This window comes from Streptomyces sp. NPDC002602, assembly GCF_042889445.1.
Lineage (GTDB): Bacteria > Actinomycetota > Actinomycetes > Streptomycetales > Streptomycetaceae > Streptomyces.
This window is the reverse complement of sequence record NZ_JBIAQX010000006.1, coordinates 1-113,076: the sequence shown is the minus strand read 5'-3', so window position 1 is coordinate 113,076 and position 113,076 is coordinate 1. Positions and strand designations below refer to the sequence as shown.

Sequence of the window (113,076 nt, the reverse complement as noted above, 5' to 3'; positions counted from 1 at the left end):
CCGATCGTTCGGTTCATCCTCTTCAATGGTGAGACGGCGGCCCGTAGGGTGTCAACCTCTGTGGGCAACCCTGTGGAAGCCGGATGATCGGGGCGGGATGGATTCGAACGAGCGCGAGCCTTCGGAACAGCCCGTTCCGCAGGACGTCACGCCGGGTGCGCCCGTGGCCACCGAGGCCGGTCCACCGGTCGTCGAAGCGCCGCCCAGGGCGCCCGGGATCGCCGGTCTGTCCACCCCTTACCGGGTGGTCGTGGCCCTCGCGCTGGGGATCGTCGCCGTGGCGGCCTGCGGGCACCTCGCGGCCGTCTTCCTGCACGTGGCCCCGTCCAACACGCTCAGCAAGCGCCACGCGAGCACGATCGACGCCTGGATCTACCCCGAGTTCGAACAGAACTGGAAGCTCTTCGCACCCAACCCCCTCCAGCAGAACATCGCGGTCCAGGTGCGGACCCAGGTACGGGCCTCGGACGGCGGGCTGACCACCGGCGGCTGGCGCGACCTGTCCGCCGAGGACGGCGCGGCGATCCGCCACAGCCTGTTGCCGAGCCACACCGAGCAGAACGAGCTGCGGCGGGCCTGGGACTTCTTCACCGGCTCCCACGACGAGAACAACAAGCCGAACGGGGAGCGCGGCGCGCTGTCGGAGGAGTACCTGCGCCGCATCGCCATGGACCGGATGGCGCCCGGGGAGCGGGAGGACGACCGGATCGTACGCATCCAGTTGCGCTCGGCGACGACCGCCGTGGCCGCGCCGAAGTGGAGCGACGAGCAGAGCGACACCCGGACCTACTACCGGGAGCTGCCGTGGTGGACGGTCTGAGGCCGAGCGCGCGCAGCCGCGCCCGCGCGGCCGCCGGGCAGGCCCTGGCGCAGGTCACCGGCCGGGCGCTGGGGCCGTACCAGAGCGCCGTGGTGCGCATCGGGTTCTCCGCGACCTGGCTGTTCTTCCTGCTGCGGGAGTTCCCGCACCGGCACGAGCTGTACGGGCCCGACGGCCCCTGGAGCTGGGGGATGGCCGAGCGGCTGATCGCCTCGAACCGGGCCTTCACGGTGCTGATGTGGTCCGACGCGACCTGGTGGTTCGAGCTCGTCTACGGGCTCTCCGTGCTCGCGAGCGTGCTGCTGATGCTGGGCTGGCGGACCCGGGCGACGTCCGTGCTCTTCATGATCGGGGTGCTGTCCCTGCAGAACCGCAGCGTCTTCATGGGGGACGGCGGGGACAACGTCATCCACCTGATGGCGATGTACCTCGTGCTCACCCGGTGCGCGCGGGTCTGGTCCCTGGACGCCCGCCGGGCGCGCCGGGGCGGCTCGGCCTCGGCGGGTGCGGCCGGGCCCGTGCTGTGGAGCGTGCTCGGGCTGCTCTTCGCGTACGGGGCGGTGACCGGGCGGTTCGGCGCCGGCTGGCTCGCCGCCTTCGCGGCGCTGTGGGTGGTGCTCGGGCTGTGGTGGCTCGTCGACCGCTTCGAGCCGGAGGGGGAGGGCCGGGCCGTCCTCGACGTGCTGGCCAACCTGCTGCACAACGCCGCGATGATGGTGATCATGGCGGAGGTCTGTCTGATCTACGCCACGGCGGGCTGGTACAAGATCCAGGGCTCGCGCTGGCAGGACGGCACCGCGCTGTACTACCCGCTGGGCCTGGACTACTTCACCCCGTGGCCGGGGCTGTCCGGGGTGCTGGCGGGCAGCGGGACCATGGTGATGCTGCTGACCTACGGGACGGTCGCGGTCCAGGTCGCGTTCCCGTTCACGCTGTTCAACCGGCGCATCAAGAACGTGCTGCTCGCGGTGATGATGCTGGAGCACGCCGGAATCGCGGTGCTGCTCGGACTGCCGTTCTTCTCGCTGGCGATGATCGCGGCCGACGCGGTGTTCCTGCCGACGGTGTTCCTCGTCTGGCTCGGCGCCAGGGCCGGCGCCCTGCGCCGGCGCGACCGGGCCGTCCCGGAGCCGCCGCCTGGCTCCCTGGACGCCCCGACCCCGGCCCCGGCCGAGGTCGCGCGCTGACGGAGGCGCACGCCGGTCACGGGGGTCCGGCGGGGCCCGTAGGGTCGGCGGTATGAGTGAGCAGCACGGGGAGCCCGGACAGGTCGCGCGGGAGTGGCGGGAGGTCGCGAGCCGGGAGGACGTGGTCCTGCTCGACGGGTTCCACGCGTTGAAGCACGCGCTGCGCTTCGGCGCCCGGGTGGAAGCCGTCGTCGCCGACGATCCCGAGGCCGTCGGGGCGTTGGCCGCCGAACTGGCCCCGGACGTGGAGGCGCGGGTCCGCGGGCTGGTGCGCGGGGCGGAACTCAAGGGGTTGCTCGCCCGGGTGCACCCCACCGGGGTGGCCGCGCTCGCCGTGCGGCCGGACCGCGAGGCGGGCCGTGCGGCGCTGCGCCGGCCGGGCCGCGCCGCGCCGATCGTGGTCCTGGACAACCCGCGCAACCTCGGCAACGTGGGCGCCGTCGTCCGTCTCGCCGCCGGCTTCGGCGCCACCGGAGTGGTCACGCGCGGTGATCTCGACCCCTGGCACCCCAACGTGGTCCGGGCCGGGGCCGGCCTGCACTACGCGACCACCGTCGACCGGGTCGACCTGGAGACCCTGCCCCCCGGGCCGCTGTACGCGCTCGACCCGGAGGGTGAGGACATCCGTGCCCTCACCCTCCCGGACGACGCCCTGCTCGCCTTCGGCTCGGAACGCCACGGGATCTCGCCCGAGCTGCGGGCCCGGGCCGATCACCTGGTGTCCCTGCCGATGCGGCCACAGGTCTCCAGCTACAACCTGGCCACCAGCGTGGCCATGGCCCTCTTCCACTGGGGCGGGCCGCACCCGGACCAGGCCACGGTCTAGGCCTGGCGGCGGACCTCCACCACGCGGAAGCGGTTCGCGACGAAGGCGCCGTCGCACAGGGCCGCGTTGGCCGCCGGGTTGCCGCCGGAGCCGTGGAAGTCCGAGAAGGCCGCCGTCTGGTTGACGAAGACCCCGCCGGTCAGGTTCAGCGACAGCTGCGCCGACTCCTCCAGACAGACCTCCTCGACGGCCCGCTCGGTGTCCGCCGACGTGGTGTAGGCGCCCACCGTCATCGCGCCCTTCTCCCGCACCGTGCGGCGCAGCAGCTCCAGCGCGTCGGCCGTGGAGTCGACCGCGACCGCGAACGAGACCGGGCCGAAGCACTCCGAGAGGTAGGGGGCCTCCGGGTCGGCCTTGGCGGCGTCCAGCTTGACCATCACCGGCGTGCGGACCACCGCGTCCGGGAACTCCGGGTTCGCGACCTCGCGCGAGGCCAGCGCGACCTCGCCCAGACCGGCCGCCGCCTCCAGCCGGGCCTTGACGTCCGGGTTGACCAGCGCGCCCAGCAGGGCGTTGGCCCGGGCGTCATCGCCCAGCAGGCCGCCGACCGAGGCCGCGAGGTCGGCCACGACCTCGTCGTACGTCTTGTGTCCGGCGTCGGTGGCGATGCCCTCGCGCGGGATCAGCAGGTTCTGCGGGGTGGTGCACATCTGGCCGCTGTAGAGGGACAGCGAGAACGCCAGGTTGGACAGCATGCCCTTGTAGTCGTCCGTGGAGTCGAGGACGACGGTGTTCACGCCGGCCTTCTCCGTGTACACCTGCGCCTGGCGGGCGTTGGCCTCCAGCCAGTCGCCGAACTCCGTGGAGCCGGTGTAGTCGATCAGCTTGATCTCGGGGCGCACGGCGAGCGTCTTGGCGATGCCCTCGCCCGGCCGCTCCACCGCCAGCGCCACCAGGTTCGGGTCGAAGCCGGCCTCGGCGAGGACCTCGCGGGCCACTCGCACCGTCAGCGCGAGCGGGAGGATCGCCCGGGGGTGCGGCTTCACCAGGACGGCGTTGCCGGTGGCCAGGGAGGCGAACAGGCCCGGGTAGCCGTTCCAGGTGGGGAAGGTGTTGCAGCCGATCATCAGCGCGATGCCGCGCGGCACGGCGGTGAACGTCTTGCCGAGCTTGAGCGGGTCCTTCTTGCCCTGCGGCTTCTCCCAGTCGGCCTGCCCCGGGACGCGGACCTGCTCCGCGTACGCGTAGGCCACGGCCTCCAGACCGCGGTCCTGCGCGTGGGGGCCGCCCGCCTGGAACGCCATCATGAAGGCCTGGCCGCTGGTGTGCATCACCGCGTGGGCGAACTCGTGCGTGCGGGCCGAGATCCGGGCGAGGATCTCGACGCAGACCACGGCGCGGGTCTCGGGCCCGGCGTCCCGCCAGGCGCCCATGCCCGCGCGCATCGCGGGCAGTAGCACCTCCGGGTCGGCGTGCGGGTACTCGACGCCCAGCTCGGGGCCGTACGGGGACACCTCGCCGCCCGTCCAGCCGTCGGTGCCGGGCTGGTCGAGCTCGAAACGGGTGCCGCGCAGGGCCTCGAACGCCGCGAGCCCGTCGGCCGGGGCGGTCTCCCCGTAGGCCTTGGGGTGCTCGGGGTGCGGCGACCAGTAGGCGCGGGTGCGGATGGCCGACAGCGCCTGGTCCAGGGTGGGACGGTGCTTCTCGGTCAGCTGGGGGACGGTGGGCTCGGCGGCCATCAGGGACCAACTCCTCGTTGAGCCGGGCAAGATCGGTCTGGTGCGCGGACTGGGATCAGGCAGGGGCGGGTGAAGAAGAGCAGACTGGAGTTAGAGTAACCGAACGATCGGTCGGGACAAGAGGGCCCGGCGGACCTGTGGACAAGTCGGTGCGGGAGGATCGGGTCATGACAGCAATCGAGCGGTCCCGCACTGTGGCGGTCATCGGCGCCGGCACGATGGGGCAGGGCATCGCCCAGGTCGCCCTCCTCGCAGGTCACCCGGTGCTGATCCACGACGTCAACGAATCCCTCGCGCGGGACGGCCTCGGCCTCGTCCAGGACCGCGTCGAGCGCATGGTCGCCAAGGGGCGCCTGGACCGCGCCGAGGCCGATGATGCGATCGGCCGGATCGGCTGCGCACGCGACCTCGCGGACCTCGCCGACGCCGGACTCGTCATCGAGGCGGTCGTCGAGGACGCCACCGTCAAGCGCGCGCTCTTCGCCGCGCTCGAAGAGGTGGTTTCACCGGACGCGCTGCTGGCCACCAACACCTCCTCCCTCTCCGTGACGGAGATCGCCGCGGGACTCGCGCACCCCGGCCGCTTCCTCGGCCTGCACTTCTTCAACCCCGCCCCGCTGCTCCCGCTCGTCGAGGTGGTCAGCGGCTTCGCGACCGACCCGGCCGCCGCCGAGCGCGCGTACGACACCGTCCTGGGCTGGCGCAAGACGCCGGTCCGCTGCGCCGACACCCCCGGCTTCATCGTGAACCGGATCGCCCGCCCCTTCTACGCCGAGGCCTTCGCGGTGTACGAGGAGCAGGGCGCCGACCCGGCCACCATCGATGCCGTGCTCCGCGAGAGCGGCGGCTTCAAGATGGGCCCGTTCGCGCTGACCGACCTCATCGGACAGGACGTCAACGAGGCCGTCACCCGCTCCGTCTGGGAGTCGTTCTTCCGCAGCCCCAAGTTCACCCCCTCCCTCGCGCAGCGCCGGCTGGTCCAGTCGGGTCGCCTCGGCCGCAAGACGGGCCACGGCTGGTTCCCGTACGGCGAGGGCGCGCCCGAGCCGGTCCCGCACACCGCGGGCCCCGAGGAGGCACCCGCCAAGGTCACCGTCGTCGGGGACCTCGGCCCGGCGTCCGCGCTGACGGACCTGCTGGAGGAGGCCGGGATCGCGGTCGAGTCCACCGAGCACGGGGGCCCGTACATCCAGCTCCCCGGCGAGGGGCAACTGGTGCTCGCGGACGGCAAGACCTCCATCGAGTTCGCGGACGTCGTCTACTTCGACCTCGCGCTCGACTACCGCGACGCCACCCGGATCGCCCTGTCCGCCGGCGAGGACACCACCGAACAGACCCTGGCCGAGGCGATCGGCCTGTTCCAGAAGCTCGGCAAGAAGGTCTCCGTCATCGGCGACGTCCCCGGCATGATCGTCGCCCGGACCGTCGCCATGCTGATCGACCTCACCGCCGATGCCGTCGCGCGCGGGGTCGCCGCCGCCGAGGACATCGACACCGCGATGCGCCTCGGCGTCAACTACCCGATGGGCCCGGCCGAATGGCACGACCGGCTCGGCCGGGACTGGGCGTACGACCTCCTGCACCACCTCGACGAACGCTGTCCGGGCGGCCGCTACGCCCCCTCCCTCGCGCTCTACCGGCTCGGCTACGCGGCGGGCGACGAGGACGCGGCGGAAGCGGACGCGGACACGGGCGACACGGGTGACGCGGACACGGGCGACGCGGACATGGCCGGGGCGGTCGGATCGGGCACGGACGGGACGCGGGGGGACGCGGAGTGACGACGCCCCGACGGGACACCTACACACCGGAGACGCTGCTCTCCGTCGCGGTCCAGGTCTTCAACGAGCGCGGCTACGACGGCACCTCGATGGAACACCTCTCCAAGGCCGCGGGCATCTCCAAGTCCTCGATCTACCACCACGTCGCCGGCAAGGAGGAACTCCTGCGCCGAGCCGTCAGCCGCGCGCTGGACGGTCTCTTCGCGGTCCTGGAGGAGCCGGGAGCGGTACGCGGCCCGGCGGTCGAGCGCGTCGAACACGTCACCCGGCGCACGGTCGAGGTGTTGCTCGCCGAACTCCCCTACGTGACCCTGCTGCTGCGGGTGCGCGGCAACACCCGGACCGAACGCTGGGCACTGGACCGCCGCCGCGAGTTCGACCACGCGGTGGCCGATCTCCTCAAGGCCGCGGCGGCCGACGGCGACCTGCGCACGGACGTCGACATCAGGCTCGCGACCCGGCTGCTCTTCGGCATGGTCAACTCCCTGGTCGAGTGGTACCGCCCCCACCCGGGCGACGACCACGCCCAGCTCGCCGACGCGGTCGTCCACATGGCCCTGGACGGACTCCGCGCCCAGAAGTGACCCCGGCGGCCCCCCACCGCGGGGGCCGCACGGCTGCCGGACGCCACCCGGACGCCACCCGGACGGCCCAGCGGGCGCGCGGGAGTCCTGCTGCCGCCCGAGGGCCCCGGCCGTCAGCCGGAGGCCTCCGGGGCCGCCGTCCCGAGGTCCCGGCGCATGCTGGCCCGCATGACCTTGAGCAGCTCCCAGACGGCGTACTGGGCCTCGGCCGCGCCGGCCGCCGTCTCCCCCGGTTCGGGCTCCGCCCGTTCCAGGCGCTTGACCTGCCCGTAGACCGTGTTCAGGGCCCGGTTGACGGCCGCCGCACGGGCGAGCACCTCGTCGGACGCGATCATCTGCGCCTCGGAGTACTGGTCGCGGTGGGCCCGCTTCGCCTCGTCGAGCGCCGCCCGGTCGGCGTCCGTCACCTCGCGCTCGCGCAGGGTGTGCAGATGCCGGCTGAGGGCCGTCGTGAAATGGCGCGCGTCACGGTTGAGCGCCACGTAGGAGGCGCGCCGGAGCGCGAGGTTCTCGTGCTCCTCCGTGTGGCCCCGGACCAGCTCTATCTCCCTGCGCCTGGACCGTTCCGCGGTGCGCTGGGTGAGGAACGCGCCTCCCAGCGTGCCCGCCACCCCCGCCACCGCGATGATCACCGCGCCGATCTCCACGTCCGCCCCCGTCCCGGCCGTCGCCCGCCGTCCCCCCTCGCCCTCACGCCGGTTCCGGGTCGTCCGGGAGGGCGGGGCCGGGCGCACGGGCGTCGGTGTCGAGGAGGTCCGTCTCCTCGAACACCAGCAACGTGCGGGTGGACAGCACCTCCGGGATGGACTGGAGGCGGGTGAGCACCAGCTCCCGCAGGGTGCGGTTGTCCGGCGTGTGGACCAGCAGCAGGACGTCGAAATCGCCGCTGACCAGGGCGATGTGCGCCGCTCCCGGAAGTTCGCGGAGCTGCTCGCGCACCGTCCGCCAGGAGTTCTGGACGATCTTCAGGGTGATGTAGGCGGAGGCCCCCTGGCCCGCCCGCTCGTGGTCGACCCGCGCCGTGAAGCCCCGGACGACCCCGTCGTCGATCAGCCGGTTGATCCGGGCGTACGCGTTGGCCCGCGACACGTGGACCTGCTCGGCCACCGACCGTATCGACGCCCTGCCGTCCGCCTGGAGGAGCCGAATGATCGACCGGTCGATCGAATCGAGCGGCCGGGGCGGCGGGGCGGGCGTCGCGGGGTGCCCGGACGGGACCGGTGGGGCGCTCGTGACACCACCGGGTACGGCCGGCGCGGAACCGGCTCCGGCCATTTGTTCATCCGGCATTGCCCACTGCCTCCCTGCGTTGGACGTCCTGCACCCATCCCACGGCCCCGCCGCCACTTTGTCCACAGCCTGGAGCCGGCTGTAGCCAAATTGCGCGGACAACCGAACAATCGGTAGGTGAGGCGCCTCACACCCGGGGTGCTCCCTGCCCGCTTCCCACGAGGAGGTGTACGCCGCCATGACGGTCCAAGAGCTGCCCGGTGCCGGTGCGTCCCACCGTTTCACCCCGCCCGCCTGGAGTCCCCGCACGGATGCCGCCCCGCTGCTCCCGGACCCCGAGCCGTACCGGGTGCTGGGTACCCCGGCCGCCGACGGGCTCGACCCCGAGTTGATGCGCCGGTGCTACGCCGAGCTCGTGCGAGGCCGCCGCTACAACGCCCAGGCCACCGCGCTCACCAAGCAGGGCCGGCTCGCCGTGTACCCCTCGACCGTCGGCCAGGAAGCCTGCGAGATCGCCGCCGCGATGGTCCTGGAGGAGCGCGACTGGCTCTTCCCGAGCTACCGCGACACCCTCGCCGCCGTGGCGCGCGGGCTGGACCCCGTACAGGCCCTGACGCTGCTGCGCGGCGACTGGCACACCGGGTACGACCCGCGCGAGCACCGGATCGCCCCGCTCTCCACCCCGCTCGCCACCCAGCTCCCCCACGCGGTCGGCCTGGCGCACGCCGCCCGACTGCGCGGGGACGACGTGGTCGCGCTCGCCATGGTCGGCGACGGCGGCACCAGCGAGGGCGACTTCCACGAGGCGATGAACTTCGCCGCCGTCTGGCAGGCCCCGGTCGTCTTCCTCGTGCAGAACAACGGCTTCGCGATATCCGTCCCGCTCGCCAAGCAGACCGCCGCCCCGACCCTGGCCCACAAGGCCGTCGGGTACGGGATGCCGGGCCGGCTGGTCGACGGCAACGACATCGCCGCGATGCACGAGGTGCTGTCCGAGGCGGTCCGGCGGGCCCGCTCGGGCGGCGGCCCCACCATGATCGAGGCCGTCACCTACCGCATGGAGGCGCACACCAACGCCGACGACGCCACCCGCTACCGCTCGGACGCCGAGGTCGAGGCCTGGAAGGCACACGACCCGGTGGCCCTGCTGGAGCGCGAACTGACCGCGCGCGGGCTGCTGGACGCGGAGGGCATCCAGGCGGCGAAGGACGCGGCCGACGCGATGGCGGCGGCGCTGCGCGACGGGATGAACGCCGATCCGGTGCTCGACCCGATGGACCTCTTCGCGCACGTCTACGAGGAGCAGACCGACCGGCTGCGCGAACAGGCCGAGATGCTGCGCGCGGAACTCGAAGCGGGGAACGAGTGATGACGACCACCACCGCGGCCAAGCCCGTCGCCAAGCCGGCGACCATGGCCCAGGCCCTGGGCCGGGCGATGCGCGACGCGATGGCCGAGGACCCGACCGTCCACGTGATGGGCGAGGACGTCGGCACGCTCGGCGGGGTCTTCCGGATCACCGACGGGCTCGCGAAGGAGTTCGGCGACGACCGGTGCACGGACACCCCGCTCGCGGAGGCCGGCATCCTCGGCGCCGCCGTCGGCATGGCCATGTACGGGCTGCGGCCGGTCGTGGAGATGCAGTTCGACGCGTTCGCCTACCCGGCCTTCGAGCAACTGATCTCGCACGTCGCGAAGATGCGCAACCGCACCCGCGGCGCGATGCCGCTGCCGATCACCATCCGGGTGCCGTACGGCGGCGGGATCGGCGGAGTCGAGCACCACTGCGACTCCTCCGAGGCGTACTACGTCGCCACCCCGGGCCTGACCGTGGTCACCCCGGCGACCGTGGAGGACGCGTACGGGCTGCTGCGCGCGTCCATCGCGAGCGACGACCCGGTGATCTTCCTGGAGCCGAAGCGGCTGTACTGGTCGAAGGCCGACTGGTCGCCCGAGACCCCGGCGGCCGTGCCCGGCATCGGCAAGGCCCTGGTCCGCCGGGCGGGCACGAGCGCCACGCTGATCACCTACGGGCCCTCCCTGCCGGTGTGCCTGGAGGCCGCCGAGGCGGCCCGCGAGGAGGGCTGGGACCTGGAGGTCGTGGACCTGCGCTCGCTGGTCCCCTTCGACGAGGAGACGGTCGTCGCCTCCGTGCGACGCACCGGGCGCGCGGTCGTGGTCCACGAGGCCGGTGGCTTCGGCGGACCGGGTGCGGAGATCGCCGCCCGGGTGACGGAGCGTTGCTTCCACCACCTGGAGGCGCCGGTGCTGCGGGTGACCGGGTTCGACATCCCGTACCCGCCGCCGATGCTGGAGAAGCACCACCTGCCGGGCGTGGACCGGATCCTGGACACCGTGGCCCGCCTGCAGTGGGAGAACTGATGCCGCAGGTACTGGAGTTCAAGCTGCCGGACCTCGGCGAGGGACTGACCGAGGCGGAGATCGTCCGCTGGCTGGTGGCGGTCGGCGACGTCGTCGAGATCGACCAGCCGGTGGTCGAGGTGGAGACGGCCAAGGCGATGGTCGAGGTCCCGTGTCCCTACGGCGGTGTGGTCACCGCGCGGTTCGGTGAGGAGGGGACGGAGCTGCCGGTGGGAGCCCCGCTGATCACCGTCGCGGTGGGAGCGGGCACGGAGCCGACGGAGAGCGCCGCACCCGTGTCCTCCGGTTCCGGGAACGTGCTCGTCGGCTACGGCACCGACCACTCGCGTCCGGCGCGGCGTCGGCGGGTCCGCCCTGCGGCCTCCGGGTCGCGGCCGGTCGCCGCGACCGTTCCCGCTTTCGGTTCCGTCCAGGCCCCGGTCGCCGCGTCCGTCGCCGTGGGCGCTTCCGCCCCGGTCGCCGCGGCGGTCGGGCCGGTGCCGGTGATCTCGCCCCTGGTGCGCAAGCTGGCCCGGGACAACGGGCTCGATCTGCGGGCGCTCAACGGGTCCGGGCCCGAGGGCCTGATCCTGCGCGCGGACGTCGAGGCGGCCCTGCGGGCGCCGCGGTCGTCGGCCGAGCCGGTCGCCCCCGCGCCGGTCCCCGTCGCCGCCGTCGCGGGCGAGGTGCGGATCCCGCTCAAGGGCGTACGGGGAGCCGTCGCCGAGAAGCTCTCGCGCAGCCGGCGGGAGATCCCCGAGGCCACCTGCTGGGTCGACGCGGACGCCACCGAACTGATGGCCGCGCGGACCGCGATGAACGCGGCGGGCGGGCCCAAGATCTCGGTGCTGGCGCTGCTGGCCCGGATCTGCACGGCCGCCCTCGCCAAGTACCCGGAGCTCAACTCCACCGTGGACCTGGCGGCGAAGGAGATCGTCCGGCTGCCGTCGGTGCACCTCGGGTTCGCCGCGCAGACGGAACGCGGCCTGGTCGTCCCGGTGGTCCGGGACGCGCAGACCCGCAACCCCGAGACGCTGTCCGCGGAGTTCGGGCGGCTGACGGAGTTGGCGCGGGCCGGGAAGCTGGCCCCGTCCGACCTCACGGGCGGGACGTTCACCCTCAACAACTACGGGGTGTTCGGGGTGGACGGTTCCACGCCGATCATCAACCACCCCGAGGCGGCGATGCTGGGGGTGGGCCGGATCATCCCGAAGCCGTGGGTGTACCGGGGAGAGCTGGCCGTCCGTCAGGTCGTGCAGTTGTCCCTGACGTTCGACCACCGGGTGTGCGACGGGGGCACGGCCGGCGGCTTCCTGCGGTACGTGGCCGACTGCGTCGAGTCGCCCGCCGTCCTGCTGCGCTCGCTGTAGCACCCCGCCGTCCGGGGGCCGCCGTACGCGGCCCCCGGGACGGTGTCCCGGGGGCCCGGGACGGGTTCGGGGGACGGCTTGTGGCTCAGGCCGTGGTGAGCAGCAGTTTGCCGACGTGCGCGCTGGACTCCAGGACCCGGTGGGCCTCGGCGGCGTCTCGCATCGGGTACCTCGCGTGCACCACCGGTCGCACCAGGCCCGCCGTCATCAGCGGCCACACGTGTTCCCGTACCGCCGCGACGATCGCCGCCTTCTCCTCCAGCGGCCGGGCCCGCAGCGAGGTCGCGGTGATCGCCGCCCGCTTCGCCAGCAGCGCGCCCAGGTTCAGCTCGGCCTTCACCCCGCCCTGGAGCCCGATGATCGCGAGCCGGCCGTTGACGGCCAGGGCGTCCAGGTTCCGTGACAGGTACTTCGCGCCCATGATGTCCAGGATCACGTCCGCCCCGGCCCCGTCCGTCGCGGCCCGCACCTCCTCGACGAAATCCTGCTCGCGGTAGTCGATCAGGATGTCCGCGCCCAACTCCGCGCAGCGCGCCAGCTTCTCCTCGCCGCCCGCCGTCACCGCCACCCTCGCGCCGACCGCCTTGCCCAACTGGATCGCCATGGTGCCGATCCCGCTGGAGCCGCCGTGCACGAGCAGGGTCTCGCCGGGCCGCAGACCCGCCACCATGAACACGTTCGACCAGACCGTCGTGACCACCTCCGGCAGCGCCGCCGCCGTCACCGGGTCCAGGCCGTCGGGCACCGGCAGCAGTTGTCCCGCCGGGACGGCCACGCGCTCCGCGTACCCGCCGCCGGCCAGCAGGGCGCACACCTCGTCGCCCACCGACCAACCGGACACTCCCGGCCCGATCGCGGTGATCCGACCGGAGCACTCCAGCCCGGGGTACCGGGACGCGCCGGGCGGGGGATCGTAGAACCCTTGCCGCTGGAGGACGTCGGCGCGGTTCACGGCGCTCGCCGCGACCTCGACGAGCACCTCGCCCTCGCCTGCCACCGGATCGGGTACGTCGGCCCAGACCAGGGCCTCGGGGCCGCCGGGCTGTTCGATGGTGATCGCATGCATGGCCCGGAGGCTACGCGAACCGGTCCCCGCCGGCCGGCAACCCGGGTTACTCCGCGGGCCCCAGGGTGGCCTGCGGCGTGTGCGGCGGTACCGCGCGGACGATGGTGATGACGCGGTCCGTGGACTGGAGCGGGCTCGCGTGCGGATCGTCGTACGCCAGCAGCCGGTGGCCGCGCAGCACGCTCACCACGAGGTCCTCGGTCTCCCGGACCGACTTGCCGACCTCCGGCTTCCGGACGGGCCGTTCGATCAGGTCCAGGCCGCTGCCCTGCTGGATCAGATCCTCCATGACGGTGCCCGCGCTGGGGCTGAGCACCGACAGGCCCAGCAACCGGCCCGCCGCGCTCGCGCTCGTGATGACCGCGTCGGCGCCCGACTGGCGCAGCAGCGGGGCGTTCTCCTCTTCCCGCACCGCCGCGACGATCTTCGCGCCGCGGTTGAGTTGACGCGCGGTCAGTGTCACCAGGACGGCCGTGTCGTCCCGCTGCGTGGCGATGACGATCTGGCGGGCCTTCTGCACCTCGGCGCGGAGCAGCACGTCGGAGCGGGTGGCGTCGCCCACGACGCCCGTGAGCCCCTCCGCGTTGGCGATGTCGACCACCTTGGAGCTCGGGTCGACGACGACGACCTGCTCCCTGTGGAGGCCGGTGGCCAGCAGCGTCTGCAGGGCCGAACGCCCCTTGGTACCGAAGCCGATCACGACCGTGTGGTCACGCAAGTTCTTCCTCCAGCGGTTCAGCCGCCATTCTTCCCTGGTCCGCTCGGTGAGGACTTCCAGGGTGGTACCGACGAGGATGATCAGGAACAGCACGCGCAGCGGAGTGATCAGCAGGACGTTGAGCAGCCGTGCGCTGGCGCTGTACGGGACGATGTCGCCGTATCCGGTCGTGGACAGGGTGACGGTCGCGTAGTAGACGCAGTCGAGGAGGTCGATGTTGTCGTCCGCGTTGTCGTGGTAGCCGCCCCGGTCGAGCCACACGATCAGGACGGTCAGGCACATCACGAACAGAGCCATCAACAGGCGCCGGGTGACCTGCCGCAGAGGCTTCTCGACCTCCCGTTTGGGCAGCTTGATGCGCCGGGAGACGAGTTTCTCGTCCGCGCCCCGGGCCATGGCGTCCTGGCCGTGCAGTTTCACGTGAAACATCCCCCCGCCGCCCACGGCAGATCGAGTACTTCGAGTTCCTGCCCGGACCGCGCGCCGCCGGTCGGTACGACGGCCAGCGCGTCGGCTGCCGCCACCCCCCGGAGCATCGCGGGGCCGTGGTAGCGCAGCGGCACCGCGTGTTCGTCGGTCAGCAGCACCGGGACGAGCCGGGTGTCGTACGGGTGCCCTGGTACGTCCCCCTGAACCGCGACCGTGTACCGGGGGCGTTGTCGGCGCCCCGCGAGGGCCCGCAGCAGCGGTTCGGCCAGGGTCAGCAGCCCGGACACGGCGGCCAGCGGGTTCCCGGGCAGCCCCACCAGCCGGCGGCCGGCGGCCCGGTCCCCGAGCCGGGCCAGCAGCATCGGATGCCCGGGACGCACGGCGACCCCGTCGACGAGGAGTTCGGCCCCCGCGCGCCGCAGCACGGGACGCACGTGGTCGACGGGGCCGGAGGCGGTGCCGCCGGTGGTGACGATCAGGTCGGCGTCGGAGGTGGTGACGGCCTCGTACAGGGCCTCGGCCCCGGCGGGGTCGTCGCCGAGCCGCCGCGACCCGATGACCTCGGCGCCGAGTCGGGTGAGCCACGGGCCGAGCATGGGGCTCAGGGCGTCGCGGATCAGCCCGTCGTGCGGGAGGCCCTCGGTCAGCAACTCGTCGCCGAGCACCAGGATCTCCACGCGCGGCCGGGGCCGGGTCTCCAACTCGTCGTACCCCGCGGCCGCCGCCAGGCCGAGCACCGCCGGGGTGACCAGGGAGCCGGCGGGCAGCAGCAGGTCGCCGGAGCGGCACTCCTGGCCGCGCGGGCGGATGTCCTGGCCGGTGGCGACGGGCCGCTCGGCGAACAGTTGGGAGCCGGCCTCGCGGGAGTGCTCGGAGCGGATCACGGCGCTGGTGTCGGCGGGGATCCGGGCTCCGGTGGCGATCCGTACGGCCTCGCCGTCCGCGAGGGGTTCGGGCCGGTCCGCGCCGGCCAGCACCCCGCCGTCCCGGACGGTCCACGGGCCGGGGCCGGCGACCGCCCAGCCGTCCATGGCCGAGGTGTCGAAGGACGGCAGGTCGGTGAGGGCGTCGAGAGGCCCGGTCAGCACCTCGCCGAGGGCGTCGGGGAGCGGAACCCGGTGCGAGCGGGCCCGCACGCCGGAACCGGCCCGGACGGCCGCCTCACGGGCCCGGAGCCAGGGCGCGGCGCGGTGCCCGCCACCGTCCGGGGTGCGCGAGACGAGGGCCAGGGCCTCGTCGAGGGCCTGGTCGGCGGAGGAACCGGGGGACCCCTCGGGGCCGGGGGCGGCGGCTTCGGCCGGGACGCTCTCGGCGTCGGTACGGGTCATCCGGAGCCGGCTTCGGTGTTCTTCTCGGGGTCTTCCTCCGCCCAGCGCAGCGCCAGGTCGGCCGCCTTGCGGGAGGCTTCGGCGACGGCCCGGGCCGGGTCCGCCCCGGCGGCCTCGGCCCGGGCGGCCGCGTAGCCGATGAGGAAGGTGGTCAGCGGGGCGGCGGGCCGGGCGACGCCGTGGGCGGCGTCACGGGCGAGGTCGAGCAGGGTCTTGGTGTCGACGTCCACGTCGATGCCCAGCTCGTTCTTGACGGCGGTGATCCATTGGTCCAGCACGGTCCCATGCTCTCTGATCCGGGCCCGGGCGGCCGCGAGATCGTCCCAGGTGTCGCAGTCGAAGGAGGCGAGTGGCGCAGTGGCGGTGACGGTCGCCACGTCGAGTCCGGCGGTGAGTTCGCGCAGTGGGAGCCCCGCCAAGTCGCCGTGCGCGGCGGCCAACCGGGCGAGACCCGCACGGAGCGGCTCCGTACGGTACGAGGCCACGAGGGGTTGATCCCGGCCGTCCGCATCCCGCAGCATCGCCCCGTCGGGTCCGGGCGCGTCCAGCAGGGACCGTACGGTGGCGCGGTCCAGGAACGGCAGGTCGGCGGAGAGCACGAGCACGCGCGACGCGGTCGTCGCCCGCAGTCCGGCGTCCAGCGCGGCCACGGGGCCCCCGCCCGGCGGGTCCTCGCGGGTCCAGCGCACGGGGCGCGAGGTGACCCGGGGCCCGCCGACCACGACGGTGGCCTCCGCGTCGACGCAGGCGTCGAGGACCCGGTCGAGCAGGGCCCGGCCGCCGACGTGCAGGGCGGGTTTGTCGGCCCCGCCCAGCCGTCGCGCGGCGCCGCCTGCGAGGACGATGGCGTCGTAGGTCATGCCTCTGAGTATGCGGGGGCCGTGTTGCGCGCGGGTTCCCGCACTTACCGGCCGCTTGCCGCGCCGCCGTGAGGAACCGCCCCGCGCGGCCGCCGTGAGACGCCTGCCCCGAACATGCGTCACCCCGGGGGAGCCGAGGCTCCACCGGGGTGTGGGTGTCGGGAGACGATCAGGCGATCCGGGGTGTCCGGGATCGGGCCGCCGATCGGGCCACAGGGACGATCGGGCTACAGGTACGGGCCCGAGCGGACCGCGCCGTGCGGACCCTCGTCGTCGTCCTCGTGCGAGGCACCCGGAGGAAGGGCCCGCCGCATCTGCTCCAACTGTGCCCGCGCCGCCATCTGTTGCGCGAACAGGGCCGTCTGGATGCCGTGGAAGAGGCCTTCCAGCCAGCCCACCAACTGCGCCTGCGCGATCCGCAGTTCCGCCTCGGAGGGAATCGCCTCCTCGGTGAACGGCAGGGACAGGCGCTCGAGTTCCTCGACCAGCTCGGGAGCCAGGCCGTCTTCGAGTTCCTTCACCGACGCGGCGTGGATGTCCTTGAGCCGGACACGGCTCGCCTCGTCGAGAGGAGCGGCACGCACCTCTTCCAGGAGTTGCTTGATCATGCTGCCGATCCGCATGACCTTGGCGGGTTGTTCGACCATCTCCGTCACCGGGACCTCGCGCGACTCGTCATCGGCGCCGCCGACCGCCATCCCGTCCTGTCCCACGATCAGGACGTGCGGGGGGCTTTCCTGCGACCGTTCACTCCTCGGCATCTCCATGCCGTCATTCTCTCGCACACCTTCGTTCTCACACGGTGTGCCCCCGTACAGGCGTGATCCAACCTGTACGGGGGCACACGATGACCCCGTCGTCACTCGTACGTCACCGAGCGGTCACCCTGGTCACCCGTGTCACGGACGCCCCGGGGGTTCCGGTGTCAGCCCGCCGCCCGGCGGGCCAGGGCGCCGCTCGACTTGGTGACGATCGCGGCCAGCAGGGCCGCGCCCAGCGGGACCGCGACCAGCAGTCCGGCGAGCGTCTCCCACGGCACCGCGATCGGGATGTACTGGCCTTGGTCGAAGCCGGACTCCTCCAGCATCCGTTTCGCCGTCTCCCGCTCGGTGAGCCGCAGCCCGACCGCCGGCAACATGCCGGCGACGGAGCCCAGGACCACGCCCATCAGGGCCACGACCCCGCACTGGAAGCCGCTCAGCGTGCGCCGCACTCGCGGCGGGGCGCCGACGGCGGCCAACGTCTTCAGGTCGGCCTCGGCGTCGGCCTGGGCCAGGCCCGTGGCGATGCCCGCCGCGCCGATGGTGACGAGACCGGCGAAGATGGTGAGGGCGAGCATGGGAAGGGTGTCCCGGCCCTGGTACCCCTCCTCGATCAGGACCGTGGCCTCCAGGCCGATCTGGTCGATGCGGCCGTCCAGCTTCTGGCGCTGCGTGCTGCCGGGCGTCCCGTCGAGGGTGAAGTACGAGCCGGTCGGCGCGGTGGTGAGGCCGGCCGCCTTCACGGCGCTCGCGGGGAAGACCACGCCGAGTCCGTAGCCCGCGTCGGGATCGGTCGCCTGGTGCACCGGCATGACCTTCTTGACGCCCTGCGGCTCCTCGTCGGGATCACCGTGCTTGGGCTCCTCGGTCACGATGACGAGGGTGAGCCTGCCGTCCTTGATGAAGCGCTTGTCGAAGGCGACGGGCTTTCCGGCCTTGAGCGCGGCCGAGGCGCCGGGGTCGGTCACCCCGAGGACCCGCATCAGCTTCTCGTCGGCGACGACCGACTGGAAGGGCTGCTGGTAGCTGTTCTGCTTGCACCGCCAGTCATGGTACAGCTCACGCCGCTGAGCGGGGGTGAAGGACTCGAAGGAGTCACTCGACGTGTAGAGCGGGCAGCGGTTCTCCTTGGGCGTGAGGATCTCCGCCCGTCCGCAGCCCGGATCCACCGAGTAGGAGTCGCACGTCGGCTTGCCGACCACGATCCGGTCGACGTCCGCCCGGATCGCCAGCGGGAACTCCTTCGCGAGCGCGTCGCGGACGGCGGGCACGTCCCGGTACCGGTCGTTCTCGTTGCTCGCCAGCAGGCCGGCGCCTGCCGGCATGTTCGCGACGTACTCGTGGCGGGCCTGCACGTCGGTGCTGTACTCGTACGTGGCCACCGCCACGGTGCCGGCGACGGCGGCCAGGACCGCCGCGACGGCGGGAGCCGTACGCCCCCGGTTGCGCACGGCGTCGCGCAGGGCGAGCCGCGGCGACAGCGGCAGCCACCGCCCGAGGCGCCCGAACAGGCCGACGAGGGTCGGGGTGAGGGCGACCACGCCCAGCTCGGCGAGGGCGCTGCCGCCCCCGACGACCACGGTCCCGGTGTCGGAGACGGCTCCGTAGAGCGCGATGGCGGCGCCGGCCGCGACAGCCAGCAGTCCGATGAACGGCAGGACCCGGTTGGCCTTGCGCACTCCCCGGCGGCCGGTCAGCGAGGCCAGCACGGTCTGCCGGGAGGCGGTGATCGCCGGGACGATCGCGGCGAGCAGGCCGGTGGTCACGGCGAGCAGCGCGATGGCGAGCAGTTCCAGGGGACGGACCTCGAAGCCGCCCCAGCGCAGCCCCAGGTACTCCTCCAGGACCGGCCGGAGGCCGAGGGTGAGCGCGCTGCCAAGGACGAGGCCGACGACGGCGGACGCCGCGCCGATGACCAGGCCGCCGGAGAGGACGATGGCGCGGATGTGGCGACGGTCGCCGCCGTTGGCTCCGACCAGGCCGAGTTGGCGGCGCGAGCGCCGGGCGCCGACCGCGAAGGCGGGGCCGGCGAGCAGGCAGATCTCCAGCATCGCGAGGCCGACGACGGTGGCGAGGACGGTCATCTCGACGGTGCGCATGCCCGTCGAATCATCGAACCGGCCTTCCTCCTTCTGCTGTTCGTAGAACGGCACGTCGGAGTCGGCGGGCGGGTTCAGGTTGACGGCGCGGGAGACCACGACGACGCTCTTGGCGTTCGCCGCCTTCACCATGTTCCACGTGAAACCTTCGCCGCCGACCTTGACGAGGTAGGTGTAGTCGATCGGCACCCCGTCGTTCCCGGCGGCCTGGAGTTCCTTGTCGAGCGGGGCGAGCAGGGTCCCGGGCGGGGCCGTGACCTCCCGCTCCCCGAGAGCGGAGGGCAGCTCGTACGCCCCCACGATCCGCAGGGCGCGGGACGAGCCGCGCGGGGTGACCTGGGAGCCGACGAAGAACCCGGAGGCCTTCAGGAAGGCGTCGGTGGCGATGATCTCGCCGGCCGCGGCGGGGAGCCGACCCCGTTTGAGGGTGAGCATGCCCTCGACGAGCGGGTCGGCGGTGTCCAGCTCGCGCAGTCTGCTGTCCAGCAGGCCGTGCGTGGTGCGGACCTTGGCGTGCCCCTTGCTGTCCTTCAGGGACCGGGCGCCCGGCGGAAGGGCGGACGGGAGGGGATCCTTGGCGTTGTCACCCGCGGAGGGGTCCCAGGACGAGTAGCCGCCGACGGGGGCGGAGCCTTCGCCGTTCGGCTTCTGGTACACGGGCCCACCCATGCCCGAGCTCGTCAGCATGGCGTCGGCGGTGCCGATCCGACGGGTCATCGTCTCGTCCACGGTGAGCGCGGCGCTGCGGGTGGTGAGGTCGGCGGCGCTCACCCCGACGATCGGCAGGGCGATCATCGCGAGGACGAGGGCACTGCGTCCCTTCGCGCGCCAGGCGTCGCGGCGGGCGATCCGGATCGCGGCGATCCAGGAGTGGTACCAGGCGTGGAGCGGGGTGGTCACAGGCCGGCCGCCCGCCCGGAGAGCAGGGAGTCGGCGTGGCTGCGCAGGGTCTCGTCGACGACGCTGCCGTCGCGCAGGAAGACGACCCGGTCCGCCCACGCGGCGAACCGGGGCTCGTGGGTGACGAGGATTCCGGCCGCGCCCGCGTCGCAGCGCGAGCGCAGCAGGGCCAGCACGGACTCCCCGGTCTCCGAGTCGAGGGCGCCGGTGGGTTCGTCGGCGAGGACCAGGCGGCGGTCGCCGACGAGGGCGCGGGCGATGGCCACGCGCTGCTGCTGTCCGCCGGACATCTCGTCGGGGAAGCGGTCGGCGAGCTGCCCCAGGCCCATCTCCTCCAGCGCCGCCAGGGCGGAGGCCCGAGCCTTGCGGGCCGATATCCCGTCGAGTTCGCGGGGCAGCGCCACGTTCTCGGCGGCGGTGAGGGCCGGTATCAGGTTGTAGTCCTGGAAGACGTAGCCGATGCTGCGGCGGCGCAGCGCGGCGAGCTGCTTGCGGCTCGCGGTGGTGATGTCGGTTCCCTCCACGATCACCCGCCCGCTGCTGGGGGTGTCGAGTCCGCCGGCGAGGGTGAGCAGGGTGGACTTGCCGGACCCCGACGGGCCCATGACGGCGACGAGTTCGCCGGGGTACACGGCGAGGTCGATGCCGCGCAGGGCGTGCACCTCCGTGGCGCCGCTGCCGTGCGTGCGGACGAGTTTGTCCAACTGGAGTACGGCGTTCTGTGACTGCTGGTCAGGCATGGAAGGGTCCCCCTGGGACGGTTCGTTCAACTCCGCCGCGTGCGGGCGGTGGAGGGGAGGTCGGTGGTGCCGCCGGCGGTCGTCGCCTCGGCGGCGGGTGCGGTCGGGGCGGCCTGGGGCGGATCGGGTACGGCTCTCCGGTCGGCCGGCAGGGAGAGCCGGACGAGCCGGGCTTCGCAGTGGTCGAGCCAGCGGGCCTCGGCCTCGGTCTGGAAGATCAGTTGTTCCAGCACCAGCAGCCAGGCGATGTCGTCGCGTTCGTGGGAGGTGCCGCTCTCGATCGCGGTGAGTGCCTGCGCCTTGAGGCGGGTGTAGTCCTGCATCGCCTTGATCGTGGCGTGCCGCTGGGACTGGATGACGGAGCGGATGTCCACGCCGGGGGCGCCGACGGCCATGGCGAGCTTGATGGACAGTTCGTCACGGGGCGGGTTGGCTCGGTCCACGGGGCGCTCGTACCACTCGTGGAGCTCGGCGCGGCCGGTGTCGGTGATGGCATAGAGGGTGTGCCCGGCGGGGTCCTCGCCACCGGGCGCGACGAGACCGTCGCGCTCCAGACGGGCGAGGGTGGTGTACACCTGCCCGACGTTGAGGGGCCAGGTGGACCCGGTGCGGGATTCGAACTCGGTACGCAGCTGAGAGCCGTACCGAGGACCCCTTTCGAGCAGGGCGAGAAGCCCGTGGCGGATCGACATACTCAGTATGTATACCGGGTATGCCGCAGTGCGCAACCGCCTTGGGGTGTACTCCGCAGGGGGGACGTGCGGTGCGGCCTCCGTCCCGAGTGCCGCTCGGACGGCCGGTCAACGCCCTCGGCGCAGCCGCACTCCCATGAAGCCCAGACCCAGTCCCATCAGGGCGAACCCGGTGCCGAGCGGCAGCAGGTGGGCGGCCAGATCGGCGGCCCGCTCATTGGGCCCGGTGCCCATCGCCTCGACCGCGGAACTGCCGGTCGGCTCGGGGGTCGGCCTCGCGACCGACTCGCGACGGGAGGGCTCCGGCACCCCCGAGGCCTGCGGCCGTTCGTGCGCCCGAGGAGGTCGCGTCCGCTCCCGGAGCTCCGGCCGCTCCCGCAGTCCCGGCTGTTCCCGCAGCCCCGGCTCTTCCCGCAGTCCCGGCCGTTCGGGTCGCGCGGGTCGTTCCGCCGACCCCGGCCGCCGCGCCGAACCGGGCTGCTCCGCCGCCCCGTCCGGCAGCCCGGGGTGCTCCGGGTGCTGCGGGTGTTCCGGCAGCGCGGGCCGCTCCGGCAGCCCGGGGTGCTCCGGTCGCAGGGGGCGGGTGACCGGCACGGTCATGGGGCCGGCCGGTTCGGCCACGGGGCGCCCGGGTCGCTCCCGTCCGGATCCGGCGGCGCTGCCGGCCAGTTCCTCGTAGGCCTCCTCGGGCACGATCGAGGCCGGACCGGTGGCCGTGGTCGCGGCGGCGAGGGCGGGGGCGAACGCTCGGGCGAGCGAGCGGGCGGAGAGGGCTGCGGGGGCGGGGACCTGGGCGTGCGCCGGCGCCGCGACCAGCAGCGCGGCGGCCGCCAATGCGGCGCCGGCCGTCCAGCGCGGTGCGCGGGCGTGAGTCACGCGCTCAGGTTTGCACAAACGGACAAAAGCGGCATCTCGTACATGGTTTACGGGATGCCGCTTCCACGAAAGAGCAAGAAGGACGCGAACGACACACGAAGAGGGGAGAGGAGAAGAGGGGAGGCGCGGACAAGGGAGGGGCGGACCGGGCGATCGGCCACCGCCGCCCGGCGCGCTCGTGCTCCTCCGCCCTACTCCGGGTTTCCGGTGGAGACGCGGAGGGTGAAGGTGGTGTCCTTCGGGTCGATCTTGTCGCCGGCGGACGGCAACTGGTCGACCACGGTGCCCTCGCCGTAGACGGCCTCGTCGCGGGGCTCTTCCTTGATCTTCCAGCCCGCGGCCTGGATGCAGTCCTTCACCGAGCGGATGTTCTTGTACCGGAAGTCGGGTGCCATGACCTTCTTGGCGTCGTCGTAGGCCTTCGACGGGCTCTTGCACTTCTCCGCGTCGATCGTCCGCGAGAGGTCCGGCCCCCGGTAGCCCGGGCGCGTGGAACCGGACGCCGCGGTCGAGGAGGACGGCGTCGCGACGTCCTTGTCCTTGTCGTCGCCACCCAGGTTGAGCACGGCGATCAGCCCGCCGATGGCCACCAGCGCCACCACGATCGAGCCCACGATCACGCCCGTGTTCTTCTTCGACCCGCCGCCCGCGCCCACCGGGGCCGGGTTCGGCGTGATGGTGAACGGCGGCGGGGTCTGCGGGGCGTACTGGTGCTGGGCGTGCTGCTGCTGGGGCGGGTACGCGTATCCGCCCTGCGCCGGCGTCTGCGGCGCGTACGGGGACGGCGCCGGGGTGTGCGGCGGCTGGTACGGCTGCTGCACCGACTGCGGCGGCGCCTGGAACCCGGAGTCCACCGGCGGGAACACGGCCGAGCTCACGCCCGCCCCGCTGCCGCCCGAGGGCGCGCCGGGCACGATCACCGGGGCGACGGTCCGGCCGGCCGCCATCACGCGGTCGATCTCGTCGCGCATGGCCGACGCCGTCGGGAAGCGCTCGTTCGGGTTCTTCTTCAGGGCCCGCGCCACCAGCGCGTCCATGGCCGGCGTCACCGACCGGTTGATGGAGGACGGGGCGACCGGCTCCTCCTGCACGTGGGCGTACGCGATGGCCAGCGGCGAGTCGGCGTCGAAGGGGATTCGACCCGTCAGCAACTGGAACAGCATGATGCCGACGGAGTAGAGGTCGGACCGGGCGTCCACACCGCGGCCCAGCGCCTGCTCGGGCGACAGGTACTGCGGGGTGCCGACGACCATTCCGGTCTGCGTCATCGAGGTGACGCCCGACTGCATGGCGCGGGCGATGCCGAAGTCCATGACCTTGACCACGCCGCGCCTGGTCATCATCACGTTGCCGGGCTTGATGTCGCGGTGGACCAGACCCATCTCATGGCTGGTTTCGAGCGCCGCGAGCACATCGGAGGTGACCTTGAGCGCCTTGTCGGCCGGCATGGCGCCGTACTGCGCGATGTCCGCCTGGAGCGCGGAGCCGAGCGGCTGCCCCTCGACGTACTCCATGACGATGTACGGCATCAGCGCGCCGTCGAGCTCGCCCTCGCCCGTGTCGAATACCGAGACGATGTTCGTGTGCGACAGTTTCGCTACAGCCTGCGCCTCGCGGCGGAACCGCTCGCGGAAGGACGCCTCGCGACCCAATTCGCTGTGCAGCGTCTTGATGGCGACCTGTCGGTCGAGGGCCGAGTCGTACGCGAGGTAGACGGACGCCATGCCGCCTTCGCCGAGCAAGTCCCTTAGCTGGTAACGGCCACCGGCCAGGGAGCCGCCTGCGTACCGGCCCTGTGTGCCGTCCTGGCTCATGACTGTTGCTTCCCCTCGGGCGGTGTCCTGACGCGTCTGGCAGAGCGCATGTGGCAGCCAGTCTGCCGGAGGGCAAGCACACGTCAAGCCAGGTGCTCGTTCCGTGACCACAAGGCCACCGCGAGCCATTGTCCGAACGGTGAACGGTTCCGAGGCTGTAGCGTTCGTCGCAGCACCCCAAGAGGACACCGCATGAGTTGCGGCCCCGAGAGAGACGACGGCGAGGACTGATGGCACCCGAACCCGAGGGAAACGGCGCCGGGATGGCCGAGGATCCTGAGCATTGGGGCGCAGGCGGCCTGGTGGGCGAGGGCCGTTACCGGCTGACCCACCGCCTGGGCCGCGGTGGCATGGCGGAGGTCTTCGCCGCCGAGGACGTCCGGCTGGGCCGTACCGTCGCGGTGAAGCTGCTGCGCGCCGACCTCGCCGAGGACCCCGTCTCCAAGGCCCGCTTCACGCGTGAGGCACAGTCGGTCGCCGGGCTGAACCACCACGCGGTCGTCGCCGTGTACGACTCGGGCGAGGACCGGGTCGGACCGAACGTCGTTCCCTACATCGTGATGGAGCTGGTCGAGGGCCGCACCATCCGCGATCTGCTGATCAGCGCCGAGGCCCCGGGCCCCGACCAGGCGCTCATCATCGTCGCGGGCGTGCTGGAAGCCCTGGCCTACTCGCACCAGCACGGCATCGTGCACCGCGACATCAAGCCCGCCAACGTGATCATCACCGACACCGGCGCGGTCAAGGTGATGGACTTCGGCATCGCCCGCGCCCTGCACGGCGTGCAGTCGACGATGACCCAGACCGGCATGGTCATGGGCACCCCGCAGTACCTGTCGCCCGAACAGGCCCTCGGCAAGGCCGTGGACCACCGCAGCGACCTGTACGCCACCGGCTGTCTGCTGTACGAACTCCTCGCGCTGCGGCCCCCCTTCACGGGCGAGACGCCGCTGTCGGTGGTCTACCAGCACGTCCAGGACGCGCCGATCCCGCCGTCGCAGCTGCCGGAGGGCCACCACATCCCGCAGGAGCTCGACGGACTGGTCATGCGCTCGCTGGCCAAGGACCCGGACGACCGTTTCCAGTCGGCCGAGGAGATGCGCGGGCTCGTCCAGTACGCGCTCCAGATGCTCCACGACCAGGGGCCGAACACCGGCACCTGGAACACCGGTCCCGTCACCATGGCGCTGCCGCACGGGCAGCCCGGGGCCAACCACACCACGGCGATGCCCCAGGGCGGCACGGGCGGTCAGCAGTACCCCCAGCACGCCACGACCTCGCAGTTCCATCAGCCGATGGTGCCCCCGCTCAACCCCGACGACGGGTCGGCCTTCCCGGGCGGCGGCGGCTACGGCAACGGCAGGAACGGCAACGGCAACGGTCACGGCGGCCAGGGCGGTCACGGCGGTCAGGGCGGCCAGGGCGCCGGCGGAGGCCGCTGGAGAGTGGTGATCTTCGCGCTGCTCGCGGTGCTGGCCATCGCCGGTGGCGTCGCGTACGCGGTGAAGATGGCGGGCGGCAACGGCGGTTCGGGCAACGAGAAGAAGTCCCCGAAGACCTCGCAGAGTTCGCCGAAGACCCCGGCCAGCTCCGCGGAGACCCCGGCGGACTCCCCCTCGGCGCAGTCCCCGGACACTCCGCGCACGGACGACAGCGACGACGAGGAGACGTACCGGCCCTCGCCGAGCCGTACCAGGGTCTCGCCGAGCCACAGCGCGCCGTCCAGCTCGCCCTCGTCGAAGCCGTCGGCCTCGGATGAGCCTTCGGCGAGCAACGAGCCTTCGCCGTCCAAGCCGACGACCTCGTCGAAGCCGTCGGTCCCGGTGGATCCCTCCCCGCCCGGCGGAGGCGGCGCCGGCGATCCCGGAGGGACCGACGAGGGCACCCGGTAGCAACGGTCGTGAGGAAAGGGCCCGACGGAATCACTTCCGTCGGGCCCTTTCCCGTGTGCCTGCCGGCCGGCCGAGGCGCGTGCCGTCCGGTCAGAGCGCGTGCTGGTACTCCCGGTCGCGTGCGTGGCTTCCGGCCAGGGTGTGCGCGGTGACGAGTTGGGGTTCGATGCGCATGTGGACGGTGTCGAAAACGGCCCCGTCGACGAAATGCGGACCCGGACCGAAGAGTTCCAGTTCCGCGTTGGTCGGTTCGACGAGTTCCGCGGTGCCGGTGAACTGAACCGACCAGAGGTGCCGGTCCCCGGAATTGACGTTGTCGGCCCCGTACGAGACCACGCTGCCGTTGCACGCCTGGTGGTGGCCGAACCCGGCGTGCATTCTCAGCAGGACCCCGCCGTCCACCACGATGTGGCGGGCGAGGGCGAGGAAGGGCAGCGCGCGCACGCTGGTGGCCACCCGGCCGTACGGCACCCGGCTCAGCAGTTCGATGGCGTGGAGTTCCTCAGGGGACATGTGCTCCACTGTCCGCCCCCGACACCTGGTCGGAAAAGGGGATCCCGCCCCGTTGATCAGGGCCGTTGGTCCCGAATCGAGGGGGCTGTCACGTCTTTTCGGCCGGCCTAGGCGCGCTTTTCGGCCTGGAGGCGGGCCACGTAGGCGGCGGCCTGGGAGCGGCGTTCCATGCCGAGCTTCGACAGCAGGCTGGAGACGTAGTTCTTGATCGTCTTCTCCGCCAGGTGCAGCCGCTCGCCGATGACGCGATTGGTCAGACCCTCGCCGATCAGGTCGAGGATCTTGCGCTCCTGCTCGGTGAGGTTGGAGAGCCGGTCGTCGCGCTTGCCGTTCTTTCCGTCGCGCAGCCGCTCCAGTACCCGGGCGGTCGCCACCGGGTCCAGCAGGGACTTGCCGGCCGCGACGTCCCGGACGGCGCTGAGCAGCTCATTCCCGCGGATCGCCTTGAGGACGTAGCCCGAGGCGCCCGCCATGATCGCGTCGAACAGCGCCTCGTCGTCGGCGAACGAGGTCAGCATCAGACACTTGATGTCCTCGTTCTGGGAGCGGACCTCGCGGCAGACCTCCACGCCGCTGCCGTCCGGGAGGCGGACGTCGAGGACGGCCACGTCGGGACGGGTGGCCGGGATGCGGACGAGTGCGTCGGCGGCCGTACCGGCTTCTCCGACGATCTCGATGTCGTCTTCGACCGACAAGAGTTCATGGACGCCCCGACGTACCACCTCGTGGTCGTCCAGGAGAAATACCTTGATTTTTCCGTCTTCGCGCACAAACTCATCTTCACACACTCGTTCACATGGTCGCCGTTTTCGTCCGGCGTAGCCGTTCGCCCCTTCTCGCCCTTCCCGGCGCTCGTCTTTACGTGCGATTGCCGGTGTGGAGGCTTCACGACCGGGTCCGCCTGTTCGGGGGCCGCGGCGTTCCTCCATCAGTGATCACCCTTGACCCCTTCCCTGCCGGAGTTACCCGGGATAACGTGCCGTTGTTCCGGCCCCCTGCAAGGCTGTGACCAGTGGTTGTTCCCGAAGTCGCCGATTTACTTGGATATCCAAGCAAAATCGCAGGTCAAACGGGGTTTCGCAGTTATGCGGGGCACTGGGTAACGTGCATTGCGCAGGGCACTCGCCGGGGCACCTGTCACGCCTGAATCCCGTACGTTCCGCGCACCCACCCCGTGCTCGGGTACAGATACAGGTGAGCCGCACTGGACCCCGGAGAACCCGGGTGCCGGACCGACGGAGGAGCACACGTGACCGTGGAGAGCACTGCCGCGCGCAAGCCGCGACGCAGCAGTGGCACCAAGCGGGCGGCAGGCGCAGCCGGCGCCCGCAAGACCGCCGCTGCCACCGCACAGCCGCACGACGCCGAGCCTCAGCTCGTACAACTGCTGACGCCCGAGGGAGAACGGGTCGAGGTCGCGGACAACCCCGACATCGCCGAGTTCGCTCCTTTCGTCGCCGACATCACCACCGACGACCTGCGCGATCTGTACCGCGACATGGTCCTCACCCGCCGTTTCGACGGCGAGGCGACCGCCCTGCAGCGTCAGGGCGAGCTGGGCCTGTGGGCCTCGCTGCTCGGCCAGGAGGCCGCGCAGATCGGTTCCGGGCGCGCGCTGCGCGACGACGACTACGTCTTCCCGACCTACCGCGAGCACGGTGTGGCCTGGTGTCGTGGGGTCGACCCGACCAACCTGCTCGGCATGTTCCGCGGTGTGAACCACGGTGGCTGGGACCCGAAGATCAACAACTTCCACCTGTACACGATCGTCATCGGCTCGCAGACCCTGCACGCGACCGGTTACGCCATGGGTGTGGCCAAGGACGGCGCCGACTCGGCCGTCATCGCCTACTTCGGCGACGGCGCGTCCAGCCAGGGCGACGTGGCCGAGGCGTTCACCTTCTCGGCCGTCTACAACTCGCCCGTGGTGTTCTTCTGCCAGAACAACCAGTGGGCGATCTCCGAGCCGACCGAGCGCCAGATGCGCGTACCGCTCTACCAGCGCGCCCAGGGCTTCGGCTTCCCGGGCGTCCGGGTGGACGGCAACGACGTCCTGGCCTGCCTCGCGGTCACCCGGTGGGCCCTGGAGCGGGCCCGTCGCGGAGAGGGCCCGACCCTGGTCGAGGCGTTCACCTACCGCATGGGCGCGCACACCACCTCCGACGACCCGACGAAGTACCGGCGCGACGAGGAGACCGCGGCCTGGGAGGCGAAGGACCCGATCCTGCGCCTGAAGGCCCACCTCCTCGCGACGGGCGGCGCCGACGAGGCGTTCTTCGAGCAGTTGGAAGTCGAGAGCGAGACCCTGGGCAAGCGGGTGCGCGAGGTCGTGCGCGCCATGCCCGACCCGGACACGATGGCGATCTTCGAGAACGTCTACGCGGACGGGCACGCGCTCGTCGACGAGGAGCGCGCCCAGTTCGCCGCGTACCTCGCGTCCTTCGAAGGTGGGGAGTGACCGCCATGGCCGTTCAGAAGCTGACCATCGCGAAGGCGCTCAACGATTCGCTGCGCAAGGCCCTGGAGACGGACCCCAAGGTCCTGATCATGGGTGAGGACGTCGGCAAGCTCGGCGGCGTCTTCCGCATCACCGACGGTCTCCAGAAGGACTTCGGCGAGGAGCGGGTCATCGACACCCCGCTCGCCGAGTCGGGCATCGTCGGCACCGCGATCGGCCTGGCCCTGCGCGGCTACCGGCCGGTCGTCGAGATCCAGTTCGACGGGTTCGTCTTCCCGGCGTACGACCAGATCGTCACGCAGCTCGCGAAGATGCACGCGCGGTCCCTCGGCACGATCAAGATGCCGGTCGTCATCCGCATCCCGTACGCGGGCGGCATCGGCGCGGTCGAGCACCACAGCGAGTCCCCGGAGACGCTGTTCGCGCACGTCCCCGGCCTGAAGGTGGTCTCGCCCTCGAACGCGAGCGACGCCTACTGGATGCTCCAGCAGGCCATCCTCAGCGACGACCCGGTGATCTTCTTCGAGCCGAAGCGGCGCTACTGGGACAAGGGCGAGGTCGACGTCGAGGCCATCCCGGACGCCCTGCACGGGTCCCGGGTGGCGCGCGAGGGCACGGACATCACCCTGGCGGCCTACGGCCCCATGGTGAAGGTCTGCCTGGAGGCGGCGGCCGCAGCGGCCGAGGAGGGCAAGTCGGTCGAGGTCGTGGACCTGCGCTCGATGTCCCCGATCGACTTCGACGGACTGCAGGCCTCGGTGGAGCGGACCCGCCGGCTCGTGGTCGTCCACGAGGCGCCGGTGTTCCTCGGCGTGGGCTCGGAGATCGCCGCCCGCATCACGGAGCGGTGCTTCTACCACCTGGAGGCGCCGGTGCTGCGCGTGGGCGGATTCCACGCCCCGTACCCGCCGGCCCGCCTGGAGGACGAGTACCTGCCGGGCCTGGACAGGGTGCTCGACGCCGTCGACCGCTCGCTGGCGTACTGAGGAGAGCCCTGTGACGATCCGTGAATTCAAGCTGCCCGACGTGGGCGAGGGCCTCACCGAGGCCGAGATCCTCAAGTGGTACGTCCAGCCGGGCGACACCGTCACCGACGGTCAGGTCGTCTGCGAGGTCGAGACGGCGAAGGCGGCCGTCGAGCTGCCGATCCCGTTCGACGGCGTGGTCCACGCCCTGCTCTTCGAGGAAGGCGTCACGGTCGACGTCGGCGCGGTGATCATCTCGGTGCGGACCGGTCCGGCGGAGGAGGCCCCCGAGGCCGCCGCCCCGGCGGCCGTCGCGGCCCCGGCCGCGGCCGAGGAGCCCGTCGCCGAGGCCCGTCAGCCGGTCCTGGTCGGCTACGGCGTGTCCACGGCCTCCACCAAGCGCCGCCCCCGCAAGGGTGCGGCCGAGGCGGGCGCCGCCCCGGCGGCCTCCGTGGCCGCGCGCAACGGTTCGGCCGTCGCACCGTCGGTCGCACCGGCCGTCGCCCCGGCCCCCGTGGTTCCCGCGCAGAACGGCTCGGCGCACGCCGCGCCGGCCGGTTCCGAGCGCCCGCTGGCGAAGCCGCCGGTGCGCAAGCTCGCCAAGGACCTCGGCATCGACCTGGCCCTGGTGATCCCCACCGGCGACGGCGGGGTCGTGACCCGGGAGGACGTCCACGCGGCGGCCGCCGCGGCGATCGCCCCGCAGACCGCGCAGGTCCAGGCGCCGGCCGCGGCCCAGGCCCCCGCCGCGCCGGCCGCCGAGGCGGTCGTCCGGACCCCGGTCGACACGGCCGCGCGCGAGACCCGGATCCCGGTCAAGGGCGTCCGCAAGGTCACCGCCCAGGCCATGGTCGGTTCCGCCTTCACCGCGCCGCACGTCACCGAGTTCATCACCTTCGACGTGACCCGGACGATGAAGCTGGTCCAGGAGCTCAAGGACGACCCGGACCTCGCCGGTCTGCGGATCAATCCGCTGCTCCTGATCGCCAGGGCCGTTCTCGTCGCGATCCGCCGCAACCCGGACGTCAACGCGTCCTGGGACGAGGCGGCCCAGGAGATCGTGCTCAAGCACTATGTCAACCTGGGCATCGCGGCGGCCACCCCGCGCGGTCTGATCGTCCCGAACATCAAGGACGCCCACACCAAGTCGCTGCGCGAGCTGTCCGAGGCCCTGTCGGCCCTGGTCGGCACGGCCCGGGACGGCAAGACCTCCCCGGCGGACATGCAGAACGGCACGCTCACCCTCACCAACGTCGGCGTCTTCGGCGTCGACACCGGTACGCCCATCCTGAACCCCGGCGAGTCCGCGATCCTCGCCATCGGCGCGATCAAGCTCCAGCCGTGGGTCCACAAGGGCAAGGTGAAGCCGCGCCACGTCACCACCCTGGCGCTGTCGTTCGACCACCGTCTGATCGACGGCGAACTCGGCTCCCGCTTCCTGGCCGACATCGCGGCGGTCCTGGAACACCCCCGCCGACTCCTCACCTGGTCGTAGCGGTCGCGGCACCGTCGTACGCGCCGATGGCCGGGTCTCCCTCGCGGGAGCCCGGCCATCGGCCGTCGCGGGCCCGCCCCGCCACCGGGTAGCCTCCCGCCGGGGAAAGGGGGCCGGGTGCCCATCGCCGAACTGCAGGTGTACTCCGTCGAGCGGGCCGACGTCACCGGCGGGGTGTGTGTCGTCCGCTGTATCGGCGGGGTCGCGCGCACCGGGCAGGTCTACGCCGTCGGGGACCTGCGGATCGGGCTGCGGCGGATAGAGCGGTACGGGCGCAGCGTCGGCTTCTTCGACGCCGGGCACGTGGCGCGGGTCCACCTCACCGGGGCGGTGGTCGCGCTGCTCGGCCGCGGGCAGGTGTTGACGTACGTACCGCCGGACGGCCATTCGCTGGACGAGCTGGAGGCCTGGCTGGCCACCGATCCACCCCTGCTCGACGAACCCCACCCCGAGACCCTGCGCGCGATCGCCGTCGCCCGCATGCACGACCGGGCGCTGCCCGACGCGGCACGGATGCGGTGGGGGCGGGTGGCGCTCGCCGCGATCCTGCGCGCGGGGCGGCCCGACGACCTGACGCGCGGGGCCGAGACGGCGGCCGTACGGGGCTACCTGATCCGGGAGTTCGGGCCCGGCCGCGGCGGTGACCCGGCGGCCCTGTGCCGGGACGTGCTCGCGCTGATCGACCTGACCCCGGCGCGGGCGGCGGCCGAGGCGCGGGACTGGCGGGACCTGCCGCGCGAGCGCATCCTGCACCTGCGGCGGATCAAGAACCTGGTGCCCTGGGCGGCCCTGGTCCGCGGCCACCTGGCGGCCGACGACCCCCTCGCGGAGGTCGTCGACGCCTGGACGGCGGTGCGGGGCCTGCTGCCCTAGTGCCTCTGGTCCGGTGGTCCTAGCCGGCGGCCTTGGCGGCGTTGCCGAGCACCTTCGTCGGGGTGATGCGCAGGACCACCCGCACCTGTTCGGCGGGGGCCTCCACGTACTCCTTGCCGGCGCCCGGGCCCATGTACTCCTCGGCGATCCGGGCCGCGACGGCCCGACCGGTGTCCTCGGTCACCGAGGCGGTGCCGCGGATCTCGGCGTACAGGAAGGGGTTCGCGAGGTCGAAGACGGTCAGGCCGACCCGCTCGTCGCGGACGAGGTTGCGTTCCTTGCGCCGGCCCCGCTCGGTGGAGACCAACAGCTCGTCGCCTTCGCGGGACACCCAGACGACCGAACTCTGCGGTCCGCCATCGGGGTTGATGGTCGTGAGGACGGCGGGATGCGGCGCGTCCAGCAGCCCCCGCACGGTGTCGTTCAGCTCAACAGTCATGCGGGCGAGCCTAGTCGGGGCCCCCTCGCGCGCGGCTCGGTTCGCGTACGACGATCCGACTAACCGAGGTCCCCGCTCACCCCCACGGCAGATTCACCCAGGGGCTGCCCGGGTCGTCCGTCAACTCCCGGTGCACGGTGACCATTTCCTCGTACCAGTGGCCGAACTCCTCCTCGTCGAACTGCATGCACCGACCCAGGACGAACCCGGCGGACAGCTCCTCCCACGAGCGGTACGCCAGCCGGCAGGCCTTCCCCGCCCGGACGACGGCCCGCTCGGTCTCCTCCAGGGTCCCGAAGCGGGCACCGAGTCCCCAGCGAGCCATCTGGGAGGCCCGCCCGAAGTCCCACGCCTCGACGGAACGGACGTACGCGCCCCCGCTGAGCACCCCGTCGGCCCGCAAGCGCTGCTCGTAGCGGGCGATCCGCCCGATGACCCGCTGGAGGCCCGCGATCTCCCCCTCCACCTCGGCGGTGGGCCGGGGGCGGGCGACGGTCACCCCGTCGGGGGTCAGCTGCGGCTCGGCGGCCCGCTCCGCGTTGGCCCGCAGGGTGGAGGCGGTGGCGTGGCGCCAGTGCTCGATGTCCACCGGCCCGGCGAACTCCTTTGCCAGGGCCACCCGCACGCGCAGCGCGAACTCCCACACCGGGCTCACCACGTCGGCGGTCAACAGCCGCTCGGTCATGACCAGCCACTCCTCGCGGGTGGTGACGCCCCAGGACTCCCGGAGCTTCTCCCGCTCCAGCGAGTAGCCCTGACCGTGGTAGGCGAGCGCGTTCCAGAACGTCCCGGAGCGCACCGACAGGTGCGCCCCGCATGCCAGCCCGAACGCGACGGGCCCGCGCAGGGGCCCGCCGAGGTGCAGGGCGTGGACCTTGTCGCGTTCGAGTCCGGTGTAGTCGCGCGGGCGCCGCTCCACGTGGAACTTCCAACGCGCGGCGTGCGCGGGCGAGATCGGCAGGAACACCTCGAAGGGGGTGCCCGGGTTGACGGCCAGGTAGGGGACGGCGCCCGACGGGTAGCAGTCGGCGAACCAGTCGAGGCTCGCGATGTCGAAGACCAGGTCGGGGGTGGGCGCGGGCAGCATGCCCTCGGTGAAGGCGATGTAGGCGTGCGCCTGGACCTGCGGGAACCAGGTCCGCTCGGGCCGGACCTGGGTGGGATGGGCGTCGAGGAACGCGCGGGACTGCGGGACGAGGAGGCGGGCCCGCGCCAGCACGTCGAGGAGGCCCGGCCAGTTCCCGGCGGCCCTCGCCTCGTGCAACTCTCGTTCGATGACGCTCGGCGCGGTCCAGGTCCCCATGCGGAAACCCTAGCGGGGTCCCCGGGCGGGCCGGCCGGCCCGGATCCCGGCCGCCCGGCGGGTCGCCGCGCGCACCCCCGTCCGTCTCCCGGGGCGTACGACCCCCGTGCCACCACGCGACCTCGCGGACCCCCTTGACGCCCCCCTCCGGCGGGGAGACGCTCCCGGGTCTCGCTCGCATCCGTACGGGCGACCGCACACTGGGGGGCCGGTATGCCGCAGGAGTCTGTCCGGACGGCGGGGGAGCTGCGGGCGCGGCTCGCGGAACGGGGGGCGCGCTGGTCGGTGACCGAGCACCTGGCCGACGCGGAGCGCGTGCCGCGCGCCGCGCTGGGGCTGGAGCCGGGGGCGAACCTGACGTCCGCCGAGGAGGCGGGGACCGTCGATCTGCGGGTGCTGATCGGGCGGGTCAGCGGCAATCCGCACCTCACCCGGCGCAGGGCCGCGCACGGTCTGCTGCCCGGGTCCGGGAGGTCGCCGGCGGGGGCCCGGCCGGCCGCCGTGGACTGGCGGAGCCGGTGGGGCTGGCCCTGGCTCACGAAGGTGAAGGACCAGAACCCCTGCGGGTCGTGCTGGGCGTTCGGGGCGGCCGGGCTGGTGGAGTCGATGGCCAGGATCGAGCACGACGTGTGGGCGGAACGGTCCGAGGGGGACGTGCACGACGGGCTGAAGTTCACCTGCGGGCAGGGCTCCAACCCGGAGACCGCGCTGGACTGGATCACCACCCACGGCGGGCTCGCCGACCCGGACTGCTGGCCCTACTCCACGCCCCCGCCCGGCCTGCCCGCCGAGCGGCGCGAGGCCTGGCGGGCCGAGTACACGCCCAGTTGGGACCGTTCGGGCCGCACGGTGCGCGTCACCGAGTACGTGCGCCTGGGCGACACGGAGCAGCAGAAGGTGTGGCTGGACACGGTCGGCCCGCTGACGGCCTGCTTCGACGTGTACGACGACTTCTTCGGGCTGGGCGCGGGCGTGTACCACCGCACCAGCGACCGACTCGCGGGCGGGCACTGCGTGTTGATCGTCGGCTACGACGACGCGGCAGGCTGCTGGCTGTTCAAGAACTCCTGGGGGACCGGCTACCACGTCGGCGGTTACGGCCGCATCGCCTACGGCGAGGTCGACATCGACCGCTGGGCCAAGTGCGGGCTGCGCGACACCAACATCGACCCGTGGAGCAAGCGCCGCCTGCACACGGGCAACGTGTACGAGAGCGGCAACGGCCGCGCCCACCGCAACTTCGAGCTGCTCGCCGGCACCGGCTCGGGCGCCCTGCGGCACTGGTGGCGCGAGGGCGACGCGCCCTTCGCCTGGTCCCGGGCCGGCACCTTCGCCGCGGACGCCTCGGGCCAGCCCGCCTTCACCGGCACCACCTACAACCGGAACATGGAGTCCCTGCACGTCACCACGGGCGGCCGGCTGCGCCACTGGTACTACGAGCAGTCCGGCGGCGCCTGGCGCGACGGCGGCGCCTTCGGCCCGGGCGACGCGGCGGTCGGCTCGACCCCCGCGTTCATCCAGAGCGACTACGGCAAGCCGGGCAACTTCGAGGTGGTCGTCCGGACCGCCGACGGCCGGCTGAACCACTGGTGGCGCATCAACGGCGCGCCCTGGACCTGGAACGACGGCGGTCGCTTCGCCTCCGGCATCGCCCACTACGGTCCGGCGCTGGTCCAGACCCGCGGCCGGCACCTCGACCTGGTCGCGGCCCGCGACGACGGCCGTATGCAGCTGTGGTGGCGCGACGACCCCAACGGCTTCGTCTGGCGCGCCGGCGAGGTCTTCGGCAGCGGGATCGTCTCCGCGCCGTGCCTGATCGAGGGCCAGTACGGGGCCGTCGACGAGGACACCGCCGGGAACTACGAGTTGTGCGTCGTCGCCGAGGGCGGCCGGGTCGAGCACTGGTGGCGCGGGAACGCCGCGGGGGCCGCCTGGACGCGCGGCGCGGTCTTCGGGCACGACGCGCTGGCCGTCACCGGGATGCTCCAGGGCAGTTTCGGGTTCAACCTGGAGGTCATCGTCCTGCGCACCGACCGCCTCCTCCAGCACTACTGGCGCGACGGCGCGGGCTGGCACGAGGGGCCGGTGATCGGCCCTGCCTGAGAGGGGCCGCGCGGATGGAGGTACGGAGCATCGTGCTCGCGCCGGGCGAGACGTACGAGCTGCGGCTGACCGGGCGCGGGGCGCGCGGGTACGTGTGGACCTGGCAGGTCGGCGGCGACGCGGACGCCGTCTCGGTGACGGAGCCGGACGGGCCCGGCCGGGCGCAGGCCCCACCGCTGCCGGGGGCGGCGGTGGAGCGGGTGTACCTGGTGCGGGGGATCGGCGCGGGCGGCCGGGCCCGGGTGCGGTTCGCACAGGTCCGGCCGCCGTACCCGCAGGAGGCCCCGTACGACGAGTTCCTGTTGGAGGTGGAGGTCAGTGACCGCCCGCCCCGCTCGGCCGGGACCGGCGGGGCTTGAGGGCCCACTGTTGTACGGCTTCGAGCGGGCCCCGCTCGAAGCGGCGCAGCCACAGCGAGGAGCCGGCCACCAGGGTGAGGGCGACGCCCGCCCACAGACCCATCACCCACCAGGGGCCGGTGCCCGCGAGGCGCCCGGCGAGGCCCAGGCCGAGGCCGTAGCAGAGCAGGACGCACAGCAGGTTCTGGGCGACGTAGCAGGACAGGGCGGTGCGGCCGACCGAGGCGAGGGCGCCGGACAGGGCGGCGGGGACCCGCAGGCGGTCCAGGGCGATGCCGATCAGCCCCATGTAGCCGACGGCGAGGGGCGGGGCGATCGCGTAGCGGCCCAGGACGAAGTACGCGTCGCCGCCGAGCGCGGCGGCGATCCCCGCCGGCATGCCGAGGCCCAGCCCCCAGGCGGCCATCCGACCCCGGATCCGCCGCCCGTCGGCGGTCGGGGCGAACGCGCCCGCGCGGTGCAGGCGGATGCCCAGCAGGAAGAGGAATACGAGCAGACCGAAGCTGAAGACGGGCTCGATGCGCAGTATCGCCGCGTGCTGGAGGCGGAAGGCGATCTGTTCGGCCCAGGTGCCGTCGGCGTACAGCGCCACCGTGTCCGGGTCGGGGATCTTCGGGGTGCCCTCGGGCCCGGCCGCGGAGGCGACCGTCACCAGGGCCACCAGTGCCAGGTGCGTCCCGCCGGCCACCCACATCGCGCGCCGCCGGACCTTCTCGGAGCGGGCGAGGAGCCAGGCGACGAGGAGCGCGGTGACGGCGTAGCCCATCAGCACGTCCCAGGCGAAGATCAGCAGGAAGTGCAGGGTCCCTTCGAGGAAGAGGAAGGCGGCCCGCCGCCAGTACCGTCCCGGCCAGGGGGCGCCCCGGCGCGCCGCGGAGTCGTACTGGATGGCCAGGCCCACGCCGAACAGGATCGTCAGCAGGGCCAGGAACTTGCCGTCGGCGAGGAAGCGGAAGAGCGTCTCGGCGAGGTGGGCGGGGGTGGGGTCCGCGAGGACGTCGGGGCTCCCCAGGCCGCCTTGGACGACACCCCATTCGGAGCCCGGCGAGGCGAAGATCCACACGTTGGTCATGAGCGTGCCGAGGATCGCGGCTCCGCGCAGGACGTCGAGGAGGGGGAGCCGGGTCGTCGTCACCGGTGGTGCGATCAGGGTCTCGGACATGACTCCAGCGTCTCGGAGGACGGGACGGCGTACGTCCTGCGGGTGAACGAAGCCGGGGTACACCCTTCGATGCAGAGACGGGACGGTCCTCTCCTCCCCGCCCGCACGCGGTCCCCCTTCGACGTTCGGATGTGCTGTCCGGATGCTGGACGCGGAAGGTCGTTGCATCGTTCATGTATCTATCCTGTGCGCATGCCATCAGCCGCCACCGCCGTGACCGCCGCCGACCGTGTCTACCGACACGTCAAACAGGGCGTCCTGGACCGCCGATTCGAAGGCGGCCTCCTGCTCACCGAGGGCGAGGTCGCCGAGGCCGTCGGCGTGTCCCGCACACCGGTGCGCGAGGCGCTGCTGCGGCTGGAGACCGAGGGGCTGCTGAAGCTGTACCCGAAGAAGGGCGCGCTGGTGCTGCCGGTCTCCGTACAGGAGATCGCGGACGTCATCGAAACCCGGCTGCTGGTCGAGGAGTTCACCGCCCGCAAGGCCGTGCCCGCCCCGCCCGCCCTGCTGGACCGGCTCGCCGCGCTCATCGTGGAGCAGCGCCGGCACGCCGCCGCGGGCGACCTGGTCGCGCTGATGGCCGCGGACCGCGGCTTCCACGCCGAGATCGTGCGCCATGCCGGCAACCAGATCCTGTGCCGGCTCTACGACCAGCTCCGCGACCGCCAATTGCGCATGGGCGTGGCCCTGTTGCACTCCCACCCCGAACGGGTGGAGCGCACGCTCGTCGAACACACGGAGATCCTGGACGCGTTGCGCTCCGGCAACGCGGACACGGCCGCCGCTGCCGTACGGGCGCACGTGGGCCGCGTCGAGGCGCTGGTGCGGGGGGACGCGCGATGAGCGCCCCCGTGCCCGCCCCACGGACTGCCGCCCCGCCCTTCGATCCCCCCGGCGGGCGGAAGGCCGTGGCCGTCTGGTCGATCGGCGTCGCCGTCTACTTCGTCGCGGTCATCTTCCGTACCAGCCTGGGCGTCGCCGGCCTCGAAGCCGCGGACCGCTTCCACGTCAACGCGTCGGCGCTCTCGACGTTCTCGCTGCTCCAACTGCTGGTGTACGCGGGCATGCAGATACCCGTCGGCCTGATGGTGGACCGGCTCGGCACCAAGAAGGTGCTGACCCTCGGCGCGGTGCTGTTCACCGCCGGACAGATCGGCTTCGCCCTCTCCCCCTCCTACGGGATGGCGCTGGCCGCGCGGGCCCTGCTCGGCTGCGGTGACGCCATGACGTTCATCTCCGTGCTGCGGCTCGGGACCCGCTGGTTCCCGGCCCGGCGCGCGCCCCTCATGGCGCAACTGGCCGGGCTGGTCGGCATGGCCGGCAACCTGGTCTCCACGCTGGTGCTCGCGCCCGTGCTGCACGGCGTCGGCTGGGTGCCCGCCTTCGCGGGCAGCGCGGTGGCCGGGCTGATCGTGCTGGTCCCGCTGACGCTGTTCCTGCGGGACCAACCCGAGGGCCACGCGCCCACCCCGGTGACCGTCACCGGGACGCCGGGCACGGGCGGGTTCGTACGCCGCCAGATCGCCGCGTCCTGGCGGGAACCCGGCACCCGACTCGGGCTGTGGGTGCACTTCACCACCCAGTTCCCGGCCATGGTGTTCCTGCTGCTGTGGGGCATGCCGTTCCTGGTCGAGGCACAGGGGCTGTCGCGGACCACCGCCGGCGGGCTGCTCACCCTCGTCGTCGCCGCGAACATGGGCTTCGGTCTGGTCTACGGCCAACTCGTCGGACGCCGCCAGTCCGCGCGGATCCCGCTGGCGCTGGGCACGGTGGGCGTGACGGCCCTGCTGTGGGCGTCGGTCCTGGTGTACCCGGGCGACCGGGCCCCGATGTGGCTGCTGGTCGTCCTGTGCGTGGTGCTCGGCACCTGCGGACCGGCCTCGATGATCGGCTTCGACTTCGCCCGTCCCGCGAACCCGGCCGAACGGCAGGGAACGGCCTCCGGGATCACCAACATGGGCGGCTTCCTCGCCTCGATGACCACCTTGCTCGCCGTCGGCGTCCTGCTCGACGCCACCGGCGACAACTACCGGATCGCCTTCTCGTCGGTGTTCTTCCTGGAAGTGCTGGGCATCACCCAGATCCTCCGCCTGCGGGGGCGGGCGCTGGCCCGCGAACGGGAACGCGCCCAGGAGCGCCGCCCCGTCGTCGCGGCCCCTTCCGGCGAGCCCGACCCGTCACACCCCTCGGGTCCCGTCGCCCCGGCGTCCGCGTCGGCGTGAACCGGGCGTCCGCGTCGGCGTGAACCGGACGGGGGCACGGGTCCCCGGGATCAGGGGGCTCACGGGGCTCAGGGGGTCACGGAGAAGTGCGCCAGGATGGCCTCCGCCAGGTCCGGGTCGCCCTCGACCTTCACCCGGTCGGCGACCGCGCGCGGCCGCACCCGGCCCCCCGCGAGCCGTACGTACGTCTCCCAGTCCATCGTCAGCGTCACGGCCGGCCCCAGCGACGGCGACTTGTCCAGGGTCCCCTGCCCCGCCGCGTCCACCCGTACCGTCCGCATGAACTCCAGCACGCCGTGCACGTCCAGCACCACGGCGGAGTTCGCGGGCGCCCCCGCCTCCTTCGCCACCACCTTCGGCAGCCCGGCCAGCAGAATGTCCCGTGCCACGTACGCGCCCGGCGAGTCCCAGTTGCCCGGCGCGCCCAACGCCGCCCGCAGATCCTGCTCGTGCATCCACACGTCGAAGGCCCGAAGCCGCAACGCCAGCTCCAGCGTCACCTGCTCGCCCAGCGGCCCGCGCACCATCGTGGCCGGGTCCCGCTTCTCGTTGCGCAACTGCCGCGCCCGACGGATGACGGTGTACTCCAGCTCCGAGGTCATCTCCGGCGCGGTGTGGTGGCGCCGCACGTCAACCTGCACCTCCATGTACCGGGTGAACTCGTCCACCACGTGCCGCAGATCCCGCGGCAGCGTGTGGATCGGCCGGGGATCGCCGAGCTGCTCGCACTCGATGCCGATGATGTGTGACACCACGTCACGGACGGACCAGCCGGGGCACGGGGTCGCCCGGTTCCACTCCCCCTCGGGCAGGGGAAGGACCAGCTCGGATATCGCCTCGATGGAGTGGGTCCACGCGTCGGCGTAGGGCTGAAGGCTGGGATGGACGGTCAACGGGACCCCTCGCGTGCTGTTCAGTGGCGCGTTGTGGACTATTCCCAAAACTACGCTGCCGGTGAGCACCCCGGCAGTGCTTTCGTGTGACGATCGTAGGCCCGAGTTGAGGGTTACAAGTCCAGGACGGTGGTAGTGTGCGCGCCTCATTGATCCAAATCGCTGTGAACGACGGGGAGTCGGTGTCCTCCCGGCGGACTCGGGTGGCCGACCTCGTACGGGAGCAGAGCGGCTCCGACCTCGTCGTGCTGCCCGAACTGTGGACGGTCGGGGCGTTCGCCTACGAGCAGTTCGAGACCGAGGCCGAGCCCATCGACGGCCCCACCTACGAGGCGATGTCCAAGGCCGCGCGCGACGCCGGGGTCTGGCTGCACGCCGGCTCGCTGGTGGAACGCGCGGGCGACGGCTCGCTCTACAACACCGCCCTCGTCATCTCCCCGGCGGGCGAGCTGGCCGCGACCTACCGCAAGATCCACCGCTTCGGCTTCGACCAGGGCGAGGCGGTGCTGATGTCCCCCGGCGACTCCCTGACCACGGTGGCCCTGCCGGAACAGACCCTCGGCATCGCCACCTGCTACGACCTGCGCTTCCCGGAGCTGTTCCGGGGCCTGGTCGACGCCGGGGCGACGACGATGCTCGTGGTCGCCGGGTGGCCGGCCCGGCGACGCTCCCACTGGACCCTGCTGAACCGGGCGCGGGCCGTGGAGGACCAGTCGTACGTCCTGGCGTGCGGGCTGACCGGCACCCACGCGGGCGTCGAGCAGGCCGGGCACAGCCTGGTGGTGGACCCGTGGGGCGAGGTCCTGGCGGAGGCGGGAACCGGCGAGGACGTGCTCACGGTGGAGTTGGACCCGGCGAAGGTCGCCGAGACCCGCGAGCAGTTCCCCGCGCTCAAGGACCGCCGGATGGGGCGCTAGGGCCTGTCGTCAAAGTGTCGTCTGCCTCGCGACGCCTGGCACGCACTCTCGCCGTACCGGGCGAAAGCCCAAGTACGTCCAGTACGCGGGCTTCCGCCCGGCACGCCGAGAGCACGCACCAGACGCCGCGAGGCCGCCCTTCGGGCGACGACGCCACTGTGACGACAGGCCCTAGTGCCGGGCCGGGCGCCGTGACACGGTGAACCTTTCCGGTCACAGCGCTGGTGCGGTCACAGCGCTGGGCCGTCCCCTCAGGGGGTAGGCGTGGATCGACACCGACAGGAAGCGGGCGTGGCGTGCTGGAAACCGACGGGAACGAGAGCGGGCGGGGCGGCGCCGAGGGCGCCGGGGCGGCGGTCGAGGACGCGCGGGACACCGAGGCCGTGATCGAGGAGGCCCTGGAGCCCCACGACCCCGTGGCCGGGGAGGTCGCGGCCCGCGACCGGGTCCGCGCCCGGGCGGAGGGCATGGCCCACCACGAGGCCGCCGCCGCCCTGGAGGCGGCCCTGAAGGCCGCGGGCGACCTGTCGCGGGCCGACGCCCCGACCCGGGCGGAGGTCGCGGAGTGGCAGCGCCTCACCGACCACCTCCTCGACCACGGCGGCCCGTACGGCACCGGGTCGGACGCCTACGTGCAGGGACAGCTCACCGCCCGGGACAGCCACAGGCACGACCGGGCGACCGGACGGCCCTCGGGCTAGGCCGTCTCTTCCGGATCCTGCCTGACCCGCGCCGCCCGGCACCGCAAGAGACGGCCCCGTCAGTCCTCGTCCCGTTCCTTCTCGGCCATCCGGATCACGCAGACCGCGACGGCGATCAGCAGCGCCGCGTCCGCGTCCTCCCGGACCACGTCGACGGCGTACGTCTCGCGGACCCGGTACCACTGGCGGGAGACCAGCGCGAGCAGCTCCCCTTCGTACTCGACCTTGAACTCGCGGTCGAGGATCCGGCCGCTGACGTCGACCTCGGTTCCCTCGGCCAGCGTCACGCGGTAGTGGTTGCGCAGCAGCGAGAGGCGCTTGCGCCGGATCACGGCGAGGCGCCGCTCGTCGCGCTCCAGGGTCATCGCGTCGCGGAAGGCGAACCACTTCTCCCGCAGCGTGATCAGGATGTGCCCGTCCGGGTCCTTCAGCTCCAGGGTGTCCCGCAGCCGCAGGGCCTTCCCGTCGACGAGGAAGGCGTGCCGGCCGTCCTCGTCCTCGATCCAGTAGTCGTCGCCGATGGCGAGCACTTTGTCCCGTACGAGGTATTTCATGCGCTGATCCGTGCCCGCGATAGGTTGCGTGCATGCCTCTGCTCTTCGTGACCGACCTGGCGTACCCGGCGCGCGGCCGCCGCTACTGCGACGAGGACATATTCCTCACCTCCCGGCTCCGCGAGCACTTCCCGCTCGCGCTGTGCCATCCGCTGGACGCGGAGCGGCTGATGCCCGGCTTCGACGCGGTCGTGGTCCGCAACAGCGGCCCGGTCCTGCACCACCAGGAGGCGTACGACTCCTTCCGCGCCGCCGCGACGGCCGCCGGGACGCGGGTCTACAACCCGCTGACCGGCCGCGGTGACATGGCCGGCAAGCAGTACCTGCTCGACCTGACCGAGGCCGGCTTCCCGGTGATCCCCACCGTCGACGACCCGGCGCTGCTGCACCGGCTGCCGTCGGTGCCCTCGTACGCGGTGAAGCCCAAGCAGGGCGCGGACTCCATCGGCCTCACCTTCACCGCCGACCCGGGCTCGGTGACGGCCGGCGAGTTCCTGATCCAGCCGCGCGTCGACTTCGCGTACGAGGTGTCCTTCTACTTCGTCGACGACGCCTTCCAGTACGCCCTGTACGCCCCGGACCCGGCCCGCCGCTGGGAGTTGGAGCGCTACGAGCCCACCGCGGCGGACCTGGACTTCGCCCGGTCGTTCATCGCGTGGAACACCCTCGCGCACGGCATCCAGCGCGTGGACGCCTGCCGCGCCCCCTCGGGGGAACTGCTGCTGGTCGAACTGGAGGACCTGAACCCGTACCTGTCCCTGGACCTGCTCCCGGAGTCGGTCCGGGAGTCCTTCGTGACGGCCCTCGTGGCCTCGCTCAAGACCTTCACGGAAGCCGGCGACTGAAGCTGGCGACTGAAGCCGGCGACTCAAGCCGGAGACCGGGGTCGGACCGGGTGTCAGACCCGGGTGTCAGACCCGGGTGTCAGGCTCCCCCCATGGACAAGCAGACCTTCTGGAAGCTGATCGAGTCGGCCCGCGCGGACGCGGGGGACGCCGGGGACGCCGGGGTGGCGCGGCGGGCGTCGGAGCTCCTGGCCGCGTACCCGCAGGGGCGGATAGCCGCCGCCCAGCAGGTGGTGTGGGACCTGCTGGCGGAGTCCTACCGGGCCCCGCTCTGGGCCGCCGCGTACCTGATCAACGGTGGCTGCTCCGACGACGGGTTCGACTACTTCCGCGGCTGGCTCCTGACCCAGGGCGAGGCGACCTTCACGGCGGCCCTGGCCGACCCCGACTCCCTGGCGGACCACCCGGCGGTGCGCGCGGCGGCCTCGGCGGGCGAGGAACTGTCGGACGAGGAGGCGCTCTCCATCGCCTGGACCGCGTACGGGATCGCCACGGGCCGGGAACTCCCGGCGGACTCCTTCACGATCAGCTACCCGGCCCTGGACCCGGACTGGTCCTTCGACTTCGACGACACCGCCCAGACCGCCGCCCGCCTGCCCCGCCTGAGCCTCCTGCTCGCCTCGGCGTGACCCGCCGGCGCGTCCTGCCGGCGGGGCCCTACAGCCCGGTGGTGTCGAGTTCGAGGTCGAACGGCTCCGGCAGCCGCACCGGCGTCCCGAAGGGATGGGGGCCGTCGGTCCGCGTGTAGCCGAGCCCGCTCGGCTCGCAGGAGCCGGTGACGCTCTTCTCCACCCGGTCGACCAGCAGGTACAGCGGCGCGCCGTACTCGGCGTACCGCTTGCGCTTGACGACGCGGTCGGTCTCCGCGTCGCACTCGGAGGTCACCTCGACGATCAGGAGCGTCTGGTCGGGGACGAGGGCCTTGCCGCCTTGCGCCAGATCATCGGGAACCACCGCGATGTCAGGGACGTACCAGTTGGACGATCCCGGCAGATCGAGGTTTCCGGAGCCTTCCACACAACCGAGTTCGTCCACCCTCGCCTCGATCTGGCGACGGACGATCTTCGCTGCGCGCTCGTGGTCCCAACTCGGTGTCACTTGCGTGATGATCCCCTCGACGATCTCCGTTCGATCACCGCTCTGGTGCTGAATCGCGTACTTCAGCGCGCGCTCGGGGTCGATGCCCCGGCCGTAGTCGTGCGCGGTGGTCATGCCGGATGCCTCCTTCGCCGTGCGGCCAGCGTGCCACGGAGGGCCCCGCCCCGTCGTCACCCGCGCGGGTGTTCCCGGGCGGGGGCGGTCCGCCGCCGTGCGCGTGTGATCCCGCGTTCATATCAGGATGGCAAGCTTGAAGCATGAACGATGCCGTCCCGGCGCCCACCCCCGCGCCCCGCCGCAGTGCCCGACTCCGTGCCCCCGAGCTGATCGGCAAGGGCGGCTGGCTGAACACCGGAGGCAAGGAGCTCACCCTTGCCGACCTGCGAGGACGCATCGTCGTTCTCGATTTTTGGACCTTCTGCTGTGTGAACTGCCTGCACGTGCTCGACGAGTTGCGGGAGCTGGAGGAGAAGCACCGGGACACCCTGGTGATCATCGGCGTGCACTCGCCGAAGTTCGTGCACGAGGCCGAGCACACCGCCGTCGTCGACGCCGTCGAGCGCTACGGGGTGCACCACCCCGTGCTCGACGACCCCGAGCTGGCCACCTGGAAGCAGTACGCCGTCCGGGCCTGGCCCACGCTCGTGGTGATCGACCCCGAGGGGTACATCGTCGCCCAGCACGCCGGCGAGGGCCACGCCCACGCCATCGAGCGGCTGGTCGAGGAGCTGGAGGCCGAGCACGAGGGCAAGGGGACCCTGCGGCGCGGTGACGGGCCGTACGTGGCGCCCGAGCCCGTGGCGAGCGACCTGCGGTTCCCCGGGAAGGCGCTCGTCCTGCCCTCCGGGAACCTGCTGGTGTCCGACTCGACGCGGCACCAGCTCGTGGAGCTGGCCCCGGACGGGGAGAGCGTCGTACGGCGCGTCGGCAGCGGCTCGCGCGGCTTCGGGCCGGACGCCTTCAGCGAGCCGCAGGGCCTCGCGCTGCTGCCCGATGGCCGGGTGGTCGTCGCGGACACCGTCAATCACGCGCTGCGGACCTTCGACCCGGAGAGCGGGGTCGTGGAGACCGTCGCCGGGACCGGCCGGCAGTGGTGGCAGGGTTCGCCCACCTCCGGTCACGCCCTGGAAGTGGACCTGTCCTCGCCGTGGGACGTGGCCTGGTGGCAGGGCAAGGTGTGGATCGCGATGGCCGGCGTCCACCAGCTGTGGACCTGGGACCCGGAGTCGGGCACGGTCGAGCTCGCCGCCGGCACCACCAACGAGGGGCTGGTGGACGGGCCGGCCACCGAGGCCTGGTTCGCGCAGCCCTCCGGGCTGGCGGCCACCGAGGACCGGCTGTGGATCGCGGACTCCGAGACCAGCGCGGTGCGTTACGTCCACCGCACCGACACCGGTTACGCGATCACCTCCGCCGTCGGCACCGGTCTCTTCGACTTCGGTCACCGCGACGGCCCCGCCGGGCAGGCGCTGCTCCAGCACCCGCTCGGGGTGACCGCGCTGCCCGACGGCTCGGTCGCGATCTGCGACACGTACAACCACGCCCTGCGCCGCTTCGACCCGGCGACGGGCGAGGTCACCACGCTGGCGACGGACCTGCGCGAGCCCAGTGACGCCGTGCTGGTCGGCTCGGACATCGTGGTCGTCGAGTCGGCGCGGCACCGGCTGACCCGGCTGCGGCTGCCGGAGGAGGCGGTACGGGTGGACGCGGTCGCGCACCGCACGCAGCGGGCGGCGACCGAGGTGGCCCCCGGCCGGCTCCGCCTCGACGTGGTGTTCCAGGCGCCGAGCGGGCAGAAGCTCGACACCCGTTACGGCCCCTCGACCCGACTGCTGGTCTCCTCGACCCCGCCGGAACTGTTGGCGGGGGGCGAGGGCCCGGGCAGTGACCTGTTCCGCGAGCTGGAGTGGAACCCGGACGTCACCGAGGGCGTGCTGCACGTCTCGGCGATGGCGGCGTCCTGCGACGACGACCCGGCCAACGAGTACCCGGCCTGCCACGTCCACCAGCAGGACTGGGGCGTGCCGGTGAAGATCACCGCCGGTGGCGCGGACCGGCTGCCGCTGGTCCTCGCCGGGATGGACGACTGATCCGAGGCCCGGGCCCGGGGACGGACGTCCGTCCCCGGGCCCGGGGCCTCCCGGTCAGGACTTCAGCAGTACCTCGAGCAGCCGGTCCGCGAACGCGGCCGGCCGCTCGACGCAGCCGACGTGTCCGCCGGGGAACTCGGCGAGTCCGACGCCGAGTCGGTGCGCCAGCGCCTCGGCCGGGCGCCGAAGCAGCAGCCCGCGGGACTCCTCGCCGGCCGCCGGGACCAGCCGGTCGGCGTGCGGGACGAGCGCGTCGAGGTCGGGCAGGTGCCCGGTGAACTGGCGCAGTTGGTGTTCGAGGAAGAACGGCGCGTTCGCCGACATCCGCCGGAACACCTCGGGCGGCGGCGGGGTGTGCGCGGCGGGGGCGCGGCGTTCGCCGCCGCCGGCGGCGTCGCCCCCCGTACCGCCTCCGGCGTCGCCGCCGCCCGTGCCCGCCGCCATCACGGCCATCGCGGCCTCGACGCCGCGCTCGCGGTGGGCCTCCACCACCGAGGCGAAGAAGCTCCGCTGCTCGGCGGCGTCCGGCAGCAGCTCCACCAGCGGCGGTTCGTGCGCCACCACCCGTCGTACCAGGGTCGGGTGACGCTGGAGCAGGTCCACGGCGACGATCGCGCCGGCGCTGATGCCGAGGACGTACGCCGGTTCGTCGGTGACCGAGGCCAGCAACAGGGCCGCGTCGTCGGCCTGTTCGGCCGGGCTCTGGTCCTCGGGCGGTCCGTCGAGCGGGCTGCGCGTGGTGCCGCGCGGGTCGGGGGCCACGACCGTGAAGTGGTCGGCGAGGGTGTCGGCGAGGGGGTCCCACACGGCGGCGTCGGCGCCGCCCCCGGGCAGGAGCAGCAGGGCGGGGCCGGAGCCGCGGGTCTCGTAACGGAGGGTGGCGCCGGGGACCTTGAGCGTGTGGACGTGCATGGTGCCGCAACCTTTCCTAGGGCTTCTAGGTTGCAACCTAGCTCTTCTAGGGTCTTGGCGCACGACAAAAAACCCCGCCCCGGACGGATCCGGGGCGGGGCCGTGGAGCGGGGGCGCTCAGCCCTCGAGGAACGCGACCAAGGCGTTGGCCAGCAGGAACGGGTCGTCCGCGCCGCACAGTTCACGGGCGCTGTGCATCGACAGGATCGCCACGCCGATGTCCACGGTCTGGATGCCGTGCCGGGCGGCCGTGATCGGGCCGATCGTCGTGCCGCAGGGAATGGAGTTGTTGGAGACGAAGGTCTGCCACGGCACCCCGGCCCGCTCGCAGGCGTCCGCGAAGACCGCCCGTCCGCTGCCGTCCGTCGCGTACCGCTGGTTGACGTTGACCTTGAGGATCGGGCCGCCGTTGGCGCGCGGGTGGTGCGTCGGGTCGTGCCGCTCCGCGTAGTTGGGGTGCACGGCGTGCCCGGTGTCCGAGGACAGGCAGACGGTGCCCGCGAAGGCCCGCGCCCGGTCCTCGAACGTGCCACCGCGCGCGAAGACCGAACGTTCCATCACGTTGCCCAGGAGCGGGCCGTCCGCGCCGGTGTCCGACTGCGAGCCGCTCTCCTCGTGGTCGAACGCGGCCAGGACCGGGATGTGGTCCAGGGGCTTGTCCGAGCGCGCCGCCGCCGCCAGCGCCGCGACGCCCGCGTGGACCGAGATCAGGTTGTCCATGCGCGGTCCGGCGAGCAGTTCGCGGTCGCGGCCCAGGTACGAGGGCGCCTCGATGGAGTGGACCATCAGGTCCCAGCCCGCCACCGAGCCCTGCGGCAGGCCCTCTTCCTCCTCCAGGAACGCGATCAGGTCGCCCTCCCGGACCTCGCCCAGACCCCAGATCGGCTGCATGTGCCGCTGCTTGTCGAGCTTGAGGCCGTCGACGTTCACCGACCGGTCCATGTGCACGGCCAGTTGCGGGACACGCAGCAGCGCGCGGTCCACGTTCACCAGGCGCTCGGTGCCGTCGCGCAGCGTCAGCCGCCCGGCCAGTCCGAGGTCCCGGTCCAGCCAGGTGTTGAGCAGCGGGCCGCCGTAGACCTCGACGGCGATCTGACGCCATCCCTGGGAACTCATGTCGGGGACGGGCTTGACCCGCAGGTTGGGGGAGTCGGTGTGCGCGCCGACGATGCGGAACGGGGTGTGCGCGGCGGCACCCTCCGGCACGTACCAGGCGACGATCGCGCCGCCGCGGAGCACGAACCTGCCTCCCGATCCCGCGTCCCAGGCGTCCGTTTCCGACACCTGCCGAAACCCTGCCTCCTCCAACCGCGCCGCGGCGTTGGCCACGGCGTGGTACGGCGACGGACTCGCCGTCAGGAAGGTCTTCAGATCATCGGTGTGGCCGCGATCGAAGCGGGTGGGAGAGCTCATGTGGTTCACCTAACGACGGTCGTGTTCGCCTTGGCCGGGCTGCGGCGGATGGCAAGGGGTCGGGGCGGCGCGGGATGTGTGGTCCGCGGTCCCGTGGTCCTCAGCCCGGCGGACGCTCGAATCTGCGCTGCAACTGCCGCCGCTCACCCCGGCGGATGCGCGGGAGCATCTCGGGGGTCTGCGCCGGTCGCTGCGCGCGTCTTCTGCGTCCGGCGCAGAAGATACAGGCCTCGCCCGGCGGGGCGTCGGGGTCGATCGGCGCCCCGGGGTGCTCGGAGCATCCCGAGGCGTTCCGCGGCCGGGACAGTTCCCGGGCCACGATGAAGGCGCGGTGCAGGTCGTCCGCCATCCGCACGAACTCCTCCGGCGGGGAGGAGAGGCCCAGGTGGAAGCGCCGGTCCTCGATCGTGCGGAGGAAGGCGCGCAGCGCGTCATGGGTGTACGGAGGGTCCGGGACGGGATACCCGAGCCGGCGCTGTTCCCCGGCGGCGGGCGCGGCGCCGGCGGGCCGGCCGCCCTGGCCGCGCAGTCCGAGGCGCCGCCGGTCGTTGCAGATCAGGCAGCGGCCCCAGCCGTCGGGGGCCTCGGGGTCGAGGGCGCCGTTGGGGTGCTCGGGGCAGCCGGTGTAGCTCTTGGCGGGCGCCAGCCCGGACGCCGTCTGGAAGGCGATGTAGAGGGCGTCGGCGACGCCGTCGTACTCGGCGGGGTGGGCGCCGTCGTACAGCTCCCGCATGTGGTCGCCGAGGCTGCCCAGGGTCGCCTGCAGCTCCTTGAGGGCGTACGGCCGCCCGGTCGGGACGGAGTACCCCCTGCTGCCGTGCTGATCCTGTGGGCTCATGCCTACGAGCGTGCCATGAACGACCGACAACGGGAGAACGGCCCCGTGAAAACGGCGCGGGCCGGACCCCGTGACGGGATCCGGCCGTTGCCGCGTACGTACACCGCGTACAGCTGTGGGGTGCCTCGGGGCCTAGAAGGCGGCCTCGTCGAGCTCCATGAGGGTGTTGTCCACCGACTCGGCCAGCGCGCGCTGGACCGAGACGCCGGGGAGGATCTCCGCGGCGAAGAACTTCGCGGCGGCGATCTTGCCGGTGTAGAAGGGGACGTCCTTCGCGGAGGCCGTCGCCAGCTTCTCGGCGGCCACGGCCGCGCCCTTGAGCAGCAGGTATCCGACGACCACGTCGCCGGAGGCCATCAGCAGGCGGGTGGTGTTCTGGCCGACCTTGTAGATGTTCTTGACGTCCTCGCCGGTGGCGGTGAGGTCCACGATCATCTGGCCGACGATGGCCTCCAGGTCCACGGCGGCCTTGGCGAGCGCGTCGCGGGCCGGGGCGAGGTCGTCGCCGCCGACGGCCTCGGCGAGGAACTTCTTGATCGTCTCGGAGAGCACGTTCAGGGAGGCGCCCTGGTCGCGCACGATCTTCCGGAAGAAGAAGTCCTGGCCCTGGATCGCCGTGGTGCCCTCGTAGAGGGTGTCGATCTTGGCGTCCCGGATGTACTGCTCGATCGGGTATTCCTGGAGGTAGCCGGAGCCACCGAAGGTCTGCAGCGACTGCGCGAGCTGCTCGTACGACTTCTCCGAGCCGTAGCCCTTCACGATCGGCAGGAGCAGGTCGTTCAGGCCGATGAGCGCGGACGCGTCCTCGCCGGCGGCCTGCTTGACCTGGATCTCGTCCTGGACGGAGGCGGTGTACAGCACGAGGGCGCGCATGCCCTCGGCGTACGCCTTCTGCGTCATGAGCGAGCGGCGCACGTCGGGGTGGTGCGTGATGGTGACCTTGGGGGCCGTCTTGTCCATGAAGTTGGCCAGGTCCGGACCCTGCACGCGCTCCTTGGCGTACTCCAGGGCGTTCAGGTAGCCGGTGGAGAGCGTGGCGATGGCCTTCGTGCCGACCATCATGCGGGCGAACTCGATGATCATGAACATCTGGCGGATGCCGTCGTGCTTGTCACCGATCAGCCAACCCTTGGCGGGGTGCTGGTCGCCGAAGGTCATCTCGCACGTGTTGGACGCCTTGAGGCCCATCTTGTGCTCGACGTTCGTCGCGTAGACGCCGTTGCGCTCGCCCAGCTCGCCGGTCTCCCAGTCGAAGTGGAACTTCGGGACGAGGAAGAGCGACAGGCCCTTGGTGCCCGGGCCGTGGCCCTCGGGGCGGGCGAGGACGTAGTGGAGGATGTTCTCCTCCATGTCGTGCTCACCGGAGGTGATGAAGCGCTTGACGCCCTCGATGTGCCAGGAGCCGTCGTCCTGCTGCACGGCCTTGGTGCGGCCGGCGCCGACGTCCGAGCCGGCGTCCGGCTCGGTGAGGACCATGGTGGAGCCCCAGCGCTTCTCGACCGCGATCTCCGCGACCTTCTTCTGCGCCTCGTTGCCCTCTTCGTAGAGGATGCCGGCGAACGCCGGACCGGAGGAGTACATCCAGACGGCCGGGTTCGCGCCCAGGATCGTCTCGGCGAAGGCCCAGATGAGCGAGCGGGGCGAGGTGGTGCCGCCGATCTCCTCGGGCAGGCCCAGGCGCCAGTACTCGGAGTCCATGAAGGCCTTGTAGCTCTTCTTGAAGGACGCCGGGACGGGAGCGGTGTTCGTGGTCGGGTCGAAGACCGGCGGGTTGCGGTCCGCGTCCTCGAAGGAGGCGGCCAGCTCGTTCTCGGAGAGCTTGGTCATCTCGCTGAGGATGGTCTTGGCGGTCTCGGTGTCCATCTCACCGAACGGGCCGGTGCCGTACAGCTTGTCGCGGCCGAGCACCTCGAAGAGGTTGAACTCGATGTCGCGGAGATTCGACTTGTAGTGCCCCATGGCGACGGCTCCGTTAAGGCTCGGGGAGACAGGTTCCTCGTACATACCAATCGGTAACGTCATGATGCTACCCGTCGGTAATAACAAGCAACCCCTTACCGGTGACTGTGACCAGCATCAAGCCAGAGTGACTGGAGTGCCGCCGGAATCCCAGACCCGTGCGGGGCCGGGATCGGGGGCCTCGGGCGGGTCCGGGGGGTGGTGCGTGGGGGTGCGTGGGGTTGTGCGGGCTACGGGTGCGGGAGCTGCGGGGGCGGGAGTTCGGCCCAGACGGTCTTGCCGCTGTACGGGCCGGGGCGCACGCCCCAGCGGGCGGCGACGGCGTCGAGCACGGCCAGGCCCCGACCGCCCTCGTCCTCGTCGGTCGCCCGGCGCAGGACCGGCCACACGCGGGGGTCGGGATCGCTGACCTCCACCCGGGTGCGGCCGTCGGCCGTGCGGGTGATGGCGAGGGTCACGGGGGTGCCCTCGCCGACGTGCGCGATCACATTGCCCACCAGCTCGCTCACGCAGAGCTGGAGGTCGTGACAGGGTGCGTCCACGTGCGCCCGCACGGACCGCCGCAACGCCGACAGCTCCTGCGGCAGCGCGAGCACCCCGGCACGGAACGGCCTCACCGGCGCGGGGCCCGGTTCAGGGCGGCGGCGAGGGCGCGGGCGGTGGCCGGGTTGCAGGGCCCGAGGGTGAGCAGGGGCGGCGTGCGGTGGGTCGCGGCGTAGGAGGGGAGGTGCAGGTCGAGGGAGGGGAGCGTGATCCCGTGCGCGATCAGCGCGCTGCGGAGCTCGGTCAGTGCCTCGATGGCGAGGCGGTCGCCGGCGTGGTCGCTCATGGGGGGCATCCGTTCCTGTGCGGAGTGTGACGAAGCCCTCACAGAGTGGGGTTGGGGTGCGTACCGTGGGAATGGTTTCCGGCTCCACGGCGCGAGGTGTGAAAGGCGGGCTCCGACAGTGGGCAAGCGCAAGGAGATCGACGGCTCAGCCAGTGTCCCGGCCTTCTACGGGAAGGAGTTGCGCTACAAACGGGAGGCGGCGGGCCTCACGCTCCAGCGGATGGTTGACGGCAGCTTCTACGGGGCCAGCTACTTGAGCGAGATCGAGCACGGGCACCGGCGCATGCCGTTGGATCTGGCGCGGCACGTTGACCGGGTACTGGAAACGGACGGGTTCTTCGCCCGGCGCTGTGATGACGTGCGCAAGGCAAGGGCGAACGTGTACGCGCCCTACTTCGCGGACGCCGTGGAAATGGAGGCCCATGCACGGGACATCGAGGAGTGGAGTCCCATGCTCCTCCCCGGGCCCTTGCAACTGGAGCCCTACATCCGGGAGATCATCCACGCGTTCAATCCCACGGACGACGAGACGATCGTGCAGCGGAAAGTGGCCTCAAGGCGCGCCCGCTCGTGGGCCATCGAGGAGCCCGAAGGGCCGGTGTCCTGGGTCGTGTTCCATGAGTCGATTCTTCGGTACCCCATCGCCAGGGACGATGTGATGGCCGAACAGCTGGCCCACATTGCGGCAGTGGCTCGCCGTCGTCGCTACGTTCCACAGATCCTTCCGTGTAACGCCGGAGCGCACCCGTTCATGATGGGATCGACGTTCCTCATGAGCTTCAGCGACGCTCCTCCGGTCATGTACACGGAGGGCCTGTACAGCGGTCAGATCATCGATGATCCCGGCATCGTGACGCAGTACCAACAGGCTTACAACCGCCTTCGGGCAGCAGCTCTGCCCCCCAAGGTGTCCTTGAAGATGATCGAGACAGCAGCGGAGGAGTACGCAAATGGCACCCATGCGCGTCGACGTGAGCGCAGCAGCCTGGCGGAAGAGCAGCTACAGCACGGCCACTGAGGGGCTGTGCGTCGAGGTGGCGGACAACCTGCCCGGCCTCATCCCCGTCCGGGACACCAAAGACCGCCGGCGCCCGGCCGTGATCGTGACGGCCATCGCGTGGACCCCCTTCGTGCAGGCCCTGAAGGCCGGAGGCCTCACCGCCTGACAGGGTGGTGGCCGGTACCGGCGGGTACGGCGTCGGGCGCTCGGTAGGGTGGGCCGCATGTACGGCTACGACCAGACTCCGGGCGCCCAGCAGCAGGGCTATGCGCAGCAGCCCCCGCCCCAGCAGGGCTACGCGCAGCAGCCGCCGCTGTACCCCGAGCCCTCGCCGCCGTCGCTCGCCGACGCGGTACGGGCCTTCACGACCGGGTCGCTGTCCGCCGAGGACTTCCAGCAGATCTTCGCGACCTCCAAGGTCTACTGCCCGCGCGGTGACACCCCGGGCTTCCTGGCGCTGCACAACACGCAGCAGCCGGTGATCCCCATGTTCACCACGCTCAAGGAACTGCGCCAGTACGCCGGCAAGGAGTCCAAGTACTTCGTGATCACCGGTGCCGAGGTGATCGATCTGCTGCCGACCGGTTACGGATTCGTCCTCGACATGGAGGGCGACCACCGGATGGTGTTCGACGCGAAGGCCGTCGAGCAGATGGTCGACTTCGCGATGCGCCGGATGTACGGCTAGTCCGGCCCTCCCCACGCGGCACACGTCCCTCCCCGCACCTCGCATCGGCCCGTCCCGGCACCGCCGGGGCGGGCCGGCGTCGTCGCGGGGCGGTCGCGTACCGGCTCGGGTGCTTACCGGTTCGGGCGCGGGGCGGTCGCGTACCGGTTCGGGCGTGGTGCGACGCGTACCGGTTCGGGTTCGGGGTGCTTCCCGGTCAGGGCGTGACCCGGTGCGGGCACGGGCGCGGGTTCAGGCACGAACCGGTTCGGGCGCGGCGCGGTTTCAGGTGCGATCGGCGCGGGCGCGGTGGGTCCGGCGGCGCCAGGCCAGGGCGGCGGCGGTGCCCAGCAGGAGCGCGGGTACGGCCCAGGCCCAGAGCTCGCTCAGGTCCGGGCGGTGGGCCAGGCTCAGCCGGAGGCCGGCGAAGGCCACGATCAGGGCCACGTAGCCCGTGCCCTCGCCGTCCTCGGTGACCGAGGCCCAGCGGAGCAGCAGACAGCCGACGAAGCAGAACGCGCTCCAGGTGGCGAGGTACGCCCATGGGGAGCCGGGCTGCGGCGACAGCGGCATGCCGGTCGACGCCCAGCGGAACGCGGCGTAGCCGCCGCCGAAGAGGCAGGCCGCGGTGGCGAGGGACCAGAGGAGCGCGGAGAGCACGGACGGTGTGCGGCGCTCGTCGCGCTCGTCGCTGCCGACGTTCTCGGTGTGCTGGTTGCTGTTCCAGTCGATGTCGTCCACGCGGTGGCCCCCTCGGTCGGTCCTCGTCCTCTGCCCGGTGGAAAGACTCAGGTCAGGGGCTCGGGGTTGACGCGGGAATGACATCGGGTGGCGCGCTGTTCTGCGGGGTGTGGCAGAAAGTTCGAGTTTCAACTAAACTCGACGCCAGAAGGAGGTTCCGACCATGCCTGCAGTGACTGTGGAGAACCCGTTGACGCTCCCCCGCGTCGCGGAGCCCGCCCAGGAGACCGCCGCCCGCAAGGTGCTGGCCGTCACGACCGCCCCGGGTGGTTTCGAGGGCGAGGGGTTCCCGGTGCGCCGCGCGTTCGCCGGGATCAACTACCAGTACCTCGACCCGTTCATCATGATGGACCAGATGGGCGAGGTGGAGTACGCGCCGGGCGAGCCGAAGGGCACCCCCTGGCACCCCCACCGCGGCTTCGAGACCGTCACGTACCTCATCGACGGAACCTTCGTCCACCAGGACAGCAACGGCGGCGGCGGAGTCATCAACGGGGGCGACACCCAGTGGATGACCGCCGGTTCGGGCCTCCTGCACATCGAGGCCCCGCCGGAGTCCCTCGTCGTCTCGGGCGGGCTCTTCCACGGCCTCCAGCTGTGGGTGAACCTCCCGGCCACCGACAAGATGATGCCCCCGCGCTACCAGGACATCGGCGGCGGCCAGGTGCAGTTGCTGTCCACCCCGGACGGCGGCTCGCTGCTCCGCGTGATCGCCGGTGAACTGGACGGCCACGAGGGCCCCGGCATCACCCACACCCCGATCACGATGATCCACGCGACCATCACCCCGGGCGCGCAGATCACCCTGCCGTGGCGCGAGGACTTCAACGCCCTCGCCTACGTCCTGGCCGGGCGCGGCTCGGTCGGCCAGGACCGCCGGCCGATCCACAAGGGCCAGACGGCGGTGTTCGGCGAGGGCGGTTCCCTGACCGTCCGCGCGGACGAGTCCCAGGACTCCAACGCCCCGGACCTGGAGGTCGTCCTGCTCGGCGGCCGCCCGATCCGTGAGCCGATGGCGCACTACGGTCCGTTCGTCATGAACAGCAAGCACGAACTCCAGCAGGCGTTCGACGACTTCCAGGCCGGCCGCCTGGGCACCGTCCCCACGACGGCCCGCACCCGCTGACCGACCGCCCCACGCGGTCACCCCACGACGAAGGCGCCCCCGGATCCCGGGCGGCGTCTTCGTCGTGTGCGGTGCCGGCGAGTCGGACCCGATTCATGTTCAAGTCTCTTTTCCATGGCCTGAATTGACTCTCAGGATTGCCGGAAAGCAGTGGCGTTGGATCATGGCTTGAGCTGGACTGTCCCTCCCCTGCAAAGCGGTGGACGCGACTGTTTTCGCGACCTATTCTTTGGTCGCTCTGCCGGCAGGCTCCCGCAGGCTCGTGCCCGGTCCGCCTCCGGCGGATCCGCCGGGCGAGACCGGAGCCCCCGTGCCCGCTCCCTTCGTACGCTCATCGGAGTCTCCATGCTCGTTCGTCCGGCCGCGCTCGGATTCGCGGCGGTGGCGCTGCTCACCTCCGCTCTCGTCTCCGGCTGTTCAGGAGGCTCACCCGAGGCGGCGAAGTCACCCCCGCCGAGCGCCCAGGAGCAGTCCTACTACCGCTGCCTCGAATCGAACGGCGTGGCGCTGGAGAAGCGCGACGACGACCAGCTCCGGGTGGACAAGGACAAGTTCGACGCGGCCGTCGAGGCCAAGGCGGCGGCGAAGTGCGTGGATCTGCTTCCCGGTGTCGAACCGGCCCCGCCGGCCACGGCCGAGGCGGTGGCCAAGGCGAAGAAGTTCAGCGCGTGCGTGCGCGAGAACGGCTTCGCCTCGTACCCGGACCCCGACCCGGCCACCGCGAAGGTCGAGTTGTCGGTGGCCGATCAGTCGACGTACGGGACGACCACGTTCCAGGTCGCCGCCCGGAAGTGCTCCTCGGACGGGAGTGGCGGCGTGGTCGGCGGCTGATCCGCGTACCGCCGCGATGCGAAGAGGGACCCTCCGTCGCTGACGGCCGCCCCGCGCGGTGTCGTGCCGGTGTTCGTCAGGTGCGGCGGGGCGGAGGGGCGGCGGGCCGGGGCGTGTGGCGGGCCCGGCGGGCCGGAGTGCGTCAGGCCGGGCTCGTCCCGTGGTTCGGGGTGGGCGGGGTGCCGTAGCGGGTGCGGAGTTCCGACGCGACGCCGAAGGCGGCGGCGGTGAGGGGGACGGCGAGGAGCATGCCGAGGATCCCGGCCACGCCCGCGCCGGCCGTGATGGCGAGCATGACCACCGCCGGGTGCATCTGCACGGTACGGCTCTGGATCATCGGCTGGAGCACGTGGCCTTCGAGGAGTTGCACGGCGAACACCACGCCCAGTACCCACAGGCCGATCACCCACCCCCGGTCGGCGAGGGCGACGAGGAAGGCGATGGCGCCGGAGAGGAACGCGCCCAGGTAGGGGATGTAGGCGCCGACGAAGACCAGCGCGCCCAGACCGAACGCGCCGGGCACGCGCAGGACCAGCAGGCCGACCGTGATGCAGACCGCGTCGATCAGGGCGATGAAGGTGGTCCCGCGCATGAATCCCTCGACGGCCTGGAACGCCCGCCGGGCCATCGCCTCCACGGTGTCGCCGGCCGCGCGCGGCCCCAGCGAACGCAGGGCGCCGGCGGCGCGGTCCGAGTCCCGCAGGAAGAAGAAGATCAGGAGGAGTGACAGGACCGAGGTGCCGATGAACTCGCCGACGACGCTGATGCCGGCGATCACGCCGGAGGCGGCCGTGCCGCCGAACTTGGTCAGCAGGTCCCGCGCGTTCTTGGCCAGGTCCTCCAACGAGGTGCCGGCCGCCCCGAAGTGACGGGCGAGGTCCTCGCCGGCGCGCCGCAGCGAGGCGACGATCTGATCGCCCGTCTCGATCAGCGCGAGCGTGACCGCGTACGAGACCCCGCCGACGAACGCCACCACCGCGAGGCAGGTCAGCGCGGCGGCGAGCGACCGGTTGACCTTCATGCGGATCAGCCGCCGGTGCATCGGACCGAGCAGGGCCGTCCCGAGCAGGGCGAGCAGTGCGGGCGTCACGGCGGTCCGGAAGGTGACGCACAACCAGACGAGCACCGCGACGACGCCGGCGACGAGCAGGAATACGGCGCACCAGGCGGCCAGCCGCCGGACGGGCTCGGGGAGCAGCGGAGTCGACACCGCTGCATCCAACCACGCCCGGAGACGGCCCAGGCGCGACGTCCCGTCCGGTCGCTCACGGCCGGGGCGGGGGGCCCGTGTCCGAGTCCGGGCCGGGGTCCGTGTCCGGGTCCGGGCCGGGGGCCGCGTCCGGGTCGGGTTTGGACTGCTCGCGCAGCTCGAACCAGATGGACTTGCCCTCGCCGCGCGGGTCGACGCCCCACGCGTCGGCGAGCATCTCCATCAGCAACACCCCGCGTCCGCTCGACGCCATCTCGCCCGGGTGCCGCTTGTGCGGCAACTCGTCGCTGGAGTCGGCCACCTCCACGCGCAGCCGCCTGGTCCCCGGCTCGCCCACCGCGTCCGCGACCAGCACCGCGTCGCCGTCCGTGTGCACCAGTACGTTCGTCACCATCTCGGAGACCATCAGCACCGCCGAGTCGACCTGCTCGGAGTCCGCCCAGTCGTGCAGCAGCTCCCGGATCTGCTGCCGGGCTCCCGCGATCCGGGCCGGCTCCGCCTGCGCCACGGTCAGCAGGGTGCGGCGGGACGGTGGCGCCGGGTGGGTCTGCGGGGTGCCGCAGCCGCAGCCCACGCCCTCGCGGCACAGCAGGACCACGGCTATGTCGTCCTCGCACCGATCGGCCAGCGGGCCGGTGGTGTGGTGCGAGGACGGCCCGTGCACGGCCTGGACCAGCAGGTCGGCCAGCTTCTCCAGGTGCCCGGCCGCCATGCCGTCGGCGTCCGGGGTCCCGTCGTCCGGGGTCTCGGCCTCCAGGATCGCCCGCAGCCGGGCCCAGCCCGTGTCCAGGTCGTGGCCGCCGGTCTCGATGAGCCCGTCGGTGCACAACATCATCGTCTCGCCGGGTTCGAGGGTGAACCGGGTCGTCGGGTAGTCGGTGTCCGGGACGATGCCGAGCGGCAGCCCGCCCGCCGTGGACCGCATCAGCACGGTGCCGTCCGTCATCCGGACCACGGGCTCGGGATGCCCGGCGCGGGCCACCTCCAGCGTTCCCGTGCGCGGGTCACACTCCACGTACAGGCAGGTCGCGAAGCGCGGGCTGAGGAAGTCGGTGTCGTCGGAGGACGCCGAGTCGGCCGTGTCCTGGGTGGAACACAGTCCGGCGAGGAACCGCGAGGCCCGCGAGAGCACCGCGTCCGGCCGGTGGCCCTCGGAGGCGTACGCCCGCACGGCGATCCGCAACTGCCCCATCAGCCCGGCGGCCCGTACGTCGTGGCCCTGTACGTCCCCGATGACCAGGGCGAACCGGCCCGACGGCAGCGGGATCATGTCGTACCAGTCGCCGCCGACCTGGAGCCCGCCGCCGGTCGGGACGTACCGGGCGGCGAGGGCCATGCCCGGGATCTCCGGGCCGAGCTGCGGCATCATCGACCGCTGGAGGCCGGTGGTCAGCTCCCGCTCGGACTCCGCCACGCCCGCCCGCTGGAGGGCCTGGGCCAGCATCCGGGCCACCGTGGTCAGCACGGACCGTTCGTCCGGCGAGAAGGACACCGGGTGCTCGAACGCGGCCATCCAGGCACCCATGGTTCGCCCGGCCACGATCAGCGGGAGGAAGGCCCAGGAGATCCGGCCGAAGTGCCGGGCGAGGGGCCAGGTCGCCGGGAAGCGGCGCTTGTAGTCCTCCGGGGACGGCAGGTAGATCGCCCGCCCGGTGCGCACCACCTCCGCCGCCGGATAGTCCGTGTCCAGCCGCATCTCCGCGAAGGGCCCCTCGGCATCCGGCCCGTGCCCGTGGTGCCCGATGATCGACAGCCGGTCGCCGGCCAGGCCGAAGACGGCCAGCCCGTCGGGGCTGAACCCGGGCATCGACAGCGACGCCGCCACCCGCAGCACCTCGGCCGTGGACCGTGCCTCGGCCAGCGCCCGGCCCGCGTCCAGCAGGAACGCCTCGCGGGAGCGCCGCCAGTCCCCGGTGATCGGGGTGTGCACGGCGGTGGTGCCGGGCTGCGGCTCGGCGATCTCCTGGATGGTGCCGATCAGCTCGTAGTCCACCCGGCCGTCAGCGGCGCGGTTCTCCACGGGCTTGGAGCGGCTGCGCACGGTGCGCAGCACCCGCCCGTCCTCGTCCATGATCCGCAGCCGGGCCTCGGCGAGGGTGCCCTCGGCGACGGCCAGGTTCACGATGCCGTTGATCTCGTTCCAGTCCACCGGGTGGAACCGGGACCGTACGGCGACCTCCGGCAGGACGACGTGTTCCGGGGGCAGCCCGAGCAGCCGGGCGGCCTCGCCGTCGAGCGTGACGGTCCCGGATCCGTTGTCCCATCGCCACAGGCCGGTCGCGATCGCGGCCAGGACATCCTCGGTACGCACTCGGTCATCTTTACAGGTGATGATCCGGGCGTGCCTGTTCACGGTCCCCGGCCCCGCCTCCCGGCCGTCCCCCGCACCCGCCTGTCGGCCGTACCCCGCACCCCTCCCGGGTCGGGCCCGGGGCCTGCCCGCGAGCCCCCGCCGCGAGCGGCCACACGGCCGCCGGACCGGGCCGCCCCGGGCCCGCCCGCGCGGCCGGGGCCCGGGCGGTAACCTGGGGACGGTTGAATCCACCCTGGTATCGCGAAGAACTGGATGACTGATGCATCGGTACAGGTCCCACACGTGCGGCGAGCTCCGAGCCTCCGACGTCAACGCCGACGTCAGGCTGAGCGGCTGGCTGCACAACCGTCGAGACCTGGGCGGCATCCTCTTCATCGATCTCCGTGACCACTACGGCATCACGCAGCTCGTGGCCCGCCCCGGCACCGCCGCGAACGAGGCCCTGAGCAGCGTCTCCAAAGAGACCGTCGTCCGCATCGACGGCAAGGTCCTCTCCCGTGGCGCGGACAACGTGAACCCGGAGCTGCCCACCGGAGACATCGAGATCGAGGTCTCCGAGGTCGAGGTGCTCGGCGCGTCCGCCCCGCTGCCCTTCACCATCAACACCGACGACGGGGTGAACGAGGAGCGCCGACTGGAGTACCGCTTCCTCGACCTGCGTCGCGAGCGCATGCACCGCAACATCATGCTGCGCTCGGCCGTCATCGCCTCCATCCGCTCGAAGATGGTGGCCCTCGGCTTCAACGAGATGGCGACCCCGATCCTCACCGCGACCTCCCCCGAGGGCGCCCGTGACTTCGTCGTCCCGTCCCGCCTCAACCCGGGCAAGTTCTACGCCCTGCCGCAGGCGCCGCAGCAGTTCAAGCAACTGCTGATGATCTCCGGCTTCGACCGGTACTTCCAGATCGCGCCCTGCTTCCGCGACGAGGACGCCCGCGCCGACCGTTCGCCGGGCGAGTTCTACCAGCTCGACGTCGAGATGTCCTTCGTCGAGCAGGAGGACGTCTTCCAGCCGATCGAGCGCCTGATGACCGAGCTCTTCACCGAGTTCGGCAACGGCCGCGAGGTCACCTCCCCCTTCCCGCGGATCCCGTTCCGCGAGTCGATGCTGAAGTACGGCAACGACAAGCCCGACCTGCGCGCCAAGCTGGAACTCGTCGACATCACCGACGTGTTCGAGGGCTCGGAGTTCAAGGCGTTCGCCGGCAAGCACGTGCGCGCGCTGGCCGTCCCGGACACCGCCGCGCAGCCCCGCAAGTTCTTCGACGGCCTCGGCGAGTACGCGATCTCGCTCGGCGCCAAGGGCCTGGCCTGGGTCCGCGTGGGCGAGGACGGTGCGCTGACCGGCCCGATCGCCAAGTTCCTCACCGAGGAGAACGTCAAGGTCCTCACCGAGCGTCTGGGCCTCGCGGCCGGCCACGCGGTGTTCTTCGGCGCGGGCGAGTTCGACGAGGTCTCCAAGATCATGTCCGGCGTCCGCGTCGAGGCGGCCAAGCGCGCGGGCCACTTCGAGGAGAACGTCTTCCGCTTCTGCTGGATCGTCGACTTCCCGATGTACGAGAAGGACGAGGAGACCGGCAAGATCGACTTCTCCCACAACCCGTTCTCCATGCCCCAGGGCGGCATGAAGGACCTGGAGGAGAAGGACCCGCTGGACATCCTGGCCTGGCAGTACGACATCGTCTGCAACGGCATCGAGCTGTCCTCCGGCGCCATCCGCAACCACGAGCCCGAGGTCATGCTGAAGGCCTTCGAGATCGCCGGTTACGAGGCCGAGACCGTCGAGCGCGAGTTCGCCGGCATGCTCCGCGCGTTCCGTCTCGGCGCCCCGCCGCACGGTGGCATCGCCCCCGGCGTCGACCGCATCGTGATGCTGCTGGCCGACGAGCCGAACATCCGCGAGACGATCGCCTTCCCGCTCAACGGCAACGCGCAGGACCTGATGATGGGCGCGCCCACCGTCCTGGAGGAGACCCGCCTGCGCGAGCTGAACATCGCGCTGCGCAAGCCGGTCGAGGCCAAGGAGACCGAGCCCGTCGAGAAGTCGGTCAAGCAGCACCAGTAGGAACCGGCAGGCCCTGCGCGGGCCCGCGCGGTGTGCTGGTTGCTGGTTGTGCGGCGGCTCGTACGGCTTGTGCGGCTTGTGCGGCTTGTGTGCGGAAGGGCGGCGCTCCCGGATGTCCGGGGGTGCCGCCCTTTTCCGTAGGCGTCTGCGGGGCTGCGTTCCTGCGCCCCCGTGTCTCCCGTGTCCCCGTGTCCCTGTGGCTCGACACGGCGCTCCCGGGCGTCCACGGCCGGGCCGTGTCCCCGGCGGACCGCGGGGCGTCGCAGGGCGCACCGGGGGCCTCCACGGCCCGGATGGGACGGGTACGCGAGAAGGCCGCCGCCCCCGGGGGTACCGGGGGCGGCGGCCTTCTCGTACGTGCCGGTCGACCTAGAAGCGGTCGAGGAGTCCCTTGAGCAGGGCCACCGAGGTCAGCTCGCGGGGCGCGGGCCCCGCGTGGAAGAAGCCGGCGTTCTCGGCGTCCAGCTTGCGCAGGAAGTCGAAGCCCTTGCTGTCGTGGTCACCGAAGCCGACGAACTGCCAGTGGATGTCGTGCGCGGCGGCGGCGATGATCGCCTGCCGGGCGGGCTGACGGTTGTCGGGGGCCCCGTCGACCTGGAAGACGACGAGGGCCGGGCCCGTGCCGCCGTCCTTCTGGTACCGCTCGACGACGGCCTCGACGGCCACGTGGTAACTGGTGCGGCCCATGCGGCCGAGTTCGGCGTGACGGGCCTCGACCCAGGCCTCGTCGTGACCGTCAAGGGTGAGGTCGGCGGTGCCGTCCACGTCCGTGGAGAAGAACACCGTGTGCACGGTCGCCGCCTCGTCGAGGTGCGCGGCGAGGGCCAGGGCGTGATCCGCGAGGTGCTGGGCACTGCCGTCCTTGTAGAACCCGCGCATCGAGAAGGACCGGTCCAGTACGAGGTACACCTTGGCGCGCGCCCCGGCCTTCCCCTTGGCGCGCAGCACCTGACCGGCGGCCTTGTACGCCCCGGCGACCGACGCGGCCCGCCGCTTGACGGCGGCGAGCGCGACGGCCGGCCCTCCGACCCCGGCGACGACCGCCTCGACGGCGGGTGCGGGTGCGGCTTCGGCTTCGGCTTCGGCTTCAGCGGTGACGGGCTCGGCTTCGACCGCGACCGGCTCGACCACGGGTTCGGCGGCGGCTTCGGCGACGACCGGCTCGGCTTCGACCACGGGTGCGGCCTCGGCAACGGCGGGCTCCGGCTCGACCACGATCGGTTCGATCACGACGGCCTCGACCACGGGGGCGGGCTCGACCACGACGGGTTCGACGACCGGTTCGACGACGGCCTCGACCTCGGGGGCGGGCTCGGCCACGGGTTCGGCGGCGGCGACGGGTGCGGCTTCGACCACGGGTGCGGCCTCGGGAACGACGGCCTCGGGAACGACGGCGACGGGCTCGGCGGCGACGGGCTCCGGCTCGGGTTCGACCGCCACCACCGCGACAGGTGCGGCCTCGGGCGCGGGCTCGGCGGCGACCGGCTCCGGCGCGACCTCGGTGGCGGGTTCGTCCACCGTCTCGGCCGTCACGGGCTCGACCTCGGCGGTTACGGGCTCGACCTCGGCCGTCACGGGCTCCACCTCGGCGGCCACGGGCTCCGCCGCGACCGGCTCGGCCTCAACGACCTCGGCCTCGACGACCTCGGGTGCGGCCTCGGCCGCGACCGGCTCCTGAACCGCTTCGGCGGGTGCCGCCTCCGCCTCGGCCGCAACGGGCTCCGCCTCGGCCGTGGCCGGCGTCTGCGCCGGTTCCGGCTCAGGCGTCGGCTCGGCGGCGGGCTCCGCCGGGCCTCCCGTACCGGCCGAAGGCGCCGGGCGGCGGGCCTCCGGGACGGCCGGCGCCGTCATCACGGTGCCGGCTTCGCGGTCCCGCGGAGCGGACTGCGGGGGAACAGTGGGGTTGTCGAAGGACGCGGCGACCAGTTCGGCCGCCGAGTCCATGGGCGTACGTTCCGTCTGACTCGGGACGGCCGCCGATGGGGCGTCCGACGTATCCGGAACCGGTTCGGTAGACCGTCCGAACACCTTGCGCAACAAGCTCCGAATACCCATGGGCCAGGCCTTTCGCATGAGTGCGTGCGTCATTTGTCCGTGCTGCGCGGTAGATCCCTGCCCAGAGTGGACACGTAAGGTTATCGGCCCCTTGGCTGGAACTTCGGCAGGGGCGCCTTTCGTGGCGCCAACCCTCGCATGCAACCGGAGGCCGTGGGGAACTGCCCCTCCGCCGTGCCAGGTTCACCGACCGTTCATCCCCGCGCCGCCGCATCGGCGCAACCCCCGCCTAGCGTCACGGCTGTTCGTTCCGACATGTTGTCGGCGCCGTGCACCCTCGGAGGACACCTCGTGCGCAAGCTTCTGCCGCTCCTCGGCAACCCGCATGGGAGCGGCCGTTCCGCTCTCACCTGCCGCTACCGCTGTGGCGACGCCTGCTTCCACGAGGTGCCGAACACCAGCGACAACGAGTACGTCGGCGATGTGATCGCCCGCGCCTACTCCCGCCGCTCGATGCTCCGGTCCGCCGCCGTCGTCACGGTGGCCACCGCCGCCGGCACCGCCGTCACCCTGGGCGGCAACGGCTCCGCCGCCAACGCCTCGCCCTCCGTCGATCCCCGGGGCTCCGGTGTGGCGGGTGTCGGCGACGCCGCTCGCGGACTGCGCTTCAAGGCCGTCGCGCCGAACACCGACGACAAGGTCACCGTCCCCGAGGGCCACGAGCAGAACGTGGTCATCCGCTGGGGCGAGCCCATCGTCAAGGGCGCCCCGGGCTTCAACCCCGACAAGCAGACCGCCGCCGCGCAGGCCGGTCAGTTCGGCTACAACAACGACTTCCTGAGCCTTCTCCCGCTCGGTGACGACTACGAGCGTCGGCAGTTGCTCGTGGCCAACCACGAGTACACCGACGAGAACCTCATGTTCAAGGCGTATGACCCGGCCAACCCGACCCGCGAGCAGGTCGAGATCGCCTGGGCCGCGCACGGCCTCTCCGTCGTCGTCGTGCAGGAGGACCACCGCAGCGGCAAGCTGACGGCGGTCTCCCGGCACCAGCTCAACCGTCGTCTCACCGCCACCAGCGAGTTCAGGCTGACCGGCCCCGCGGCGGGCTCGGAGCTGCTGAAGACCTCCGCCGACCGGACCGGCACGAAGGTGCTCGGCACCCTGAACAACTGCGCCGGTGGCACCACCCCGTGGGGCACCACCCTCCACGGCGAGGAGAACTTCAACCAGTACTTCGCCAACGCCGGGCAGGTCACCGACCCGACCCAGGCCGCCCGCCTGAAGCGCTACGGCATGACCACGGGCGCCACCGAGCGCAAGTGGGAGCGGTTCGACAAGCGCTTCGACACCGTGCAGGAGCCCAACGAGTCGCACCGCTTCGGATGGGTCGTCGAGCTCGACCCGTACGACCCGACGTCCACCCCGCGCAAGCGCACCGCGCTGGGGCGCTTCAAGCACGAGGCCGCGCAGCCGCGCCTGACCGAGGACGGCCGTCCGGTCGTCTACATGGGCGACGACGAGCGCTTCGACTACTTCTACAAGTTCGTCTCGTCGAAGCGGATGAAGAAGGGCGGCTCGCGCGCCGCGAAGGAGCACAACCTCACGCTCCTCGACGAGGGCACCCTGTACGTCGCCAAGCTCACCGGTGACTCGCCGGCCGCCGAGATCGACGGCACCGGCAAGCTCCCCTCGGACGGTCAGTTCGACGGATCCGGTGCCTGGATCAAGCTCGCCACCGGCAATGTCTCGCACGTCGAGGGCATGACCGCCGAGGAGGTGTACGTCTTCACGCGGCAGGCCGCCGACAAGGTGGGCGCCACCAAGATGGACCGCCCCGAGGACGTCGAGCCCTCCCCGCGCACCGGCCGCGTCTACATCGCGCTGACCAACAACACCGACCGCGGCAAGGCCGGCAAGGCGGGCGCGGACGAGGCCAACCCCCGCAACCTGAACAAGCACGGCCAGATCCTGGAGCTCGCCGAGAACTTCGACGACCCGGCGGGCGACGGCTTCGCCTGGCGGCTCTTCCTGGTCGCCGGTGACCCCAACGACCCGGCCACCTACTTCGCGGGCTTCCCGAAGGACAAGGTCAGCCCGATCTCCTGCCCGGACAACGTGGCCTTCGACCCGCACGGCAACCTGTGGATCTCCACCGACGGCAACCAGCTCGGCTCGCACGACGGCCTGTTCGGGGTCGCCACGGCCGGTGAACGCCGTGGTGAGTTGAAGCAGTTCCTGACCGTGCCGCGCGGCGCCGAGACCTGTGGCCCGCTGATCCAGGACAAGCGCGTCCTGGTCTCGGTCCAGCACCCGGGCGAGATCGACGGCGCGTCCGTGGAGAAGCCCCAGTCGGTGTGGCCCGACGGCCCCGGCAAGATCGTCCGCCCGGCGGTCGTGTCGGTCTGGCGCAAGGACGGCAAGAACATCGGAGTCTGAACCAGTCGGACTCACAGAGCCAGTTGATCAACCGACTGATCGGCTGTGTCGACCGGTGTCGGTGGGGGTGTTTCACGTGAAACATCCCCTCGTCCCGTTCAACTGTCCGCGATCAGACGCCCTACGGGCAGGCGCAGGGTGGTCTGCGCGCCCCCGTCAGGGGCGTTGGCGAAGGTCAGCTCCACCTCCAGCACCGCGGCCTGACCCGCCGCGATCGTCAGTCCCAGACCGTGGCCCCGGCCCCGTCCCGGGTCGCCCGTGCGGAAGCGCTGCGGGCCCTGCTCGATCAGTTCGGGTGGATAGCCGGCCCCGTGGTCTCGGATCACCACCACGGGGCCCTCGACGGACACCTCGATCGGCGGCTTCCCGTGCTTGTCGGCGTTGACCAGCAGGTTGGCCAGGATCCGGTCGAGTCGGCGCCGGTCGGTGAGTACCACCGTGTCCCGGACCACCCGGACCGACACGGGCAGGCGGGTGCCCGCGACGGCCCGCCGCACGGCCCGGCCCAGTTCCACCTGGGACAGTTCGGCCTGTTCCACCCCCGCGTCCAGCCGGGAGATCTCCAGCAGGTCCTCGGTGAGCAGGTGCAGGGCACGGAGCCGGTCGTTGATCATTTCTTTGGGCCGGCCCTCGGGCAGCAGCGCCGCGGCGGCGAGTGAGCCCGTCAACGGGGTGCGCAGTTCGTGCGCGACGTCGGCCGTGAACCGCTTCTCGGCCTCCAGCCGTCCCTGGAGCGACCCGGCCATCGAATCCAAGGCGTGCGCGACGTCGCGCACCTCGTCGCGGTGGCGGGTGTCCCGGGGGTCGTCCGGATCGGCGGGGAGCCCCACCCGGGCGTCCAGGTCGCCGGCGCTGATCCGGCGGGCCACGGCGGCGGTGGTCGCCAGACGCCGGCTGATCCGGTCGGCCAGGAACAGGCCGGCCAGTGCCACGATCCCGGCGGCCAGCGCCGCGGAGGCGAGGATGGCGGTGTCCAGGTCGCGCAGCCGCCGGCGGGTCTGTTCGAAGGGGAGCCAGACGGCCAGCACCTTCGCGTCGGCGGGACCGGCGCCCCACATGGCGGGTTCGCCGTCGTGTTCGCCGACCATGCTCCCGGTCTCCCCGCGCGCGACGAGCTCGCGCAGGGGTGCCGGGAGCTCGGGCGGGTCGATGACCACGTGCACGTCGCCGTGGACGGTGCCGTACTGGTACTGGTTGACGGCGTCGTCCAGGTCCCGGTTCACGTCCTTGCGGACCTCGCCGACGACCTGTCCGGCGACCACGTTGTGCACGAGGATCCCGAGCACCGCCGCGACCGCGCAGCACACCGCCGTGGTCGTCAGGGCGATCTTCCAGCGCAGACTGCTCGTCACCCGCATCCGGCCCCGCCCCCTCAGGTCCGGCTCGGGGAGCAGCCGGTCGAACCGTCCTTGGCGGTGCGGCACTCGTCGAGGGTGAGCTGGGACAGGTTGAGGATCTTCGCGTCCGGGTCCCACACGTAGTCGGAGACGGAGACGTACTTGGGATTCGACGTCGGTTCGCGCACCGCGAGGTGTTCGGCGGCGACCTCCACGCCCTCCAGCACTCCGCGCCGGTACAGGATCCGGGCGATCGCGCCGTCGTCCTGGACGGTGTAGACGCGCAGTTCGCTGTCGCGGCCGTCGAGGTCGAGAGCGGTGATCAGTTCCTCCCGCCCGTTGCCCGTCACGTCGTGCAGGACGGACGGCCGCATCGGGCAGTCGGGACCCCCGTCCACAGCCTGTGTGCAGAGTGCCATCCGCTGCGGGGCCCGCGGGTCGACGAGCCGTCCCGTGCCGCCGTCCTGCCGGGCGGAGGCGGTGACGTCGGCCCGTACGACGTCCAGCGGGTTCACGCCGCGCATGCCGGGGCCCGGGGCCTTGGGCAGTCCCGGGACCACGGTGGCGGTGCCCGGCTTCTGGTCCGCCGCGGGCGGCGCCGGGTGGACGTTCTTCCACAGGGTCTGCGGGGCGTGCACGATGCCCAGGTCGCCGTCGCTCCGCAGTCCCTCCACGTCGGCGCACCCGGCCGAGACCGCGAGCAGGGCGGCGAGGACGGGGAGAGCCAGGACGCCGGGGCGCCGGCCGGGCGGGACGGGGGACCTCATGGGGCGATGCTCCCCCGGAGGGGGACCACCGGCCCGGGCACGGACCCATTCGGGGGACGCCCCGCCTCCGCGCGCGGGGGTCGGGCCGTCAGCCGGCGGGGGCGGCGATGGCGCGGGCCGCGGCGATCTCCTGGTGGACGGGTGCCAGCACGGAGTCCTCCCCGCCCATCGGGGCCGGGCCGCCGCGTACCGCCGCCGGGGTCCGACTCGCGCGCACCCCCTCGGCCAGTCCGCGCAGTTCCCGGACGGCGGCCTCGACCTCGTCCGGGCCGGGGGCGTCCGCGCCGTGGTTGACGCGGACCCGGGCGGCCGTGGTGGCGTCGACGATCCGCTCCACGGCCACCACCAGCGGCCACCACGCGGCGGCCCGCGCCCCCGTCGGCGGCGGCTCGGTCAACGCCCGCTGGAACTCGGTCCGTACGCCCGACAGGTCCCGGTAGATCCGTCGGCGGGCCTGGAGCCGGGCGGTGCGGGCGGCCCGCTGTCCGGCCTCCGTGTCGGGGTGGTCCGTGCCGAACGCCCGCTCCACGTACCGGGCGGCGTCGTCCACGGTGTCCGCGAGCCGGTCCCCGATCCGGGTGTGCCAGCTCTCGGGCCAGAGCAGGTACCCCGCGACCAGCGTGATGGCGCAGCCGATCAGGCTGTCCAGCAGTCGGGGCCGGATCAGGTCGAAGCCCTGGTGGTTGAGCAGGTCGGACAGCAGCAGGATCACCGGGGTGATCGCGGCGGTCTGGAAGGCGTACCCCTTGGCGGAGAACGCCGGGATCAGCGCGGCCAGCACCGCCATCACCGGCACGTCCCACCAGCCGCGCGGCACCTCGGCCAGCACGGCGGCGGCGAGGACCAGCCCGACGGCCGTCCCCAGGGCCCGCAGGACGGCCCGCGAGAACACCGAGCCGAAGTCCGGCTTGAGGACGAACGTGACGGTCAGGGCCACCCAGTACGAGCGCTCGATGGGGACCACCGAGACGAGCACCTGCGCCAGCCCGATGCACACGGCCAGCCGGATGCCGTACCGCCAGGAGGCCCGGGAGAACATCATGTCGCGGACCGCCCGCCGGGCCCTGATCCCCAGCGCCGCCGGCCTGCCGAGCCGGTCGTCCACGTTGTGCATCCGCGGTTCGGCCAGGTGCACGATGGTCGCCGCGTGCCGCAGGGCCGCGTCGATGGCGCGCTCCGACTGGCCGTGCGGCGGGGGCAGATCCAGGACGGGGGTTCCGGTGCGGCCGTCCTCGACGGCCGCCGCCAGTTCCCGCACGGCCGCCGGGATCTCGGGCGGCAGCGGCCGCCCCCGCAGGTGCGCCGCGGGCGCCCCCTCGACGAGCGGGATCAGCACGTTCAACTGGGCCAGCATCCGCACCAGCGAGGGGCTGCGCCCGTGCACCAGGGCCCGCCGGCCCAGGACGAGGTCGTAGGCCTGGTTCAGGGCCTGGGTGACCTCCCGGCGGCGCTCCTCGTAGTCGGGCCCGCCCGCGGCCTCCAGCGTGTCCGCCAGGGCCCGGTACCCGGCCGCGACGGCGACCCGCTCGGGTTGCCGCCCGCGCAGCGGCCAGCCCGCCAGGCTGAGCGCCAGAACGAACAGCCCGCCGGCGGTGAGCAGCAGCGGCGCCGTCCACCAGGGCCGGGGCATCGGCAGGCCGGCGCCGACCACGGCGTTCAGCAGGAGCAGGAGACCGGACACGGAGGCGACCGTGCCGATCGAGGAGATCATTCCGGAGACGAGGGCGACGAGGGTCAACACGGCGACGGCGAGCCAGCCGTGCCCGAAGACGAGGGTGCCGACGGCCACTCCGACGGCACCGAAGAGCTGCGGTACGGCGATGTTGAGGACGCGCATGCGGTACGCGTCGGCGGTGTCGCCGATCACCCCGGACAGGGCCCCCATGGACACCAGGGCGCCGTATTCCGGTTCGTCCAGCGCGAAGCCCACGGCCAGCGGGACGGACAGCGCGATGCCGGCGCGCACGACGGCGGCCCACGGGACGGGGGCGCTGCTCGGGCGCAGCCCGTTGAGGAGCCACGCGGGCGGGGTCAGGGGGATCTGCCGGGCCCGGGAGTGCCCGGACCGTATGTGCTCGGTGCGTCTTTCGGTGGTCATTCCCGCTTCCGTGCCGCCGCTCGCGAATCGGTGCTTCTGTGGAGTTCTCCGGTCGTCTGCCCATTTCTCCGCAGGTTCCGCACCTTCCGAGCTTATGGTGTGCGGCGCAGCCGCCCCGCGAGCCAGGCGCCGAGCGCCGCCGCGAGTCCCAGGGCCAGCACCACCCAGGCGGTGGTCCGCAGGAACGCGGTGAGCGCGTCGTACACCGCCCCGGCGGCGGGCCGGTCGATGTCGGCCGGCAGGTCCTCCAGGGTGAGGCGGCGGCACCACTGCACCGCGAGCCACAGCAGCACCGCCCCGATCGCCAGCCCCAGTCCGGTGGCGATCACGGCCCGCCGCCGTCGGACGGCGACCGCGATGGCCGCGGCGGCCAGCAGCAGGGTCAGGAGGGGAAGCCACACCCCGGCGATCTGGAGCACGCGAAAGCCCTTCCGCAGCGCGCCCAGGTCGTCGTACTCCATGACCTCGACGGAGACGTGGGTCACCGGGATCCGGTCCGCGAAGGGCACCCCGTTCTGGACGAGTTCCCCCTTCACCCGGGCGATCACGGGCGCGAGGTCGATGGTGACGGCGTCCCCGTCGCCGGTGGTGAGTGCCTTGAGGAACGCGGCGTGCGCGGCGCGGTTGGCGGCGTCCCAGGCCGTCCGGTAGGCCGGGGTCCCGGAGAAGGACTGCAGGGCCTCGCCGAGGAGCGCGTCCACCCCGCCCTGGAAGGGGCCCGCGTCGATCTGGCCGGCGAGCGCGCGGGTGGCCTGGGTGACGACCACGCCCCGCACGGCGGGGTCCTCGGCGAGCGGGGACATGGCGGCGGTGTAGCGGTCGGCGTCGCCCAGCTCGCGGTCGGCCCAGTACGCGACCGCGCTCGCGGGCACCAGCAGGGCCACGAGCACGATCAGTACCGTCGACAGGAAGGTGCGCACGTCACCAGGGAATGCCGCGGGGGTGCGGCCCGCGAGCGTTGTTGCTGCGAGCGGGTGGCGGGCGGGAACGGACCGGGTGGGGCCCCACCGGGCGCCGGCGGGCGGGCCGAGGGGCGACGGGGACACCGCTTGATCCACTTGCCGGTCCGAGGCGGCGGGTGTGCCCTGGATGGTGGAGAGAGGAGCCCCGTCATGGCACATGCGGCACCCACCGCCCATCGGCGGCACCGGGGGACGACGACGGACCGGGCGCACGACCTGAGCAAGGGCGCGATGGTCCGCGCCCTGCTGGCCGGTCTCGTCTACGGGGTCTGGGCGGCCTTCATCAAGCGCCAGATGGGCCCGGTCGACGCGGGCAACGTCTTCTACGGCATCCTGTGCGGCGTTCTCTTCGCCGCGATCATGTTCACCCTCGGCCGGATCGGCTCCCGACTGCCGAGGGAACTGCACGCCGCCGCCTACGGCGCCTTCGGCGGCGTGGCCGTCGGCTACCTGTACAGCCTCACCGGCGACAGCGTGCTCCGCTCCGCCGGGCTCGGCATCGCCGTCGCCGCGGCCACCGGGCTCACCGCCTTCTACCGCTACTACATGCGAGAGCCCTGAGCCGACGGAGCCCCGCACCACGCGTCCCCCGCACCACGCGTCCCCCGCACCACGCGTCCCCCGGACCGGGTCCGGGGGACGCGCTGTATCCGGGGAGGGGTCACTCCTTCGCGGCGGCTTCGGCCGGGCGAGCGGCCGGGGCTTCAGGACGGCCGGCGGGCTCGGACTCCGGCTGCTCCGGGCGTCGCGCAGGCGGGGTGAAACGGGAGGCCTCGGCGCGCAGCATGGCGTTCAGGGCGGCGTAGGGGTCGATGGGCATGGCGGAACCTCACGGTGTGCTCGGTGTTCGAGGGAGTGTGGGGGTGCGTGCTGCTGCTCGGCCCGCTCAGCAGCGCAGGACCACACTCCGTACCGTCCGCCGGGACAGCGCCGGTTCGGCCGTCCCGTACGAGGTCACGCGGGATGCCCGCGCCTCCCGCTGTTTCACGTGAAACACCGGCGGCGCCGGCTGCCGCACACCCACCATGCCGCGCACGACCGCGCGCGGGGTCGCCCTCGCCTCGGGATCCGAGGCGGGGTCGGACGGGCTCTCCGAGGGCTCCGCCGGGGTGGACGGGGCGCTCGTGGCGGGCCGAGCCTCGACGGCCATCGCGCCGGCCGGGCCGGCGCCGAAGAGGCACAGCAGCACGACGCAGGCCATCGTCAGGGCCTTCGCCGCAGCCGTCCGCGCGTACCGAGCACCGCTCATGCCCAGCTCTGTGCCCCGACACGCCGAAGCACTCCCCACCGGGGCCCAAGAAGCCCCCGACCGGGGGACGAAGACACCCCCGTCGGCTGACACCGGGCCCGCCGCCGGGGCGTCAGCGGGCCCGGTGGCGGCCCGTCAGTCGGGCCACGACGGCCGTCTCCCCGCTGATCAGACGCAGTTGGGCGCGTCGCCCGGCCCGCTCACCCGCCCGCCGCTCCGACGACCCGCCCGTCCGCTCGCCGGGCTCCCGCTCCGCCACCCCGCCCGTCCGCTCGCCGGGCTCCCGCTCCGTCCGCTCGCCGGCGTGCTCGCCGGACCGCGGGGACGGGCCGGGAACGCGGGCCGGCGAGACCCGGTCCACGGTGAACACGGCCGTCCGGCGGTCCGCGCGGGCGATCTCGATGGTCAGCCCCCGCCGCAGCTCGCCCAGGCGCAGCCCGTTCCCCGTGACGACGGCCGTGCCGGCCGAGCCCGGGGCCGGGCCGTCGGCGTCCCAGCGGATCGCGTCGCCGTCCTCGGGGTCGGCGGTCAGCGGAACGTCCAGTCCCAGCGCGGGGATCACCAGCCGCACGGGCGGCGCCGCCCGCATCGGTGGGACGGGGCCGGGCAGGCCGCCCCGCGCGGACCGGGCCCCCTTGCCGGGGGTGTGCGGGCCGGAGTGCTCCAGTTCGTGTACGAGCCGGCGATGGCCGGACAGACCCAGTGCCCGGGAGGGGAGCGAGTCGGCGACCGTGCCGGCGGCGGCGGGCGGGGCGCCGTCGCTGCTCCTCAACATCCCTACGCCGGTACACAGCAGAGTGATCGTCACCGCTGCGACGATCCACTGGGCGCGGGGCATGGGCATTCCCTCCTGGTCCGGCTCGGACGGCCGGGTCCTGTGAGCAGTGGACCGCTCTCGGCCCGCCCGCACATCGGGAGTCATCCCACGCTGACGGCAAGTCACCCACACGTCACCCGGGTGCGCGTGCGTCTTCCCAGCTCGCGGCCGGTGCGCCGGTCGTGCTTCGGCCCGAGCGGGGGTCCGCGCCCGAAAGGGTGAGGAGGAGTGCGGCGCCGTGACGACTCAGAGCGGATTCGCCGGCCAGTCCAGCAGCCGCGACCCGATCACCGCCGTCTGGAGCGTGTACCGCTGCGCGGGGTCCCCGGGATCCGTCCCGGTCAGCCGGTGGATCCGCTCCAGCCGGTACGTCAGCGCCCGCACGCTCAGGTTCAGCCGGCGGGCCGCCTCCGCCGACACACAGCCCGCGTCGAAGTAGGCGGTCAGGGTGTCCAGCAGCGGTCGAGCCCCGCCCCGACCACCCCGCAGCGGCCCCAGCACGCTCACCACGAGATCGGCCATCGCGGCCCGGTCACGCGCGAGGACGGGGAAGACCAGCAGGTCGGCGGAGCGCAGCACGGGGCCCTCGAATCCCAGCCGGTCCGCCAGGTCGAGCGCGCTCAGGGCCTCTTCGTACGAGGTCACGACCCCGCCCGCGCCCGGATGCGGGCGTCCGATCGCGACGAGGCCGCGTTCGGTCCCGGCCGCGTACGCCTGCTTCGCGAAGTGGGCCAGCACCTCGTCGTGATCGCCCGGTGCCACACAGATCAGTTGGCCGTCCTTGGTGGCGAGGAGGAAGGTCCGGTTGCCGAACCGGGTCGTCATCGCGAGTTCGACCTTCCGGATCGCCGAGCCGGCGTCAACGTACGACTCGGGGCCGCGGGCCACCGCCACCGCGTGCGCGTGCGCCAGGTGCAGGCCGAAGCGGGCCGCGCGTTCGCTCAGCCGGCCTAGGTCGCTGCGGCCGAGCAGCAGGTCGTCGATGAACTCCCGGCGGGCGGCTTCCTCCTGCCGTACGGCCATCCGCTGGGCCCGCTCGTGGCCTTCGGCGAACGCGTCCACGGCCTGTTCCACCGCCGCCATGACGTGGTCGGGGGTGTGGTGTCCGCCGAGCACCGCCCGGGTCGCGGCGAGGTGGGCGCCGACCAGGGCGCGCAGTGCGTACCCGGCCTCGGCGGCCTTCTCCCCGAGCGCGCGGCGGGCGTCGAGTTCGTCGCGGCCCGGCCGCCGGCCGGTCACGGCCACGTTCTCGAGGATCCGGACGTAACCCTCCAGGTATTCCTCGGGTATGTCCCGTCCTGTCGCCACACCGGCCCCCGTACTCGTTCGAAACGCCCATTCTCCCCGGTCGCGGCGCACCGGCCGATCCGGGGCGGTCGCCAGGGGCCCGGCCAGGGGTGTTTCGCGCGGGGCCGGCGCGGGGCCGGCCACGGCGTCAGGAGCGTCTCAGACGACGACCAGGGCGACGGCCGTCGCGCCCATGAAGGCGGCGCAGAGGTGGACGGCGGGGTGGCCGTAGTCGCCGTACCAGAGTTGGCGGACCAGGCCGCCGAGGGCGGCCAGCGCCGTGATGACACCGATCTGGGCGAACAGGGTGACGGCGGTGAAGGGGGCCAGGAGCAGCAGGAAGGAGTTCAGCCAGAACGGGGCGGCGCCCGTCCAGCCCCGCCACTCCCTGATCGCCGTCGGCATGTGCGACCGGCCCCCTCATCGTCAACTCGTCGGCACAGCCTCCTGGGCCGGGGTCGCGGGGACAAGGGCGCGTTCGGCTAGATGTCCGAAGGCGAGGCCGAAAGTCGCCCACGTGACGGCCTGCAGGGCGAGGGTGGCGAGTCGGAACTGCCAGACCAGCGCAGCCGGGAAGCCTTCCGGTACCTCGTTGATGCCGGGCAGCAGCGCGTAGGACAGGCCGATCGCCACGAGGAACGCGAACGAGGCGACGATCGACGCGTTCCAGTTGCCGAGCCTCGGTGCGAGGCGCCGACCCAGGATCAGCGCACCCACGCCCAGCAGCACGCTCAACGCGATCATCAGCACGAAGAGGGTGGTCCGCTGGGTGACCGTCTCGGGGTCGCCGACGGCCGGGGGGTTGGAGGGGTACTTGAGGAACGGCACCAGGTTGACGGTGAGGAAGAGCCCGCCGGAGACCAACAGGGCCGTGGCGCGCGGGCCGAAACGACCGATGCGGCCCAGGGCGTAGCAGAAGACGAGCGCCGCGATGCCGCCGATCGCGACGCCGTACAGGAGGGTGCCGGTGCCGAGGCCGGCCGTGGCCTGGAGGGCACGGCTGACGGGGGCGCCCTCGTCGCCGTGTTCGTGGGCGCCGGCCTCCTCGATGGCGATGGCGGCGTCCACCTTGGACTCGCCGAGGAGGTAGGCGACGAGGAAGGCGGCCACGCCGGCGAGCAGGCCGGCGAGCATGCCCCGCACGAGCAGGACTCTGGGGGAGATGGGGTTCATGTTCGGGTTCCCTTGCTGAGCGGTGCGGGGATCAGTGGCAGGGGAAGCCGAGCAGGTGACGACCGTCGTGCATCCACTCGTGGATGGTGTCGCCCTCGAAGATCGCGGTGGCGCCCTGTTCGGCGCCGACGAGGTACAGCAGGACCAGCATGAGGACGCCCGCGAAGACGGCCCAGGGGGCCAGCGCGGAGAGGGAAATCGGGGCAACGGCGGCGGGAGCCGTCGTGGGCACGGCGGACTGAGCCATGGCAGAACCTCCAGGGGGAACACGCGTCCCGGTCAGTGGTGCTCTTGACGAAGGTGGCGGGTCTGACTTCCCTCCCCGAACTCCTGCGGGAGGTTTCACAGTGGCGCGACCGTGCCGGATTCTCACCGGTGCTTCCGTCATACCGTCGTCATGTCGTCCGAGACCGTACCGCGCGCCTGGCTTGAACACCACGGCGTGTGGCCGCCGTCTCACGCCCCGGGCGGGCGCTTTACGCTCCCCACATGGCCTCTGTGCGTTCCGTGCCTCCGAGATCCGTCGTCCGCGTCCACCTGGTCACCCCGCCGTCGAGCCCCGACGGCCGCCCCGGGACGTTCGGCCGCGGGGAACCCGTCCCGGGTCACGAGGGCCTGCGCGGCCTCGCGGTCGGGGCGTGGGCGGGCCGGGCGTTGGAGGAGGTCGCGGCCGAGGACCCGGCGGCCGTGGGGGCGTGGCTGACCGACCCCGGGTACACGCCGCCCGGCGGGGAGTCGGTGGCCGCGCTGATCGCCCGGGTCGGCGCGCACCTGGCCGCACTGGCGCCCGGAACGCACCGGGTGGTGGTCGAGCAGGCCGTCGTACGGGCGGCGGTGGTGCACGCCCTGGAACTGCCGGCCCCGGTGTTCTGGCGGCTCGACGCGCGGCCCGACACGGTCACCACCCTCACCGGGCGCTCCGGCCGCTGGAACCTGCTCCTGGGCCGCCCCGACCCGGAGGCCGGCTGAGGAAGCGCGAACGGCACGGACGCCGGGGAACGCGAACGGCACGGACACCGAGGAAGCGCGAACGGGCCGGACGCCGGCCGGGGAACGCGAACGGCCCGGACCCCGCGACGCGGTCCGGGCCGAACCGACGGCCGCCTCGGGCGTTACGCCACGATCCAGTCGCTGGTGGCGATGACGGGCCGCACGCCGTCACGGTGGATGGTGCCCTCGATCAAGCCGTACATCCGGTCCGCCGCGAAGTAGACCTCGTTGTCGTTCTTGAGGCCGAAGGGCTCCAGGTCGACGAGGAAGTGGTGCTTGTTGGGCAGGTTCAGCCGGACCTCGTTGACCTTGGGGCAGTTGTCCAACACCCGCTCGGCCATCTGGTTCAGGGTCTGCTGGAGCGAGTACGAGTAGGTCTCCGCGAAGGCCTCCAGAAGGTGCTTGCGCACCTTCTTGTACGACCGGTCCCAGTCGTACGCGGAGTCCTCGGCGGCCAGTGCCGAGTGCGCCCACCGCGAGGTCACCTTGGTCGCCAGGATGCGGTCGTACGCCTCCTGGAGGGTCGTGTACTGGTCCTTGATGTAGCCGTGGAACTCGGAGTTCGTCGAGTTCATCACCGTCAGGTCCTTCAGACCGGAGATGACCTGGAGTCCCGTCGTCTCGCTGAACGTGACCTGCGCGGTGCGCACTTCCTGACCCTTGAGGACGAAGGAGTGCTGCTCCTTGCGCGTGGGGACCGGGATCCGCTCCCACACGAACTCCTCGATGCGGATCTGCGCCTCGCGGATCGGCACCTGGGAGGAGACGAAGTGCCTGGCGAGCAGGATGCCGAAGGCCTCGGGGGAGTCGATGCCGTGTTCCTTGGCGAAGGCGTACACGGTGTTCTTGGTGGTGTCGGTCGGCAGGCAGTTGGCGTTGTCACCGGTCAGGTGGACGTCGCGGAACTCGCCGCGCAGGGCCACGGAGACGTTGAGGTCGCGGATCTCGTGCCAGGAACCGTCGCTGCCCTTGCGGGTGACCTTGACGATGCGGTTCTCGGCCTTGCCGTACTGGTTCTGCGCCAGGACGTGCTTGCTCATGGTGTCTTCCTTCGGGTTCTCGGGAACACGGAGTCCGGTTGTCTGGATCCCGTACGCCCGGCGTCCAGCGCCCGCCCGAAGTTCAACCCGAAGTTCAAGACGTGCCGCTCCCCGCCGTTCGGTCCCGCGGGACCGCCCCGGGACTGACGTGCATCCCGGTCCGTAGGTGCTTGGTACTGCTGTGTGCCGCGCTACGGATTGCAACATGTGCGGGGGAGGATCTCCCCCGCACGGATCATCCGAATACCGGCACCCACGGATTGGGCGACCCCACAGACCTCGAAGGAAACCGCAGGTCAGGCCATGTGTGCGTCGGCGACCGAGAGGGCCTCGTCGAGGATCGCCAGGCCCTTGGCCACGTCCTCGGCGGAGATGTTGCAGGCCGGCGCGACGTGGATGCGGTTGCCCGCGATCAGCGGCCACAGCCCGCCCTTCTTGCAGGCGGCGCCGAACGCGGCCATCGGCGCGTTGTCGGCGCCCGAGGCGTTGTACGGGACCAGCGGCTCGCGCGTCGAGGGGTCCCGGACGAGTTCCAACGCCCAGAAGGTGCCCATGCCCCGGACCTCGCCCACGGCGGGGTGCCGCTCGGCGAGGGCGCGCAGGCCGGGGCCCAGCAGGTCCGTGCCGGTGCGGGCGGACTGCCCGACGGTGTCCTCCTCCTCCATCACGTTGATCGTCGCGACGGCGGCGGCGCAGGCGAGCACGTGCCCGGAGTACGTGAGTCCGCCCGGGTAGGGCCGGCGGGCGAAGGTCTCCGCGATGGCGGCGGAGATGGCGACCCCGCCGAGCGGGACGTATCCGCTGGTCACGCCCTTGGCGAAGCAGAGCAGGTCGGGGCGCACGTCCCAGTGGTCGGCGGCGAACCAGGCGCCGGTCCGACCGAAGCCGACCATGATCTCGTCCAGGATGAAGACGATGCCGTACCGGTCGCAGAGCGCGCGCACGCCCGCCAGGTAGCCGGCCGGGGGCACGAGTACGCCGGGGGCGCCGCCGACGGTCTCCAGGATGATCGCGGCGATGGACTGCGGGCCCTCGAAGACGATGGTGTCCTCCAAGTGCCGCAGGGCGCGGGCGGATTCCTCGGCCTCGGTGGTCGCGTGGAAGGGCGAGCGGTAGAGGAACGGGCCCCAGAAGCGCACGACGCCCGCGGTCGCGGTGTCGTTGCCGAAGCGGCGGGCGTCACCGGTCAGGTTGATCGCCGTGGAGGTGGCCCCGTGGTACGAGCGGTACGCGGACAGCACCTTGGGCCGGCCGGTGTGCAGCCGGGCCATTCGTACGGCGTTCTCCACGGCCTCCGCGCCCGCGTTCGTGAAGAAGATCTTGTCGAGGTCGCCGGGGGTGCGCTCGGCGATCAGTCGGGCGGCCTCGGAGCGGACGTCCACGGCGAAGCCGGGGGCGACGGTGCACAGCTTGGCGGCCTGCTCCGCGATGGCGGCGGCGACCCGCGGGTGTTGGTAGCCGATGTTCGTGTAGACGAGCGCGCTGGAGAAGTCGAGGAACCGATTGCCCTGGTAGTCCCAGAAGTACGAGCCCTCGGCCCCCGCGACGGCGAGCGGGTCGATGAGCTCCTGAGCCGACCAGGAATGGAAGACGTGCTTCCGGTCGGCGTCTTTCACGGCGGCGAGGGCGTCGGCTTCTGCGTTCATGAGCCGAGGGTAGTTGTCCGGGATGTGGACCCCGGGGCGCCTCCCGCGCGGCGCGTCCGGACCACCGGGGAGGCCCTCGGGGAGGCCCTTGGCGCGGTCTTCCGACGGCTTGCGGTGAGACGCCTGGCGACGAGCCGCCTTCGCGGTGCGAAGGGGGCGCCGTGCGTGGCGGGCCGCGTACCGCGCCGATTCCGGAAGATGATGCGGTGTGCAACCGGCACGCGGTCACGGCGGGCGGTGTCGAGGTCCGGGCGGACGGGACGTCGGGGTTGACCGATCCGGGCGGGGGTAGGTGCGCCGCGCAGGGGCGGTGCGGAGACGGGAGGCCCTGTGGCCGAGCAGACTCGGAGGCTGGTCCTGGGCGGTGCCACGACGGGGGTCGTCACGCGCTGCCGGGACTTCACCCGACAGGCACTGGCCGACTGGCAGTGGACGCGCGACCAGGACGCGGTGGACGACGTGCTCCTCCTGGTCTCCGAAGTGGTGACCAACGCCTGCCTGCACGCGGGCGGGCCCCGCGAACTCGTCCTGCGGCACGCCCCCGGACACCTGCGCGTCGAGGTCAGCGACGACAACCCGGAGCCTCCGCGACGGCGGGTGTCGGGAGATCGCGGCCGGCCGGGAGGACACGGCCTCGTCGTCCTGGAGAGACTCGCACGGAGCTGGGGGGCGCAGCCGTCTGGCGGCGCGGGGGTCGGCAAGACGGTCTGGCTGGAAGTGCCGGGTCCGGGGACGGACGCGGCCCCGACTCCGGGGTCGGGCCCCGGTCCGGATCCGGGTCGGTCGACTCCGGGTCCGTGAGGAGCCCGGTGCGCAGCCGGGTCAGGGTCCGGCTCAGCAGCCGGGACACGTGCATCTGGGACAACCCGAGCCGTTCCCCGATCTCCGCCTGGGTCAGCTCCTCCCCGAAGCGCAGCTCCAGCAGGCTCCGTTCGCGGGCGGGCAGCCCGGCCAGCATCGGCACCAGCGACTCCATGCACTCGATCAGGTCGTAGGCCGGCTCCTCCGCGCCGAGCGAGGGCCGCGCCGTGTACGGGTCGCGGTCGCTCTCCTCCTGCGGTTGCGGCGGGGCGTCCAGCGAACGCGCCGAGTAGGCGCACGCCGCCTTGCGGCCCTCCGCGAGCTCCTCGGGGGTGACGTGCAGCCGCTCGGACAGTTCGGCGTCGGTGGGCTCGCGGCCGAGGCCCTGTTCCAGGGCGTCGTGCGCCTTGGCGGTGTCGATCCGCAACTCCTGGAGCCGGCGGGGGACCTTGACGGCCCAGCTGGTGTCACGGAAGAACCGCTTGATCTCCCCGGTGATGGTGGGCATCGCGAACGAGGTGAACTCGACGCCGCGGGCCGGGTCGAAGCGGTTGATGGCCTTGATGAGACCGATGGTGCCGACCTGGACGATGTCCTCCATCGGCTCGCTGCGGTTGCGGAACCGGCGGGCGGCGTACCGCACGAGGCTGAGGTTGAGTTCGACGAGCGTGTTGCGCGTGCGGGAGTACTCCTCGGTTCCCTCTTCCAAGGCGGCGAGTTCGCGGAACAGGGCCACCGAGAGGGATCTGGCCTCGTGGGTCGAGACATCGGTGAGGTCGGTGTGTTCCATCGCTCTGCGCTCCTCCGGCGGCCGGCCCCGGGGGCGGGGCCGTCGTCGCGCGGTCTAGAGGGATATACCCCCTCACATCATGACCTACCCGGGCGTATCGCGCGGCTCGTCCCGCTCCGCGCCCAGGGCCTGCGCGTACAGCCGGAACAGGCGGGGCCCCGGGGACGTCGTGGTGGCGTGGAGCCGGTCCCAGGCGCGGGCGGCGGCCGCGCGGGCCGCGGCGCCCGGCCAGGGGCGGGGCAGCAGCTCGGGCGGCAGCAGCGGGTCCGGGAGCATCGCCTCGGAGAACGCCGCGGCCAGCTCCACCGCGCGCGCCAGCGGGTGGACGGGCCCCGGGCCGTGAAGGTCCCGCTCGGACGGTTCGCCCCCGGACGGCCCCGGCTCGGACGGATCCCGCTCCGAAAGCCCCGGCTCGGGGCGTGACGCCAGCTCGCGCAGCGCCTCGTACCGCTCCGCGATCTCCGTCAGCGGCCACAGGCGGGCGGCCAGGGCCCGCGGGTCGTCCGTCCCGCCCACCTCCAGATCCCGGGTGCCGAGGCAGGTCAGTCCGGCTCCCACCCCCAGTTCGGCGGCCCGGGCGCGGACGTACGGCCCGATCGGGTTCGGGGTCACGTACAGCCCGCCCTGCAGCGGCGCCGCCCCCAGGCCCGTCAGGGCGTCCCGCAGGGCGTCCCGTGCGGCCCGCGCGGATTCGGGCACGGCGAAGGCGAACACGTGCCACACCCCGTCCCAGGGCTCCAGGCCGCGGTCCTGTCGGTAGGCGTGGCGGACGTACTCCACCTCGGGGACGGCCGGCAGGCCGCCTCCCGGCCCCGCCGCGCGCAGCATCGCCCGTCGTCCCCGTCCCTCGACCTCGAAGCGGCCCTCCGCCACCAGCCGCTTCACGCACAGGCGGACCTGCTGGTCGCTCATGCCGAGCGCGCCGGCGACCTCGTACAGTTCGCCGCCGTCGACCGTGCCGTCCTCGCGGACCAGCGCGTGCACCACCAGCCGCGTGGGGATCATCGGGCCGTCACCGCCTTGTGCATCGTCGTGACGGCCCCGAAGCCCAGGACGTCCCGCAGCCACGGCGTCCGCCGCACCTTCACGGCCCGGAAGCCGCGCCGCTCGTACAGGGCCCGCGCCCGCGGGTTCTCCTCGACCACGTCCAGCCGGATCCGCCGGCAGCCCTGCTCCGCGGCGACCTCCTCGACGCCGTCCAGCAGCAGCGCGCCGATGCCCTCGCCCCGCCGGGCGGGATCCACGGCGATGCCGTCCATGACCAGCTCGCCGCGGGCCGGGGTGCGTTCCAGCAGCGCCAGCAGGAACACCCGGTACAGGCCCCTGACCTGCCCGTACGCGGCCCTGATCGCGGCCGCGTCGCCGCCGACGAGGCCGCGACCGGCGAGTTGGTACCCGGCGACGCCCAGCACCCGCCCGTCGTCGGCGAGGACGGTGAGGGCCCGGTCCGTGTGCAGGTGGTCCGCGATGAACCGGCGCCCCGGCCCGGCGGGCCCGAGGGCGGCGCCCAGTTTGTGGCCGAAGGCCTCCCAGTAGAGCTCGGCCACCCGTTCCTCGGCGCCCTCGGGCAGTCCGCGCAGCAGTGTCGTCGTCATACGCACAAGCATAATACGTTCACGGCGACTACGATCGTTTGAAGTTCGATAGTTTCTTGGTTCCGCGTTCCTTTCCCGATCGGCGCGGACGTCACACGGGGGTACCGGCATGTCCCGCACACCACGCACCGCACGGCGCACCCTCCGCGATCTCCTTCTCCTCGCCCTCGCCGGCGCGCTCCTCCTCACCGGCGTCGTCGTCTGGCAGAACGACTACGACCTGCGCGAACAACGGGTCACCGTCCCCGCCGCGGGACACGAGCTGTCCGGGGTGCTCGCCACCCCCACCACCGGCCGAGGGCCCTTCCCCCTGGTCGTGTTCGTCCACGGCGACGGCGAGGTCGACGCCACGCACGACGGCTTCTACCGCCCCTACTGGGAGGCCTTCGCCCGCGCCGGCTACGCCTCCCTCTCCCTCGACAAGCCCACCGACTGGCTCGACCAGACCATGGACGACCGTGCCCGCGAGAGCCTCGACGCCCTCGCCTGGGCGGGCCGGCGACCCGAGATCGACCGGGCCCGGATCGGGCTCTGGGGCGCCAGCCAGGCCGGCTGGGTCCTGCCCAAGGTGGCCGCGAGGGCCCCGGCGCCCGGGGTCCGGTTCGTGATCGCCGTCGGCACCGCCGTGAACTGGGAGCGGCAGGGGGAGTACAACCTGCGCGCGGAACTGCGCGACACGGGGGCCGGCCCGGAGCGGGTCGCGGACGCCCTGCGCCGCAGGGAGACGGTCGGCGCGCTGCTGCGGCGCGGCGCCGGCTACGAGGAGTACCGCGCGAGCCCCGACGTCGATCCCGAACTGTCCTCCGCGCGTTGGACGTTCATCGGGCGCAACCACACCGCCGACGCGACCGCGGACCTGCGGGCGATGCCCCACGTGCCCGTGCTGCTGATCTCGGGCGCCGACGACCTGAACGTCGACGGCGCCGAGACCGAGGCCGTGTACCGGGAGTCGCTCGCCCCGGGCACCCTCACGGTCCGCCGCTATCCGGGAGCCACCCACTCCCTGGTACGCACCCCCGTCGAACGGTCCTCGTGGCGACTGCCGCTGACGGCGCTGTTCGCCCCGAGGCGGCTCTTCCCGTCGGGTCTCCTCGACGACCAGCGGGCCTTCCTCGCGGCGCGGACGCCCTGACGCGAGGCCGACGGCCCCCGAACCGAGCGGCACCCGCAACCGAGAACCCCTGCAACCGAGAACCCCCGGGTCCGGGGCCCGCCCGTCGACCCGGCGCGCCCCGGACCCGGGGGTCCGCTTCCCGTGACCGGCGTGCGGTCACCCGTTCGTTCGGGGTTGCAGGAGCGCCGGTACCAGGGCGGCGGCCAGCGCGACGACCACCCACAGGTAGGTGTCCTGGAAGGCGCCGGCGAGCGCGGGGGCCGACGTGCCGGCAGCGACGGACAGACCGCCGCCGCCGGCCGCGGCCGTGGTCAGCAGCACCGAGAACAGCGCCATGCCGATCGACCCGGAGATCTGCGAGTTGATGTTGAGGAGGGTGCTCGCGGCCGGTACCTGTTCGGGGCCGAACCCGCGGGTCGCGCCGGTGATGGTCGGCATCATCGTCATCCCGACGCCCGCGCCGGCCACCGTCAACGCGGCCATCAGCCGCCAGTACGGGACCCCGGCGTCGCCGATCTGGGCCGTGAAGGCCGCGTAGCCGAGCACCGCCAGCGACACCCCGACCGGCACGATCCGCCCTGCCGGGACCCGGTCGGTGAGCCGGCTCGCGATCTGCAGGGCGATGCCGGTCGCCAGCACCTGAGGGATGCCCAACAGCCCCGACACCGTGGCGCTTTCGCCGCGTACGAGCTGGTAGTACACGGGCACCAGCATCAGCGCCCCGAAGTAGGCCCCCGCGAACAGCGCCATCGTGCCCACACCGGCCGAGAAGGCCCGCACCCGCAGCAGCCGCAGGTCCAGCAGGGGCGTACGCGCCTTGAGCGCCCGTACGACGAAGGCCGCCACCAGCACCGCGCCGACGAGGGTCGGCACGAGCGCGACGGGCGAGGCGAAGTCACCGTGCTCGCCGCCCGTGGCCAGCCCGTAGATCAGCGCGGCGAGGCCCGGGGAGAGCGTCAGCAGGCCGAGGACGTCGAGCGGGCGGGACGCGCGGGCGGTGTCCCGGGGCAGGATCCGCGCGGCCAGGGCCACCGCGAGGAGCCCGACCGGCAGGTTGACGAAGAAGATCCACCGCCAGGAGGCCTCGTCCACGAGCCACCCGCCGAGCACCGGTCCGACCAGCGGCCCCACCAGCACGGGAAGGCCGAGGAGACCCATCATCCGGCCCTTGCGTTCGGGGGAGGCCGCGTTCAGCACGATGGCCATCCCGAGCGGCATCACCATGCCGCCGCCGAGGCCCTGGAGAACCCGGAACGCGATCAGGGTCTCGATGTTCCAGGCGAGCCCGGCCAGGGCCGAACCGGCCGTGAACAGGGCGATGGAGGTGACGTAGAGCCGCTTCGTGCCGAAGCGGGCCGCCGCCCAGGCGGTGAGCGGGATGACGGTGGCGAGCGCGAGGGTGTAGGCGGTCGCCGTCCACTGGACGGTCGCGAGGGGAGACGCGAAGTGGCGTGAGAGACCACTCAGGGCGACGCCGAGGATGGTGGTGTCGAGCACCGTCATGAACGCTCCGAGGACCACCACCATGGTGATCGCGAGCGGGGAGGGGGCGGGAGTCACGGTCCGCCGGGGGGCGGCCGGTTCGGTGATGGTCATCGGTGGGTCCTTCCGGTTCCGTCGGTGATCCGTGGTCGGGGGTCGGTGGTCCGTGGTCGGTAGACGGTGATCCGTGGACGGTGGTCCGTCGTCGGTGGTCGGTGGTCGGCGGGGCGCCCTTGCCGGTGGTGACGCCCCGCCGAGCCGGACGACCGTCAGTTGTTCCGTCCCCGGGATCAGTTGCCGTACGGGCGGGCCGCGCGCCCCTCGCGCAGGGTCAGCCCCCACCAGGCGAGCTGGTCGAGCAGGACCTTGGCCGCGCCGGCGGCGCCCGCCGGGTCGTCGGCCCGACCGCCCTCGCCGAAGTGATCCCATGCGGAGTGGAAGCTGACGACGTCCCGGACGGTCACGCAGTGCAGTTCGGCGAAGATCTGCCGCAGGTGCTCGACGGCGCGCAGTCCGCCGGCCTGGCCGCCGTACGACACGAAGCCGACGGGCTTGGCCCGCCACTCGGAGTGGTGCAGGTCGATGAAGTGCTTCAGGTGGGCGGGGTAGCTGTGGTTGTACTCGGGAGTGAGGACGACGTAGGCGTCGGCCGCCTCGACGCGGGCCCGCAGCGCGGCCAGTCCGGGGGTGGGTTCGGTGCCCCAGTCGGGATGGGCGTCGGGCAGGTCCAGCGCGGCGACGTCGATGACGTCAAGGTCGAAGTCGGCGTGCCGGCGGGCGATCGGGGCGAACCAGTCCGCGACGGTGGGGCCGAAACGGCCTTCGCGGGTGGAGCCGATGACGAGGGCGAGACGCAGGTTGTCTTCCATGCCCCGAACCTACGAGCGGGCGGGGTGGCGGGTCCTCTGTCGAGTGACCGGGTTCCGATGACCGGGGTCGTGACGGGGGCGGGTCCCGCGCCGGCGGAGACGGGATCCCGCGCGCCGGACCCCGCTCCCCGCCGGGGCTTTTCAGACCGCCAGGTCCAGCCGGGTCAGCTCCATCCGCGAGGTCACGCCCAGCTTCGGGTACGCGTTGTACAAGTGGTACCCGACCGTTCGTGGACTGAGGAACAACCGGGCCCCGATGTCCCGGTTGGTCAGACCGGTCGCCGCGAGCCGCACCACCTGCAACTCCTGGGGCGTCAGGCGGTCCAGATCGGACCCGGCGACGGGCTGCTCCGGCCGGCCCTCGCCCGCCGCGCGGAGTTCCCCGGCGGCGCGCCGCGCCCAAGGGGCCGCGCCCAGCCGCGTGAAGGCCTCCCCGGCCGCCCGCAGCGGCCCCCGGGAGTCGACCGGGCGCCGCACCCGGCGCAGCCACTCCCCGTACAGCAGAGCCGTCCGGGCCTCCTCGAAGCGGTCCGTGTCCCCTTCGCCGTGCAGGACCAGGGCGCGCCGGAACAACTCCTCGGAGTCCTCGGCCAGCAGGGCCTCGCACCGTACCTCCACCGCGCGGATCCCGGGCCGGTCCAGGTGCCGGGACAGGTCCCGCAGCCGCTCCCAGGCCGCCACGGCCGCGCGCGGCCGACCCGCCCGCAGGGCGGCCTCCACCTCGTCGGAGTCCCGGCCGCAACACGTGCACGCCGCGCCGGCGGGCGCCGCGGCGGCCCGGTCCGCGGCCGCCTCGTGCCGGCCGAGCCCCAGATCGAGCAGGATGCCCGCCGACGCCAACCGGTGCCGTGTGTCGGGCAGGTCCACCGCCCCGGCGGTGGCCGCCAGTTCCCGGAACCAGGCCTCGTCGCCCCGGGCCGCCGCCAGGCCGGCGAGCGTGCCCGCGAGCTGCGCGCCCGTCCGGGCCTGCCCCGTGTCGGCGGCGATCCGCAGCCCCTCCGTACCGCCGGCCAGCGCGTCCCGGTGCAGCCCGAGCCGCAGTTGGGCCTGGCACACCTCCAGCAGGGCGCGCGGCAGCACCCCGATCGCGCCCTGTGCCCGGCACTCCCGCTCGACGGCGGATGCCCGCTCGAAGGCCGCCCGGTGATCGCCCAGGAACCCGGGCCAGCACGCGGAACGCAACGCCTCCCGCAGGTCCCCGAGTTCTCCCGCGGGGCGGGCCGAGGAGTCGCGCAGGAACCGCAGCGCGTCCGTGCGGACCGCCGCGTCCGGCGACGACAGTCGGGCCAGCGCCCGGATCTCCGCCAGGTTCGGCACGCCGGCCTCCGTCGCCGCCTCCGTCGCCCGCGCCACGCCCTCCGGGTCCCCGCCGACCCACGCGCTGCCCACGGCGAGGAACAGCATCCGCCCCGAGCCCCGCGGGTCCTCGGCGGCCACCGCAGGCGCCGCCTCCACCAGCAGGGTGTGCGCCCGGGCCAGGTCGCCCCGCTCGTCGGCGATCTCCGCGACGATCGACGCGAGCCGGGCGTCGGCCGCCGCACCGCCCGGTGCGACGCGGGCGGTCGCCGCGAGCCCGCACGCCCGGTCCAACTGGCCCGCGTGCAGGGCCGCCTGAGCCGCCGCGCCGAGTCGGCGCCCGCGCTCGGCGGGGTCCGGGCTGAGTTCCGCGGCCCGTTCGTACACCCCGGCCAGCGCGGCGTGCCCGCCCCGCGCGCGGACCTGCTCGCCGCCGCGCTCCAGGGCCGCGGCGACCCCCTCGTCGGGGGCCGTCGCCGCCGCGGCCAGGTGCCAGGCCGCCCGGTGGCCCTCGCCGGCCTCCGCCAGGGCGCGGTGCGCGGCGAGCCGGCGGGCCGCCGGGACGGCCCGGTACGCCGCCGACCGGATCAGCGGGTGCCGGAAGACGAGCCGGGTCCCGTCGAGCCGCACCAGACCGTGCCGCTCGGCGGGCGCCAGGTCGGCGAGCCCCGCTCCCAGTCGGCCGGCGGCCTCGAAGACCGTCCCGGTGTCGTGCTCGTCGGCGGCCGCCGCCACCAGCAGCAGCGTCCCGGTCGGCTCGGGCAGCGCGGCGATGCGGGTGGCGAAGCTCTGCTCGATCCGGCCGCGCGGACCTTCGTACGGGGAGCCGTGTCCCTCGCGCCGCGCCGTGGTCAGCTCCAGCAGCGCGAGCGGATTGCCCTCGGCCTCCCGCAGGACGTCCTGCCGCTCGTGGTGCCCGAGGTCGGCGGCGTACAGGGCCAACAGGTCGGCGGCGGTCGCCCCGTCGAGGCGCCGCAGCCGCAACTCGTCCAGCCCGGCCGGACGGAACTCGGGCGTGTGCGGGTCCCGTACGCAGAACACGAGGGCGATCCGTTCGGCGTGCAGCCTCCGGGCGGCGAACACCAGGGCCTCGGCGGACGCCTGGTCCAGCCACTGGGCATCGTCCACGAGGCAGAACAGCGCTCGCTCCTCGGCCAGTTCGGCCAGCAGCGTCAGCACCGCGAGGCCGACCAGGAACCGGTCGCCGCCACCCGCGGCGGCCTCCCCGGTCCCCAGGGCCGTCCGCAGCGCGGCGGCCTGCGGGCCCGGCAGCGCGTCGACCCGGTCGAGCACGGAACGCAGCAGCAGGTGCAGTCCCGCGTACGGCAGGGCGCTCTCGAACTCGATGCCCGTCCCGCGCATCACCCGTACGTCGTCGCCCGCCTCGGCGAGCACACCGTCCAACAGGGCGGTCTTCCCGATGCCGGCCTCGCCCCGCACCACGAGCACTCCGCTGCGGCCGTCGCGCGCCCCGGCCAGCAGCCCTTCGACGACGGCCCGTTCCGCACCCCGGCCCAGCAGCATCGAACGTCCCCCTCGGATCCCCGTCACCCGACGGATGCCCGGGCCGTCCCGGTGCTCCTACCGTCGAGTCGTCAGCTCGACCACCCACCGTACGCGGAGGCCCCCGATGAAGATCGAATTCACCCTCGACATCCCCTGCGTCTGGTCGTACTTCGCCTTCGCCCGCCTCACCCGGGAGGCCGCCCGGGTCCGCGCCGCCGGCGGCACGGTCGACCTGGTGTTCCGCCCCTACCAGTTGGCGCCCGAGGCCACCGTCGAGGGCGAGCCGAAGACGGAGGTGCTGCGGCGGGCGTTCGGCGCCGACGTCGCCCCGGCGACGGCCCGGATCACGGCACTGGCCGCCGCCGAGGGCCTGGAGTTCCACCACGACGGGGCCGTCTTCTCCCACACCTTCGAGGCACACCGCCTGATCGCGGTCGCCGCCGCGCAGGGCCGGGCCGAGGCCGCCGTCGAGCGGCTCTTCCGGGCCCACCACACCGACGGCCTGAACATCGCCGACCCCGCCGTCCTGCGCCGCCTCGCCGCCGACGCGGGGGTGACCTGGAGCGACGAGGGAGCCGACGCCGTCCGTGCGGCGCTGGCCGCGGTCCGCGCCGAGGCCCTGCCCGGCATCCCCCACCTGCGGTTCCCGAACGGGGTCACCTTCACGGGCAACCCGTCGCGACAGGCCCTGGCGGGCGCCCTCGCGCCGGCCGCCGTCCGCCAGGGCCTGTCGTCGAGGTGACGTGCGGCCCGCACGGCAGGGCGTGTCAGCAGGCGGGCAGGCCAGGCCGGCAGGGCGTGTCAGCGAGCTGTCAGGAGGGCCTCAAGGAGCTGTCAGCGGGTCGGGTCACGGTGAGGTCGTCACAGAGGAGCGACGACGAAACGAGCGAACACCATGACCCCCTCGCATTCCCCGGACCACGCGGCGATCACCGTCAGCGGGCTCCGCAAGTCCTACGGCGACAAGCACGTCCTGGACGGGATCGACCTCCACGTCCCGACCGGTTCGATCTTCTCCCTGCTCGGGCCGAACGGCGCCGGCAAGACCACGACCGTGCAGATCCTCTCCACCCTGATCGCCCCCGACGCCGGCCGGGTCCGCATCGCGGGACACGACCTGGCCGAGGAGCCCCGGTCGGTCCGGGCCGCGATCGGTGTCACCGGGCAGTTCTCGGCGGTCGACAAGCTGCTGACCGCCGAGGAGAACCTGCTCCTGATGGCCGACCTCGCCCACCTCGGCCGGTCGGAGGGCCGGCGACGGGCCTCGGAGCTGCTGGAGGCCTTCGACCTGGCCGACGTGGCGAAGGGGATCGCGCTCACCTTCTCCGGCGGCATGCTGCGCCGCCTGGACCTCGCGATGACCCTGGTGGCCAGGCCGCGCGTGATCTTCCTCGACGAGCCGACCACCGGCCTCGACCCGCGCAGCCGGCGCGCCATGTGGCAGGTCATCCGGGACCTCGTCGCGGGCGGCGTGACGATCTTCCTCACCACCCAGTACCTGGAGGAAGCGGACCGGTTGGCCGACCGGATCGCCGTGCTCGACCACGGGAAGCTGGTCGCGGAAGGCACCGCGCACGAACTGAAGCGGCTGGTCCCCGGCGGCGGCATCAGCCTCCGGTTCGCCGACGTCCACGGGGTCGAACGGGCCGCCCGCACCCTGCGCGAGGCCACCCGCGACGCCGGCGACCCCGAGGCGCTCACCCTGCGCGTGCCCGGCGACGGCGGCGTGCGCGCCGTGCGCTCCCTGCTCGACCGGCTCGACGCCGAGGCCGTCGAGGTCAGCGGACTGACCGTGCACACCCCCGACCTCGACGACGTGTTCCTCGCGCTCACCGGCCGGCCCCGGGCCGCGACCGACGACTCCACCGCCCGTGCCAACACCGACGCCACCACCGCCGACGCCACCACCACCCAGGCCATCACCGAGGAGACCGTGCGATGAGCACCGTGACGACCACCACGCGCACCACCGCCCACGCCACGCCCGGGGCGGCGCGCCCCGACGCACTGCGCGACTCCCTGACCATGCTGCGCCGCCAACTCAAGCACGCCCTGCGCTACCCGGGACTGTCGATCGGCACCCTCGCCGTCCCCGTGGTCTTCCTCGTCCTGTTCGTCTACGTGCTCGGCCGCCCCCTCGCGGCCGGCATCGGCACCGGCACCGCCTACATCAACTACCTGGCTCCCGGGATCATCCTGATGACCGTGACCGCCGCCGCGACCACCACCGCGGTGTCCGTCTGCACCGACCTCACCGAGGGCATCGTCGCCCGCTTCCGCACCATGGCCATCTCCCGCTCCTCGATCCTCGTCGGCCATGTCATCGGCAGTTTCGTGCAGACCATGGTCAGCGTCGGCCTCGTCGTCGGCATCGCCGTCCTGATGGGCTTCCGTCCCACCGCGGGGCCCGGAGGATGGCTCGCCGTCCTGGGCCTCGTCGCCCTGCTGACCTTCGCCGTGACCTGGCTCGCCGTGGCCCTCGGCACCCTGAGCAAGACCCCCGAGGGTGCCAGCAACACGGTCCTGCCGTTGGCCTTCCTGCCCTTCATCGGCAGCGCGTTCGTCCCGACCGACAGCATGCCCACCGTCGTCCGCGTCTTCGCCGAGCACCAGCCGTTCACCCCGGTGATCGAAACCATCCGGGGCCTGCTGACGGGCACCCCGGTCGGCGCCGAAGGCGTCATCGCCGTCGCCTGGTGCCTCGGGATCACCGTCGGCGCCTGGCTCTGGGCCACGCGGCTCTTCAACCGCCAGGGCTGACCGTGTGAACCCTCGTGCGGCCCGCCGCCCTACCGGACGTCCCGCACGAGCTCCCGCACCGTCCCCATGGTCGCCTCCGCGCCACATCGCGCCGCCTCGGTGAACTCCTCGCCGAGCGCGGCGCGCGCCGCGTCCTCCACTCGTCGCGCGTCCGGTCGGGAATGATCGGGGCCGCCGCGCAGCGCGACGGCCGCCGCCAGCAGAGCGGCCGCCTGCCGCGCCCGGCCCCGACGCGACTCCTGATCCGCGCATCCGACCAGGACCTGGGCCAGTGTCGGCGCGTGCTGGGCGGCGAGCGCCAGTTCCACCGCGCGCGACCGGTGGGCCGCCGCCGCGTCGAGATTCCCGTCGGCCGCCTCCAGGTGACCCAGCGCGTCCTGGAACACCGCCTCGAACGCCGGATGCACGGCCGGCTCCCGGATCAGCTCGCCGGCGCGCTCCAGTTCCCCCCGAGCCTCCCCCAAGGCGCCTTCCCACAGCCGCAGTTCACCCTTGGCGAGCGCCGTCATCGCCGGCGCGTCGGGCCAACCGACCGCCGCCGCGTCCCGTTCGGCCGCCGTGATCGCCTCGGCGCTGCCCGCCCGGTCGTCGAGCAGCCACCGCAACTGCGCCTGCCGCAGCCGTGCGTGCACCCGGTCCTCGACCACCCCCATCTCGGTGATCACGGCGATGGCCTCGCCGTGGTGTGCCAGCGCCGCCACCAGATCGCCCCGCTGCGCGACCAGGTCCGCCAGCACGGTCAGCGAGAAGGCGGTCCCCCAGCGCTCCCCGGTCGCACGGAAGCCGGCCAGGGCGGTGCGGATGGCGCCCTCCGCCTCCGCGGTCGGCCGGCCGCCGAGCCCGAGCAGCGTGCGGGCGCCTTCGAGCCGGCCCGTCGCGGCCAACCACGGATCCTCGTCGTTGATCAACTCGTCCCACGTGTCGGCGGGCGGCGGGGTCCCGGCGGCGGCGCTGCTCATCAGCCGGTGCAGCGGACCCAGGAAGCGGATCAGGGGATGCCGGCCGCCGGTGGTGCGTTCCGCCAGTTCGCGGGCCCGTTCCAGCACCTCGCCGAGCGGGTTGCCGAGGCCCGCGGTGGCGAGGAGGACGGACAGCGCGTAGGCCAGTGCTAGCTGCCCGGTGTCCGATTCCCCCGGTACGGACACCGCCTGCGCGGCGAGCTCGGCCCCCAGGGCCTTGTGACCGCTGAGCCACCAGTACCAACCGGCCGCCGCGACCAGGCGTACGGCGCCCCGCGCGTCGCCCGCCGCGACGGCGCCGCGCAGGGCCGCGTTCAGGTTGTCGTGCTCGGCGGAGAGCCGCGCCAGCCAGTCCAGTTGTCCGGCGCGGCGCAGATGCGGGTCGGCGGCCTCGGCGAGCTCGGCGAACCAGGCGGCGTGGGCCGCCCGTATCGCCTCCCGTTCCCCGGAACCGTCGAGGCGCTCCAGGCCGTAGGCCCGGATGGTCTCCAGCATGCGGTAGCGCCCGTCGCCCGCGGTGACGAGCAGGGACTTGTCGGCGAGTGAGGTCAACAGGTCCCACACCTCGTACGCGTCGACCGGACCGCCCGCGCACACGCTCTCCGCCGCCTCGACGGTGGCGCCGCCGGGGAACGCGGCGAGCCGGCGCAGCAGTGCCCGCTCGGCCTCGGTGAGCAGCTCCCAGCTCCAGTCGACGACCGCCCGCAGGGTGCGGTGCTGGCGCGGCGCGGTCCTGGCCCCGCCGGTCAGCACCCGGAACCGGTCGTCGAGTCGGGTCGCCAACTGGTCGGGGGCCATCGTGCGCAGGCGGGCGGCGGCCAGTTCGATGGCCAGTGGCATCCCGTCGAGGGCGTGGCAGATCCGGACCACGTCCCCCACGGTGTCGGCGTCCACGACGAAACCGGACCGGGCGGCCGCCGCCCGTTCGGCCAGCAACCGCACCGCCGGGTACGTCACGGCCTCGGCGGCGTCCGCCCCGCGCGGCGGCAGGTCCAGCGGGGCCAGCGGCCACAGCGCCTCGCCGGTGAGGCCGAGCGGCTCCCGGCTGGTGGCCAGGATCCGGACCCCGGGGCATTCGCCGAGCAGCCGGTCGGCGACCCCGGCGGCGTCGCCGACGAGGTGCTCGCAGTTGTCGAGGAGCAGCAGCGCGGTGCGGTGGCGCAGCGCGCGGACGAGCCGGTCCAGGGGATCCCCGGACCCCGGCGCCGGTTCGCGCAGCCCCAACACGGCCAGCACGGCTTGCGGTACGTCGGCCCCCGCGCCCAGCGGCGCCAGTTCGACGAGCCACACCCCGTCGGGGAAGTCGGGGAGCAGCGGCCGGGCCGCCTGGGCCGCGAGCCGGGTCTTTCCCGCGCCGCCCGGCCCGGTGAGGGTGACCAGCCGGAACTCCCCGAGGAGTTCCGCGACGCGGGCGATGTCGGCGTCCCGTCCGACGAAACTGGCCAGTGCCGTACGGAGGTTGGTGGCGGGTTCGGCCCCGACGGGCCGCGCCGCCGGGGCGGCCGGCGGGGCCTGGACCTCGCCGCGCAGCAACGACGTGTGCAGCGCGGCGAGTTCCGGCGAGGGGTCGGCGCCCAGTTCCTCCGCGAGGGCCTCGCGGGCGCGGGCGTACGCGGCGAGGGCCTCGGCGGGCCGGCCGGCGGCGGCCAGGGACCGCATGAACGATCCGACGAGCCCTTCCCGCAAGGGGTGTTCGGCGACCAGGGCGGCCAGTTCGTCCACCACGTCCCGACCGTGCCCGAGTGCGAGGTCGGCCTTGATCCGTTCCTCCAGGACGGCCAGCCGCAGCTCCGTCAGCCGGGTCGCGGGTGCCCGGAAGAACTCCGACGCGGCCACGTCCAGCAGGGCCGGTCCCCGCCACAGGTCGAGCGCCTCGCGCAGCAGCCGGGCCGCCCCGGCGACATCGCCGGCCGGCGCGGCCGTCCGCCCGGCCGAGGCCAGCCGCTCGAAGCGCACCACGTCCACCGCCTCGGGCTCCACCAGCAGCCGGTACCCGGCCGGATGCGACTCGACCTCCACCCCGGGCAGGGCGCGCCGCAGACGGGACACCAGGGCCTGGAGGGCATTGGCGGCCCCCATGGGCGGGTCCTGTTCCCAGATCCCGTCGATCAGCAGTTCCGAGGGCACCACCCGGCCGGGCTCCAGCGCCAGCAGCACGAGCAGGGCCCGCAGCCGCGCCCCTCCGACCGCGACGACCCCGTCCCCACCCCGTACTTCCAGGGGCCCCAGCATCCCGATGCGCATGACGGCATGGTCGCAGAGGGCCCCGTCGCGCCACCGGGCCGGCGGCGGATCCGCCGCCGGCCCGTTCCGGCACGCCGCCGGGCCCGGGGGCCCCTACCCGCTCCCGGGCCCGGCGGCAACCGCACGGCGTCCCCGGGCGGGGATCGGGGCGCGCAAATACGATGGGCGTACCGCTCGGTCGTCCCACGTCGTCCCACGTCTTCCCACGGAGAGAGGTCCAGACGCCCATGGCCCCGCGTCGTGCCCCTCGGCAGGCGAGCGCCGACGACCTCCTGGCCACCCTCGGACGGCTCACGGCCCAGGCCCGGGAAGGCGCCGAGCTCCAGCGGGCCCGGGTACAGCTGGCCGAGGCGCTGCAACGCGAGATGCTGCCGCCCTCGCTGCCCGACGCCCCCGGACTGCGGACCGCCGCCCGGTACGCGCCCGCCCGGCAGGGCCTGGACATCGGCGGCGACTGGTACGACGGCTTCCCGCTGGCCGACGGCTCGCTCGGGTTCTCCATCGGCGACGTACAGGGCCACGACGTGGAGGCGGCGGCCTTCATGGGGCAGATCCGCATCGCCCTGCGCGCCGTCGCCGCGGCCGCCGAGGACCCCGGCGACGTGCTCAGCCGGGCCAATGACCTGCTGATCTCGGTCAACCAGGAGCTCTTCGCCACCTGCACCTTCCTCCGCTTCGACCCGAGCACCTGGGAGATCGACGGCGCCCGCGCCGGGCACGTCCCGGCCGTCTGGGCCACGGTCGACGGCGACTGCGGGACGGACGAGGACGCGGGCGGCCTTCCCCTGGGCGTCCTCTCCGGCTCCGATTACCCCGTCACCCGACGGCGGCTGCGCCGGCCGGGCGCGTACGTACTGCTCACCGACGGGGTGGTCGAGGGTCCCTCGTTCCCCATCGAGACGGGGCTGGCGGAGGTGCTCCGGGTGGTCCGGGACGGGGCGGGCGCGGACCCCGAGGAGTTGGCCGCCGAGGTGATGAAAGTGGCCGACTCGACCGGCCACGCGGACGACGCGGCGGTCCTCGTCCTGCGCCACGACGCACCACCGGGGGCCGAGTAGCGCGTGTCAGGCGCCGCCGGGAGCCGCCGGCCGTTGTCTCATACATGGGGTGCACACCGAGCGATGGCAACGCCGAGGCCTCCCGTACCTGCTGCTGTCGATCCTCGCCGTCGCCCTCGCCTATTACCTGGGCGGACGCGTCGGCCTGCTCCAGCGCGTGGTCCTCGCGGGCGCCCAGGTCACGCCCCTGTGGCTGCCCACCGGGATCGCGGTCGCCGCTCTGCTGTGGCTGGGGCCCCGGATCTGGCCGGGGATCGCGCTGGGCACGTTCTGCGTCATGCAGACCCTCGGCCCGTTCGAGCCGGTCGGCCTCGCCATCGTCGCGGGCAACACCCTCGCACCGCTGTGCGCGTACGCGATGCTCCGCCGCGTCGGCTTCCGGACCGAGATGGACCGGTTGCGGGACGGCCTGGCGCTGGTCTTCCTCGGAGGGCTGCTGCCGATGCTGATCAGCGCCACCGTCGGCGCCGGGGTGCTGGCGCTGAGCGGGAGCCTGCCGGCGAGCGGGTTCTGGCCGGTCTGGTGGTCCTGGTGGGCCGGTGACGCGATGGGCGTGTTGGTCGTGACCCCGCTGCTGCTGGTCCTGCCCCGGTTCCGACTGTCCTCCGACCTCTACCGGGTCGCGGAGGGGGCGGCACTGGCGGTCACGGCGGTGGTGGCCACCCTGCTGGTCACCCGCAGTTCGCTCTCGCTGCTCTTCCTGGTCTTCCCGCTGCTGATCTGGGCCGCCGTGCGCTTCCGACTGCCGGGAGCGGCGCCCTGCTCGCTGCTGATCTCCGTACTGGCCATCGCGGCGGCCACCGATCGGGCGGGCCCCTTCGAGGACCACAGCCTCTTCGAGGTCATGGCCAACCTGATGGCGCTCAACGGCTCGGCCGCCCTGACGGCCCTGCTCCTGTCGGCCTTGGTCACCGAGCAGCGCAACGTCCGCCGCAAGATCGAGCAGGCCTGCGTGGAGCTGGCCGAACTGGTCGCCCGCCTCTCCCCGCCGTGACCCGGACGGTGACGCGCTGAGCCCCCCCCGGGATGTGCCCGAACCCGACAGATGTTCTATGTTGCACAGGCAGAACAGCGGGGGAGGCGACGGACGACACATGGCACGGGACTACGACAGCCAGTTGCTGGAGTCGGTGGCGGTACGCCGTCGCAGGATGCGCGACGCGCTGCTGTTCGGGGCGGGGCGGGCGAGACGCACCGCGGACGAACGGCTCGGGAAGGTGTTCGCGGGGATGGCCATCGCGGCCGTCCTGTGCGCGGGATGCGTCGGATGGTCCTTCATCCAGTCCACGCTGGCGAAGCAGAAGGCCGAACAGGAACAGCAGAGGCAGCGACAGCAGGGCCTCGTGCAGCCGTACGCGCAGCCGTCGGCGACGCCGGCCCCCTCGCGAGCCCCGGCCCCGTCGAAGACGGCCTCCAAGGCGGCGTCCGGGCACGCCACCGGGCATGCCACCGCGCCCGCGTCCGGGCCGCGCTCCCCGAAGCCCTCGAAGTCCGCGGCCCCGGCCGGATCGGCGACCCCGTCGAAGTCCCCCCGCCCCGCCAAGGCCCACGCGTCGCCGTCGGCGACGAAGTCGCCCGAGTCGACCCATTCGTGAGAGTGATCCTTCGGTGACGGTGGTTGTCGGCAGTCATGTCACGGCGGGCGTCGTGGAGGAGGAGTGGGTCGTATCTCTCGGTGAGGACCTCACGGAGGACATCGACGAACTGGAGCGGTACCCGCACTCGCTCGGGGCGGTCTTCGGCGACGCGCTGATGCATCTCGGGGCCCGCTGCACCGTCGATCCGCGGGCGGCGAGGGCGGAGACCTGGGAGGCGGTGGTCAACGCGCTTCAGTTGGGAGCGGCCGTCTTCGCGACCGAGTCTGCGGGCGAAGGGACCGTACCCTGCTTGATCGACCGTCAGGTGCGTGTGCTGCCGGCCGGGAGTGACGAGGCCGCCTCGACTCTGGGGACGTGGCTCGACACGTTCTGGCTCGCGGTGGTGTGTCGTGATCAGACGCGGATCGCCGAGTTGTGTCGATTCCCGCTCGACCGGCTGATCGCCGTCGGGTTCGAGGAGTACCTCTCGCACTGGGTCGACGCGCTGCGGACGTACGGGCTCCGGGGGCCCGGCCTGGTGGAGCGGTTGACCCGCGCGGTGGAGAACTCCTCGCCCGATGTCGCGGTGCGGGTGCCGCGGGATCTGCTGGAGGGGGTGCTGGCCCCGCCGATCCATCTGTTCAGCCTGTTCGTCACCGGGGACGCGAACGGTTTCAACGAGGTGCTGGTGCGGGCGCTGGAACTGCACAGGGCGTACTGGACCGCCGAGGGACGATCCGAGAAGCCGGGTGGTCATCTCGCCCTGGGCCCGCTGGCCCTGGCATGCCTCGCCCTCGACGCCGGGATGCCGGTCCGGGTGGAGTCGGGCTACCTGCCCCACCACCTGTTGCACCGCTCCCGACTCGGCGAATTCCCCACGTGAGGCGGACCGTGTGACGAGCCGGGTGCGACGCATCGACGTGGACGACCCGGACGTGGACGGCGACTACTCGCACCGGCTCCTCTACCGGGGAGAGCCGTTCACGGGCGAGGCCGAGGAATACCTCGCCGGCCGCCGGGTCAGCGTGACGAGCTACACGGAAGGCCTCAAGGACGGGCCGTACCGGCACTGGTACCCGAGCGGGGCCCTCCAGGCCGAGGGAGTCATGCGGAGCGGGTTCCTGGCGGGAGAGGCCCGGAGATGGCACGAGAACGGAGTCCTCGCGCGGAGACTGCTGCACAGCGAGGACGGGCGCATCGCCCTCGCGGGATGCGAGTGGGACGAGAGCGGCGCCCCCACGCGGACGTGGGAGCGCCCCGACACCAAGGAGAACGAGTGACCACCACCGTTGAGCGCCACGGCACCCCCGAACCCGGTGACGAGGCGTACGCGAAGCGGCTGATGGCCTCGGCGATCAAGCAGATCGAAGCCCTGAACCGTTCCACCCGGATGCTCGACGCGCTGTGGGATTCCGTTCAACTCGCCGTGTGGGCCCGCGCGGCCGTGGATCCGGCCGGCGGGTCCATCGACACCTGGGAAGCGGTGGTCAACGCGGCGCAGGTGGGCTCCGCGGTGTTCCGGCTCACCGGCGCCGGCGAGGGGACCGTCGATTGCCGAATACACCATGAGACACGGCGACTTCCGGCCATGGGCCCCAAGAAGTTCGCGAGTGCGCCGAACTGGCTGGGCGCCTTCTACTACGCGGTCATCTGCCGTGACCGGGAACGCGTGACCGAGTTGTGCGCGATCCCGATGGACAGGCTCCGCGCGGCCGGGGCCATGCACGACGAGTACCTGTACCACTGGGTCGGGGCGCTCCAGGCGTACTGGACGAACCGGCAGGCGGACATGGTGGAGGAACTGACCCTGGCCTTTCGGCAGTCCCACCCCGACGCGGTACGGATCGCGCCCCGGGACTGGCTCCAGCAGCTCTCCTGTCCGCCGATCAACCTCTTCTACCGGTTCGTCAAGCGCGACCACGACGGCTTCGACACCGCGCTGATCCAGGCGCTCGAACAGCACAGGAAGTACTGGGACCAGGAGGATCGCGACTTCCACGTGACCGGCCTGTGGGCGATCGGCCCGCTGGCCATGGCCTGCCTCGCCTTCGACGCCGGCTTCCCCATCGACGTGGTCTCGGACTACCTGCCGGTCCAGCTCCTGAACCGGAGCCGGGTCGGCGAGTTCGACACGTAGGCGGGCTCCGGTCGTGCGCCCGCCAGGGATTGCGGGACGGCCCTCAGGCGGGCGGCGCCCCGCGCAGGTGGCGTACGAGCTGCTCCAGGGCGGTCCAGCTCTCGGTGCTCTCGCCGTCGCCCAGGGGGTAGTAGTAGCCCGGCCGGGCGTTCGAGCCCAGTTGTACCGGGTGGTCCTTCAGCGGTGTCCTGCTCGCGGTGTCACGCCCCGCCTCCCGTACCTCCGCGGGACCCAGCACGAAGGCGTACGGCAGTGGCGGGCGCTCGAAGCGGGGCGGGGCGCTCAGGTCCCGGCGTGCCGCGCGGAGTTGGCACATCATGGTCTTCAGCCCGTGCCGGGTCACCAGCTCGCCGGCCAGCCCCGACAGGTCCTCCAGCGGCGGCTTCTCCCCGGGTCCGAAGCCCACGGTGAGGGTGACGTCCTCCTCCACCCCCTCCGCGGTGCGGACCACGCGCAGGGTGGCGACGGCCGGCCGGTCCGGGGTGCCGACGACCACCGTCCAGGTGGGTCGGGGGGCGCGCGCGTACGCCAGGTCGGTCAGTTGCCGCCGCGACCAGGCCAGACCGGCCGGCTCCGAGGTTCCCCAGCCGGCCGGCGGACCGCCGGTCAGCGCTTGCCAGGCGGCCTCCAGCGCGCCGCCGAGAACGAGGTCCGCCTCGGGCTGGTGCAGGGTGCGGAAGGAGAGGATGAGCTGTCGCTCCCCGGTGGGCTCCACCTCCGCGAAGGTGTCCGCCACCGCGGTCTCACCGTTCTCGTCCCGGTCCGGGGAGAAGGCACCGTCCTGCCAGCGCAGTACCGCGCCGGTCAGTCCGTCGTAGTAGCCGCAGCGCTCGTCCCGCACCACCCAGCGCGAGGGCGTGGACTGCAGCAGCAGGCGGGTGGGCAGGGAGAGGCGGCAGTGCGGCGGGGTGACGATCTGCAGGGACCGGTCGCTCTCCACGGTGGCCCGCAGCGCCTCCGAGAGCCAGCTCGTCATGGGGACGACCGGACGGTCCTGGAGGACGACGGCGGCCTCGTCGGTGAGCATGTCGACGGCCGGCTGGGCGGCGGCCGGCAGCGGTACGGCCGTGACGCCCGAGACGTCGACCGGGAGGGCCGCGCCGACGGTGCCGGGGGCGTCCGGCGGCCAGACCCGGCCGCCCAGGAGCATGGTCAGTCGGGCCGCGAAGGCACCCGCGAGCTGCTCGGCCTGCGGTACGCCCGTGGTGGCGCGCGCCTCGATCCACCACGCCGGGCCGGCGCCGGCCGGCTCGGCGTCGGGCCCCAGCAGCCGGGCCGCCTCGCCCGGCACCTGGAGCAGCAGCGGCGCCTCGATCGAGACGAGCGGCCGTCCCTCGGCGTCGCACAACTGGACCACGGCGCCCTCGCCGGCGGTCTCGACCCGCAGGTCCGGGCCACCCGCGAGGAGGCCCGCCAGGACGGCCAGTGCGTCCGGCATGCGCTCGGTGAGCGCGATCACGTCTTTGGTCATGCGGTGTTCCCCCTGGTCATGCGCGGTCGGCTGTCGTCTCGGTGTCGCCGTCCGCGCCGGCGAGCGCCGTCTGGATCAGCCGGGTGGCCTCGCCGCGGCGGACGAGCGTGCCGCGCCCGGGCGGCTGGGTGCTCGCGTACACGCCGGGGAAGAGTTGCCCCTCCTGCCGGTCGCCGGTCATGACGACCGCCGACGTACCGCTCTCCCGGAGCGTCATCAGGAACGGCTCGTACAGCGCCCGCGAGGCTCCCGCCACCCTGCGGGTGACGACGAAGTGCAGGCCGATGTCCTGTGCGGAGGGGATGAACGGCATGAACGGCGCGAGCGGTTGCTGTCCGCCGGTGGTGAGGATGTCGTAGTCGTCGATGAGGATGACGATGCGCGGGCCCGAGTACCAGGTGCCGGACACCAGGGCGTCCTGGGAGGCGAGGTCGTCGGGCATGCGCTTTTCCAGCTCGGTGGCGATGCCGGTGGCCAACGCGCCGCACAGCCGGGAGTTGTGGGCGTAACCGCCGCGGTACTCCTCGGGCACCAGCCTGCGCAGACCCCGGCGCGGGTCCATGACCGCGAAGACGATCTCCTCGTCGGAGTAGCGCTCCATGAGCCCCTGGGTGACCAGGCGCAGCAGGTTGGTCTTCCCGCACTCGCTGTCGCCCAGGATCATCAGGTGCTGGTCCCGCTTGAACAGGTCGAGCAGGACGGGTGCGAGGGCGGTCTGGTCCAGTCCGAGCGGTACCCGGTTGGGTTCGGTCGTCACGGACGGCAGGGCGGCGACGGGGATGCGGGAGGGCAGCACCCTGACCCGCTGGGCGCCGTCGCCGGACCAGGACGAGCGGACCACCATGGCCGCCTGTTCGACGGCCGGACCCAGCTCGGAGGTCGAGGCGAGGGAGTCGATGCGGGGCAGCGCCGCCTGCGCGAAGAGCTTGCCGTCGGTCAGGACGCGACCCTTCTCGTCCGGGGCCAGGGTCTCGGCGAGCTTGCGGTCGATGCTGGAGTCGCCGGGGTCGTTCAGGCGCAGCTCGACGCGGGTCCCGAACAGGGACTGGGTGGCGATGCGGACGTCGTTCCAGCGCAGCATGCCCGCGACGACGTGGACGCCGTAGCCGCCGCCGCGCTTGAGCAGGTCGGTGACCGCGTCCTCGATCTCGTCGAAGTCGTCGCGCAGGGCGCCGAAGCCGTCGATGAGGAGCACGATCTCGGTCGAGGACAGCTCGGGGAGCCGGCCCTCGGCGCGCAGTTCGCGCAGCCGCTCGACGGAGTCGATGCCGTGCTCGCGGAAGAGCTCCTCACGGGCGGCGAGCATGCCGCGCACCTCTTCGACGGTACGGGCGGCGCGTTCGCGGTCGGCGCGGCCGGCGATCCCGCCGACGTGCGGGAGCCCGGACAGCGCGGCGAGACCGCCGCCGATGAGGTCGAGCCCGTAGACGCCGACCTCGCGCGGGGTGTGCGTCATGGCCAGGGACAGCGCCAGGGTGCGCAGCAGGGTGGTCTTGCCGGACTGGGGGCCGCCGATGACGGCCGCGTGGCCGCCGCCGACGGTGAGGTCGAGGACCCACTGCCCCTGCCACTGCCTGGCCGGGTCGTCGAGGACACCGAGCGGAACCTTGAGCGGGCCGGGCCGGACGGCCAGTTGTACGCCGCGCTCCCCGGTCCGCAGCGGACCGGCCGAGGTGTCCAGGGCGATGGCGCGGGGCAGCGGCGGCAGCCAGATGGCACGGGTGGGCCGGGCGGCGTGCCGGAGCTGGTCGACGACGACGGACATGACGGTGGGCCCGGGGTTGCGGTTGCGCATGGCCGGCCGGTCCTCGCCGGAAGGGGCCGCCTCGGGCTCGCCGAGGGTGTTGTACTCCGGGTAGACGTGGACGGCGGGGCCCTCGTCCTCGTCGTTCCGGGCGACCGGGCCGTGGTAGGGCCCGGAGACGAAGCTCGCCTTGAAACGCTCGTAGGCGCTGGTGTCGACCTTGAGATAACCGAAGCCGGGGATGGGCGGCAGGTGGAAGGCGTCGGTGGTGTCGAGCACCGTGCGGGACTCGTCGGCGGAGAAGGTGCGCAGACCGAGCCGGTAGGAGAGATAGGTGTCCAGGCCCTTGAGCTTGCCGCCCTCGATGCGCTGGCTGGAGAGCAGCAGGTGCACGCCGATGGAACGGCCGATGCGGCCGATGGACAGGAACAGGTCGATGAAGTCGGGTTTCGCGGTGAGGAGTTCGCCGAACTCGTCGATGACGACGAAGAGGTGCGGCAGCGGGTCGAGGTCGGGCCGGGTCTCGCGCAGGGCCGCGTAGTGCCCGATGTCGGCGATGTTCCCGGCGTCCTTGAGGACCTGCTGGCGGCGCTGTACCTCGCCGGCGAGGGAGGAGTGGACGCGCTCGACGAGGCCGGCCTGGTTCTCCAGGTTGGTGATGACGCCGGCGACGTGCGGCAGGTCGGCGAAGGGGGCGAAGGTGGCGCCGCCCTTGTAGTCGACCAGGACCATGGCGAGGTCCTCCGGCGGGTGCGAGGCGACGAGCGCCAGCACCAGGGTGCGCAGCAGTTCGCTCTTGCCGGAGCCGGTGGCGCCGACGCACAGACCGTGCGGACCCATGCCCAGCTCGGAGGATTCCTTCAGGTCGAGCAGGACCGGTTGGCGGGAGTCGCTGATGCCGATCGGTACGCGCAGGAAGGCGCGTTCACCGCGGGGCCGCCACAGTTCCCGGACGTCCAGGGAGGCCGGATCCTCGACGCCGAGCATCTCGGCGAAGTCGACGGGGCCGGACAGCGGGGCGTCGACGAGGGACTCGGCGGACAGCCGCAGCGGGGCCAGCAGCCGGGCGACGCCCTCGGATCCGGCGGCGGTGGCCGGGTCGGCGGTGCCGTGGGCGGTGACGGGCTCGGCGGGGCGCAGGTCCTCGATGTGGACCCGGTCGCCGTCGACGGTGATGCGCAGGGAGACCTGGCCGGGCTCCTGCACCCGGTCGGCCACCAGGTGCAGCACGGTGACGCCCATGTCCCGCAGGCTCACGGCGTCGTCGGGGCGCGGCAGCTCGTGCGCGTCCTCGCCGTACCCGTCACTGACGACCAGCAGTCGCCCGGTCATCTCCAGGGCGTCCTTGCCCGACAGCCCGCGACGGACCTCGGCGGCGTAGGAGGCGCGGGCGCGCAGGTCCCGGTTCATCAGCCGGGCGAGCTGCGCGGGCGCGGGGGCGATGCGGCGGGCGCTGACGGGCCCGTCGTGCTCGTCGGGGTCGAGGGTGTGGGGCAGCCACTTGACCCATGCCCAGTCGCTCATGCGGTCGCCGGGGCAGGCGAGGGCGAGCGCGACGTCGTCGGGTGCGTGGGCGACGGCGGTCTGGGTGAGCAGGGCGCGTACGACGCGCAGGACGCCCTCGCGGTCACCGACGACGCTGACGTTGCCGGCGCGGTCGAGTGGCACGGTCAGGGGTAGGTCGGTCGCTGTAGAGAATCGTTTCCTCAGCGCGCCGGCCTCATTGAGCATGAAGCGGTCGGGCGGGGTGAGGACGCTGCCGCCCTGCTCGCCGACGTCCAGGGGGCGCACCGGCATCCGCCCGGTGCCCACCCGCACGCGCAGGAAGTCGCCGTCGAGGCGGCGCCGCTCCCACAGCCGGGCGGGGTCGCGCACGATGTCGTAGAGCGCCTCGGGCGGCGGATCGAGGACCCGTGCCGCCTCGCGGCGCTCGCGCTCCTCGGCGCCCAACTCCTCGCGCAGCTCCTCCAGGTACTCCAGATAGCGCTCACGCTGTTGGCGCCGGGTGCGCTGGGCCTTGCCCCGCTGCGACAACAGCATGCCGACCGAGCCGATCACAGTGACGAGCAGCACGATCGCGCCGATGCCCGCGAACTGGCTGTTGCGCACCATCGTCATCATCACGACGGAACTCATCACGCCGGCGATGGGCATGAGGGTGTGCAGCGCGCCGCCCGTCCTGCCCTCGGGCAGATTGGGCGGCGGCTCGATCGTGCGCGCCCCGGGCACCGGCAGCGGCCGGGTGGTGCGGGCGGGACGGTGGACCATGCGGGTGCTCATCGGTTGCTTCGCCTGCTCATGGCTCGGGTGAGGACTTCGGCGGCGAGCTCGGTGACGGCCTCGCGCGTGACCTGGCCGAGCAGGTCGGTGCGGATCGGGCCGCCGGCGGCGAGGTGCCGGTCGTACGGGAGCATCAGGACCTTCACGCCGCCCAGTTGCAGGTGCTCACGCGCCGCGGCCACGTCGAGCGTCATGTGGGGGGACGACGCGGCGACGACGACCACCGTTCCCTCCAGCATCCTCGGTCGCGACAACGACGCCATCCAGTCCAGCACCGATCGGGTGGTGGTGACGCCCTCGACGGTGGCCGGGGTGACCAGCACCCGCGCCTGCGCCGCCGACAGGGCGGTACGGGACAACTCGCTCGGGAGGGTGTCGCAGTCCACGACGGTGATCCCGAAGTAGCGGCGCAACGCGACCATCACCGAGCGGTACTCGGCCAGTTCCAGGCGGTTGCCCACCCGGCCCTGGCTGCCGGGCAGCAGCCACCCCCGGTCGGGCAACTGGACGAGATAGCCGACGACGTCGGTGAGCTGCATCGACGGGTCGATGAGCTGCGCGACGTCACTCGTCGTCCAGCGCACCTTGGTGACGCCGAGCCGGGCCGGGAGCGTACCCAGTGCCGGGTCGGCCTCCAGCATCAGCACCGGATCCTGACGGTAGTGCCCGAAGGTGCGGCCGAGCAGCGCGGCGACGGTGGTCTTGCCCGCGCCGCCGCGGATGCTGGTGACGACGATCTGCCGGCCCGTGGTGAGCGGCTGCTGGAGCGCCTGCGCGACGCGGGTCGCCTCCTCCACCTCGCGGGTGGCCGAGGAACCGACGAGCCGGCGCAGCGAGCGGGAGGTCCGCCTGGTGGCGGAGTCCCCGCTGAGCGGCTTGCCCCTGACCAACTCGTCGGGGAGCGGCAGCTCCATGGTGACGGGCGTGGGCAGCGGCCGGGGGGCGGGTGCGGGGGCGGGCGTCGGGTGGGCCTGGGCGGCGGTGTCCCGGCCCGGTGCCTCGGCCCGGTTCGGCGGCTCGGCCCGGCCCGGTGCCTCGGCCCCGCCCGGCGGCTCGGCCTGGTTCGGCGGCGTGTCGGGGGACGCGGACGCGGCCGGGGGCCCGCCGGTCGGCTTCCCGGACCGGGCCGGTTCCTCGGCGCCGCCGTTGAGGTTGCGCAGGTCGCGCAGTACGTCGCCCTGCCAGTCGTCCTGGGACATGCGATCTCTCCTGGAGCTCAGAACTGGTGGAGCAGACGTGCGTAGACGCCGAAGACCCCGACCACGAGCGGGAGCAGCGCGATCACGCCGATGGTCTCGACGAGGTCCACGGCGCGCCGCAGCCGCACGCCCACGTGTTCCGGCGGCCGGACCGCCAGCACGGCGAGCGGCACGAGCGCCACCCCGCAGAGCGCGGCCAGCGGCCCGTACGGGGCGCCGGGGACATGGTCGATCCACAGCACCACGAGGCGTACGAGCAGCACCAGGGCGGCGGCCAGCAGCGTGACGACCTCGGCGATCAGGGGGAAGGCGCGCGAGCGGGAGAGCAGCACGACGACGGTGAGGGACGCGAGGAGGACCGTCCACCACGAGGGGGCGGTGACGGCCGACAGCCCGCCGGCCGCGGCGGACGCGGCGACGACGACGGTGGCCAGGACCAGCCCGCGGTGGGTGGCGGCGAGGGCGGTGTCGACCTCGTGGCGGCTGACGGAGGCGCCGCCCGAGCGACGGTCGTCGAGTCCGGTGAGCCCGGCGGCCATCAGCGCGAGGCGGGGCAGCAGGCCGAGTACGACGACCGACACGAGGGCCATGACGGATCCGACGCGCGCCGGGTCGTCCTGGAGCGCCGCGACGGCCTCCCACGCCCCGGCGGTGACGACGACGGCTCCGGCGCCGATCAGGCCGCCCTTGCCGAGCCGCGAGAACAGCCCGGCGAGCGTGAGCGTCACGGCGAGCGCGCCGGCCACGGCGGCGAGCCGCGCGGCCCCGCCCCAGGCGTGGGCGTCGGCGGCGGTCCACGCGGCGAGGACGCCGAGGGCGCCACCGGTCAGCAGGAGGGTGCCGCCGAGGTCGCGGCCCGCCTGACCCGCCTGGTCCGCGCGTCCTGCCTGACCTGCCCGGTCCGGCTGTCCTGCCCGGTCCGGCTGTCCTGCCCGGTCCGGCTGTCCTGCCGGGGCCGGCCGACCGTCCCGACCGTTCTGACCGTCCCGACCGTTGTGCCCCGCCCGGGTTGCGGCTCGCGTACCGGCCCGGGTGCCGATCCGCGCGGCGACCGCGCCGACGGCCGCGACGAGCACGGCCAGGACCGCGAGGGGAGCCGCCACCTCGGCCGTGCCGACGAAGGTGCGCGCGAGCACACCGGCGGTCACGGCCGGCACGATCGTCGCCACGCCCGCGGTCCACCGCCGGGCCTCGGGCCGCCAGCGCCACGCGCGTACGTCCAGGTCCTCGGCGAGCTCGTCGGTGACGTCGTGCACGACGGGGGCGGAGGGGGCGTCGTGCACGCGGACGAGCCGCAACACGGCGCCGTCGGGCACGGCGGCCTCGGCCAGGGTCCCGTCCTGCGGCAGAACCGTTCCTTCTGCATTGATCAGATGCCGGGCCGCCGGCCGCTCGCCCACCCTGTCGTCCAACAGCCGCAGGACATCGGGCAGAAGCCGCCCTATGGGCTCATTCGCGGGGAGCACCAGATCCACTCTCCGTCGATCGCCGACGAGAGTGATCCTGCTCAATTCCGTGCGCTGCTTTTCCCCCACGTTTACCACGCGGCAGAACCTATCACTGGGCCGACTCCGTCATTTCGTGTGTTCCTTTGGGATGATGCGTCGTATTCGCATGTACGGAGGACGACGAAGGCGACACCGACGGTGACGGAGTCGCCTTCGGTGCATAGTGGTGCCGTTGCCGCTGTTTCTGTCGCGCTCGCGTCATCCTTCGCCATTATTTCCCGATCAGCCGGACGCCGTCTCGGTGAGGCCCGGTGCCTCGCGTACCTCCGCGCGCACTTTCTCGTCACCGACCGTCAGCAGGTGGGCGCCGAACTCCCGCACCCTCGGGCCCTCGGCGCGGAAGACGATGGTGACGGCATGGTCCAGCGTGCGGGCGGAGGCGCTGACGCGCAGCACGCTCATGGCCAACTCCACCGACAGCGGGCCGTCGACAGGCGCCACGGCGCACGCCAGATCCACCAACTGCGTGGCCAGGTCGAAGCGCTGCTTCCCCAGGATCCGCGGCGGCGCTGATCACGTCGTCGATGTCGTCCGTCGGCCGGCCGTCGCAATCCATGCCCAGCAATTCACGACAGCCGTGCATGAACTCGTTCCTGTTTCCTTGAATTCGCTGCCCGCCGAACCCCACGGCCATGTCCCGGCGGGCGCATCGTGACAGGGTCTACCGCGGCGGGCGACGCGGCGGAATCACCTGTACCTGCCCGCCTCGCTCAGCGATCCACGCCTCGAGCTCCGCGTCGGCCAGCTCTCGGGACGATTCGCCGCTGAAGACGGTGATCGGGCCGAAGACGGTGCCGGTCAGTCCCCGCACCACAGTGGAGTCGTCCACCTTGATCTCAAACAGGTTCTCGTCGAGGACGGCGTCGGTCAGGTCCGCCCCCCTCATGTCGGTGTCCATCAGCGAGGCACCGAGAAACCGTGTTCCGCGGAAACTCGCTCCCGCCGCGTCGACATCGGCCAGCGAAGCCCGAACCATGTCCGCCCCGTCGAGTCGCGCCGACCTGAGCACGGCCTCGTCGAGGTTCGCCCTGACGAGATCCGCCCCGGTCAGATCCGCTCCGGTCAGATCCGCCGATTGCAGGTCGGCACGGTAGAAGGAGGCGCCGACAAGTCGCACGTCCACGAGGACCGCATCGGTGAACCACGCGTTCGAGAAGTCCCCGCCCGACAGGTCGGCGCCCCGGAAGTCGCACTCCATGCCGTTCAGGTTGTACTCCTCGGAGCCGAGCCACTCCTGCAGTTGCCGCGTGGCTTCCGCAGCGGCCGGGAGAACGGTCGGCCTCCAGTTCTTGCGGGTACCAGATGACACGATCTCCCCAACCGTTGCTTTCAACAGCGGCCTTGACGCTGTCGATTGCCGCTTGATTTACGTTCCGGACATCAATGACGACTATGCGCCCGTGTCTTTCGATCGCACGTTCGCCGGGCGGTGTGCCCGTTTCACCAGAGGTGTCCGGCTGTCCGGTTCCCCGTGTTCCTGAGTCTCCCCGTCGGACGTGGGCTTCTCCGGATGGCCGTCGGCACCGCCGTCGGATCCGTTGTCGCCAGAACCGGACCCGGGGTTGTCGCCGCCCAGGACCACACAGGCAAGGAACCGCTCGAGCTCGGGCGCCCCGGCATCGTCCATCAAGGCGACGAGTCCGGGAACGCGGGCCCGGTGAAGTGGATCCGCGAATTCCGGGCGGTCCGAAAGGCCGTCCACGCCGGCCGGGACACCGGGATCGTGAGCCCCGCACGGTGGGCCGATCCGTCCACGCACCGCTCGTGGCCACCCCGTCCGCGTGCCGGCCGCTCAGCCGAGAAGCGGTCCTACTCGGCGCCGCCCAGCGCCTCTCGAACCTCCGCGCGCACTCCCTCATCGCCGACCGTCAGCAGGTATTCGCCGAACTGCCGGACCTCCGGGCCCGCGGCTCGGAAAACGATGGTGACGGCATGGTCCACCGTGCGGGGGGAGGCGCTGATACGCAGCACGCTCATGGCCAACTCCACCGACAACGGGCCGTCGACAGGCGCCACGGCGCACGCCAGATCCACCAACTGCGTGGCCAGGTCGAAGCGCTGCTTCTCCCCCTCGGCCAGGGAACGCACACCACGGCTCACGACATCCCGGATGTCGACCAGTGCGGCCCTGACCGTGGCGCTGTCGATCAGTTCACCGAGTCGGTCCTCGAAGTACTGGCTGTCGGCCAGCCGCACGAGAGCGCGGAAGGCCCGCTCACGCAAGGCCGCCGTCCCCTTCTCCTCGACCAGACGACGGCTGCCGTCCACAGCCACCGCCAGCTGCGAGAACGTGCTGTCCACCGAGAACTTCCGGTCGATCGAGAAGTCGTACCAGGGGGTGGCCTCGGGGTCCGCGGCCGCCCGGATCACCGCCTCGAAACCGGCAGGCTCAGCCCACGTGGTCAGCGCCAGGCAGGCCAGGAAGCGTTCCTTCTCGGGTTCACGCGGATCATTCATCAGCTCGATGAGCCCGGGGACACGCTCCCGGTGCCCGGGCTCATCGACCGCGCTGAGAATCACATCGTCGATGTCCGTCGTCGGCTCGCCACTGAAATTCGTGCCGAGCAATTCATCGAACCGTGTCATGACTCGCCTTTCTTCATATGCGGATTCAGACACTAGAACGGCCCGGTGATGTAGTCCTTTGGTACAACGCCCTTGACCAACCACTCAGAGTCGCGGCGCGTGTGCATCATGTCCTTCATCCGCTGCTCGAGGCTGTCCGTCTTCTTCTTGCCGAAGCCGAGCCCCTCCGCCATCTCGCGGATTTTCTCATAGCTCGCACGCGGCGGGACCGAGATGTCGATCGGGCGCCCGGCCGTCTTGTTGGCGGCTGCCTGAATGGCCGCCTCGACCTCTCTGGGCGAATACACCTCCACGCCCTTGACCTTGCCGTTGGCGATGTCCTCCATCAACCTGGGCAGATCCACGCGGATCGTCTTGCCGCCGTAGTCCTTGGCGTCCGCGCCATCCTTGCTCGTCGACGTGAAGGGGCTGTCCGACTTCCTGGGCTCGCGCCCCACGACGTGGTCGACGATCGTCGCTTGGCCATCGGGGTTGGCCGGCACGAGGTCACCATCGGCATTGATGTAGCTCTTGCGCTGACCCTTGCTGTTGTACTCGTCCGAGAAGTCGTTGTCCTGGCGCCGGAGGTCCGGGACGTCCTCGCCGGGGCGGGGGGCGTACGGGCCGTCACCCGGCGGGGGAGTGCCGGCGCCGTCCGGAGAACCGGGCTCGCTCTTGCCCGAGTCGCCGGGACCGTGCCCGGGGTCCGAGGGGGTGTGGCCGGTGTCCGCCGGGCCATGGCCGCCTGAGCCGCCGCCCGGTACGTGGCCGGCGGGAGTGCCCGGGGTGTGGTTGCCCGCGCCCCCGCCGGTGCCCGACGTGTCGTGACCGGAGTGTCCCGGAGTGCCACGACCGCCGCCACTGCTCGGGGTGTGCGATCCGCCGCTCCCGCCGGAAGGCGTGTGTGAGCCCCTGCCCGGGCCGCCGGAGGAGTGATCCGTGGCATGACCGCCCGTGGACGGCGTGCCGGATGTACTGCTGCCGTCCTTCGGGGACGTTCCGTCTCCCGGGTGCGTCGAGCCCGTCGGGTGGCCGGTGCCGTTCTCGACGTGGCTCGGCCCCCCGGCGCCTTCGAGGACTCGCTCCTTGACGGGGGCGGGGGCGGGTTCGTGGTGGTTGGGCAGGTCGCTCTTGTGGGGTTCCCTGACGGGTTCGGTGTCGGGAACGACGTTGCCGTGCTCGTCGCGGATGCTGCCGTCGTGGCCGATGACGCGCTTGTTGCCGTCGGCGTCCTCGTACTCGCGCCCGGGGGGCGTCTCATCGCCCGCGTGCGCGGGGGTCGAGGGCGCCTCGCCGGTGTGGGCGGGTGTCGCGGGTACCTCGCCGGTGGGCATGGAGCGGGCCATGTCGTCGACGCCGGCCCGGCTGGCCTTGAAGCCCTCCATGAAGTCGCCGACCCTGAGCTTGCTGACG

Annotated in this window: 99 protein-coding genes and 2 pseudogenes; 42 read left to right on the top strand and 59 right to left on the bottom strand. The window is 72.7% G+C overall.

Going from position 1 to position 113,076, the window contains the following annotated elements; genetic code table 11:
• Nucleotides 1–97 precede the first annotated feature (97 nt).
• Genes ACFYW3_RS18815 through ACFYW3_RS18805 form a run of 3 tightly spaced genes read left to right on the top strand, consistent with a single transcriptional unit; the run spans nt 98 to nt 2,833 of the window.
• A complete protein-coding gene (locus ACFYW3_RS18815; RefSeq protein ID WP_389386815.1) occupies nt 98–820 on the top strand; it encodes a DUF5819 family protein in 723 nt (240 codons plus the stop codon).
• The gene (locus tag ACFYW3_RS18810; RefSeq protein WP_389386814.1) at nt 805–2,007 is read left to right on the top strand and encodes an HTTM domain-containing protein; all 1,203 of its coding nucleotides are present in this window, start codon (nt 805–807) and stop codon (nt 2,005–2,007) included. The genes ACFYW3_RS18815 and ACFYW3_RS18810 overlap by 16 nt, the downstream gene beginning before the upstream one ends.
• A 52-nt stretch (nt 2,008–2,059) precedes the next feature.
• Nucleotides 2,060–2,833, top strand: a complete 774-nt coding sequence (locus ACFYW3_RS18805; protein WP_389386813.1) for a TrmH family RNA methyltransferase — start codon at nt 2,060–2,062, stop codon at nt 2,831–2,833.
• Here the strand turns inward: ACFYW3_RS18805 and paaN are convergent.
• Nucleotides 2,830–4,512: a phenylacetic acid degradation protein PaaN gene (gene paaN, locus ACFYW3_RS18800; RefSeq protein ID WP_351749745.1), complete on the bottom strand. Its 1,683-nt coding sequence runs from the start codon at nt 4,510–4,512 to the stop codon at nt 2,830–2,832. The genes ACFYW3_RS18805 and paaN overlap by 4 nt on opposite strands.
• Nucleotides 4,513–4,679: 167 nt before the next feature.
• Here paaN and ACFYW3_RS18795 point away from each other — a divergent pair, with 167 nt between their 5' ends.
• Together ACFYW3_RS18795 and ACFYW3_RS18790 are read left to right on the top strand one after the other, a co-directional pair.
• Nucleotides 4,680–6,293 carry a 3-hydroxyacyl-CoA dehydrogenase gene (locus ACFYW3_RS18795; RefSeq protein ID WP_389386812.1) on the top strand — a complete coding sequence of 538 codons (1,614 nt, stop codon included), beginning with the start codon at nt 4,680–4,682 and terminating at the stop codon, nt 6,291–6,293.
• The gene (locus ACFYW3_RS18790; protein WP_351749741.1) at nt 6,290–6,877 is read left to right on the top strand and encodes a TetR/AcrR family transcriptional regulator; all 588 of its coding nucleotides are present in this window, start codon (nt 6,290–6,292) and stop codon (nt 6,875–6,877) included. Before ACFYW3_RS18795 ends, ACFYW3_RS18790 begins: the two co-directional genes overlap by 4 nt.
• Before the next feature lie 113 nt (nt 6,878–6,990).
• Here the strand turns inward: ACFYW3_RS18790 and ACFYW3_RS18785 are convergent, their stop codons facing one another.
• Both ACFYW3_RS18785 and ACFYW3_RS18780 read right to left on the bottom strand, forming a co-directional pair.
• The gene (locus ACFYW3_RS18785) at nt 6,991–7,524 is read right to left on the bottom strand and encodes a hypothetical protein (RefSeq protein WP_351749739.1); all 534 of its coding nucleotides are present in this window, start codon (nt 7,522–7,524) and stop codon (nt 6,991–6,993) included.
• Between the two features lie 43 nt (nt 7,525–7,567).
• Complete coding sequence (locus tag ACFYW3_RS18780; protein WP_351749738.1) at nt 7,568–8,167, bottom strand: Lrp/AsnC family transcriptional regulator; 600 nt, start codon at nt 8,165–8,167, stop codon at nt 7,568–7,570.
• 178 nt (nt 8,168–8,345) lie between these two features.
• Here ACFYW3_RS18780 and pdhA (ACFYW3_RS18775) point away from each other — a divergent pair, with 178 nt between their 5' ends.
• Genes pdhA (ACFYW3_RS18775) through ACFYW3_RS18765 form a run of 3 tightly spaced genes read left to right on the top strand, consistent with a single transcriptional unit; the run spans nt 8,346 to nt 11,838 of the window.
• Entirely contained in the window at nt 8,346–9,476 is a 1,131-nt protein-coding gene (pdhA, locus tag ACFYW3_RS18775) for a pyruvate dehydrogenase (acetyl-transferring) E1 component subunit alpha (protein WP_053675759.1), read from the top strand.
• Complete coding sequence (locus ACFYW3_RS18770) at nt 9,476–10,489, top strand: alpha-ketoacid dehydrogenase subunit beta (RefSeq protein ID WP_351749734.1); 1,014 nt, start codon at nt 9,476–9,478, stop codon at nt 10,487–10,489. Before pdhA (ACFYW3_RS18775) ends, ACFYW3_RS18770 begins: the two co-directional genes overlap by 1 nt.
• A complete protein-coding gene (locus tag ACFYW3_RS18765) occupies nt 10,489–11,838 on the top strand; it encodes a dihydrolipoamide acetyltransferase family protein (RefSeq protein ID WP_389386811.1) in 1,350 nt (449 codons plus the stop codon). The genes ACFYW3_RS18770 and ACFYW3_RS18765 overlap by 1 nt, the downstream gene beginning before the upstream one ends.
• Before the next feature lie 85 nt (nt 11,839–11,923).
• On the opposite strand, the gene ACFYW3_RS18760 is transcribed toward ACFYW3_RS18765, so the two are convergent.
• The 10 genes from ACFYW3_RS18760 to ACFYW3_RS18715 all read right to left on the bottom strand — a co-directional run bounded on the left by ACFYW3_RS18760 (nt 11,924) and on the right by ACFYW3_RS18715 (nt 24,121).
• Entirely contained in the window at nt 11,924–12,904 is a 981-nt protein-coding gene (locus tag ACFYW3_RS18760; RefSeq protein ID WP_389386810.1) for an NAD(P)H-quinone oxidoreductase, read from the bottom strand.
• A gap of 46 nt (nt 12,905–12,950) precedes the next feature.
• Nucleotides 12,951–14,051 carry a potassium channel family protein gene (locus ACFYW3_RS18755; protein WP_351749729.1) on the bottom strand — a complete coding sequence of 367 codons (1,101 nt, stop codon included), beginning with the start codon at nt 14,049–14,051 and terminating at the stop codon, nt 12,951–12,953.
• The gene (locus ACFYW3_RS18750) at nt 14,039–15,379 is read right to left on the bottom strand and encodes a molybdopterin molybdotransferase MoeA (protein ID WP_351749728.1); all 1,341 of its coding nucleotides are present in this window, start codon (nt 15,377–15,379) and stop codon (nt 14,039–14,041) included. Before ACFYW3_RS18750 ends, ACFYW3_RS18755 begins: the two co-directional genes overlap by 13 nt.
• Nucleotides 15,376–16,239, bottom strand: coding sequence for an NTP transferase domain-containing protein (locus ACFYW3_RS18745; RefSeq protein WP_389386809.1), 864 nt, complete (start codon nt 16,237–16,239; stop codon nt 15,376–15,378). Before ACFYW3_RS18745 ends, ACFYW3_RS18750 begins: the two co-directional genes overlap by 4 nt.
• Nucleotides 16,240–16,466: 227 nt before the next feature.
• Entirely contained in the window at nt 16,467–17,006 is a 540-nt protein-coding gene (locus tag ACFYW3_RS18740) for a bacterial proteasome activator family protein (RefSeq protein ID WP_053675609.1), read from the bottom strand.
• A gap of 158 nt (nt 17,007–17,164) precedes the next feature.
• The gene (locus ACFYW3_RS18735; protein ID WP_389386909.1) at nt 17,165–19,894 is read right to left on the bottom strand and encodes an FtsX-like permease family protein; all 2,730 of its coding nucleotides are present in this window, start codon (nt 19,892–19,894) and stop codon (nt 17,165–17,167) included.
• 101 nt (nt 19,895–19,995) lie between these two features.
• Nucleotides 19,996–20,739 carry an ABC transporter ATP-binding protein gene (locus ACFYW3_RS18730; RefSeq protein ID WP_351372318.1) on the bottom strand — a complete coding sequence of 248 codons (744 nt, stop codon included), beginning with the start codon at nt 20,737–20,739 and terminating at the stop codon, nt 19,996–19,998.
• A gap of 26 nt (nt 20,740–20,765) precedes the next feature.
• Nucleotides 20,766–21,431, bottom strand: coding sequence for a PadR family transcriptional regulator (locus tag ACFYW3_RS18725; RefSeq protein WP_389386808.1), 666 nt, complete (start codon nt 21,429–21,431; stop codon nt 20,766–20,768).
• A 108-nt stretch (nt 21,432–21,539) separates the two neighbouring features.
• The gene (locus ACFYW3_RS18720; RefSeq protein ID WP_389386807.1) at nt 21,540–22,307 is read right to left on the bottom strand and encodes a hypothetical protein; all 768 of its coding nucleotides are present in this window, start codon (nt 22,305–22,307) and stop codon (nt 21,540–21,542) included.
• 191 nt (nt 22,308–22,498) lie between these two features.
• Nucleotides 22,499–24,121 (bottom strand): protein kinase, encoded by a 1,623-nt coding sequence (locus ACFYW3_RS18715; RefSeq protein ID WP_351749718.1) that lies wholly within the window; start codon nt 24,119–24,121, stop codon nt 22,499–22,501.
• 263 nt (nt 24,122–24,384) lie between these two features.
• Here ACFYW3_RS18715 and ACFYW3_RS18710 point away from each other — a divergent pair, with 263 nt between their 5' ends.
• Entirely contained in the window at nt 24,385–26,013 is a 1,629-nt protein-coding gene (locus ACFYW3_RS18710) for a protein kinase (protein ID WP_389386806.1), read from the top strand.
• 90 nt (nt 26,014–26,103) lie between these two features.
• On the opposite strand, the gene ACFYW3_RS18705 is transcribed toward ACFYW3_RS18710, so the two are convergent.
• Together ACFYW3_RS18705 and ACFYW3_RS18700 are read right to left on the bottom strand one after the other, a co-directional pair.
• Nucleotides 26,104–26,526 (bottom strand): pyridoxamine 5'-phosphate oxidase family protein, encoded by a 423-nt coding sequence (locus tag ACFYW3_RS18705; protein WP_389386805.1) that lies wholly within the window; start codon nt 26,524–26,526, stop codon nt 26,104–26,106.
• Between the two features lie 107 nt (nt 26,527–26,633).
• Nucleotides 26,634–27,296 carry a response regulator transcription factor gene (locus ACFYW3_RS18700; protein ID WP_351749713.1) on the bottom strand — a complete coding sequence of 221 codons (663 nt, stop codon included), beginning with the start codon at nt 27,294–27,296 and terminating at the stop codon, nt 26,634–26,636.
• 479 nt (nt 27,297–27,775) lie between these two features.
• Between ACFYW3_RS18700 and pdhA (ACFYW3_RS18695) the strand changes: the two genes are divergently transcribed.
• The 4 genes from pdhA (ACFYW3_RS18695) to ACFYW3_RS18680 all read left to right on the top strand — a co-directional run bounded on the left by pdhA (ACFYW3_RS18695) (nt 27,776) and on the right by ACFYW3_RS18680 (nt 32,317).
• Complete coding sequence (pdhA, locus tag ACFYW3_RS18695) at nt 27,776–28,984, top strand: pyruvate dehydrogenase (acetyl-transferring) E1 component subunit alpha (RefSeq protein WP_267801844.1); 1,209 nt, start codon at nt 27,776–27,778, stop codon at nt 28,982–28,984.
• Nucleotides 28,985–28,989: 5 nt separating this feature from the next.
• On the top strand, nt 28,990–29,970 hold the full coding sequence (locus ACFYW3_RS18690) for an alpha-ketoacid dehydrogenase subunit beta (RefSeq protein ID WP_351749711.1): 981 nt from the start codon (nt 28,990–28,992) through the stop codon (nt 29,968–29,970).
• A 10-nt stretch (nt 29,971–29,980) separates the two neighbouring features.
• Nucleotides 29,981–31,444, top strand: a complete 1,464-nt coding sequence (locus tag ACFYW3_RS18685; protein WP_351749709.1) for a dihydrolipoamide acetyltransferase family protein — start codon at nt 29,981–29,983, stop codon at nt 31,442–31,444.
• 117 nt (nt 31,445–31,561) lie between these two features.
• Nucleotides 31,562–32,317, top strand: coding sequence for a hypothetical protein (locus ACFYW3_RS18680; RefSeq protein WP_389386804.1), 756 nt, complete (start codon nt 31,562–31,564; stop codon nt 32,315–32,317).
• 19 nt (nt 32,318–32,336) lie between these two features.
• Here the strand turns inward: ACFYW3_RS18680 and ACFYW3_RS18675 are convergent, their stop codons facing one another.
• Together ACFYW3_RS18675 and ACFYW3_RS18670 are read right to left on the bottom strand one after the other, a co-directional pair.
• The gene (locus ACFYW3_RS18675; protein WP_351372291.1) at nt 32,337–32,756 is read right to left on the bottom strand and encodes a PPOX class F420-dependent oxidoreductase; all 420 of its coding nucleotides are present in this window, start codon (nt 32,754–32,756) and stop codon (nt 32,337–32,339) included.
• Between the two features lie 76 nt (nt 32,757–32,832).
• Nucleotides 32,833–34,059: a DUF1266 domain-containing protein gene (locus tag ACFYW3_RS18670; protein WP_351749705.1), complete on the bottom strand. Its 1,227-nt coding sequence runs from the start codon at nt 34,057–34,059 to the stop codon at nt 32,833–32,835.
• 213 nt (nt 34,060–34,272) lie between these two features.
• Here ACFYW3_RS18670 and ACFYW3_RS18665 point away from each other — a divergent pair, with 213 nt between their 5' ends.
• Both ACFYW3_RS18665 and ACFYW3_RS18660 read left to right on the top strand, forming a co-directional pair.
• Entirely contained in the window at nt 34,273–36,162 is a 1,890-nt protein-coding gene (locus ACFYW3_RS18665; protein WP_351749703.1) for a C1 family peptidase, read from the top strand.
• Nucleotides 36,163–36,176: 14 nt separating this feature from the next.
• A complete protein-coding gene (locus tag ACFYW3_RS18660; RefSeq protein WP_351749702.1) occupies nt 36,177–36,521 on the top strand; it encodes a protease inhibitor I42 family protein in 345 nt (114 codons plus the stop codon).
• On the opposite strand, the gene ACFYW3_RS18655 is transcribed toward ACFYW3_RS18660, so the two are convergent.
• Nucleotides 36,478–37,683, bottom strand: a complete 1,206-nt coding sequence (locus tag ACFYW3_RS18655; protein ID WP_389386803.1) for a DUF418 domain-containing protein — start codon at nt 37,681–37,683, stop codon at nt 36,478–36,480. The genes ACFYW3_RS18660 and ACFYW3_RS18655 overlap by 44 nt on opposite strands.
• Before the next feature lie 192 nt (nt 37,684–37,875).
• On the opposite strand from ACFYW3_RS18655, the gene ACFYW3_RS18650 reads away from it, so the two are divergent.
• Complete coding sequence (locus tag ACFYW3_RS18650; RefSeq protein WP_351749698.1) at nt 37,876–38,526, top strand: GntR family transcriptional regulator; 651 nt, start codon at nt 37,876–37,878, stop codon at nt 38,524–38,526.
• Nucleotides 38,523–39,905, top strand: a complete 1,383-nt coding sequence (locus ACFYW3_RS18645; RefSeq protein WP_351749696.1) for an MFS transporter — start codon at nt 38,523–38,525, stop codon at nt 39,903–39,905. Before ACFYW3_RS18650 ends, ACFYW3_RS18645 begins: the two co-directional genes overlap by 4 nt.
• Before the next feature lie 68 nt (nt 39,906–39,973).
• Here ACFYW3_RS18645 and ACFYW3_RS18640 read toward each other — a convergent pair whose 3' ends face one another.
• Complete coding sequence (locus ACFYW3_RS18640) at nt 39,974–40,798, bottom strand: maleylpyruvate isomerase family mycothiol-dependent enzyme (RefSeq protein WP_389386802.1); 825 nt, start codon at nt 40,796–40,798, stop codon at nt 39,974–39,976.
• Between the two features lie 137 nt (nt 40,799–40,935).
• Here ACFYW3_RS18640 and ACFYW3_RS18635 point away from each other — a divergent pair, with 137 nt between their 5' ends.
• Together ACFYW3_RS18635 and ACFYW3_RS18630 are read left to right on the top strand one after the other, a co-directional pair.
• Nucleotides 40,936–41,715, top strand: a complete 780-nt coding sequence (locus ACFYW3_RS18635; protein WP_389386801.1) for a carbon-nitrogen family hydrolase — start codon at nt 40,936–40,938, stop codon at nt 41,713–41,715.
• 296 nt (nt 41,716–42,011) lie between these two features.
• On the top strand, nt 42,012–42,416 hold the full coding sequence (locus ACFYW3_RS18630) for a hypothetical protein (protein ID WP_389386800.1): 405 nt from the start codon (nt 42,012–42,014) through the stop codon (nt 42,414–42,416).
• Nucleotides 42,417–42,475: 59 nt separating this feature from the next.
• Here the strand turns inward: ACFYW3_RS18630 and ACFYW3_RS18625 are convergent, their stop codons facing one another.
• On the bottom strand, nt 42,476–42,970 hold the full coding sequence (locus ACFYW3_RS18625) for an LURP-one-related family protein (protein ID WP_351749689.1): 495 nt from the start codon (nt 42,968–42,970) through the stop codon (nt 42,476–42,478).
• Nucleotides 42,971–43,002: 32 nt separating this feature from the next.
• Here ACFYW3_RS18625 and ACFYW3_RS18620 point away from each other — a divergent pair, with 32 nt between their 5' ends.
• Both ACFYW3_RS18620 and ACFYW3_RS18615 read left to right on the top strand, forming a co-directional pair.
• Nucleotides 43,003–43,815, top strand: coding sequence for a hypothetical protein (locus ACFYW3_RS18620; RefSeq protein WP_389386799.1), 813 nt, complete (start codon nt 43,003–43,005; stop codon nt 43,813–43,815).
• A 92-nt stretch (nt 43,816–43,907) separates the two neighbouring features.
• Complete coding sequence (locus ACFYW3_RS18615) at nt 43,908–44,444, top strand: DUF4240 domain-containing protein (protein ID WP_351749685.1); 537 nt, start codon at nt 43,908–43,910, stop codon at nt 44,442–44,444.
• 28 nt (nt 44,445–44,472) lie between these two features.
• On the opposite strand, the gene ACFYW3_RS18610 is transcribed toward ACFYW3_RS18615, so the two are convergent.
• On the bottom strand, nt 44,473–45,027 hold the full coding sequence (locus ACFYW3_RS18610; protein ID WP_389386798.1) for a Uma2 family endonuclease: 555 nt from the start codon (nt 45,025–45,027) through the stop codon (nt 44,473–44,475).
• Nucleotides 45,028–45,170: 143 nt separating this feature from the next.
• Here ACFYW3_RS18610 and ACFYW3_RS18605 point away from each other — a divergent pair, with 143 nt between their 5' ends.
• Nucleotides 45,171–47,003: an NHL domain-containing thioredoxin family protein gene (locus ACFYW3_RS18605; protein WP_389386797.1), complete on the top strand. Its 1,833-nt coding sequence runs from the start codon at nt 45,171–45,173 to the stop codon at nt 47,001–47,003.
• Between the two features lie 54 nt (nt 47,004–47,057).
• Here the strand turns inward: ACFYW3_RS18605 and ACFYW3_RS18600 are convergent, their stop codons facing one another.
• From ACFYW3_RS18600 to ACFYW3_RS18575, 6 genes are all read right to left on the bottom strand, one after another.
• Nucleotides 47,058–47,915 (bottom strand): alpha/beta hydrolase, encoded by an 858-nt coding sequence (locus ACFYW3_RS18600; RefSeq protein WP_351760459.1) that lies wholly within the window; start codon nt 47,913–47,915, stop codon nt 47,058–47,060.
• Between the two features lie 117 nt (nt 47,916–48,032).
• Nucleotides 48,033–49,328 carry a M18 family aminopeptidase gene (locus ACFYW3_RS18595; protein ID WP_053675653.1) on the bottom strand — a complete coding sequence of 432 codons (1,296 nt, stop codon included), beginning with the start codon at nt 49,326–49,328 and terminating at the stop codon, nt 48,033–48,035.
• A gap of 100 nt (nt 49,329–49,428) precedes the next feature.
• The gene (locus ACFYW3_RS18590) at nt 49,429–50,166 is read right to left on the bottom strand and encodes a hypothetical protein (RefSeq protein WP_351372249.1); all 738 of its coding nucleotides are present in this window, start codon (nt 50,164–50,166) and stop codon (nt 49,429–49,431) included.
• Between the two features lie 132 nt (nt 50,167–50,298).
• Nucleotides 50,299–52,125 carry an acyl-CoA dehydrogenase gene (locus ACFYW3_RS18585; protein WP_351372621.1) on the bottom strand — a complete coding sequence of 609 codons (1,827 nt, stop codon included), beginning with the start codon at nt 52,123–52,125 and terminating at the stop codon, nt 50,299–50,301.
• A gap of 230 nt (nt 52,126–52,355) precedes the next feature.
• A complete protein-coding gene (locus tag ACFYW3_RS18580; RefSeq protein ID WP_389386796.1) occupies nt 52,356–52,721 on the bottom strand; it encodes an ATP-binding protein in 366 nt (121 codons plus the stop codon).
• A 17-nt stretch (nt 52,722–52,738) separates the two neighbouring features.
• On the bottom strand, nt 52,739–52,954 hold the full coding sequence (locus tag ACFYW3_RS18575) for a hypothetical protein (protein WP_351760452.1): 216 nt from the start codon (nt 52,952–52,954) through the stop codon (nt 52,739–52,741).
• A gap of 118 nt (nt 52,955–53,072) precedes the next feature.
• On the opposite strand from ACFYW3_RS18575, the gene ACFYW3_RS18570 reads away from it, so the two are divergent.
• From ACFYW3_RS18570 to ACFYW3_RS18560, 3 genes are read left to right on the top strand one after another with little or no spacing between them, the layout of a single operon-like run.
• Entirely contained in the window at nt 53,073–53,972 is a 900-nt protein-coding gene (locus ACFYW3_RS18570; RefSeq protein ID WP_389386795.1) for a helix-turn-helix domain-containing protein, read from the top strand.
• Nucleotides 53,926–54,120 (top strand): DUF397 domain-containing protein, encoded by a 195-nt coding sequence (locus ACFYW3_RS18565; RefSeq protein WP_389386794.1) that lies wholly within the window; start codon nt 53,926–53,928, stop codon nt 54,118–54,120. The genes ACFYW3_RS18570 and ACFYW3_RS18565 overlap by 47 nt, the downstream gene beginning before the upstream one ends.
• Nucleotides 54,121–54,177: 57 nt before the next feature.
• Nucleotides 54,178–54,642, top strand: a complete 465-nt coding sequence (locus ACFYW3_RS18560; RefSeq protein WP_053675664.1) for an SseB family protein — start codon at nt 54,178–54,180, stop codon at nt 54,640–54,642.
• Between the two features lie 264 nt (nt 54,643–54,906).
• Here the strand turns inward: ACFYW3_RS18560 and ACFYW3_RS18555 are convergent, their stop codons facing one another.
• On the bottom strand, nt 54,907–55,362 hold the full coding sequence (locus tag ACFYW3_RS18555; RefSeq protein ID WP_389386793.1) for a hypothetical protein: 456 nt from the start codon (nt 55,360–55,362) through the stop codon (nt 54,907–54,909).
• 163 nt (nt 55,363–55,525) lie between these two features.
• Between ACFYW3_RS18555 and ACFYW3_RS18550 the strand changes: the two genes are divergently transcribed.
• Nucleotides 55,526–56,488: a pirin family protein gene (locus ACFYW3_RS18550; RefSeq protein ID WP_053675668.1), complete on the top strand. Its 963-nt coding sequence runs from the start codon at nt 55,526–55,528 to the stop codon at nt 56,486–56,488.
• A gap of 345 nt (nt 56,489–56,833) precedes the next feature.
• Nucleotides 56,834–57,319, top strand: coding sequence for a hypothetical protein (locus ACFYW3_RS18545; protein ID WP_351760439.1), 486 nt, complete (start codon nt 56,834–56,836; stop codon nt 57,317–57,319).
• Nucleotides 57,320–57,461: 142 nt separating this feature from the next.
• On the opposite strand, the gene ACFYW3_RS18540 is transcribed toward ACFYW3_RS18545, so the two are convergent.
• Both ACFYW3_RS18540 and ACFYW3_RS18535 read right to left on the bottom strand, forming a co-directional pair.
• Nucleotides 57,462–58,529: an AI-2E family transporter gene (locus ACFYW3_RS18540; RefSeq protein ID WP_351760436.1), complete on the bottom strand. Its 1,068-nt coding sequence runs from the start codon at nt 58,527–58,529 to the stop codon at nt 57,462–57,464.
• A 55-nt stretch (nt 58,530–58,584) separates the two neighbouring features.
• Nucleotides 58,585–60,840, bottom strand: a complete 2,256-nt coding sequence (locus ACFYW3_RS18535) for a SpoIIE family protein phosphatase (RefSeq protein ID WP_389386792.1) — start codon at nt 60,838–60,840, stop codon at nt 58,585–58,587.
• 262 nt (nt 60,841–61,102) lie between these two features.
• Here ACFYW3_RS18535 and aspS point away from each other — a divergent pair, with 262 nt between their 5' ends.
• Complete coding sequence (gene aspS / locus ACFYW3_RS18530) at nt 61,103–62,908, top strand: aspartate--tRNA ligase (protein WP_267797382.1); 1,806 nt, start codon at nt 61,103–61,105, stop codon at nt 62,906–62,908.
• A 369-nt stretch (nt 62,909–63,277) separates the two neighbouring features.
• Here the strand turns inward: aspS and ACFYW3_RS18525 are convergent, their stop codons facing one another.
• Nucleotides 63,278–64,852: a VWA domain-containing protein gene (locus tag ACFYW3_RS18525; RefSeq protein ID WP_389386791.1), complete on the bottom strand. Its 1,575-nt coding sequence runs from the start codon at nt 64,850–64,852 to the stop codon at nt 63,278–63,280.
• A gap of 402 nt (nt 64,853–65,254) precedes the next feature.
• Between ACFYW3_RS18525 and ACFYW3_RS18520 the strand changes: the two genes are divergently transcribed.
• The gene (locus ACFYW3_RS18520) at nt 65,255–67,342 is read left to right on the top strand and encodes a PhoX family protein (protein ID WP_389386790.1); all 2,088 of its coding nucleotides are present in this window, start codon (nt 65,255–65,257) and stop codon (nt 67,340–67,342) included.
• A 98-nt stretch (nt 67,343–67,440) separates the two neighbouring features.
• Here the strand turns inward: ACFYW3_RS18520 and ACFYW3_RS18515 are convergent, their stop codons facing one another.
• The 4 genes from ACFYW3_RS18515 to ACFYW3_RS18500 all read right to left on the bottom strand — a co-directional run bounded on the left by ACFYW3_RS18515 (nt 67,441) and on the right by ACFYW3_RS18500 (nt 72,464).
• Complete coding sequence (locus ACFYW3_RS18515) at nt 67,441–68,700, bottom strand: sensor histidine kinase (RefSeq protein WP_389386908.1); 1,260 nt, start codon at nt 68,698–68,700, stop codon at nt 67,441–67,443.
• Between the two features lie 14 nt (nt 68,701–68,714).
• Nucleotides 68,715–69,446: a hypothetical protein gene (locus tag ACFYW3_RS18510; RefSeq protein ID WP_389386789.1), complete on the bottom strand. Its 732-nt coding sequence runs from the start codon at nt 69,444–69,446 to the stop codon at nt 68,715–68,717.
• Between the two features lie 88 nt (nt 69,447–69,534).
• On the bottom strand, nt 69,535–71,544 hold the full coding sequence (locus tag ACFYW3_RS18505; RefSeq protein ID WP_389386788.1) for an FUSC family protein: 2,010 nt from the start codon (nt 71,542–71,544) through the stop codon (nt 69,535–69,537).
• A gap of 92 nt (nt 71,545–71,636) precedes the next feature.
• Nucleotides 71,637–72,464, bottom strand: a complete 828-nt coding sequence (locus tag ACFYW3_RS18500; RefSeq protein WP_351760417.1) for a hypothetical protein — start codon at nt 72,462–72,464, stop codon at nt 71,637–71,639.
• Nucleotides 72,465–72,656: 192 nt separating this feature from the next.
• Here ACFYW3_RS18500 and ACFYW3_RS18495 point away from each other — a divergent pair, with 192 nt between their 5' ends.
• Nucleotides 72,657–73,067: a hypothetical protein gene (locus ACFYW3_RS18495; RefSeq protein ID WP_351760414.1), complete on the top strand. Its 411-nt coding sequence runs from the start codon at nt 72,657–72,659 to the stop codon at nt 73,065–73,067.
• A gap of 100 nt (nt 73,068–73,167) precedes the next feature.
• On the opposite strand, the gene ACFYW3_RS18490 is transcribed toward ACFYW3_RS18495, so the two are convergent.
• The 7 genes from ACFYW3_RS18490 to ACFYW3_RS18460 form a co-directional block, all read right to left on the bottom strand.
• Nucleotides 73,168–73,326, bottom strand: a complete 159-nt coding sequence (locus tag ACFYW3_RS18490) for a hypothetical protein (RefSeq protein WP_389386787.1) — start codon at nt 73,324–73,326, stop codon at nt 73,168–73,170.
• A gap of 66 nt (nt 73,327–73,392) precedes the next feature.
• Nucleotides 73,393–73,755 (bottom strand): hypothetical protein, encoded by a 363-nt coding sequence (locus ACFYW3_RS18485; protein ID WP_351760408.1) that lies wholly within the window; start codon nt 73,753–73,755, stop codon nt 73,393–73,395.
• 112 nt (nt 73,756–73,867) lie between these two features.
• Nucleotides 73,868–74,593, bottom strand: a complete 726-nt coding sequence (locus ACFYW3_RS18480) for a hypothetical protein (RefSeq protein ID WP_389386786.1) — start codon at nt 74,591–74,593, stop codon at nt 73,868–73,870.
• Nucleotides 74,594–74,818: 225 nt separating this feature from the next.
• The gene (locus ACFYW3_RS18475; protein WP_389386785.1) at nt 74,819–75,880 is read right to left on the bottom strand and encodes a PucR family transcriptional regulator; all 1,062 of its coding nucleotides are present in this window, start codon (nt 75,878–75,880) and stop codon (nt 74,819–74,821) included.
• A gap of 138 nt (nt 75,881–76,018) precedes the next feature.
• A complete protein-coding gene (locus ACFYW3_RS18470) occupies nt 76,019–76,264 on the bottom strand; it encodes a hypothetical protein (protein ID WP_053675691.1) in 246 nt (81 codons plus the stop codon).
• Nucleotides 76,265–76,285: 21 nt separating this feature from the next.
• Complete coding sequence (locus tag ACFYW3_RS18465) at nt 76,286–77,032, bottom strand: CbtA family protein (RefSeq protein WP_351760399.1); 747 nt, start codon at nt 77,030–77,032, stop codon at nt 76,286–76,288.
• A gap of 31 nt (nt 77,033–77,063) precedes the next feature.
• Entirely contained in the window at nt 77,064–77,279 is a 216-nt protein-coding gene (locus ACFYW3_RS18460; protein WP_053675696.1) for a CbtB-domain containing protein, read from the bottom strand.
• Nucleotides 77,280–77,521: 242 nt separating this feature from the next.
• Between ACFYW3_RS18460 and ACFYW3_RS18455 the strand changes: the two genes are divergently transcribed.
• Nucleotides 77,522–78,001: a histidine phosphatase family protein gene (locus ACFYW3_RS18455; protein WP_351760396.1), complete on the top strand. Its 480-nt coding sequence runs from the start codon at nt 77,522–77,524 to the stop codon at nt 77,999–78,001.
• Between the two features lie 143 nt (nt 78,002–78,144).
• Here ACFYW3_RS18455 and pucL read toward each other — a convergent pair whose 3' ends face one another.
• Together pucL and ACFYW3_RS18445 are read right to left on the bottom strand one after the other, a co-directional pair.
• Nucleotides 78,145–79,062: a factor-independent urate hydroxylase gene (gene pucL, locus ACFYW3_RS18450; protein ID WP_351760393.1), complete on the bottom strand. Its 918-nt coding sequence runs from the start codon at nt 79,060–79,062 to the stop codon at nt 78,145–78,147.
• A 296-nt stretch (nt 79,063–79,358) separates the two neighbouring features.
• Entirely contained in the window at nt 79,359–80,708 is a 1,350-nt protein-coding gene (locus ACFYW3_RS18445) for an aspartate aminotransferase family protein (RefSeq protein WP_389386784.1), read from the bottom strand.
• A gap of 330 nt (nt 80,709–81,038) precedes the next feature.
• Between ACFYW3_RS18445 and ACFYW3_RS18440 the strand changes: the two genes are divergently transcribed.
• Nucleotides 81,039–81,509, top strand: a complete 471-nt coding sequence (locus ACFYW3_RS18440; RefSeq protein ID WP_389386783.1) for an ATP-binding protein — start codon at nt 81,039–81,041, stop codon at nt 81,507–81,509.
• Here ACFYW3_RS18440 and ACFYW3_RS18435 read toward each other — a convergent pair.
• The 3 genes and pseudogenes from ACFYW3_RS18435 to ACFYW3_RS18425 form a co-directional block, all read right to left on the bottom strand.
• Nucleotides 81,502–82,278 (bottom strand): annotated as a pseudogene (locus ACFYW3_RS18435) (SigB/SigF/SigG family RNA polymerase sigma factor); the annotation flags it as partial. The gene ACFYW3_RS18440 and the pseudogene ACFYW3_RS18435 sit on opposite strands and share 8 nt — an antisense overlap.
• A gap of 105 nt (nt 82,279–82,383) precedes the next feature.
• Nucleotides 82,384–83,304, bottom strand: a complete 921-nt coding sequence (locus ACFYW3_RS18430) for a PaaX family transcriptional regulator C-terminal domain-containing protein (RefSeq protein WP_351760387.1) — start codon at nt 83,302–83,304, stop codon at nt 82,384–82,386.
• Nucleotides 83,301–83,894, bottom strand: coding sequence for a GNAT family N-acetyltransferase (locus ACFYW3_RS18425; RefSeq protein WP_389386782.1), 594 nt, complete (start codon nt 83,892–83,894; stop codon nt 83,301–83,303). The genes ACFYW3_RS18430 and ACFYW3_RS18425 overlap by 4 nt, the downstream gene beginning before the upstream one ends.
• A gap of 109 nt (nt 83,895–84,003) precedes the next feature.
• Between ACFYW3_RS18425 and ACFYW3_RS18420 the strand changes: the two genes are divergently transcribed.
• Nucleotides 84,004–85,026 (top strand): alpha/beta hydrolase family protein, encoded by a 1,023-nt coding sequence (locus ACFYW3_RS18420; protein WP_389386781.1) that lies wholly within the window; start codon nt 84,004–84,006, stop codon nt 85,024–85,026.
• Nucleotides 85,027–85,164: 138 nt separating this feature from the next.
• Here ACFYW3_RS18420 and ACFYW3_RS18415 read toward each other — a convergent pair whose 3' ends face one another.
• The 3 genes from ACFYW3_RS18415 to ACFYW3_RS18405 all read right to left on the bottom strand — a co-directional run bounded on the left by ACFYW3_RS18415 (nt 85,165) and on the right by ACFYW3_RS18405 (nt 90,179).
• Nucleotides 85,165–86,604, bottom strand: a complete 1,440-nt coding sequence (locus ACFYW3_RS18415; protein ID WP_389386780.1) for a DHA2 family efflux MFS transporter permease subunit — start codon at nt 86,602–86,604, stop codon at nt 85,165–85,167.
• A gap of 176 nt (nt 86,605–86,780) precedes the next feature.
• Entirely contained in the window at nt 86,781–87,359 is a 579-nt protein-coding gene (locus ACFYW3_RS18410; protein WP_351760375.1) for an NAD(P)H-dependent oxidoreductase, read from the bottom strand.
• Nucleotides 87,360–87,500: 141 nt separating this feature from the next.
• Nucleotides 87,501–90,179: an AAA family ATPase gene (locus ACFYW3_RS18405; RefSeq protein ID WP_389386779.1), complete on the bottom strand. Its 2,679-nt coding sequence runs from the start codon at nt 90,177–90,179 to the stop codon at nt 87,501–87,503.
• Between the two features lie 106 nt (nt 90,180–90,285).
• Between ACFYW3_RS18405 and ACFYW3_RS18400 the strand changes: the two genes are divergently transcribed.
• From ACFYW3_RS18400 to ACFYW3_RS18390, 3 genes are all read left to right on the top strand, one after another.
• The gene (locus tag ACFYW3_RS18400; protein ID WP_389386778.1) at nt 90,286–90,903 is read left to right on the top strand and encodes a DsbA family protein; all 618 of its coding nucleotides are present in this window, start codon (nt 90,286–90,288) and stop codon (nt 90,901–90,903) included.
• A gap of 153 nt (nt 90,904–91,056) precedes the next feature.
• The gene (locus tag ACFYW3_RS18395) at nt 91,057–92,103 is read left to right on the top strand and encodes an ATP-binding cassette domain-containing protein (protein ID WP_389386777.1); all 1,047 of its coding nucleotides are present in this window, start codon (nt 91,057–91,059) and stop codon (nt 92,101–92,103) included.
• Nucleotides 92,100–92,921, top strand: coding sequence for an ABC transporter permease (locus tag ACFYW3_RS18390; RefSeq protein ID WP_389386776.1), 822 nt, complete (start codon nt 92,100–92,102; stop codon nt 92,919–92,921). Before ACFYW3_RS18395 ends, ACFYW3_RS18390 begins: the two co-directional genes overlap by 4 nt.
• Nucleotides 92,922–92,950: 29 nt before the next feature.
• On the opposite strand, the gene ACFYW3_RS18385 is transcribed toward ACFYW3_RS18390, so the two are convergent.
• Nucleotides 92,951–96,124 carry a BTAD domain-containing putative transcriptional regulator gene (locus tag ACFYW3_RS18385; protein WP_389386775.1) on the bottom strand — a complete coding sequence of 1,058 codons (3,174 nt, stop codon included), beginning with the start codon at nt 96,122–96,124 and terminating at the stop codon, nt 92,951–92,953.
• A 227-nt stretch (nt 96,125–96,351) separates the two neighbouring features.
• Between ACFYW3_RS18385 and ACFYW3_RS18380 the strand changes: the two genes are divergently transcribed.
• From ACFYW3_RS18380 to ACFYW3_RS18355, 6 genes are all read left to right on the top strand, one after another.
• A complete protein-coding gene (locus ACFYW3_RS18380; protein WP_351762322.1) occupies nt 96,352–97,182 on the top strand; it encodes a PP2C family protein-serine/threonine phosphatase in 831 nt (276 codons plus the stop codon).
• Between the two features lie 49 nt (nt 97,183–97,231).
• Entirely contained in the window at nt 97,232–98,176 is a 945-nt protein-coding gene (locus tag ACFYW3_RS18375) for an MASE1 domain-containing protein (RefSeq protein ID WP_351762319.1), read from the top strand.
• A gap of 100 nt (nt 98,177–98,276) precedes the next feature.
• Nucleotides 98,277–98,777: a hypothetical protein gene (locus ACFYW3_RS18370; protein ID WP_389386774.1), complete on the top strand. Its 501-nt coding sequence runs from the start codon at nt 98,277–98,279 to the stop codon at nt 98,775–98,777.
• Nucleotides 98,778–98,790: 13 nt separating this feature from the next.
• Nucleotides 98,791–99,642 carry an immunity 49 family protein gene (locus ACFYW3_RS18365; protein ID WP_389386773.1) on the top strand — a complete coding sequence of 284 codons (852 nt, stop codon included), beginning with the start codon at nt 98,791–98,793 and terminating at the stop codon, nt 99,640–99,642.
• A 10-nt stretch (nt 99,643–99,652) separates the two neighbouring features.
• Complete coding sequence (locus tag ACFYW3_RS18360; RefSeq protein ID WP_389386772.1) at nt 99,653–100,039, top strand: toxin-antitoxin system YwqK family antitoxin; 387 nt, start codon at nt 99,653–99,655, stop codon at nt 100,037–100,039.
• Nucleotides 100,036–100,896 (top strand): immunity 49 family protein, encoded by an 861-nt coding sequence (locus ACFYW3_RS18355; RefSeq protein ID WP_351762310.1) that lies wholly within the window; start codon nt 100,036–100,038, stop codon nt 100,894–100,896. Before ACFYW3_RS18360 ends, ACFYW3_RS18355 begins: the two co-directional genes overlap by 4 nt.
• A 43-nt stretch (nt 100,897–100,939) precedes the next feature.
• On the opposite strand, the gene ACFYW3_RS18350 is transcribed toward ACFYW3_RS18355, so the two are convergent.
• From ACFYW3_RS18350 to ACFYW3_RS18315, 8 genes and pseudogenes are all read right to left on the bottom strand, one after another.
• Complete coding sequence (locus ACFYW3_RS18350; RefSeq protein ID WP_389386771.1) at nt 100,940–102,367, bottom strand: DUF6177 family protein; 1,428 nt, start codon at nt 102,365–102,367, stop codon at nt 100,940–100,942.
• 16 nt (nt 102,368–102,383) lie between these two features.
• Nucleotides 102,384–106,391 carry a type VII secretion protein EccCa gene (gene eccCa / locus ACFYW3_RS18345; RefSeq protein WP_389386770.1) on the bottom strand — a complete coding sequence of 1,336 codons (4,008 nt, stop codon included), beginning with the start codon at nt 106,389–106,391 and terminating at the stop codon, nt 102,384–102,386.
• Entirely contained in the window at nt 106,388–107,590 is a 1,203-nt protein-coding gene (locus tag ACFYW3_RS18340) for a MinD/ParA family protein (protein ID WP_389386769.1), read from the bottom strand. The genes eccCa and ACFYW3_RS18340 overlap by 4 nt, the downstream gene beginning before the upstream one ends.
• A gap of 17 nt (nt 107,591–107,607) precedes the next feature.
• Nucleotides 107,608–109,134 (bottom strand): EsaB/YukD family protein, encoded by a 1,527-nt coding sequence (locus ACFYW3_RS18335; protein WP_389386768.1) that lies wholly within the window; start codon nt 109,132–109,134, stop codon nt 107,608–107,610.
• Nucleotides 109,135–109,320: 186 nt separating this feature from the next.
• Complete coding sequence (locus ACFYW3_RS18330; RefSeq protein ID WP_351762295.1) at nt 109,321–109,539, bottom strand: hypothetical protein; 219 nt, start codon at nt 109,537–109,539, stop codon at nt 109,321–109,323.
• Nucleotides 109,540–109,759: 220 nt separating this feature from the next.
• The gene (locus tag ACFYW3_RS18325) at nt 109,760–110,407 is read right to left on the bottom strand and encodes a pentapeptide repeat-containing protein (RefSeq protein ID WP_389386767.1); all 648 of its coding nucleotides are present in this window, start codon (nt 110,405–110,407) and stop codon (nt 109,760–109,762) included.
• 500 nt (nt 110,408–110,907) lie between these two features.
• The gene (locus ACFYW3_RS18320; protein ID WP_351762286.1) at nt 110,908–111,684 is read right to left on the bottom strand and encodes a hypothetical protein; all 777 of its coding nucleotides are present in this window, start codon (nt 111,682–111,684) and stop codon (nt 110,908–110,910) included.
• A 32-nt stretch (nt 111,685–111,716) separates the two neighbouring features.
• Nucleotides 111,717–113,076, bottom strand: a pseudogene (locus ACFYW3_RS18315) (hypothetical protein); the annotation flags it as partial.

Coding starts and splice junctions, on each gene's coding strand:
- aspS (WP_267797382.1), top strand. CDS start 61,103: ATGCATCGGTACAGGTCCCACACGTGCGGCGAGCTCCGAGCCTCCGAC.
- pdhA (WP_053675759.1), top strand. CDS start 8,346: ATGACGGTCCAAGAGCTGCCCGGTGCCGGTGCGTCCCACCGTTTCACC.
- ACFYW3_RS18515 (WP_389386908.1), bottom strand. CDS start 68,700: ATGCGGGTGACGAGCAGTCTGCGCTGGAAGATCGCCCTGACGACCACG.
- pucL (WP_351760393.1), bottom strand. CDS start 79,062: ATGAGCAAGCACGTCCTGGCGCAGAACCAGTACGGCAAGGCCGAGAAC.
- ACFYW3_RS18470 (WP_053675691.1), bottom strand. CDS start 76,264: ATGCCGACGGCGATCAGGGAGTGGCGGGGCTGGACGGGCGCCGCCCCG.
- ACFYW3_RS18430 (WP_351760387.1), bottom strand. CDS start 83,304: ATGATCCCCACGCGGCTGGTGGTGCACGCGCTGGTCCGCGAGGACGGC.
- ACFYW3_RS18805 (WP_389386813.1), top strand. CDS start 2,060: ATGAGTGAGCAGCACGGGGAGCCCGGACAGGTCGCGCGGGAGTGGCGG.
- ACFYW3_RS18490 (WP_389386787.1), bottom strand. CDS start 73,326: ATGCCCATCGACCCCTACGCCGCCCTGAACGCCATGCTGCGCGCCGAG.
- ACFYW3_RS18350 (WP_389386771.1), bottom strand. CDS start 102,367: ATGACCAAAGACGTGATCGCGCTCACCGAGCGCATGCCGGACGCACTG.
- ACFYW3_RS18735 (WP_389386909.1), bottom strand. CDS start 19,894: ATGATCGCCCTGCCGATCGTCGGGGTGAGCGCCGCCGACCTCACCACC.
- ACFYW3_RS18620 (WP_389386799.1), top strand. CDS start 43,003: ATGCCTCTGCTCTTCGTGACCGACCTGGCGTACCCGGCGCGCGGCCGC.
- ACFYW3_RS18660 (WP_351749702.1), top strand. CDS start 36,177: ATGGAGGTACGGAGCATCGTGCTCGCGCCGGGCGAGACGTACGAGCTG.
- ACFYW3_RS18750 (WP_351749728.1), bottom strand. CDS start 15,379: ATGACCCGTACCGACGCCGAGAGCGTCCCGGCCGAAGCCGCCGCCCCC.
- ACFYW3_RS18445 (WP_389386784.1), bottom strand. CDS start 80,708: ATGAACGCAGAAGCCGACGCCCTCGCCGCCGTGAAAGACGCCGACCGG.
- ACFYW3_RS18715 (WP_351749718.1), bottom strand. CDS start 24,121: ATGAGCCAGGACGGCACACAGGGCCGGTACGCAGGCGGCTCCCTGGCC.
- ACFYW3_RS18340 (WP_389386769.1), bottom strand. CDS start 107,590: ATGTCCCAGGACGACTGGCAGGGCGACGTACTGCGCGACCTGCGCAAC.
- ACFYW3_RS18415 (WP_389386780.1), bottom strand. CDS start 86,604: ATGACCATCACCGAACCGGCCGCCCCCCGGCGGACCGTGACTCCCGCC.
- ACFYW3_RS18420 (WP_389386781.1), top strand. CDS start 84,004: ATGTCCCGCACACCACGCACCGCACGGCGCACCCTCCGCGATCTCCTT.
- ACFYW3_RS18650 (WP_351749698.1), top strand. CDS start 37,876: ATGCCATCAGCCGCCACCGCCGTGACCGCCGCCGACCGTGTCTACCGA.
- ACFYW3_RS18485 (WP_351760408.1), bottom strand. CDS start 73,755: ATGAGCGGTGCTCGGTACGCGCGGACGGCTGCGGCGAAGGCCCTGACG.
- ACFYW3_RS18780 (WP_351749738.1), bottom strand. CDS start 8,167: ATGCCGGATGAACAAATGGCCGGAGCCGGTTCCGCGCCGGCCGTACCC.
- ACFYW3_RS18765 (WP_389386811.1), top strand. CDS start 10,489: ATGCCGCAGGTACTGGAGTTCAAGCTGCCGGACCTCGGCGAGGGACTG.
- ACFYW3_RS18600 (WP_351760459.1), bottom strand. CDS start 47,915: ATGCACGTCCACACGCTCAAGGTCCCCGGCGCCACCCTCCGTTACGAG.
- ACFYW3_RS18455 (WP_351760396.1), top strand. CDS start 77,522: ATGGCCTCTGTGCGTTCCGTGCCTCCGAGATCCGTCGTCCGCGTCCAC.
- ACFYW3_RS18400 (WP_389386778.1), top strand. CDS start 90,286: ATGAAGATCGAATTCACCCTCGACATCCCCTGCGTCTGGTCGTACTTC.
- ACFYW3_RS18670 (WP_351749705.1), bottom strand. CDS start 34,059: ATGGGGACCTGGACCGCGCCGAGCGTCATCGAACGAGAGTTGCACGAG.
- ACFYW3_RS18710 (WP_389386806.1), top strand. CDS start 24,385: ATGGCCGAGGATCCTGAGCATTGGGGCGCAGGCGGCCTGGTGGGCGAG.
- ACFYW3_RS18795 (WP_389386812.1), top strand. CDS start 4,680: ATGACAGCAATCGAGCGGTCCCGCACTGTGGCGGTCATCGGCGCCGGC.
- ACFYW3_RS18610 (WP_389386798.1), bottom strand. CDS start 45,027: ATGACCACCGCGCACGACTACGGCCGGGGCATCGACCCCGAGCGCGCG.
- ACFYW3_RS18460 (WP_053675696.1), bottom strand. CDS start 77,279: ATGGCTCAGTCCGCCGTGCCCACGACGGCTCCCGCCGCCGTTGCCCCG.
- ACFYW3_RS18590 (WP_351372249.1), bottom strand. CDS start 50,166: ATGAGCCCACAGGATCAGCACGGCAGCAGGGGGTACTCCGTCCCGACC.
- ACFYW3_RS18505 (WP_389386788.1), bottom strand. CDS start 71,544: ATGACCACCGAAAGACGCACCGAGCACATACGGTCCGGGCACTCCCGG.
- ACFYW3_RS18390 (WP_389386776.1), top strand. CDS start 92,100: ATGAGCACCGTGACGACCACCACGCGCACCACCGCCCACGCCACGCCC.
- ACFYW3_RS18725 (WP_389386808.1), bottom strand. CDS start 21,431: ATGTCGATCCGCCACGGGCTTCTCGCCCTGCTCGAAAGGGGTCCTCGG.
- ACFYW3_RS18480 (WP_389386786.1), bottom strand. CDS start 74,593: ATGCCCCGCGCCCAGTGGATCGTCGCAGCGGTGACGATCACTCTGCTG.
- ACFYW3_RS18465 (WP_351760399.1), bottom strand. CDS start 77,032: ATGAACCCCATCTCCCCCAGAGTCCTGCTCGTGCGGGGCATGCTCGCC.
- ACFYW3_RS18510 (WP_389386789.1), bottom strand. CDS start 69,446: ATGAGGTCCCCCGTCCCGCCCGGCCGGCGCCCCGGCGTCCTGGCTCTC.
- ACFYW3_RS18655 (WP_389386803.1), bottom strand. CDS start 37,683: ATGTCCGAGACCCTGATCGCACCACCGGTGACGACGACCCGGCTCCCC.
- ACFYW3_RS18585 (WP_351372621.1), bottom strand. CDS start 52,125: ATGGGGCACTACAAGTCGAATCTCCGCGACATCGAGTTCAACCTCTTC.
- ACFYW3_RS18550 (WP_053675668.1), top strand. CDS start 55,526: ATGCCTGCAGTGACTGTGGAGAACCCGTTGACGCTCCCCCGCGTCGCG.
- ACFYW3_RS18745 (WP_389386809.1), bottom strand. CDS start 16,239: ATGACCTACGACGCCATCGTCCTCGCAGGCGGCGCCGCGCGACGGCTG.
- paaN (WP_351749745.1), bottom strand. CDS start 4,512: ATGGCCGCCGAGCCCACCGTCCCCCAGCTGACCGAGAAGCACCGTCCC.
- ACFYW3_RS18760 (WP_389386810.1), bottom strand. CDS start 12,904: ATGCATGCGATCACCATCGAACAGCCCGGCGGCCCCGAGGCCCTGGTC.
- ACFYW3_RS18495 (WP_351760414.1), top strand. CDS start 72,657: ATGGCACATGCGGCACCCACCGCCCATCGGCGGCACCGGGGGACGACG.
- ACFYW3_RS18605 (WP_389386797.1), top strand. CDS start 45,171: ATGAACGATGCCGTCCCGGCGCCCACCCCCGCGCCCCGCCGCAGTGCC.
- ACFYW3_RS18545 (WP_351760439.1), top strand. CDS start 56,834: ATGCTCGTTCGTCCGGCCGCGCTCGGATTCGCGGCGGTGGCGCTGCTC.
- ACFYW3_RS18410 (WP_351760375.1), bottom strand. CDS start 87,359: ATGGAAGACAACCTGCGTCTCGCCCTCGTCATCGGCTCCACCCGCGAA.
- ACFYW3_RS18665 (WP_351749703.1), top strand. CDS start 34,273: ATGCCGCAGGAGTCTGTCCGGACGGCGGGGGAGCTGCGGGCGCGGCTC.
- ACFYW3_RS18320 (WP_351762286.1), bottom strand. CDS start 111,684: ATGACACGGTTCGATGAATTGCTCGGCACGAATTTCAGTGGCGAGCCG.
- ACFYW3_RS18615 (WP_351749685.1), top strand. CDS start 43,908: ATGGACAAGCAGACCTTCTGGAAGCTGATCGAGTCGGCCCGCGCGGAC.
- ACFYW3_RS18380 (WP_351762322.1), top strand. CDS start 96,352: ATGGCCCCGCGTCGTGCCCCTCGGCAGGCGAGCGCCGACGACCTCCTG.
- ACFYW3_RS18595 (WP_053675653.1), bottom strand. CDS start 49,328: ATGAGCTCTCCCACCCGCTTCGATCGCGGCCACACCGATGATCTGAAG.
- ACFYW3_RS18675 (WP_351372291.1), bottom strand. CDS start 32,756: ATGACTGTTGAGCTGAACGACACCGTGCGGGGGCTGCTGGACGCGCCG.
- ACFYW3_RS18730 (WP_351372318.1), bottom strand. CDS start 20,739: ATGCCTGACCAGCAGTCACAGAACGCCGTACTCCAGTTGGACAAACTC.
- ACFYW3_RS18575 (WP_351760452.1), bottom strand. CDS start 52,954: ATGAGCGACCACGCCGGCGACCGCCTCGCCATCGAGGCACTGACCGAG.
- ACFYW3_RS18645 (WP_351749696.1), top strand. CDS start 38,523: ATGAGCGCCCCCGTGCCCGCCCCACGGACTGCCGCCCCGCCCTTCGAT.
- ACFYW3_RS18395 (WP_389386777.1), top strand. CDS start 91,057: ATGACCCCCTCGCATTCCCCGGACCACGCGGCGATCACCGTCAGCGGG.
- ACFYW3_RS18370 (WP_389386774.1), top strand. CDS start 98,277: ATGGCACGGGACTACGACAGCCAGTTGCTGGAGTCGGTGGCGGTACGC.
- ACFYW3_RS18815 (WP_389386815.1), top strand. CDS start 98: ATGGATTCGAACGAGCGCGAGCCTTCGGAACAGCCCGTTCCGCAGGAC.
- eccCa (WP_389386770.1), bottom strand. CDS start 106,391: ATGAGCACCCGCATGGTCCACCGTCCCGCCCGCACCACCCGGCCGCTG.
- ACFYW3_RS18625 (WP_351749689.1), bottom strand. CDS start 42,970: ATGAAATACCTCGTACGGGACAAAGTGCTCGCCATCGGCGACGACTAC.
- ACFYW3_RS18385 (WP_389386775.1), bottom strand. CDS start 96,124: ATGCGCATCGGGATGCTGGGGCCCCTGGAAGTACGGGGTGGGGACGGG.
- ACFYW3_RS18690 (WP_351749711.1), top strand. CDS start 28,990: ATGGCCGTTCAGAAGCTGACCATCGCGAAGGCGCTCAACGATTCGCTG.
- ACFYW3_RS18740 (WP_053675609.1), bottom strand. CDS start 17,006: ATGGAGATGCCGAGGAGTGAACGGTCGCAGGAAAGCCCCCCGCACGTC.
- ACFYW3_RS18405 (WP_389386779.1), bottom strand. CDS start 90,179: ATGCTGCTGGGCCGGGGTGCGGAACGGGCCGTCGTCGAAGGGCTGCTG.
- ACFYW3_RS18425 (WP_389386782.1), bottom strand. CDS start 83,894: ATGACGACGACACTGCTGCGCGGACTGCCCGAGGGCGCCGAGGAACGG.
- ACFYW3_RS18755 (WP_351749729.1), bottom strand. CDS start 14,051: ATGTTTCACGTGAAACTGCACGGCCAGGACGCCATGGCCCGGGGCGCG.
- ACFYW3_RS18770 (WP_351749734.1), top strand. CDS start 9,476: ATGACGACCACCACCGCGGCCAAGCCCGTCGCCAAGCCGGCGACCATG.
- ACFYW3_RS18560 (WP_053675664.1), top strand. CDS start 54,178: ATGTACGGCTACGACCAGACTCCGGGCGCCCAGCAGCAGGGCTATGCG.
- ACFYW3_RS18525 (WP_389386791.1), bottom strand. CDS start 64,852: ATGGACTCGGCGGCCGAACTGGTCGCCGCGTCCTTCGACAACCCCACT.
- ACFYW3_RS18705 (WP_389386805.1), bottom strand. CDS start 26,526: ATGTCCCCTGAGGAACTCCACGCCATCGAACTGCTGAGCCGGGTGCCG.